This is a genomic window from Massilia sp. Root351, assembly GCF_001425045.1.
GTDB lineage: Bacteria > Pseudomonadota > Gammaproteobacteria > Burkholderiales > Burkholderiaceae_D > Rugamonas.
Window position 1 is genome coordinate 111271 of sequence record NZ_LMDJ01000004.1, and the last position, 114253, is coordinate 225523.

General features: G+C 66.7%; 100 protein-coding genes, 1 tRNA gene and 1 pseudogene (2 of these 102 running past the window's edge). 64 read left to right on the forward strand and 38 right to left on the reverse strand.

The annotated features are described in order from the left end of the window. From thiC to ASD15_RS08700, 11 genes are all read left to right on the forward strand, one after another. Positions 1-1867 carry the 3' portion of a phosphomethylpyrimidine synthase ThiC gene (gene thiC / locus ASD15_RS08650; RefSeq protein WP_057154431.1) on the forward strand. 14 nt of this gene lie to the left of the window's left edge, so the window shows 1867 of its 1881 coding nt (coding positions 15-1881); the start codon falls outside the window, past its left edge; the stop codon is at positions 1865-1867. Positions 1868-1883: 16 nt separating this feature from the next. Further along, complete coding sequence (gene thiS / locus ASD15_RS08655; protein ID WP_057154432.1) at positions 1884-2093, forward strand: sulfur carrier protein ThiS; 210 nt, start codon at positions 1884-1886, stop codon at positions 2091-2093. A gap of 19 nt (positions 2094-2112) precedes the next feature. After that, positions 2113-2916, forward strand: a complete 804-nt coding sequence (locus ASD15_RS08660; protein ID WP_057154433.1) for a thiazole synthase — start codon at positions 2113-2115, stop codon at positions 2914-2916. Then, the gene (locus tag ASD15_RS08665; RefSeq protein ID WP_229418116.1) at positions 2913-3752 is read left to right on the forward strand and encodes a hydroxymethylpyrimidine/phosphomethylpyrimidine kinase; all 840 of its coding nucleotides are present in this window, start codon (positions 2913-2915) and stop codon (positions 3750-3752) included. Before ASD15_RS08660 ends, ASD15_RS08665 begins: the two co-directional genes overlap by 4 nt. A gap of 30 nt (positions 3753-3782) precedes the next feature. Then, positions 3783-4430, forward strand: a complete 648-nt coding sequence (gene thiE, locus ASD15_RS08670) for a thiamine phosphate synthase (RefSeq protein ID WP_057154434.1) — start codon at positions 3783-3785, stop codon at positions 4428-4430. Positions 4431-4475: 45 nt separating this feature from the next. Beyond that, complete coding sequence (locus tag ASD15_RS08675) at positions 4476-5105, forward strand: ANTAR domain-containing response regulator (protein WP_057154435.1); 630 nt, start codon at positions 4476-4478, stop codon at positions 5103-5105. Positions 5106-5291: 186 nt separating this feature from the next. Beyond that, positions 5292-5726: a response regulator gene (locus tag ASD15_RS08680; protein ID WP_057154436.1), complete on the forward strand. Its 435-nt coding sequence runs from the start codon at positions 5292-5294 to the stop codon at positions 5724-5726. Then, positions 5723-6136, forward strand: coding sequence for a response regulator (locus ASD15_RS08685; protein ID WP_057154437.1), 414 nt, complete (start codon positions 5723-5725; stop codon positions 6134-6136). Before ASD15_RS08680 ends, ASD15_RS08685 begins: the two co-directional genes overlap by 4 nt. Before the next feature lie 58 nt (positions 6137-6194). Continuing rightward, positions 6195-7301, forward strand: coding sequence for an S-(hydroxymethyl)glutathione dehydrogenase/class III alcohol dehydrogenase (locus ASD15_RS08690; RefSeq protein ID WP_057154438.1), 1107 nt, complete (start codon positions 6195-6197; stop codon positions 7299-7301). A 195-nt stretch (positions 7302-7496) separates the two neighbouring features. Next, a complete protein-coding gene (locus tag ASD15_RS08695) occupies positions 7497-9686 on the forward strand; it encodes a M56 family metallopeptidase (protein ID WP_057154439.1) in 2190 nt (729 codons plus the stop codon). Positions 9687-9740: 54 nt separating this feature from the next. Next, a complete protein-coding gene (locus ASD15_RS08700) occupies positions 9741-12050 on the forward strand; it encodes a UvrD-helicase domain-containing protein (RefSeq protein WP_057154440.1) in 2310 nt (769 codons plus the stop codon). Between the two features lie 19 nt (positions 12051-12069). Here the strand turns inward: ASD15_RS08700 and ASD15_RS08705 are convergent, their stop codons facing one another. From ASD15_RS08705 to ASD15_RS08720, 4 genes are all read right to left on the reverse strand, one after another. After that, the gene (locus ASD15_RS08705) at positions 12070-12927 is read right to left on the reverse strand and encodes a CPBP family intramembrane glutamic endopeptidase (RefSeq protein WP_057154441.1); all 858 of its coding nucleotides are present in this window, start codon (positions 12925-12927) and stop codon (positions 12070-12072) included. Next, the gene (locus tag ASD15_RS08710; protein ID WP_229418117.1) at positions 12924-13406 is read right to left on the reverse strand and encodes a MarR family winged helix-turn-helix transcriptional regulator; all 483 of its coding nucleotides are present in this window, start codon (positions 13404-13406) and stop codon (positions 12924-12926) included. The genes ASD15_RS08705 and ASD15_RS08710 overlap by 4 nt, the downstream gene beginning before the upstream one ends. 101 nt (positions 13407-13507) lie before the next feature. After that, entirely contained in the window at positions 13508-14095 is a 588-nt protein-coding gene (locus ASD15_RS08715) for a response regulator transcription factor (protein ID WP_057154443.1), read from the reverse strand. A 19-nt stretch (positions 14096-14114) separates the two neighbouring features. Further along, entirely contained in the window at positions 14115-16124 is a 2010-nt protein-coding gene (locus ASD15_RS08720) for a PAS domain S-box protein (protein ID WP_057154444.1), read from the reverse strand. Positions 16125-16241: 117 nt separating this feature from the next. Between ASD15_RS08720 and ASD15_RS08725 the strand changes: the two genes are divergently transcribed. The 7 genes from ASD15_RS08725 to ASD15_RS08755 all read left to right on the forward strand — a co-directional run bounded on the left by ASD15_RS08725 (position 16242) and on the right by ASD15_RS08755 (position 21917). Then, positions 16242-17228 (forward strand): TRAP transporter substrate-binding protein, encoded by a 987-nt coding sequence (locus ASD15_RS08725; protein ID WP_057154445.1) that lies wholly within the window; start codon positions 16242-16244, stop codon positions 17226-17228. A gap of 82 nt (positions 17229-17310) precedes the next feature. Then, positions 17311-17883, forward strand: coding sequence for a TRAP transporter small permease (locus tag ASD15_RS08730; RefSeq protein WP_057154446.1), 573 nt, complete (start codon positions 17311-17313; stop codon positions 17881-17883). Next, the gene (locus ASD15_RS08735; protein WP_057154447.1) at positions 17880-19160 is read left to right on the forward strand and encodes a TRAP transporter large permease; all 1281 of its coding nucleotides are present in this window, start codon (positions 17880-17882) and stop codon (positions 19158-19160) included. Before ASD15_RS08730 ends, ASD15_RS08735 begins: the two co-directional genes overlap by 4 nt. 360 nt (positions 19161-19520) lie before the next feature. Next, entirely contained in the window at positions 19521-20042 is a 522-nt protein-coding gene (locus ASD15_RS08740; RefSeq protein ID WP_057154448.1) for a methylated-DNA--[protein]-cysteine S-methyltransferase, read from the forward strand. Continuing rightward, positions 20018-20920, forward strand: a complete 903-nt coding sequence (gene xerD / locus ASD15_RS08745; protein WP_057154449.1) for a site-specific tyrosine recombinase XerD — start codon at positions 20018-20020, stop codon at positions 20918-20920. The genes ASD15_RS08740 and xerD overlap by 25 nt, the downstream gene beginning before the upstream one ends. Before the next feature lie 73 nt (positions 20921-20993). Further along, on the forward strand, positions 20994-21179 hold the full coding sequence (locus ASD15_RS08750; protein WP_057154450.1) for a hypothetical protein: 186 nt from the start codon (positions 20994-20996) through the stop codon (positions 21177-21179). Between the two features lie 117 nt (positions 21180-21296). Then, complete coding sequence (locus ASD15_RS08755) at positions 21297-21917, forward strand: immunoglobulin domain-containing protein (protein ID WP_057154451.1); 621 nt, start codon at positions 21297-21299, stop codon at positions 21915-21917. A gap of 15 nt (positions 21918-21932) precedes the next feature. On the opposite strand, the gene ASD15_RS08760 is transcribed toward ASD15_RS08755, so the two are convergent. From ASD15_RS08760 to ASD15_RS08770, 3 genes are read right to left on the reverse strand one after another with little or no spacing between them, the layout of a single operon-like run. Continuing rightward, a complete protein-coding gene (locus ASD15_RS08760; RefSeq protein WP_057154452.1) occupies positions 21933-22739 on the reverse strand; it encodes a hypothetical protein in 807 nt (268 codons plus the stop codon). Positions 22740-22770: 31 nt separating this feature from the next. Continuing rightward, positions 22771-25899: an efflux RND transporter permease subunit gene (locus ASD15_RS08765; protein WP_057154453.1), complete on the reverse strand. Its 3129-nt coding sequence runs from the start codon at positions 25897-25899 to the stop codon at positions 22771-22773. Positions 25900-25902: 3 nt separating this feature from the next. Further along, positions 25903-27180, reverse strand: a complete 1278-nt coding sequence (locus ASD15_RS08770) for an efflux RND transporter periplasmic adaptor subunit (protein ID WP_057154454.1) — start codon at positions 27178-27180, stop codon at positions 25903-25905. A 153-nt stretch (positions 27181-27333) separates the two neighbouring features. On the opposite strand from ASD15_RS08770, the gene ASD15_RS08775 reads away from it, so the two are divergent. Next, the gene (locus tag ASD15_RS08775; protein ID WP_229418118.1) at positions 27334-30024 is read left to right on the forward strand and encodes an EAL domain-containing protein; all 2691 of its coding nucleotides are present in this window, start codon (positions 27334-27336) and stop codon (positions 30022-30024) included. On the opposite strand, the gene ASD15_RS08780 is transcribed toward ASD15_RS08775, so the two are convergent. After that, the gene (locus tag ASD15_RS08780; protein WP_057154456.1) at positions 30011-30970 is read right to left on the reverse strand and encodes an endonuclease/exonuclease/phosphatase family protein; all 960 of its coding nucleotides are present in this window, start codon (positions 30968-30970) and stop codon (positions 30011-30013) included. The two genes, ASD15_RS08775 and ASD15_RS08780, sit on opposite strands and share 14 nt — an antisense overlap. Positions 30971-31006: 36 nt before the next feature. On the opposite strand from ASD15_RS08780, the gene ybaK reads away from it, so the two are divergent. The 8 genes from ybaK (at position 31007) to ASD15_RS08820 (ending at position 37543) form a co-directional block, all read left to right on the forward strand. Next, positions 31007-31498 carry a Cys-tRNA(Pro) deacylase gene (gene ybaK / locus ASD15_RS08785; RefSeq protein WP_057154457.1) on the forward strand — a complete coding sequence of 164 codons (492 nt, stop codon included), beginning with the start codon at positions 31007-31009 and terminating at the stop codon, positions 31496-31498. 68 nt (positions 31499-31566) lie between these two features. Next, a complete protein-coding gene (gene plsY, locus ASD15_RS08790) occupies positions 31567-32211 on the forward strand; it encodes a glycerol-3-phosphate 1-O-acyltransferase PlsY (RefSeq protein ID WP_057154458.1) in 645 nt (214 codons plus the stop codon). Positions 32212-32268: 57 nt separating this feature from the next. Then, positions 32269-32922, forward strand: a complete 654-nt coding sequence (locus tag ASD15_RS08795; RefSeq protein WP_057154459.1) for a DsbA family oxidoreductase — start codon at positions 32269-32271, stop codon at positions 32920-32922. Positions 32923-33025: 103 nt separating this feature from the next. Further along, the gene (locus ASD15_RS08800) at positions 33026-34084 is read left to right on the forward strand and encodes a diguanylate cyclase (protein ID WP_057154460.1); all 1059 of its coding nucleotides are present in this window, start codon (positions 33026-33028) and stop codon (positions 34082-34084) included. A 21-nt stretch (positions 34085-34105) separates the two neighbouring features. Beyond that, complete coding sequence (locus ASD15_RS08805) at positions 34106-34396, forward strand: DUF427 domain-containing protein (RefSeq protein ID WP_057154461.1); 291 nt, start codon at positions 34106-34108, stop codon at positions 34394-34396. Beyond that, a complete protein-coding gene (locus ASD15_RS08810; protein WP_082551686.1) occupies positions 34396-35136 on the forward strand; it encodes an AAA family ATPase in 741 nt (246 codons plus the stop codon). Before ASD15_RS08805 ends, ASD15_RS08810 begins: the two co-directional genes overlap by 1 nt. Beyond that, positions 35136-36362 carry a metal-dependent hydrolase gene (locus ASD15_RS08815; RefSeq protein ID WP_157200867.1) on the forward strand — a complete coding sequence of 409 codons (1227 nt, stop codon included), beginning with the start codon at positions 35136-35138 and terminating at the stop codon, positions 36360-36362. Before ASD15_RS08810 ends, ASD15_RS08815 begins: the two co-directional genes overlap by 1 nt. A 242-nt stretch (positions 36363-36604) precedes the next feature. Further along, entirely contained in the window at positions 36605-37543 is a 939-nt protein-coding gene (locus ASD15_RS08820) for an ion transporter (protein WP_082551705.1), read from the forward strand. Here the strand turns inward: ASD15_RS08820 and ASD15_RS08825 are convergent. Further along, positions 37540-38391 carry an oxidoreductase gene (locus ASD15_RS08825; protein WP_057154463.1) on the reverse strand — a complete coding sequence of 284 codons (852 nt, stop codon included), beginning with the start codon at positions 38389-38391 and terminating at the stop codon, positions 37540-37542. The genes ASD15_RS08820 and ASD15_RS08825 overlap by 4 nt on opposite strands. 131 nt (positions 38392-38522) lie before the next feature. Between ASD15_RS08825 and ASD15_RS08830 the strand changes: the two genes are divergently transcribed. The 5 genes from ASD15_RS08830 to ASD15_RS08850 all read left to right on the forward strand — a co-directional run bounded on the left by ASD15_RS08830 (position 38523) and on the right by ASD15_RS08850 (position 43539). Continuing rightward, on the forward strand, positions 38523-39443 hold the full coding sequence (locus tag ASD15_RS08830) for a LysR family transcriptional regulator (protein WP_057154464.1): 921 nt from the start codon (positions 38523-38525) through the stop codon (positions 39441-39443). 1 nt (position 39444) lies between these two features. Next, positions 39445-40353 (forward strand): LysR family transcriptional regulator, encoded by a 909-nt coding sequence (locus tag ASD15_RS08835; RefSeq protein ID WP_057154465.1) that lies wholly within the window; start codon positions 39445-39447, stop codon positions 40351-40353. 200 nt (positions 40354-40553) lie between these two features. Next, positions 40554-41786: a CmpA/NrtA family ABC transporter substrate-binding protein gene (locus ASD15_RS08840; protein ID WP_057154466.1), complete on the forward strand. Its 1233-nt coding sequence runs from the start codon at positions 40554-40556 to the stop codon at positions 41784-41786. 9 nt (positions 41787-41795) lie between these two features. Beyond that, positions 41796-42731: a nitrate ABC transporter permease gene (gene ntrB, locus ASD15_RS08845; protein WP_057154467.1), complete on the forward strand. Its 936-nt coding sequence runs from the start codon at positions 41796-41798 to the stop codon at positions 42729-42731. A gap of 1 nt (position 42732) precedes the next feature. Continuing rightward, a complete protein-coding gene (locus ASD15_RS08850) occupies positions 42733-43539 on the forward strand; it encodes an ABC transporter ATP-binding protein (protein WP_057154468.1) in 807 nt (268 codons plus the stop codon). A gap of 67 nt (positions 43540-43606) precedes the next feature. Here ASD15_RS08850 and tsaD read toward each other — a convergent pair whose 3' ends face one another. Beyond that, positions 43607-44647 (reverse strand): tRNA (adenosine(37)-N6)-threonylcarbamoyltransferase complex transferase subunit TsaD, encoded by a 1041-nt coding sequence (gene tsaD, locus ASD15_RS08855; protein ID WP_057154470.1) that lies wholly within the window; start codon positions 44645-44647, stop codon positions 43607-43609. A gap of 229 nt (positions 44648-44876) precedes the next feature. Here tsaD and ASD15_RS08860 point away from each other — a divergent pair, with 229 nt between their 5' ends. Beyond that, on the forward strand, positions 44877-45173 hold the full coding sequence (locus tag ASD15_RS08860; RefSeq protein WP_057154472.1) for a hypothetical protein: 297 nt from the start codon (positions 44877-44879) through the stop codon (positions 45171-45173). A gap of 47 nt (positions 45174-45220) precedes the next feature. Here ASD15_RS08860 and ASD15_RS08865 read toward each other — a convergent pair whose 3' ends face one another. After that, positions 45221-46279, reverse strand: a complete 1059-nt coding sequence (locus tag ASD15_RS08865; RefSeq protein ID WP_057154474.1) for a 3-deoxy-7-phosphoheptulonate synthase — start codon at positions 46277-46279, stop codon at positions 45221-45223. Positions 46280-46407: 128 nt separating this feature from the next. On the opposite strand from ASD15_RS08865, the gene ybiB reads away from it, so the two are divergent. The 7 genes from ybiB (at position 46408) to ASD15_RS08900 (ending at position 54329) form a co-directional block, all read left to right on the forward strand. Continuing rightward, positions 46408-47361, forward strand: coding sequence for a DNA-binding protein YbiB (gene ybiB, locus ASD15_RS08870; RefSeq protein ID WP_057154476.1), 954 nt, complete (start codon positions 46408-46410; stop codon positions 47359-47361). Between the two features lie 72 nt (positions 47362-47433). After that, positions 47434-48642: an NAD(P)/FAD-dependent oxidoreductase gene (locus ASD15_RS08875; protein WP_057154478.1), complete on the forward strand. Its 1209-nt coding sequence runs from the start codon at positions 47434-47436 to the stop codon at positions 48640-48642. Positions 48643-48834: 192 nt separating this feature from the next. After that, the gene (gene rpsU / locus ASD15_RS08880; protein WP_008451879.1) at positions 48835-49047 is read left to right on the forward strand and encodes a 30S ribosomal protein S21; all 213 of its coding nucleotides are present in this window, start codon (positions 48835-48837) and stop codon (positions 49045-49047) included. A 133-nt stretch (positions 49048-49180) separates the two neighbouring features. After that, positions 49181-49630, forward strand: a complete 450-nt coding sequence (locus ASD15_RS08885) for a GatB/YqeY domain-containing protein (protein WP_057154480.1) — start codon at positions 49181-49183, stop codon at positions 49628-49630. Positions 49631-49719: 89 nt separating this feature from the next. Continuing rightward, positions 49720-51516 carry a DNA primase gene (dnaG, locus tag ASD15_RS08890; protein WP_057154482.1) on the forward strand — a complete coding sequence of 599 codons (1797 nt, stop codon included), beginning with the start codon at positions 49720-49722 and terminating at the stop codon, positions 51514-51516. 483 nt (positions 51517-51999) lie between these two features. After that, positions 52000-54192, forward strand: coding sequence for an RNA polymerase sigma factor RpoD (gene rpoD / locus ASD15_RS08895; RefSeq protein ID WP_229418119.1), 2193 nt, complete (start codon positions 52000-52002; stop codon positions 54190-54192). A 58-nt stretch (positions 54193-54250) separates the two neighbouring features. Next, positions 54251-54329 (forward strand) — tRNA-Ile (locus ASD15_RS08900). A 132-nt stretch (positions 54330-54461) separates the two neighbouring features. On the opposite strand, the gene ASD15_RS31595 is transcribed toward ASD15_RS08900, so the two are convergent. Beyond that, positions 54462-54632 carry a cold shock domain-containing protein gene (locus tag ASD15_RS31595; protein WP_157200877.1) on the reverse strand — a complete coding sequence of 57 codons (171 nt, stop codon included), beginning with the start codon at positions 54630-54632 and terminating at the stop codon, positions 54462-54464. A 153-nt stretch (positions 54633-54785) separates the two neighbouring features. Between ASD15_RS31595 and ASD15_RS08905 the strand changes: the two genes are divergently transcribed. Beyond that, positions 54786-55058, forward strand: a complete 273-nt coding sequence (locus ASD15_RS08905; protein WP_057154486.1) for a DUF4242 domain-containing protein — start codon at positions 54786-54788, stop codon at positions 55056-55058. Here the strand turns inward: ASD15_RS08905 and ASD15_RS08910 are convergent. After that, positions 55033-56013, reverse strand: coding sequence for an alpha/beta fold hydrolase (locus ASD15_RS08910; protein ID WP_057154487.1), 981 nt, complete (start codon positions 56011-56013; stop codon positions 55033-55035). The two genes, ASD15_RS08905 and ASD15_RS08910, sit on opposite strands and share 26 nt — an antisense overlap. Positions 56014-56220: 207 nt before the next feature. On the opposite strand from ASD15_RS08910, the gene ASD15_RS08915 reads away from it, so the two are divergent. Beyond that, positions 56221-57222: an alpha/beta fold hydrolase gene (locus tag ASD15_RS08915; RefSeq protein WP_082551688.1), complete on the forward strand. Its 1002-nt coding sequence runs from the start codon at positions 56221-56223 to the stop codon at positions 57220-57222. Between the two features lie 48 nt (positions 57223-57270). Here ASD15_RS08915 and ASD15_RS08920 read toward each other — a convergent pair whose 3' ends face one another. After that, positions 57271-57750 carry a MarR family winged helix-turn-helix transcriptional regulator gene (locus ASD15_RS08920; RefSeq protein WP_057154491.1) on the reverse strand — a complete coding sequence of 160 codons (480 nt, stop codon included), beginning with the start codon at positions 57748-57750 and terminating at the stop codon, positions 57271-57273. A 26-nt stretch (positions 57751-57776) separates the two neighbouring features. On the opposite strand from ASD15_RS08920, the gene ASD15_RS08925 reads away from it, so the two are divergent. Next, positions 57777-58511: a siderophore-interacting protein gene (locus ASD15_RS08925; RefSeq protein ID WP_057154492.1), complete on the forward strand. Its 735-nt coding sequence runs from the start codon at positions 57777-57779 to the stop codon at positions 58509-58511. On the opposite strand, the gene ASD15_RS08930 is transcribed toward ASD15_RS08925, so the two are convergent. After that, on the reverse strand, positions 58493-59734 hold the full coding sequence (locus ASD15_RS08930; protein ID WP_057154493.1) for an MFS transporter: 1242 nt from the start codon (positions 59732-59734) through the stop codon (positions 58493-58495). The two genes, ASD15_RS08925 and ASD15_RS08930, sit on opposite strands and share 19 nt — an antisense overlap. A gap of 103 nt (positions 59735-59837) precedes the next feature. Here ASD15_RS08930 and ASD15_RS08935 point away from each other — a divergent pair, with 103 nt between their 5' ends. The 3 genes from ASD15_RS08935 (at position 59838) to ASD15_RS08945 (ending at position 62102) form a co-directional block, all read left to right on the forward strand. Continuing rightward, complete coding sequence (locus ASD15_RS08935) at positions 59838-60299, forward strand: helix-turn-helix domain-containing protein (protein ID WP_057154495.1); 462 nt, start codon at positions 59838-59840, stop codon at positions 60297-60299. Continuing rightward, the gene (locus tag ASD15_RS08940) at positions 60296-61207 is read left to right on the forward strand and encodes a hypothetical protein (RefSeq protein ID WP_157200868.1); all 912 of its coding nucleotides are present in this window, start codon (positions 60296-60298) and stop codon (positions 61205-61207) included. Before ASD15_RS08935 ends, ASD15_RS08940 begins: the two co-directional genes overlap by 4 nt. 64 nt (positions 61208-61271) lie before the next feature. Then, complete coding sequence (locus ASD15_RS08945; protein ID WP_057154498.1) at positions 61272-62102, forward strand: hypothetical protein; 831 nt, start codon at positions 61272-61274, stop codon at positions 62100-62102. Between the two features lie 15 nt (positions 62103-62117). On the opposite strand, the gene ASD15_RS08950 is transcribed toward ASD15_RS08945, so the two are convergent. Further along, entirely contained in the window at positions 62118-62747 is a 630-nt protein-coding gene (locus tag ASD15_RS08950) for a hypothetical protein (protein ID WP_057154500.1), read from the reverse strand. A gap of 107 nt (positions 62748-62854) precedes the next feature. On the opposite strand from ASD15_RS08950, the gene ASD15_RS08955 reads away from it, so the two are divergent. Continuing rightward, a complete protein-coding gene (locus tag ASD15_RS08955; RefSeq protein WP_057154502.1) occupies positions 62855-63781 on the forward strand; it encodes a hypothetical protein in 927 nt (308 codons plus the stop codon). A gap of 12 nt (positions 63782-63793) precedes the next feature. Here the strand turns inward: ASD15_RS08955 and ASD15_RS08960 are convergent, their stop codons facing one another. Beyond that, a complete protein-coding gene (locus ASD15_RS08960) occupies positions 63794-64108 on the reverse strand; it encodes a hypothetical protein (RefSeq protein WP_057154504.1) in 315 nt (104 codons plus the stop codon). Positions 64109-64202: 94 nt separating this feature from the next. On the opposite strand from ASD15_RS08960, the gene lpxO reads away from it, so the two are divergent. Next, positions 64203-65102, forward strand: a complete 900-nt coding sequence (gene lpxO / locus ASD15_RS08965; protein WP_057154505.1) for a lipid A hydroxylase LpxO — start codon at positions 64203-64205, stop codon at positions 65100-65102. Positions 65103-65110: 8 nt separating this feature from the next. On the opposite strand, the gene ASD15_RS08970 is transcribed toward lpxO, so the two are convergent. Continuing rightward, on the reverse strand, positions 65111-65422 hold the full coding sequence (locus ASD15_RS08970) for a hypothetical protein (RefSeq protein ID WP_229418120.1): 312 nt from the start codon (positions 65420-65422) through the stop codon (positions 65111-65113). A gap of 153 nt (positions 65423-65575) precedes the next feature. On the opposite strand from ASD15_RS08970, the gene ASD15_RS08975 reads away from it, so the two are divergent. Next, entirely contained in the window at positions 65576-67294 is a 1719-nt protein-coding gene (locus ASD15_RS08975) for a methyl-accepting chemotaxis protein (RefSeq protein WP_057154507.1), read from the forward strand. 13 nt (positions 67295-67307) lie between these two features. Here the strand turns inward: ASD15_RS08975 and ASD15_RS08980 are convergent, their stop codons facing one another. Together ASD15_RS08980 and ASD15_RS08985 are read right to left on the reverse strand one after the other, a co-directional pair. Further along, positions 67308-67508, reverse strand: a complete 201-nt coding sequence (locus ASD15_RS08980; protein ID WP_057154508.1) for an oxidoreductase-like domain-containing protein — start codon at positions 67506-67508, stop codon at positions 67308-67310. Positions 67509-67512: 4 nt separating this feature from the next. Continuing rightward, the gene (locus ASD15_RS08985) at positions 67513-70665 is read right to left on the reverse strand and encodes a diguanylate cyclase (protein ID WP_082551689.1); all 3153 of its coding nucleotides are present in this window, start codon (positions 70663-70665) and stop codon (positions 67513-67515) included. Between the two features lie 199 nt (positions 70666-70864). Here ASD15_RS08985 and ASD15_RS08990 point away from each other — a divergent pair, with 199 nt between their 5' ends. Genes ASD15_RS08990 through ASD15_RS09005 form a run of 4 tightly spaced genes read left to right on the forward strand, consistent with a single transcriptional unit; the run spans position 70865 to position 75529 of the window. Beyond that, positions 70865-72427: a DEAD/DEAH box helicase gene (locus tag ASD15_RS08990; protein WP_057154509.1), complete on the forward strand. Its 1563-nt coding sequence runs from the start codon at positions 70865-70867 to the stop codon at positions 72425-72427. Beyond that, complete coding sequence (locus tag ASD15_RS08995) at positions 72424-73428, forward strand: glycosyltransferase family 2 protein (protein WP_057154510.1); 1005 nt, start codon at positions 72424-72426, stop codon at positions 73426-73428. Before ASD15_RS08990 ends, ASD15_RS08995 begins: the two co-directional genes overlap by 4 nt. Continuing rightward, complete coding sequence (locus ASD15_RS09000; protein WP_057154511.1) at positions 73425-75134, forward strand: glycosyltransferase 87 family protein; 1710 nt, start codon at positions 73425-73427, stop codon at positions 75132-75134. Before ASD15_RS08995 ends, ASD15_RS09000 begins: the two co-directional genes overlap by 4 nt. After that, positions 75131-75529, forward strand: a complete 399-nt coding sequence (locus ASD15_RS09005; RefSeq protein WP_057154512.1) for a GtrA family protein — start codon at positions 75131-75133, stop codon at positions 75527-75529. The genes ASD15_RS09000 and ASD15_RS09005 overlap by 4 nt, the downstream gene beginning before the upstream one ends. On the opposite strand, the gene ASD15_RS09010 is transcribed toward ASD15_RS09005, so the two are convergent. From ASD15_RS09010 to ASD15_RS33640, 13 genes are all read right to left on the reverse strand, one after another. Continuing rightward, entirely contained in the window at positions 75526-76467 is a 942-nt protein-coding gene (locus ASD15_RS09010; protein ID WP_057154513.1) for a glycosyltransferase family 2 protein, read from the reverse strand. The genes ASD15_RS09005 and ASD15_RS09010 overlap by 4 nt on opposite strands. A 2-nt stretch (positions 76468-76469) precedes the next feature. After that, a complete protein-coding gene (locus ASD15_RS09015) occupies positions 76470-78203 on the reverse strand; it encodes a hypothetical protein (RefSeq protein ID WP_057154514.1) in 1734 nt (577 codons plus the stop codon). Further along, positions 78200-79348, reverse strand: a complete 1149-nt coding sequence (rffA, locus tag ASD15_RS09020; protein WP_057154515.1) for a dTDP-4-amino-4,6-dideoxygalactose transaminase — start codon at positions 79346-79348, stop codon at positions 78200-78202. Before rffA ends, ASD15_RS09015 begins: the two co-directional genes overlap by 4 nt. A gap of 10 nt (positions 79349-79358) precedes the next feature. Next, complete coding sequence (locus ASD15_RS09025) at positions 79359-79733, reverse strand: EamA family transporter (protein ID WP_057154516.1); 375 nt, start codon at positions 79731-79733, stop codon at positions 79359-79361. After that, positions 79730-80410: a GNAT family N-acetyltransferase gene (locus ASD15_RS09030; RefSeq protein WP_057154517.1), complete on the reverse strand. Its 681-nt coding sequence runs from the start codon at positions 80408-80410 to the stop codon at positions 79730-79732. The genes ASD15_RS09025 and ASD15_RS09030 overlap by 4 nt, the downstream gene beginning before the upstream one ends. After that, positions 80403-81356 carry a glycosyltransferase family 2 protein gene (locus tag ASD15_RS09035; RefSeq protein WP_082551690.1) on the reverse strand — a complete coding sequence of 318 codons (954 nt, stop codon included), beginning with the start codon at positions 81354-81356 and terminating at the stop codon, positions 80403-80405. The genes ASD15_RS09030 and ASD15_RS09035 overlap by 8 nt, the downstream gene beginning before the upstream one ends. A gap of 32 nt (positions 81357-81388) precedes the next feature. Further along, positions 81389-83485, reverse strand: coding sequence for a hypothetical protein (locus ASD15_RS09040; protein WP_057154518.1), 2097 nt, complete (start codon positions 83483-83485; stop codon positions 81389-81391). Between the two features lie 8 nt (positions 83486-83493). Next, positions 83494-87342 carry a glycosyltransferase gene (locus ASD15_RS09045; RefSeq protein ID WP_057154519.1) on the reverse strand — a complete coding sequence of 1283 codons (3849 nt, stop codon included), beginning with the start codon at positions 87340-87342 and terminating at the stop codon, positions 83494-83496. Beyond that, positions 87342-88721, reverse strand: a complete 1380-nt coding sequence (locus ASD15_RS31600) for a bifunctional 2-polyprenyl-6-hydroxyphenol methylase/3-demethylubiquinol 3-O-methyltransferase UbiG (RefSeq protein WP_082551691.1) — start codon at positions 88719-88721, stop codon at positions 87342-87344. Before ASD15_RS31600 ends, ASD15_RS09045 begins: the two co-directional genes overlap by 1 nt. Beyond that, complete coding sequence (locus tag ASD15_RS09055) at positions 88718-89938, reverse strand: ABC transporter ATP-binding protein (protein ID WP_057154520.1); 1221 nt, start codon at positions 89936-89938, stop codon at positions 88718-88720. The genes ASD15_RS31600 and ASD15_RS09055 overlap by 4 nt, the downstream gene beginning before the upstream one ends. Next, positions 89938-90738, reverse strand: a complete 801-nt coding sequence (locus tag ASD15_RS09060) for an ABC transporter permease (RefSeq protein WP_057154521.1) — start codon at positions 90736-90738, stop codon at positions 89938-89940. The genes ASD15_RS09055 and ASD15_RS09060 overlap by 1 nt, the downstream gene beginning before the upstream one ends. 201 nt (positions 90739-90939) lie before the next feature. Continuing rightward, positions 90940-91848, reverse strand: a complete 909-nt coding sequence (locus ASD15_RS09065) for a YncE family protein (RefSeq protein ID WP_057154522.1) — start codon at positions 91846-91848, stop codon at positions 90940-90942. After that, complete coding sequence (locus ASD15_RS33640) at positions 91848-93230, reverse strand: ABC transporter ATP-binding protein (protein ID WP_082551692.1); 1383 nt, start codon at positions 93228-93230, stop codon at positions 91848-91850. Before ASD15_RS33640 ends, ASD15_RS09065 begins: the two co-directional genes overlap by 1 nt. Positions 93231-93404: 174 nt before the next feature. Between ASD15_RS33640 and ASD15_RS09075 the strand changes: the two genes are divergently transcribed. Next, the gene (locus ASD15_RS09075) at positions 93405-93671 is read left to right on the forward strand and encodes a hypothetical protein (RefSeq protein WP_057154523.1); all 267 of its coding nucleotides are present in this window, start codon (positions 93405-93407) and stop codon (positions 93669-93671) included. A 22-nt stretch (positions 93672-93693) separates the two neighbouring features. Further along, a pseudogene (gene cysC / locus ASD15_RS09080) lies at positions 93694-94284 on the forward strand (adenylyl-sulfate kinase); the annotation flags it as partial. A gap of 22 nt (positions 94285-94306) precedes the next feature. On the opposite strand, the gene ASD15_RS09085 reads toward cysC, so the two are convergent. From ASD15_RS09085 to ASD15_RS09100, 4 genes are read right to left on the reverse strand one after another with little or no spacing between them, the layout of a single operon-like run. Beyond that, a complete protein-coding gene (locus tag ASD15_RS09085; RefSeq protein ID WP_057154525.1) occupies positions 94307-95086 on the reverse strand; it encodes a Crp/Fnr family transcriptional regulator in 780 nt (259 codons plus the stop codon). Positions 95087-95104: 18 nt separating this feature from the next. Then, on the reverse strand, positions 95105-95431 hold the full coding sequence (locus ASD15_RS09090; RefSeq protein ID WP_057154526.1) for a VanZ family protein: 327 nt from the start codon (positions 95429-95431) through the stop codon (positions 95105-95107). A gap of 59 nt (positions 95432-95490) precedes the next feature. After that, complete coding sequence (locus ASD15_RS09095) at positions 95491-96804, reverse strand: tetratricopeptide repeat protein (protein ID WP_057154527.1); 1314 nt, start codon at positions 96802-96804, stop codon at positions 95491-95493. After that, positions 96801-98576 carry a CHASE2 domain-containing protein gene (locus ASD15_RS09100; protein ID WP_229418121.1) on the reverse strand — a complete coding sequence of 592 codons (1776 nt, stop codon included), beginning with the start codon at positions 98574-98576 and terminating at the stop codon, positions 96801-96803. Before ASD15_RS09100 ends, ASD15_RS09095 begins: the two co-directional genes overlap by 4 nt. A 329-nt stretch (positions 98577-98905) precedes the next feature. On the opposite strand from ASD15_RS09100, the gene ASD15_RS09105 reads away from it, so the two are divergent. The 6 genes from ASD15_RS09105 to ASD15_RS09130 all read left to right on the forward strand — a co-directional run bounded on the left by ASD15_RS09105 (position 98906) and on the right by ASD15_RS09130 (position 111408). Then, positions 98906-100249 (forward strand): FecR domain-containing protein, encoded by a 1344-nt coding sequence (locus ASD15_RS09105; protein WP_057154528.1) that lies wholly within the window; start codon positions 98906-98908, stop codon positions 100247-100249. 400 nt (positions 100250-100649) lie between these two features. Then, a complete protein-coding gene (locus tag ASD15_RS09110) occupies positions 100650-104909 on the forward strand; it encodes an S-layer family protein (RefSeq protein WP_057154529.1) in 4260 nt (1419 codons plus the stop codon). 169 nt (positions 104910-105078) lie between these two features. Continuing rightward, positions 105079-106593, forward strand: a complete 1515-nt coding sequence (locus tag ASD15_RS09115; protein WP_057154530.1) for a class I SAM-dependent methyltransferase — start codon at positions 105079-105081, stop codon at positions 106591-106593. Positions 106594-106863: 270 nt separating this feature from the next. Next, positions 106864-108687, forward strand: coding sequence for a type I secretion system permease/ATPase (locus ASD15_RS09120; RefSeq protein WP_057154531.1), 1824 nt, complete (start codon positions 106864-106866; stop codon positions 108685-108687). A gap of 3 nt (positions 108688-108690) precedes the next feature. Continuing rightward, positions 108691-110049 (forward strand): HlyD family type I secretion periplasmic adaptor subunit, encoded by a 1359-nt coding sequence (locus ASD15_RS09125; RefSeq protein WP_057154532.1) that lies wholly within the window; start codon positions 108691-108693, stop codon positions 110047-110049. A 24-nt stretch (positions 110050-110073) separates the two neighbouring features. After that, complete coding sequence (locus ASD15_RS09130) at positions 110074-111408, forward strand: TolC family outer membrane protein (RefSeq protein WP_057154533.1); 1335 nt, start codon at positions 110074-110076, stop codon at positions 111406-111408. 72 nt (positions 111409-111480) lie between these two features. Here ASD15_RS09130 and ASD15_RS09135 read toward each other — a convergent pair whose 3' ends face one another. Beyond that, the gene (locus ASD15_RS09135; protein ID WP_057154534.1) at positions 111481-112374 is read right to left on the reverse strand and encodes a sulfurtransferase; all 894 of its coding nucleotides are present in this window, start codon (positions 112372-112374) and stop codon (positions 111481-111483) included. 139 nt (positions 112375-112513) lie between these two features. Between ASD15_RS09135 and ASD15_RS31605 the strand changes: the two genes are divergently transcribed. The 3 genes in view from ASD15_RS31605 to dnaE are tightly spaced (at most 41 nt apart) and all read left to right on the forward strand, a layout consistent with a single transcriptional unit that may run on beyond the window. Continuing rightward, on the forward strand, positions 112514-112606 hold the full coding sequence (locus ASD15_RS31605; protein ID WP_229418122.1) for a ParD-like family protein: 93 nt from the start codon (positions 112514-112516) through the stop codon (positions 112604-112606). Positions 112607-112635: 29 nt separating this feature from the next. After that, positions 112636-112785 carry a type II toxin-antitoxin system RelE/ParE family toxin gene (locus ASD15_RS09140; protein WP_229418123.1) on the forward strand — a complete coding sequence of 50 codons (150 nt, stop codon included), beginning with the start codon at positions 112636-112638 and terminating at the stop codon, positions 112783-112785. A 41-nt stretch (positions 112786-112826) separates the two neighbouring features. After that, positions 112827-114253, forward strand: the 5' end (the start) of a protein-coding gene (dnaE, locus tag ASD15_RS09145) for a DNA polymerase III subunit alpha (RefSeq protein WP_057154570.1). The gene runs 2119 nt beyond the window's last position; only the first 1427 of its 3546 coding nucleotides appear in the window; it begins with the start codon at positions 112827-112829; its stop codon lies off the right edge, out of view.

Sequence of the window (114253 nt, forward strand, 5' to 3'; positions counted from 1 at the left end):
GAAATTCCTGTCCGCCACCGCCGAAGTGGACAGCGCAGCCATCGCGCCACTTCCTAATTCCCGCAAGATCTACGTCGAGGGCAGCCGCCCGGATATCCGCGTACCCATGCGCGAGATCTCGCAGTCCGACACGTCCGCCTCGTTCGGCCACGAGAAGAATCCCCCCATCTACGTGTACGACACCTCCGGTCCGTACACCGACCCCGAGGTGCAGATCGATATCCGCTCCGGCCTGGCCACGCCGCGCCTGCCGTGGATACTGGACCGCGACGACACCGAGGAACTGGACGGTCCGACCTCGGAGTACGGCAAGCAGCGCCTGGAAGACCCGGCGCTGGCCGAGCTGCGCTTCAACCTGACGCGCAAGCCGCGCCGCGCCAAGGCCGGTGGCAATGTGACCCAGATGCACTACGCGCGCCAGGGCATCATCACGCCCGAGATGGAGTTCGTCGCCATCCGCGAGAACCTGCGCCGCAAAGAGTACCTGGAAGAGCTGAAGGCGTCCGGCCCGATGGGCGAGCGCATGGCCGACCTGATGGGCCGCCAGCACCCGGGCCAGAACTACGGCGCCTCCATCCCGGCCGAGATCACGCCGGAATTCGTGCGCGAGGAAATCGCCCGCGGCCGCGCCATCATCCCGGCCAACATCAACCACCCGGAAGTGGAACCGATGATCATCGGCCGCAATTTCCTGGTCAAGATCAACGCCAACATCGGCAACTCCGCCGTCACCTCGTCCATCGGCGAGGAAGTGGAGAAGATGACCTGGGCCATCCGCTGGGGCGGCGACAACGTGATGGACCTGTCGACCGGCAAGCATATCCACGAAACGCGCGAATGGATCATCCGCAACAGCCCGGTACCGATCGGCACCGTGCCGATCTACCAGGCGCTGGAAAAGGTCAACGGCAAAGCCGAGGACCTGACCTGGGAGATCTTCCGCGACACGCTGATCGAACAGGCCGAGCAGGGCGTGGACTACTTCACCATCCACGCCGGCGTGCTGCTGCGCTACGTGCCGCTGACGGCCAAGCGCCTGACCGGCATCGTCTCGCGCGGCGGCTCCATCATGGCCAAGTGGTGCCTGGCGCACCACAAGGAATCCTTCCTGTACACGCACTTCGAAGACATCTGCGAAATCATGAAGGCCTACGACGTGTCCTTCAGCCTGGGCGACGGCCTGCGTCCCGGCTCGATCTACGACGCCAACGACGAAGCGCAGCTGGGCGAGCTGAAGACGCTGGGCGAACTGACCCAGGTGGCGTGGCAGCACGGCGTGCAGGTGATGATCGAAGGCCCGGGCCACGTGCCGATGCAGCTGATCAAGGAGAACATGGACCTGCAGCTGGAGCAATGCAGCGAGGCGCCGTTCTACACGCTGGGCCCGCTGACCACCGACATCGCGCCCGGCTACGACCACATCACCTCCGGCATCGGTGCCGCGCTGATCGGCTGGTACGGCACGGCCATGCTGTGCTACGTCACGCCCAAGGAGCACCTGGGCCTGCCGAACAAGGACGACGTCAAGGACGGCATCATCACCTACAAGATCGCCGCCCACGCGGCCGACCTGGCCAAGGGCCATCCCGGCGCGCAGATCCGCGACAACGCGCTGTCCAAGGCGCGCTTCGAGTTCCGCTGGGAAGACCAGTTCAACATCGGCCTGGACCCGGACAAGGCGCGCGCCTTCCACGACGAGACGCTGCCGAAAGACAGCGCCAAGGTGGCGCACTTCTGTTCCATGTGCGGCCCGCATTTCTGCTCGATGAAGATCACGCAGGAAGTGCGCGACTACGCGGCCCAGGGCATGCAGGAGAAGGCCGTGGAGTTCGTGAAGAAGGGCGCGCAGCTCTACAGCAAGGCTTGAGCAGGCGGAGGGACCCATGACTTTTATCGCAATCGAGCTGAACGGCGAGCCGCGCAGCGTGCCGCCGCAGCACAGCCTGCAGGCCCTGGTGGAGGAGCTGGGGCTGGCGCACCAGGCGCTGGCGCTGGCGGTGAACCGCACCGTGGTGCCGCGCCAGGCTTGGCGCGGCCGCGCCCTGCAGCCGCAGGACAAAGTGGACATCGTGCGCGCCATCGGCGGCGGCTGAACAACACAAGGAGAGAGCAATGCGTGACCAAAACCAGAACGAGAACGAGGACCTGCTGACCATCGCGGGCAAGAGCTACCGCTCGCGCCTGCTGGTGGGCAGCGGCAAGTACAAGGACCTGCAGCAGACCCGCGAGGCAACCGACGCGGCGGCGGCGGAAATCATCACGGTGGCGATCCGCCGCGTGAATATCGGCCAGAACCCGGATACCCCCAGCCTGCTGGACGTGCTGCCGCCGTCGCAGTACACCATCCTGCCCAACACGGCCGGCTGCTACACGGCCAAGGACGCGGTCTACACGCTGCAGATGGCGCGCGAGCTGCTCAACGGCCACAAGCTGGTGAAGCTGGAAGTGCTGGGCGACGAGAAGACGCTGTTCCCCAACATGCCCGAAACGCTGGTGGCCGCGAAGGAGCTGGTGAAAGGCGGCTTCGACGTGATGGTGTACTGCAGCGACGACCCGATCCAGGCGCGCATGCTGGAGGACATCGGCTGCGTGGCGGTGATGCCGCTGGCGTCGCTGATCGGCTCCGGCATGGGCATCCTCAACCCGTGGAACCTGTCGCTCATCATCGAGCAGGCCAAGGTGCCGGTGCTGGTGGACGCCGGCGTGGGCACGGCGTCGGACGCGGCCATCGCCATGGAGCTGGGCTGCGACGGCGTGCTGATGAACACCGCCATCGCCGGCGCGCAGGACCCGGTGCGCATGGCGCGCGCCATGAAGCTGGGCGTGCAGGCCGGCCGCGAAGCCTTCCTGGCCGGCCGCATCGCGCGCAAGTTCGCCGCCTCGCCGTCGTCCCCGATGGCGGGCCGCATGGTATGACCGAGGGCATGACGGCGCGCCCGGCCAGGCCGCGCTGCGTGCTGGTGTTTTCCGGCGCCGATCCGTCCGGCGGCGCCGGCATCGCCGCCGACATCCTGGCGATCCACGCGCAGGGCGCGCACGCGCTGCCGGTCATCACCGCGCTGACGGTGCAGGACAACGACCGCGTCCACGAGGTGCTGCCGGTGGCGCCGGACGTGGTGTCGCGCCAGGCGCGCGCGCTGCTCGCCAAGGGGGAGGTCGACGCGGTCAAGATCGGCATTCCCGGCAGCGCGGCGAACGCGGCCGCGATCGCGCAAGTGATCGCGCAACTGCGCAGGACATCGCCGGAGCTGCCCGTGGTGCTCGACCCGGTGCTGGCCAGCGGCCATGGCGACCTGCTCTCGCGCGGCGATGCGGTGCAGGCGCTGGCCGTGCTGCTGCCGCTGGTGACGCTGATCACCCCCAACGGCCCGGAGGCGGCGGCGCTGGCCGCCGGCTACGGCAGCGCCGGCCCCGGCGACGACGCGATCGCGCGCGGCGCCGCGCGTGCGCTGCTCGATCAGGGCTGCCGCCACGTGCTGGTCACCGGCGGCCACGGCGCCGGCGACACCGTCATCAACCGCTGGTTCAGCGCGGCGACCGAGCCGGCGCCCTCGTCGGGCCACGGCTGGAGCTGGGCCCGCCTGCCGGGCGAGTTCCACGGCAGCGGCTGCACGCTGGCCGCCGCCATCGCCGCCCTGCTGGCGCACGGCTATCCCATGCAGCAGGCGCTGGCGCGGGCTCAGGGCTACACCCACCGCGCGCTGGCGGCCGCCTTCGCCATCGCTCCCGGACAGCGCATTCCGCAACGCTAGCCACTACTACACAAGAAAGAGAGACACGCCATGCAAGGACTTTACCTGGTAACCCCCGACTGGGACGACACATCCCGCCTGCTCGCCGTGAGCGAGCTGGCGCTGGCGCAAGGCGTGGCCCTGCTGCAGTACCGCCACAAGCACGCCGGCGCCGAATTGCGCATGGAGCAAAGCGCGGCGCTGCTGGCCCTGTGCCGCCGCTACAACGTGCCCTTCGTGGTCAACGACCATGTCGACCTGTGCCTGCTGATCGGCGCGGACGGCGTGCACCTGGGCGGCACCGACGCCCGCATCGCCGAGACCCGCGCGCGGCTGGGGCCGGGCGCCATCATTGGCGCCTCCTGCTACGGCGACATGCAGCTGGCGCTGGACGCGCAGGACGCCGGCGCCAGCTACGCCGCCTTCGGCGGCTTCTACCCGTCGCGCGTGAAGCAGTACGCCGTCACCACCCAGCCGGCCATCCTGGACGAAGCGCGCCGGCGCATCGGGCTGCCGCGCGTGGTCATCGGCGGCATGACGCCGCACAACGCCGCGCCGCTGGTGGCGCGCGGAGTGCAGATGGTGGCCTGCGTCAGCGGCGTCTACATGGCGCCGGACCCGGCCCGGGCCGTGCGCGATTTCAACGCCTTGTTCACCGCCCAGGCCGGGCACGAAGAAATTCGCTCCAGCGCGGCGTGATCGTTTTATAATCGGTCGCATTATCTTCCGCTCAAGGTTGCGACCATGAATGCACCCACCCCGGCGAAGCGCCTGATACTCATCGTCGACGACGACCAGTTGCTGGCCGCCTTCCTCAGCGAAGTGCTGGGCCATGCCGGCTACGACACGGTGCTGGCCTATTCGGCAGACCAGGCGCTGGCCCAGGTGGCCGAGCGCGAGCCGGACATGGCCCTGCTCGACATCCACATGCCCGGCATGTCCGGCCTGGAACTGGCCAAGCAGCTCAACCGCAACACGTCGGTGCCGTTCATGTTCCTGTCCGGCCGCGGCGACAGCGACGCCGCCAAGCAGGCCGCCGCCTACGGCGCGGTGGGCTTCGTGGTCAAGCCGGTGGACGAGCAGCACCTGATGCCGGCATTCGAAGCCGGCCTGGCGCGGGCCGACGAGATCCGCCAGCTGCGGCGCACCGAACTGAATCTGAACGCCGCGCTGGCCGCCGGGCGCGAAACCAGCCTGGCCGTGGGCCTGCTGATGTGCAAATTCCAGACCGACCGCAACACCGCCTTCGAAGTGCTGCGCGACCATGCCCGTTCCAGCCGCCGCAAGATCAATGAAATCGCCGACCAGTTGCTGACCGCCGAGGAAACATTGAATGGCTTGCATGCTGCTTTTAATACACGGCTGAAAAAATAAGATCTGCTTCTTTTCGGAAATACGCTAAACTACCGCCATAGCCCGGGGTCCTGAACCGCCCCCGCTCGCTTTCCCCATTCAGCGCGCCCTTTCCCTGCCGCTGTATCTGAATTTCGGCCCAGCTCCGCCGACCTTGCATCCTGAATTCAAGCAAACTGCAGCCCATGGCTGCGGGCGGAGAACACCATGAAAGACGATTTGAACACCCTGGACGGCGTCCTGGAAGAGCTGGCGGCCGAGTACCAGGAAGTGCCGCGCGTGCTGCACGTCGACGGCGACGGCGATTCGGCGCTGGTGCTGGCCACGCTGCTGGTGCCGGAAACCGAAGTGCACCACGCGGCCACGCTGGCCGACGCGGTGCGCGCCGTGGAGCAGGCCAGCTTCGCGCTGGTGGTGCTGGACCCCGACTTGCCGGACGGCGACGGCACCGAGCTGCTGCAGCGCCTGCGGCAGCAGCAGGAGAGCACCCCGGTGCTGCTGTACTCGGCGCGCCATCCCGGCCTGCGCACGCAGGCGCACGCCTTCCTGCCCAAGCCTTGGACCTCCCCACGCCAGCTGTGGCGCACCGTGTCCCACATGCTGGGCATCGAGCCGGTGGCCATGCAGGAGGAGACAACATGAGCGGCGAGCTTAGCAGCATCCTCTACGTGGAGGACGACCCGCACGTGCGCGGGGTGGCCAAGATGGCGCTCGAAGTGATCGGCCATTTCCAGGTGCGCGACTGCGGCTCCGGCAGCAACGCGCTGCTGGTGGCGGCCGATTTCCAGCCCGACCTGATCCTGCTGGACGTGCAGGCGCCGGGCAGCGACGGCGTGGCCACGCTGGCGCAGCTGCGCCGCATGCCGCACCTGTGCTACACCCCGGCCATGTTCGTCACCGGCCTGGTGTCGGCCGCCGACGTGGCGCGCTACGTGGCGGCCGGCGCGGCCGGCATCATTGCCAAGCCGCTCGAGCCGCTGCGGCTGGCCGGCCAGTTGCGCCGCCTGTGGAACGAACGGCGGACGGCGGGGGCGGGCTTGTTGCCGGTGTAATCTTGCATTCCTTGTTATCATGCGGGTTATCCCGTTTAATGAGACACAGGAAACAAGCATGAAAACCAAAGCAGCCGTGGCATGGCAATCCGGCGCTCCGCTGACCATCGAGGAAGTGGAACTGGGCGGCCCGCGCGAGGGTGAAGTACTGGTGGAGATCAAGGCCACCGGCATTTGCCACACCGATTACTACACCCTGTCCGGCGCCGACCCGGAAGGCATTTTCCCCGCCATTCTCGGCCATGAGGGCGCCGGCGTGGTGGTGGACGTCGGCCCCGGCGTGAAAACGCTGAAGAAGGACGACCACGTCATTCCGCTGTACACGCCGGAATGCCGCCAGTGCAAATTCTGCCTGTCGCAAAAAACCAACCTGTGCCAGTCGATCCGCTCGACCCAGGGGCGCGGCCTGATGCCCGACGCCACCAGCCGTTTCTCCATCGACGGCAAGCCCATTTTCCACTACATGGGCACCTCCACCTTCTCCAACTACATCGTGGTGCCGGAAATCGCGCTGGCCAAGATCCGTTCTGACGCGCCGTTCGACAAGGTCTGCTACATCGGCTGCGGCGTCACCACCGGCGTGGGCGCGGTGCTGTTTACCGCCAAGGTGGAGGCGGGCGCCAATGTGGTGGTGTTCGGCCTGGGCGGCATCGGCCTGAACGTGATCCAGGCTGCCAAGATGGTCGGCGCCGACAAGATCATCGGTGTCGACATCAACCCGGCGCGCGAAGAGATGGCGCGCAAGTTCGGCATGACGCATTTCGTCAACCCGACCAAGGTGGAAAACGTGGTGGACGCCATCGTCCAGCTCACCGACGGCGGCGCCGACTACAGCTTCGAATGCATCGGCAACACCACCACCATGCGCCAGGCGCTGGAGTGCTGCCACAAGGGCTGGGGCCAGTCCATCATCATCGGCGTGGCGGCGGCCGGGCAGGAGATCTCCACCCGTCCGTTCCAGCTGGTCACCGGCCGGGTGTGGAAGGGTTCCGCCTTCGGCGGCGCGCGCGGCCGCACCGATGTGCCGAAGATTGTCGACTGGTACATGGAAGGCAAGCTCAACATCGATGACCTGATCACCCACAAGCTCAAGCTGGAAGACATCAACCAGGGCTTCGACCTGATGAAGTCCGGCGAATCGATCCGTTCCGTGGTCGAATTCTAAGCGCCGCAGTTTCCCCGCCATTCCGCCGCCTGCACCGCGCAGGCGGCATTCTGTCGCAAATCCCCCGCACCGCCGCGCATTACGCGCTACCTTGATGCTCCGCCCCGCCACCTGCGCGGCTGGAAGTAGAAAAAAAGTTCTAGACAGTGCGTTCTAGATCATTTAATCTACATTGCATATTTCAAGGAGTCTTTCATGGCCGAGTTGCTGTCCCTGCTGATGCCCGCCATAGGCTGGTCGCTGCTTCACTTCGTCTGGCAGGGCCTGCTGATCGGCTGGGCGGCGTCGCTGGCCCTGCAACTGTTGCGCAACGCCCGCCCGCAGGCGCGCTACGCGGTAGCGTGCGTCGCCTTGCTGCTGTGCGCCGCGCTGCCACTGGCCGGCATCGTCTGGCGCGTGCTGGACGCGGCCGGCGCCGCGCCCGCCGCAGACCCTGCCGTGCTGATGATGGCCGGCTCCGGCGCGTTGGGCGGCGCCGCCGTGGCGATGCCGGTGCTGATGGAGGACGGCTGGCTGATCTCCTGGCAATACATGCTGCAGCGGCAGCTGCCCTGGCTGGTGCTGCTGTGGGCCAGCGGCGCCGCGTTCATGACCTTGCGCTTGTCGCTCGGACTGATGTGGGTGCGCGAGCGCACCCTGGAAGCGCGGCAGGCGCCCAACCTCCAATGGCAGCAGCGCCTGGACCGCCTGGCGCTGCGCCTCGGCCTGAACCGCCCGGTGCGCCTGGCGGTGGCCGAACACCTGGACTCGCCCATGACGGCCGGCTGCTGGAAGCCAGTGGTGCTGGTGCCGGCGTCCTTGCTCACCGGCATGCCGGCCGGCCTGCTGGAAGCGCTGCTGGCGCACGAACTGGCCCACATCAAGCGCCACGACTACCTGGTCAACCTGGTCCAGAGCGCCATCGAGATTTTGTTGTTTTACCACCCGAGCGTGTGGATGCTGTCCCGGCACATCCGCGACGAGCGGGAGCAGATTGCAGATGATTTAGCCGCAAGCACGCTCGGCGAACCGCGGCGCCTGGCCCTTGCACTGTCCGAACTGGACCGCTTCCAGTTCGCCACCCCCCAGCCTGCGCTGGGGGCTCAAGGAGGAAACCTCATGTCCCGTATTAAACGTCTGGTCCGCCCAGACAGCCAGCCGCTGAGCTGGAAGATTGCCGCGCCCCTGTTCGGCCTGTGCACCGCCTGCGCCGTGCTGTACGCCCACGCCGCGCCGCAGCCGCCGGCCGTGCCGCCGGCGCCGGCCCTCGACGCGCCGGCCGTCCCGGCCGTGCCCGCCGTCCCGGCCAGGATGGTGCCTGTTCCGCCGCCGCCCCCCCTGGCCATGCTGGACCCGCCGGCCGCCGCCAAGCCGCAGGTGCCGGCCGCGCCCGAAGCGCGTCCTGCGCCTGCACCTGCACCTGCACCTGCACCTGCACCTGCACCTGCACCGGCTCCCGCGCCTGCAGCCCGTCCGGCGCCGGCTCCTGCGCCTGCCCCGGCGCCAGCGCCTGCCCCGGCCGCCGTAGCCGCCCCCGCTGCGCCGGCCGCCCCCGCAGCCGCAGCGGCGCCGCCAGCGCCCATGCTGTCCGGCGAGCCTTCGGCGCGTGCGCCGGGACGCGTCCGCATGAACTTCGGACGCCTGACCATGAACGACAAGGCCAAGGATGCCTACGGCATCAAGCGTGGCGACGGCTATACCGCGATCTACTCCGGCCGTGGCGACATGGCGGAATTGAGCCGGCTGGAGGACGCCGTGAAGGGTGACTTCATCTGGTACCGCGACGGCAACCAGGCCTGGCTGATCAAGGATCCCGCCTTGCTGGCCAAGGCCAGCGCCGCCTGGGCGCCGGCCGATGCGCTGAACCTGCAAATGAAGGAGCACAACAAAGCCATGGAGCAGCACAACAAAGCCATGGAAGCGCTGAGCGAGAAGATGCGCGCCGCGTCCGAGCAGTCCGAGCGCGCCGGGCGCGGCGTGCAGCACGACAAGATCGAGCAGGTCGCGCGGCAGCAGGAAGCCGTGGCACGCAAGATGGAAGCCGTGGCGCGCAGAATGGAGCGCAGCCGCGACGCCGGTGCTGCCGGCGCCGATCGTGAAACGCTGCAGCGTGAAATGGACGCGCTGACAACGCAAATGGAGCCGTTCAAGCAGCAAATGAAGGAACTCACCGCCGAATTTGCGAAAGCGCACGCCGAGATGGCCGCCAGAAAAGCGCCCATGCAAGCACTGAGCGCGCAAATGCGCGAAGCCAGCAAGCCGATGCGGGAGCTGGGCCAGAAGATGGGGGAGCTGGGCCGCGAGCAGGGCCGCCTGAGCCGCGAGGCCGACGAGGCCGTCCGCGCCATGATCCAGGAAGCCGTGCGCAGCGGCCGTGCCGAGGCCGTGCCGGCGCCCAAGGGCTGATTGGATATCCAGTGTTTTATACCGGGGCGCAGCCTGCCCCGGTATAATCACGGGATGCAAAATCTCCTCCACAACCTCAATCCCGAGCAACTTGCCGCCGTCACGCTGCCGGCCCAGAGCGCGCTGATCCTGGCCGGCGCCGGCTCCGGCAAGACCCGCGTCCTGACCACCCGCATCGCCTGGCTGATCCAGACCGGCCAGGTCTCGCCGGCCGGCATCCTGGCGGTAACGTTCACCAACAAGGCCGCGAAGGAGATGCTGACGCGTCTGTCGGCAATGTTGCCGATCAATACACGCGGCATGTGGATCGGCACTTTCCACGGCCTGTGCAACCGCCTGCTGCGCACGCACTACCGCGACGCGGCGCTGCCGCAGACCTTCCAGATCCTCGATTCGCAGGACCAGCTGTCGGCCATCAAGCGCCTGCTGAAAGCCTTCAACATCGACGACGAGAAATTCCCCGCCAAGTCGGTGATGTACTTCATCAACAGCGCCAAGGACGCCGGCCTGCGCGCCGCCGACGTGGAAGCCTACGACGCCAACGAACGCAAGATGGTGGAGCTGTACGGCCTGTACGACGACCAGTGCCAGCGCGAAGGGGTGGTGGATTTTGCCGAACTGCTGCTGCGCAGCTACGAGCTGCTGAGCCGCAACCAGCCGCTGCGCGAGCATTACCAGCAGCGTTTCAAGCACATCCTGGTTGACGAATTCCAGGATACCAACGACCTGCAGTACAAATGGCTGAAGCTGTTGTCCGGCCAGGGGCAGAGCCAGGGCAGCAGCGCGCTGTTCGCGGTGGGCGACGACGACCAGAGCATCTACGCCTTCCGCGGCGCCAACGTGGGCAATATGCGCGCCTTCGAGCAGGAGTTCAACGTCAAGAACCTGATCAAGCTGGAGCAGAACTACCGCTCGCACGGCCACATCCTGGATGCGGCCAATATGCTGATCGCCAACAACAGCAAGCGCCTGGGCAAGAACCTGCGCACCGACGCCGGGCACGGCGAACCGGTGCGCGTATACGAAGCCAGTTCGGACCTGCAGGAAGCGCAGTGGATCATCGAGGAGACCAAGAGCCTGATCGGCGAAGGCGCCTCGCGCAGCGAGATCGCGGTGCTGTACCGCTCCAACGCGCAGTCGCGCGTGATCGAGCACGCGCTGTTCTCGGCCGGCATTCCGTACCACGTGTACGGCGGCCTGCGCTACTTCCAGCGCGCCGAGGTCAAGCACGCCATCGCCTACCTGCAGCTGATGGACAATCCGCACAACGACTCGGCCTTCCTGCGCGTGGTGAACTTCCCCACGCGCGGCATCGGCGTGCGCACCATCGAGAACCTGCAGGGCGCGGCGCAGCAGTACGGCATCTCGCTGTACGCGGCGGTGCCCTATATGACGGGCAAGGCCGGCACTTCGCTGGCCGGCTTCGTCAAGATGATCGAAGGCATGCGCTTTGAAACGCAGCAGATGGCGCTGCCCGAACTGGTGCGCGTGGTATTGGAAGGCAGTACCCTGCTGACCCACTACGCCACCGAGAAAGAGGGCGCGGACCGCATCGAGAACTTGGAGCAGATGGTCAGCGCGGCCACGCAGTTTGTGTCAGAAGAAGGCTACGGCCAGGGCGCGCCCGCACACCTGGGCCCGCGCGCGGACGCGCAGGCCGGCGCACCCATCGTCAATGAAGACGGTATCGAGATCCTGGACGCGGACGCGCCGCTGGCCACCGTCATGTCGCCGCTGTCGGCCTTCCTGTCGCACGCTTCGCTGGAGGCGGGCGACAACCAGGCGCAAGCCGGGCAGGATGCGCTGCAGATGATGACGGTGCACTCGGCCAAGGGGCTGGAATTCGACAACGTCTTCATCACGGGCCTGGAAGAGGGCCTGTTCCCGCACGAAAGCAGCTCGAAGGAGGACGGCGGCGTGGAAGAGGAACGGCGCCTGATGTACGTGGCCATCACGCGCGCGCGCAAGCGCCTGTACATGTGCTTCTCGCAGACCCGCATGCTGCACGGCCAGACCCGCTACAACATGAAGTCGCGCTTCTTCGACGAGCTGCCGGAAGAGTCCCTGAAATGGCTGTCGCCGAAGGTGCAGTCGCACTGGTTCGCCAACAAGAAGTCGGCCTGGGACGAGGCGCCGCTGAACCTGGGCAGCGACAACGCGCTGGCCCAGCGCATGGCGCAGAAGTCGGGCGGCGGCAGCGGCTGGCGCATCGGCGAATCCGTCTCGCACGGCAAGTTCGGCGAAGGCGTGATCGTCAACATCGAAGGCAGCGGCGCCAATTGCCGCGCGCAGATCAATTTCGGCAGCTTCGGCATGAAGGTGCTCGACCTGAGCGTGGCCAAGCTGGAGCGGCTGGGCCGGTAGGCCGCCGCAAGCTTGCGGATCAGGCCACCGTGCCGGCGGCCGGCTGGCGCGCCAGCAGTACGGTAACGGCAACGACGGCCAGCAGCGTGACGGCCGACGCCTCCAGGCCGTAGCTGCCGCCGCTGAGCCATTCCGGCCCGTTCAGGCGGCCGATGATCCAGCCTTTGGCTGCGCCGCCGGACACCGGCAGCGAGAACACGGTGCCGGTGATGAAGTTCCAGGCGAAGTGCAGGCCGGCGGCCAGCCACAGGCGGCCCGTCTTCAGGTAGGCGGCGCCGAACATCACGCCGGCGGCCACGGTGATCACCAGGCCGAGCGCGCTGACGCCGTCGTTCGGGAAATGCGCCAGCGCGAAGACGAACGACGACATTGCCAGCGCCCAGCGCGTGCCCAGGGCGTTTTGCAGGATGCGCAGCAGCATGGCGCGGAACAGCAGTTCTTCAAACGCGGCCACCAGCACCAGTTCGGCCACCGGCTTGAAGAGGGCGGGCCAGCCATTGTTGCCCACCACCTGGAAGGCGCCGGCCGCCGCCAGCGCGCCTATCACCCCCAGCGACAGGGCCGTCCCCCAGGCGATGCCGGTGGCGGTCTCGCGCGCGGCGCCGGCCAGGGCCAGTTCGTCCGGCACGCGCTTTTCGATTTTCGCCACGTAGAGGCGGTAGCCCAGCACGCACAGCGCGGCGGCCAGCAACTGCGGCCACGCCACGCGCATGGATTTTTCCAGCGCCACATGCGCAAACACCAGCACCGCCGCCACCGGCAGCACCATGGCCAGCGTGGCCAGCAGGATGCGGGTCAGCGGCCAGCGCGCGACGCGCGCGCCAAGGCCGGCGGACGGTGCGGGGGAAGTTGGAACAGCGTGCTGCGTAGCGTTCATGATGCCTCCTGGTGGCCGGCTTGTTTTTCGGTGCCGCTTTCGGTGTCCGCGTTGCGGGCGGCGCGGATGCGCGCGCCGAACGGTTGCCGCTCCAGCGCAGCGATGGCGTGGGCCAGCGTTTCCGACAGCGGGTAGGGCAGGTCGGCGTCCAGGCTGCGCGCCGCCGCCGCCGTGGCTTGCCAGCACTGCTGCAGCTGCGGCAGCAGCGCCTGGCCTTGCGCGCTCAGGCTGATCATCTTCTGGCGGCCGTCGAGCGCACCGGGCTCGGATGCGATCAGCCCGGCCTTGAGCATCAGCGCGATGGTCTGGGTGGCGGCCGGCTGCGTGATGCCGGCCGCTTCCGCGATCTGGCCGATGGTGCGCGGCTCGCCCTGCATCAGCGCGCGCATCACCGGCGTGTAGCGCGGCCGGTAAGCCAGCCCCGCTTCCTCGTAGGCGGCGCCTACCGCCCCGTCCAGCAGGTCGATCAGATGGCGCAATTGGGTTCCAAGTCCAGGTTTCATGGGGAAATAATATCAGCAGTTATATAAGTGGTAAAGTAATTTTTCGGCAAGGCAGGCGGGCGCCGCTGCGGCGCGAATTATTTCAGCAGGCCGGCCAGTTCGACAGCGGTCTTGACCTGCATCTTGTCGAAGATGTGGGCGCGGTGGACTTCCACCGTGCGCATGCTGATGCCGAGCTGATCGGCCACTACCTTGTTCATCTTGCCGGCCAGGATCAGGTCCAGCACTTCGCGCTCGCGCGTGGACAGCGTGGCCAGGCGCGCGTGCACGGCGGCCGAGGCGCTTGCCTGGCGCGAGTTGGCCAGGCCTTCCTGCACCCGGTCCATCAGCTGGTTGTCGTTGAAGGGCTTTTCGAAAAAGTCGAAGGCGCCGCGCTTGAGGGTGTCGACCGCCATCGGCACGTCGCCGTGGCCGGTCAGGAAGATCACCGGCAGGCGCTGCGTCAGGCCGCGCGCGGCCAGCTGGTCGAACACGGCCACGCCGCTGATGTCGGGCATGCGCACGTCCAGCAGCACGCAGTCGCCCTGCGGGTCGAAGGCGGCGCGCTCGGTCCACTCCAGGAAGTCGGCCGCGCTGGCGTAAGCGGTGGCGGCGATGGCGCGCGACGAGGCCAGCCAGGAAAGCGAGTCGCGCACTACGGCTTCGTCGTCCACGATATGCAGCATAGTTAAGTCCCCTGTTGTTTTAATGCGCGCCGGCGGCCGGCAGCGTGAATGCGAAAATGGTGCCACCGGCCGGGTTGGCCTTGTGCACCAGCGTGCCGCCATGGAATTCTATCGCGGTGCGGCAAATGCTCAAACCCATGCCCATGCCTTCGGCCTTGGTGGAGAAGAAGGGCGCAAACAGGCGCTCGGCCACGTCGTCCGGGATGCCGTGGCCCTGGTCGATCACTTCCACCATCACCTGCGCGGCCGCCGCGTCGTGGCTGGCGCGCACGCGCAGCAGGCGGCGCTCGGGCGGCACCTGGGCCATGGCTTCGATGCCGTTGCGGGTCAGGTTCAGCAGCACCTGTTCTATCATGACGCGGTCGGCCAGCACCAGCGGCAGCGCGGCCGGGATATCGGCCTGCAGCGCGACATAGCTCTGCCGCGCCTGTAGTTCGATCAGCGCTTCGATGCCGTCCAGCAGTGACTGGACCGCCACTTCGCGCCGCTCCGGCGCGCGCTTCTTCACGAACTGGTGCACGCTGCGGATGATCTGGCCGGCACGCTGGGCCTGCGCACCGGCCTGCTGCAAGGCCGGCCGCAGCAGGCCGCCGTCGAGCGGCTGGCCGGTGTCCTCGGCGCGCTGCATCACGTTCAGGGCGCCGGTGGTGTAGCTGGAAATGGCCGCCAGCGGCTGGTTCAGCTCGTGCGCCAGCATCGAGGCCAGCTCGCCCATGGTGGCCAGGCGCGCGCTGGTCTGCAGCTTCTGTTCCTGCTGCCGGTTCAGCTCTTCAATGCGCTTGCGGTCCGAAATGTCCAGGATGGAGCCCATCCAGCCGGTCTGCTTGCCGTTGTTGTCGACCAGCGGCGCCTCGAAAATCAGCACCGGCACCCGCTCGCCTGTGGCGCGCTGGAAAATGGTTTCGAACTGCGGCGTGACGTTGCCGGCCAGTACTTCGGCGAAGCGGTGCTGGTATTCGCTCATCACTTCCGGCGCCCAGTAGGGCATAGGCGGCAGCTTGCCGATCAGCTCTTCCGGCGGGTAGCCGACGATCTGGCAGAACGCCGGGTTGACGTAGGTGACGCGGCCTTCCAGGTCGCGCGCGCGCAAGCCGGTCACCAGCGAATTTTCCATCGCGGTGCGGAAGGTCATCTGCTGGCGCAGCGCGCCCTCGGCGGCCAGGCGGCGCGAGATGTGGCCCCACAGCGCGAGCAGGCTCCACAGCAAGGCCAGCGACAGCACGATCACCGAGCCGACCAGCAGGTTGGGCAGCAGGCGCGGCTCGCTCTTGACGCTGTCGGTCAGCAGCGTCACCGAGGTGCCGGGCAGGTCCAGCGCGCGCTTGTGGGTGTAGACGCCGTGGCCGGCGCCGGCGGCCGAGCGGCGCGCCAGCACCTTGTCGTCGCGGTCGAGCAGGGTGATCTGGTTGTCCTGGGCGAACCACCACGGCACCAGCTCGTCGAGCACGGTGGCCAGCGAATAGTGCGCCACCAGCGTGCCGAGGTAGCGCTCGCCACTGTATACAGGGTAGTGGTAGTCCAGGCCGGGCTTGCTGGCGCCGGGCAGGAGCTCGGGCTGGCTGTAGATGGGCTTGCGGGCCAGGCGCGCGTGCTCGGCGGCGGCGCGCGAGTGCGGACCGAGGCCGGACTGGGCCGAGGGCGCCGTGGCCGGATCGCTGGTGGCGGCCACCGAGCCGTCCGGCAGCACCCACATCACGCGGCGGATTTCGTGTCCTGTTTGCAACAGTTGTACCAATCGCGCATGCAATTGTTTCGGGCTCAGATGGCCGGCGGCGATCTCGCCGCTCAGCGTGCGCATGGCCTCTTCGTGGCGTCCCAGCTGGAAGCGGATGGTCTGCTCCACCCACAAGGTGTCGGCAATCAGCTGTTCCTGGCGCTCGCTGCTTTCCATCTGGCGCGCCTGCCACGGCAGCCAGATCAGCACGGCCAGGAAGAACAGCACCAGCACCACCGGCAGCAGCCAGCGCACCGGGTTGGTGAAGTGCGGACGCGGCGGGCGGTCGGTGGCGGAGGTCATGGGGCGGAGCATCAGACTTTCATGTGTCGCCAGCTATTGTGGTTTTCCACAGTTGCCGTGTATCGTACGAATGTTACAAACTGATATGGCACCCATAATAATGTACTTTAACCCCTCGGGAGACCCCACATGAAACTGAAAGCCACCCTGGCCGCGCTATGCGCCGTCGCCAGCTTCAGCGCCTTCGCGCAAGCCCCTATCGTCATCAAGTTCAGCCACGTGGTGGCCACCGACACGCCGAAGGGCCAGGCCGCCGAGCGCTTCAAGCAACTGGCGGAAAAAGCCACCAATGGCCGTGTGAAGGTCGAGCTGTACCCGAACAGCCAGCTGTACAAGGACAAGGAAGAACTGGAAGCGCTGCAGCTGGGCGCGGTGCAGATGCTGGCGCCGTCGCTGGCCAAGTTCGGCCCGCTGGGCGTGAAGGAATTCGAAGCGTTCGACCTGCCGTACATCTTCCCCACCAAGACCGCGCTGTACAACGTGACCGAAGGCCCGATCGGCAAGGGCTTGCTGAAGAAACTGGAAAGCAAGGGCATCACCGGCCTGGCGTACTGGGACAACGGCTTCAAGGTGATGTCGGCCAACAAGCCGCTGCGCACCCCGGCCGACTTCAAGGGCCTGAAAATGCGCATTCAGTCGTCCAAGGTGCTGGACGCGCAGATGCGCACGCTGGGCGCCAACCCGCAGGTGCTGGCCTTCTCCGAGGTCTACCAGGCGCTGCAGACCGGCGTGGTGGACGGCACCGAGAATCCGCCGTCGAATATGTACACCCAGAAGATGCATGAAGTGCAGAAGCACGTGACCGTGTCCAACCATGGCTACCTGGGCTATGCCGTGATCGTCAACAAGAAGTTCTGGGACGGCCTGCCGGCCGACATCCGCACCTCGCTGGAAACCGCGATGCGCGACGCCACCACCTTCGAGAAAGCCATCGCCCAGCGCGATAACGACCTGGCCATGGAAGCGATCAAGAAGGCCGGCAAGACGGAAATCTACACCCTGAGCGCCAAGGAACAAGCTGAATGGCGCAAGGTGCTGCTGCCGGTCCAGAAGGACATGGAAGGCCGCATCGGCAAGGATCTGATCCAGGCCATCAACAAAGAAGCTGCCAAGTAACAGCACCCAGCGGCTCTGAGCGGGGCGGCGTTCTGCCGCCGCCGCTTTCCCCTATCTCGCTTTCTCTGGAAAGATCTCGACCATGAAATTCCTGGACCACCTGGAAGAATGGCTGATCGCGACCCTGATGGGTCTGGCCACTTTCATCATTTTCGTGGCGGTGGTGCACCGCTACCTGTCAGGGCTGCCGATTCCCGGCCTGCAAGACGCCCTGATTCAAATCAACACCAGCTGGGCGCAAGAGCTGTGCATCTACATGTTCGTGTGGATGGCCAAGTTCGGCGCCGCCTACGGCGTGCGGACCGGCATCCACGTCGGCGTGGACGTCATCATCAACCGCATGAGCACGCCGTGGCGCAACAAGTTCGTCATCTTCGGCCTGCTGGCCGGCGCGCTGTTTACCGGCATCGTCGGCACCCTGGGCGCCACCTTCGTGTGGGAAATCGGCCACACCGAACAGACCTCGGCCGACCTGGAAGTGCCGATGTGGCTGGTCTACCTGGCCGTGCCGCTGGGTTCCTACCTGATGTGCTTCCGCTTCCTGCAGGTGATGGTGGCCTTCGTGCGCACCGGCGAACTGCCGAAACACGACCACTCGCACGTCGAGGGCCTGGAAGACGAATTGAAGGCTGAAGAAAAAGGAGCCAAAGCATGAACGCCATGATTATCTTCGTGCTGCTGCTGGCGCTGATGCTGACCGGCATGCCGATCTCCATCTCGCTCGGCCTGACAGTACTGACCTTCCTGTTCACCATGACCGAGGTGCCGATCGAATCGGTGGCGCTCAAGCTGTTTACCGGCATCGAGAAGTTCGAGATCATGGCCATCCCGTTCTTCATCCTGGCGGGCAATTTCCTCACCCACGGGGGCGTGGCGCGGCGCATGATCAACTTCGCCACTTCCATGGTGGGCCACTGGCACGGCGGCCTGGCGCTGGCCGGCGTGCTGGCCTGCGCGCTGTTCGCGGCCGTGTCCGGCTCTTCGCCAGCCACCGTGGTGGCGATCGGCTCCATCATCCTGCCGGCCATGGTGCGCCAGGGTTACCCGAAGGGCTTCGGCGCCGGCGTCATCACCACCTCGGGCGCGCTGGGCATCCTGATCCCGCCGTCGATCGTGATGGTGATGTACTCGGTCACCACCAATACCTCGGTGGGCAAGCTGTTCATGGCCGGCGTGGTGCCGGGCATCATGCTGGCCTTCCTGCTGGGCGTGACCACCTGGTTCCTGGCCCGCAAGCACAACTACCCGCGCATGCCGAAAGCCGGCTGGGGCGAACGCTGGGCCACCTTCCGCAAGAGCGCCTGGGGCTTGCTGCTGATCGTCATCGTGATGGGCGGCATCTACAGCGGCGCGTTCACGCCGACCGAGGCGGCCGCCATGGCAGCCGTGTACGCCTTCTTCATTGCCGTGTTCGTCTACAAGGACTTGAAGCTCAAGCAAGTGGGCAAGGTGCTGCTGGATTCGGCGGCGATGTCGGCCATGCTGCTCTACATCATCACCAACGCCGTGCTGTTCTCCTTCCTGATGACCAGCGAAAACATTCCGCAGCAAATGGCGGAGTGGATCACCGGCCAGGGCCTGGGCGTGATCAGCTTCCTGCTGGTGGTCAACATCCTGCTGCTGCTGGCCGGTAACGTGATGGAACCGTCGTCGATCGTGCTGATCATGGCGCCCATCCTGTTCCCGGTGGCCATGAAGCTGGGCATCGATCCTGTGCACTTCGGCATCCTGATCGTTGTCAACATGGAAGTGGGCATGTGCCACCCGCCGGTCGGCCTGAACCTGTATGTGGCGTCGGGAATCACCAAAATGGGGATTACCGAACTGACCGTGGCGGTGTGGCCGTGGCTGCTCACCATGCTCGGTTTCCTGGTGGTGGTAACCTACGTACCACAAATTTCGCTGTGGTTGCCTAACTTGATTTACTCCTAAACTAAAAATTTTCTTGGCTCAAAAAAATGAGCAAAAAGCGAAGTGGATCAGTTATGATTGCTTCGCTCCAGAGGCAAACAAAACAAATAACGATATCTGCCCTGGTAGCAAGAACATGAGGTTTAGTGGGGAGAGTAAGTAAAATAACGGCCTTGAATGCCGCATATACATTGAGGAGACACACGGTTCACAGTATGTCGTTGGAAGATCGCCGAAGGCCGCCACAAGTGTGCTACGTCGACGCCAAACGGCCGGTTCCGTGCAAGCAGGATTGAAAGCGCACTGTTGCAGTGCGCTTTTTTTTTGCCTGCCCCATTTTGGTGGTGTAGTATTGATGCAACATTTTGCCCGACAACTGTGATGAATAAACAACAGAGTAGCCATCTTTTCAATGCCATCGTCGCCACCCCGTTCGGCGCGATGGGCATCCGCACCGGCGGCGCGCTGGTGACCGAACTGGTCTACCTGCCGCCGGACTACGCCGAGAAGGAGGCGCAGGACGCGGTGGCCGCGCTGGCGGCCGAGCAGATCCTGCGCTACTGCGCCGACGCCGACTTCCAGTTCACCTTGCCGCTGGCCAAGGTCGGCAGCGAGTTCCAGCGCCGCGTGTGGGCCGCCATCGGCAGCATTCCGCGCGGCCAGGTGCGCACTTACGGCGAACTGGCCAAATTCCTGGAATCGGCACCGCGCGCCATCGGCCAGGCTTGCGGCCTGAACTGGTTCCCGCTGGCCGTGCCGTGCCACCGCGTGACCGGCGCCAACGGCCTGGGCGGCTTCGCCCACCACGACGACGCCAACGGCTTCCACCTGAACGTCAAGCGCTGGCTGCTGGCGCACGAAGGACACAGCGAGTACGCATGGCAGCAGACAACCTTGCTTTGATCGACGATTTCTGCGACGCGCTGTGGCTGGAGGACGGCCTGGCGAAGAATTCGCTGGACGCCTACCGGCGCGACCTGAAGGCGTTCGCGCACTGGCTGGCGGTGGCGCGCCCGGCCGTGGCCGGCCTGCACGGGGTGGCCACGCACGACATCGACGCCTATTTCAGCGCGCGCCACGAGGACACCAAGGCCAGCACATCCAACCGCCGCCTGTCGGTGCTGAAACGCTATTACCAGTATGCGCTGCGGCAGAAACTGGTGGCGGCCGATCCGTGCCTGAAGCTGGCCTCCGCCAAGCAGGCGCAGCGCTTCGTGCACACGCTCAGCGAGGCGCAGGTGGAAGCGCTGCTGGCCGCGCCCGACGTGCGCACGCCGCTGGGACTGCGCGAGCGCACCATGCTGGAGCTGATGTATGCCAGCGGCCTGCGGGTGTCCGAACTGGTGGCGCTGAAGACGTTCGAGCTAAGCCTGAACGACGGCGTGCTGCGCATCACCGGCAAGGGCGCCAAGACGCGCCTGGTGCCGTTTGGCGGCCAGGCGCGCCAGTGGATAGAGCGCTACATGCACGAGGCGCGCTGGGCCATCCTGGACGGCCAGCAGGACGATGCGCTGTTCGTGACCGCGCGCGGCGGGCCGATGACGCGCCAGATGTTCTGGGTCATCATCAAGAAGCATGCGCAAAAGGCCGGCATCACCTCGCCGCTGTCGCCGCACACCCTGCGCCACGCTTTCGCCACCCACTTGCTGAACCACGGCGCGGACCTGCGCGTGGTGCAGCTGCTGCTGGGCCACTCGGACATCTCCACCACGCAGATTTACACCCATGTGGCGCGCGAGCGCCTGAAGCATTTGCATGCGCAACATCATCCCCGAGGCTGAAAAATTTGCGTCGGCCGCAACTGCGTCATAATGTAGCTGGACGAACACCGTTCGCAACATAGAGAGGTGGCAAATGGCTAAGACAAATTTCCAGTATGAAAAGCGCCAACGAGAGCTGGAGAAGAAGAAAAAGGCCGAGGAGAAGGCGAGGCGCAAGCTGGAAGCAAAGAGCAGGCCTGACGGTGAGCAGGGTAGCGAACAGGATGGCGACGACAGCGCCGGCGACAGCTCCGGGGAAGCGCCCCCCGCACAGGAATGAAGCGGCCGCGCCGTTACGTTTGGTAACAACTTATTGCATAATTTTACACAAGACCGTGTCTGCCCGGCATGGTTGCGGTCCTATACTCTCGCTGACTTTACTCTGCGGGAACTGTATATGAAGAAGAATCTGCTGCAACTGACGGCCTGTGCAATGGCCGCTGCCTTGACCATGTCCCTGGGCGCCTGTGGCGGCGGTGGCGGCGACGGCGAACCCGCGGTGACGGACACGCAGATCGCCATCACCACCCAGCCGGTCGCCGTGACCGTCGTGGCCGGCCAGGAAGCCAGCTTCAGCGTGGTAGCAACGGGCGGCAAGCTGAGCTACCAGTGGCGCAAGGACGGCGTGGCCGTGCCCGGCGTCACCGCCAGCAAATTTACCTTCAGCCCTGCCTATGCCACCCATGCGGGCAGCTACGACGTGGTGGTGACCAACAGCCTCGGCAGCGTGACCAGCACTGCAGCCGTGCTGACGGTGGGCCTGTTGCCGGCCATTACCACCCAGCCGGTGGCGCTGACCGTGGCGGCCGGAAAACCGGCCACCTTCACCGTGGCCGCCTCCGGCACGCCGACGCTGACTTACCAGTGGCGCAAGGCCGGCACCAACATCACGGGCGCCACCGCGGCCAGCTACACCATCGCCAGTGTGGCCAGCGCCGACGCTGCCAGCTACGACGTGGTGATCACCAATACCTACGGCAGCGCCACCAGCGCGGCCGCCGTGCTGACCGTCAACTGACGCCGGCGAGGCGGCTCAGGCCGCCGGCTCATCGGCGTACTGGATGTCGATCAGGGCGTCGTGCGGGTAGGCTTTGTTGCCCAGCGGCGGCGTATAGCTGTTGCCGTCGCTGCTCACCTTCAACGGCACGCGCTGGTCGCCGTAGGTCAGCGTGGCGCTGGCAATGCGGCGCGCTGCCGCCGTGGACAGCTGTATCTTTTCGTGGCTGCACCAGTCGGTGGTCAGCAGCAGCGTGTTGATCACGCCGGTAAAGAAGAATCCAATCTCCTCCTTGGCCGTAGCCACCAGCACCTTGCATTCCAGCCGCAGGTCGCCCAGCCGGCGCATGCCTTCCGGCACGCCCACGCTGTGGATGTCCGGCCGCCAGCGGTAGCTGCCTTTGGGCTTGTTCAGCAACAGATCCGCGTTTTCCTTCCTGGCTTCGTCGCTGCGCGGCAGCGAGAAAGTATGATCGGCCGCGACCGGCAGCGGAATCGAGATGGTGTCGCCGGCAATGCGCATGGCGAGATTTTCCATGTCGGCGGCCTGCGCCGCACTGCGCGGGCGCAGCTTGAAGCGCACTTCCGGCGCGGTGGGCGCCAGTTCGTGGTAGTCGTCGAAGGCGTCCAGCCCGGCGGCCATCACGCGGTAGGTCTTCAGCTCCGGGTTGCGGATGCCGTTGACCACCACGGCGTTCTTGTCCCTGGCCGGTTCGGCCGCAGGCTCGGCGGCGGGTTCGGCAGCAGTCACGGCCACCGCTGCGGCCACCGGTTCCGACGCCGGCGCCGGCTGCGCCAGCAGCGGCAGCGGGGCGGCCAGGGCGGCCAGGGCGGCCAGGGTCACGGATCTTCCTCCAGTCATATCGCTCCAGGGGTCAGGCGGCATCCGCCGTTTTGGTTTGTTCAGCCACGGCTGCCACCGTGGCCGCTTCCTTGCGGCCGCCCAGCCAGCGCGCGCAGCGCTTGCCCAGCGTGTCCAGGTAGGTGTAGGCCACCGGCACCACCACCAGCGTCAGCAGGGTGGAGGTGATGACGCCGCCGATCACGGCGCGGCCCATGGGCGCCTGCGTTTCGCCGCCGTCGCCCAGGCCTATGGCCATCGGCAACATGCCGAAGATCATCGCCAGGGTGGTCATCATGATGGGGCGCAGGCGCACCTGGCCGGCTTGCATGATGGCTGCGCGCTGGCCCAGGCCTTCGTGCTGGCCGTGGTTGGTAAAGTCCACCAGCAAAATCGCGTTCTTGGTCACCAGGCCCATCAGCATGATGAAACCGATCACCGAGAAGATGTTCAAGGTGCTGCCGGTAATGAGCAGCGCCAGCAGCACGCCGATCAGCGACAGCGGCAGCGACGTCATGATGGCCACCGGCTGCAGGAAGCTGCCGAACTGCGAGGCCAGCACCAGGTAGATGAAGATCACCGCCACGCCCAGCGCCGTCATGGCGCCGCTCATGGTTTCGGCCATCTCCTGCGCGTTGCCGGCCACGTCGAAGCGTACCCCGGCCGGCAGCACGATGGTCTTCATGGCCTTTTGCACGTCGGCGTCCACGTCGCCGCCGGGACGGCCTTCCACGCCGGCGTACACCGCCACCCGGCGCTGCAGTGCCTGGCGCTTCAGCACCTGCGGGCTGGACGCGGGGATGAATTCCACCACCTGGCGCAGCGGCACCATGCGCGGCGTGCCGTCGGCGTTGGTTTTGCTGGACGCGATCGACAGGTCGGCCAGGTCCATCACGCGCTGGCGGCCCGACTTCGGCAGCTGCACGTTGACTTCGTAGTTCTGGCCGTCCGAGGCCAGCCAGTGGCTGACCTTCTCGCCGGCCACGAAGGGCCGCAAGGCGGCGCCGATCTGCTGCACCGACAGGCCCAGGTCGCTGGCCAGTTCCTGGTTGATCTTGATCATGGTGGACGGGTTGGCGCCCTCCTGGCTGTATTCCAGGTCGGCCACGCCCTTGATCTTGCGCATCTTGTCCATCAGCTCGCGCGCCACGGCGTCCAGCTTGGCCTCGTCGGTGCCCAGGATGGCGATGAAGATCGGCTTCTGGCCCACCGACAGCTGGATGCCGGCAATCGGCGCCAGCCGTTCGCGGATGGCTTTTTCCAGCGCCTTCTGCGAGCGGCGGTGGGTCTTCTTCACGTCCGTCAGCTTCAGGTTCACCTCGGCCGAGTTGCGGCCGTCGCGCGTGCCCACGTTGGACAGGATGCTGTCGATTTCCTTGAACGGCGCCAGCGCCGCTTCCACCTGCTTGACCTTGTCGTTGGTGTATTCCAGGCTGGAGCCGACCGGGGTCTTAAAGCGCATGTTGACCCAGCCCTCATCGGTTTCCGGGAACATCTCGCCGCCTATCATCGGCACCAGCAGCAGGCTGCCAGCGAAGATGGCGGCGGTCACCGCCAGCGTGGTCTTGCGCCAGTCCAGCGCCACCGCCAGCACCTTGCCGTACACCACGTGCAGGCTGTCCACGCCGCGCTCGACGAAGTCCATGAAGCGGCCCAGCCACGGCAGGTACTTGAAGCGGTCCTGCTCCGGATCCGGCCATACCGACGACAGCATCGGGTCCAGCGTGAAGGAGACGAACAGCGACACCAGCACGGCCACCGCCACGGTGATGCCGAACTGCAGGAAGAAGCGGCCGATGATGCCGTCCATGAAGGCCACCGGGATGAACACGGCCACGATGGCGAAGGTGGTGGCCATGACGGCCAGGCCGATCTCGTTGGTGCCGTCCTCGGCCGCCTGGTGGTGGTCCTTGCCCATGCCGAAGTGGCGCACGATGTTTTCGCGCACCACGATGGCGTCGTCGATCAGCAGGCCGATGCACAGCGACAGCGCCATCAAGGTCAGGAAGTTCAAGGTGAAGCCGAAGGCCTGCATGGCGATGAAGCTGGCCATGACGGAGATGGGCAGGGTCAGGCCGGTGATGATGGTCGAGCGCCAGGACTTCAGGAAGAAGAACACGATCACCATGGTCAGCACGGCGCCTTCGATGATGGTGCGCTTCACGTTGTCGAGCTGGCTTTGCACGCGCTCGGACTGCGAATCGAGGATGTGCAGCCGGATCCCGGCCGGCAGCGTCTGCTGCAGCGCCTCGGCGGCCTTGCGCACGCCTTCGCCCACCACCACCACATTGGCGTCCTGCACCTTGGTCACTTCCAGCGAGATGCCGGGCTTGCCGTCGATGCGCGAATACGATAGCGCCTCTTCCTCGCCGTCGACCACGCTGGCCACCTGGTCCAGGTAGACCGGGCCGTTGGCGCGGCGCGCCACGATGATCTTGTTGAACTCGCGTGCGTCCTTGATCTTGCCTTCCACCCGCACCAGCTGTTCGGTGACGGACTGGCTGATGTTGCCGGCAGGCAGATTGGCGTTGGTGGTCTGGATCGCGCGGATCACCTCGTCCACGCCGATGCCCTGCGCCGTCATCTCGTTGGGCTTCAGGCTGATCAGCACCTGGCGCTTGGTGGTGCCCAGCACGCGCACCTGGCCCACGCCGGCCACGTTCTGGAAGCGCTTGGTGATGATCTGGTCGGTCATGGTGGACAGCTCGCGCAGGCTGTGCTTGTCCGAGCTGAGCGACAGCGTCACCACCGGGCGCTCATTGTCGCCTTCCTCGCGCGCGATGAAGGGGTCCTTGGCTTCCCTGGGGAAGCGCGGACGCACCAGCGCCACCTTGTCGCGCAGTTCCTGCATCGCGCGGTCCATATTGGTGGACAGCTGGAATTCCAGGTAGATGCCGGCCCGGCCTTCCCACGAGTTGGCGCGGATGGTCTTCACGCCGCTGACGGTGTTGACGATGTCTTCCACCGGCCGCGTGATGTCGTTCTCCACCGCTTCCGGCGAAGCGCCCGGGTATTCGATCTCGATGGCGGCGAACGGCAGCTGCACATTGGGCATGGATTCCACGCCCAGGCGCTGGTAGGCGAACAGGCCCAGCACCATCAGCGCCACCATGACCATGGTGGCGAACACCGGATTTTTAATGCTGACTTTGGTGATCCACATGGCTCAGCTCCGCTGGCCCGGCACGCTGGCCTTGGCCGTGGCGGACGCCGCCGGGGCGGCGGCCGGCGCGGCCAGCTTGACCCGGGCGCCCGGTTTCACCGCGTCCAGCTTGGCCACGATCACCTGCGCCCCCGGCTGCAGGCCCGCGGTCACTTCGGCGTAGCCGGTGTCCTCGTTGCGCAGGCCCAGCGTCACCGGCTGCGCCACCACCTTGCCCTGGTCCACCTTGTACACCACCTGGCGGCCGCCGTCGCTGCGCAGCGCGTCCACCGGCACCAGCGGCATGACGGCCGAGCGCTCGGTGACGATATTGCCCTTGGCGAACATGCCGCCCAGCAGGGCGCCGTCCTTGTTCGGCACCGAAATGTAGACCAGCATGGCGCGCGAGCCCGGCTCGGCGGTCGGATTGATGCGCGCCACCTTGCCGTGGAATTCGCGCGGCTGGCCATTGACTGTGAAGCCATCGACCCGGAAGGCCACTTCCTGGCCCGCTTTCACGCGCGGGATCTCCGAGGTCGGCACTTGCGCCTCCAGGGTCAGCTCGTCCAGGTTGACGATGGTGTAGACGGGCATGTCAGGCGCGACTTTTTCGCCCGCCTGCACATGGCGTTTGGAAACGACCCCACTCATCGGCGCGCGGATCACGCTGTCGTTCAGCGCAATGCGGGCCATGTCCACCATGGCGCTGGCCGATTTCACGTTGGCCCGCGCCAGTTCCACGCCGTTGGCGGTGGTGTCGTAGGAAGTCGAGGAAATGTAGTTTTGCTTGAGCAGGGCCTGGCTGTTGGCGTGGTTGCGGCTGGCCAGGGCCAGCTTGGCCTGCGCCTCGTCCAGCACGGCTTGCTGCTGCGTCAGGCGGGCCTGCAGGTCGGCCTGGTCCAGCCGCGCCAGCAGCTGGCCCCGGGTCACCGCCATGCCTTCGCGCACCGTGGTTTCCCGTACTTCGCCCGAGACCTTGGCCTTGATGGTGGCCTGGCTGATGGGGGCCAGCGATCCGGACAGTGGCAGGCTGAGCGACAGCGCGCGCGCATCGATGGCGGCCACGTCGGCGGCGGCCAGCTCGTACACGTCCGGGCCCTTGGGTTTCTTGTCGGCGGCGCTGCCGGCCGCTGCCGGTGCCGCCGGCGCCTGGCTGCGCGATTGCATGACGCTCCAGCCGCCGCCGGCCACGGCCAGCACGATCAGGGCCACCGCCGGCGCGCGCCAGCGTTTGCCCGCCTGCTGGGCGGGTTTGGCGGCGTGGTCTGGCTGGGAGGGCAGGGGCAAGGTCTCTATTTTCATGTTGTTTCTCTGGGAGGCCATTTTTGGATGTTGCCACTGTAGGGAATTTCAAGAGGCCGCACCACGCCGGTGCGACAAAGCGGTGAAAAGAGCGGCTGAACTGCAAAAAGGCGGGATGGAAGGTGCCGCACGGTATCGTCGCAGGGCGCACCTTTGACGCAGCGCAATGCCTGCGTCACGGACCGGGTGAAGATGGATGGAACGCCCCCAGCGGGCACAACCCGCAGCGAGGCCAATGTGGAGCCGCAAGCACCGAACAACGCGCCGGCCCCGGCCGTGCCTGAGCCGGCCAGGCCCGGTCCGCCCTCCAGTCCGCCCTCCAGTCCCCCGGCCGGGGCTCCTGCCGGTGGCGCGGCCGCCGGTCCGGCCCATCCCGCGGCCGCGCCCGCGGCCGCTCCCCCGGCCACTGCCGCCGGCGCGGTCCCGGTGCCGGACGCGCTGGAACTGATTTCCCGCCTGATCGACACCGTGGAGCCGTCCCAGCTGGTGGCCGTGCATTGCATCGACGATGCGGGCAATGTGGTGTTCTGGAACAACAGCTGCGCCGAGCTGTACGGCATTCCGGCCGAGGGCGCGCTGGGCCGGCCGCTGGCCAGGCTGCTCAGCTACGAGCGCGCGGACCAGCGCGCGCAGGCGCTGGCGGACGCCTGGCGCAGCGGACGCACCAAGCCGGCGCGGGACTGGCAGGTCAGCACGGCCGGCGGACGCCGGCTGTGGGTCAGTTCCACCCTGTTTCCGGTGGCGCAGGACGGCGTGGTGCGGCAACTGTTCTGCGTGGACGCCGACATCACCGCGCGCCGCCTGGAGGACGAGGCGCTGCGCGCGGCCGGTGTCAATTTCCTGCAGATGTACATGCGTTCGAGCGACGCCATCCTGATGCTGCAGGGCGAGCGCATCACCGACCTGAACCCGGCCGCGCTGGCGCTGTTCAAGTGCCGCAACCGGGAGGACATCGTGGGCCGGCGCCTGCGCGACTTTTCCAAGCAGCAGCCGTCGCCGGCCGGCACGCCGCCGCTGCCCGGCATGGAGGACTACGGCCACAGCGACGGCAGCCTGCGCTACGACTGGCGCTTCGTCAACTGCAGCGGCGAGGCGTTCTGGGCCGAAGTGCTGATGACCTCGATTTCCCTGGACCACGGCTACCTGTTCTACGTGGTGGTGCGCGACATCGGCGCCCGCAAGCAGGCCGAGCGCACGCTGCACCTGGCGGCCCAGGTGTTCGAGAACTGCCGCGACGCCATCGTGCTGACCGACCGCCACCGCGCCATCATCGCCATCAACCGCTCGTTTACGCTGATTACCGGTTATGCGGCCGAGGACATGCTGGGGCGGCCGCTGCGCTTGCACCACGGCGGCGTGGCGCCGGACGACTTCCAGCGCCAGGTGTGGCAGGAAATGGACGCCACCGGCCACTGGCAGGGCGAAGTGAGCTGCCGCCGCAAGAGCGGCGAACTGTTCCCCGGCTGGCTGTCGCTGACCACCATCCGCGACAGCGCCGACCAGGTCAGCAACTACATGGGCATGCTGTCCGATATCACCGACCGCAAGCGCAGCGAAGACCACACGCGCCACCTGGCCGAGCACGATTACCTGACCGACCTGCCGAACCGGGTGCTGCTGCTGGACCGGCTCAGCCTGGCGCTGGCGTCGGCGCGCCGCAACCACACCATGCTGGCCATCCTGTTCATCGACCTGGACCGCTTCAAGGACGTCAACGATACGCTGGGCCACCAGGTGGGCGACGAGCTGCTCAAGGAGATCGCTGCGCGGCTGGTGAAGTGCGTGCGCGGCGCCGACACCGTGAGCCGCCAGGGAGGCGACGAATTTCTCATCATCCTGGCCGACATCGGCGGCGTGGACCAGGCCGCGCACGTGGCCGGCAGCGTGCTGAGCGCCATCGGCCAGCCCTTCCAGCTGGGGCCGCACGCGCTGCACGTGTCCGGCTCGATCGGCATCAGCCTCTACCCCAACGACGGCGACGGCATCGAGCAATTGATCAACAACGCGGACGTGGCCATGTACCACGCCAAGGAGAGCGGGCGCAACGGCTTCCAGTTCTTCAACGCCGAGATGCACGCCCAGATCGCCGAGCGCGTGCAGATGGAAAACGGCTTGCGCCAGGCGCTGCGCACGCAGCAGTTCGAACTGGCCTTCCACGCCGAGCTGGACATCGCCAGCGGGGCGCCGGTGGGGGTCGAAGCGCTGCTGCGCTGGCGCCACCCCGAGCTGGGCCTGCTGCGCCCGGAGCGCTTCATGTCGGCCGCGGAGGACGCCGGCTTGATGATCCCCATCGGCAACTGGGTGCTGCAGCAGGCTTGCCGCAGCGCGCAGCGCTGGCGCCAGGCGGGGTTCAGCCTGGTGGTGGCGGTCAACCTGTCGGCGGCGCAGTTCGCGCAGAAGGGCCTGCTGGCCAGCGTGCGCGACGCGCTGGCGGCGTCCGGCCTGGACCCGTCCTGCCTGGAACTGGAGCTGACCGAGGCCATCATCATGAAGGGCGGCAACGCCGCGCAGGACACGCTGCAGGCGCTGCACGGCCTGGGCGTGCGCTTGACGATAGACGACTTCGGCACCGGCTATTCGCGGCTGGGCTATCTGAAGGACTATCCGGTGGACAAGCTGAAGATCGACCGGTCCTTCGTCCATACGCTGGACGGCAACACGGCAGTCATCACCGCCATCGTGGCCATGGCGCGCAGCCTGGACATGGTGGCCATCGCGGAAGGGGTGGAAACGCGCGAGCAGCTCAACTTCCTGCGCAGCGTGGGCTGCCACCAGTACCAGGGCTACCTGGCCGACGCGCAAGTGCGGGCCAGCGCGCTGGGGCCGCTGCTTACTTCAGCCTGAGCCGCACCAGCACCTGGCCGTGGTCCGAGGTCTCGGGCCGCTGCTGGCTCAGGTGGTCGTTCATGTACGCCACGTCGTACACCGCGCCGATGGCGCGCGGCGAATCCGGGTGGAATTCCTCCGACACCAGCACATGGTCGATGGTGCTGTAATGCCCCTCGTGCACGGTGGTGTAACCCACTTGCCGCAAATGGTCCTGGCGCAGCTGGATCTGGGCGCAGTCGAACATGCGCCCGCGCAGCGCTTCGCCCGGTTCGCAGGACGGGTTAGCGCCCAGCACGATGGTGGTGGTGACGGCGTCGGCCGTGTCGTTGAAGTCGCCCATGACGATGCACGGGCGCTTGCCGTCCTTCATCACCTTGCTCAGCAGCACACGCAGCGCCACCGCCTCGGTGCCGCGCCACACCAGCGAGCGCAGGTTGGCCAGTGCGAAGTGCAGCGGGTCCTCGCCGCAGTCGTCGCGCCGGTAGTCGGGGCGGCGCGACTTCAGGTGCACCACCACCACGTCCACCACGGTCTCGTTGCGCAGCACCACCTGCGCGTGCAGCGGCGCGCGCGCGAAGCGGTCGGCATCGGGATTGCCGGAGTCGGACACCACGCCTTGCGGAAACTCGGCGTACACCGCGGGCGGCGCCGCCAGCGGCAGGCGCGACACCAGCGCCACGTTGGGCGTCAGGCGGGTGGCGTGCGGGTCCGGGTCGAAGCCGGCGTGGATGGCGTCCTGGTACTTGCGGGTGCGCGACAGCACGTCGCGCAGCGCTGCCTGCGAAAAGATCTCCTGGAAAGCGACCACGTCGGCGTCGAGCTGGTCCAGCTGCTGCGCGGTCCACGCCGCCTTGGCCTCGTATTCCTGTTCAGAAAGCGGCGGCAGGTTATCGTACAATTGAGCGCCCGGCGGGGCGAGATTGCAGACATTAAACGTCGCGAAGCGAATTTCTTCCCGCATAACGAAACTCCTATTGAACGGTTAGCGTATCACGGCATGGCCAAAAAAGAGCATATTTCGGAAACCCCGGCGACCCAGATGCTGCGCAAGCACAAGGTGGCGTTCTCCGAACACCCTTATGACTACCAGGAACACGGCGGCACCACGGTGTCGGCGCGCGAGCTTGGCGTGGACGAGCACACCGTCGTCAAGACGCTGGTGATGCAGGACGAAGCGGCCAGGCCGCTGATCGTGCTGATGCATGGCGACTGCAAGGTGTCGACCAAGAACCTGGCGCGCGGCATCGGCTGCAAGTCGGTCGAGCCGTGCAAGCCGGAGGTGGCGCAGCGCCATTCCGGCTACCTGGTGGGCGGCACCTCGCCGTTCGGCACCAAGAAAGCCTTGCCGGTCTATGTGGAGGAATCCATCCTGGCGCTGGAGACGATTTACATCAATGGCGGACGGCGCGGCTACCTGGTCGGCATCCGGCCGCAGGTGCTGCTGGACTTGATCGCGGCCAGACCCGTGCATTGCGCACTGGCTGACTGACGGCCGCTTGTTGTATAGTCGTCAGCCGCGCCGCAGTGGCCGGCGAAAATAGAACAAGAAGGATAGCTATGAATACAGCACTGATGACAGTGGCGATGGCCGTGGGCGCCTACCTGCTGGGCTCGATCTCGTTTGCCGTGGTGGCGAGCAGACTGTTCGGCATTGCCGATCCGCGCACCTACGGTTCCAAGAACCCGGGGGCGACCAACGTGTTGCGCAGCGGTAACAAAAAAGCCGCCATTGCCACCCTGATCGGCGACGCCGCCAAGGGCTGGCTGGCGGTATGGCTGGCGGTGCGCTACCAGGAACAGCTGGGCGTGGGCGACGTCGCCATCGCGCTGGTGGCCATTGCCGTGTTCCTGGGCCACTTGTGGCCGATCTTCTTCCGCTTCGTGGGCGGCAAGGGCGTGGCGACCGCCGCCGGCGTGCTGCTGGGCCTGAATGTCTGGCTGGGCCTGGCGACCCTGGCCACCTGGCTGGTGGTCGCTTATGCCTTCCGCTACTCGTCGCTGGCCGCGCTGGCCGCCGCCGTGTTCGCGCCGTTCTACTATGGCTTGCTGTTCGGCATCGACGCCATTTTGCTGGCGGTCGCGGCCATGAGCATGCTGCTGCTGTTCCGCCACAGCGCCAACATCTCCAACCTGATGGCCGGCAAGGAAAGCCGCATCGGCAGCAAGAGCGCCGGCGCGGCCAAGGCGGCGAAAAAGAAGTAAGCGTTGAAATAGGCCGTGGCGGCCCCATCTTGCAGGGATTCACTCTGCGAGGCCGCCATGACCACCCCCATCAAAATCGATTTCGTTTCCGACGTTTCCTGCCCCTGGTGCGCCGTGGGCCTGAACGCGCTGGAAACCGCGCTGAAGAACATCGGCGCCGAGGCGGCCCCCGCGCTGCACTTCCAGCCCTTCGAACTGAACCCCAACATGGGGCCGCAAGGGCAGGACATCACCGAACACATCACCCAGAAATACGGCGCCACGCCGGAGCAGCAGGAACAGTCGCGCGCCATGATACGCCAGCGCGGCGCCGAGGTCGGCTTCGACTTTGCGATGGGCAAGCGCAGCCGCATCTATAACACCTTCGACGCGCACCGCCTGCTGCACTGGGCCGGCGAGCAGGGCGGGGGCAAGCAGCGCGCGCTGAAGCACGCCCTGTTTACCGCCTACTTCACCGAAGGCGAAGACCCGAGCGCGCACGCGGTGCTGCAGGCGGCCGCCGTCAAGGCCGGGCTGGATGCGCAAGGCGCGGCGGCCGTGCTGGCCTCGGACCGCTACGCTGCGGACGTGCGCGCCGCCGAGCAGTTCTACCAGGGCCAGGGCATCAGCTCGGTGCCGGCCGTCATCATCAACGACCGCCACCTGATCTCGGGCGGCCAGCCGGCCGAGCTGTTCGAGCGCGCGCTGCGCCAGATCATGGCCGGCGGCTGAGCCCTGCCGATTTGCTGCCGGCGCGGGCTTGCGCTAAACTTGTCTATGTAGCACCGAAGCTTATACACTAGACAAGCGCAACGACGCTACGAAGGGAAGGTTCATGCTGGCTGCAGAGAATATACATCCGTTGGGCGCCCATCCGTTCAGCTGCGCAATCCCGCCGGACGACAGCCGCCGCGTGGCGGCGCTGCAGCGCTACCACGCGCTGCACATGCCGGGCTGCGAAGAACTCGCCTTCCTCGCCGAGCTTGCCGCGCAGCTGTGCGGCGTGCCTTACGCCCAGGTCACCCTGGTGGACGCCGAGCATGCCTGGATCCTGGCCGCCAGCGGCATGCCCACCGATACGCTGCCGCGCGGGCAAAGCTATTGCTCGCTGGCCGTGCTGGGGCAGCAGGCCACTGAAATCGAAGACCTGAGCGCCGACCCGCGCACTGCCCGCATGCCGCTGACGCAGGCAGCGCCCCGTCTGCGCATGTACAGCAGCGCCGCGCTCATCACGCCGGACGGCTACGCCATCGGCGCCCTGAGCGTGATGGACGTCAAGCCGGGCCGGCTGGACCACGCCCAGGCGCGCAGCCTGCGCCGCCTGGCCGCCCAGGCCATGGCGCTGCTGGAGGCGCGCGCCGCCCGCTGCGCGCTGCAGGCGGCCCAGGCCCAGCTGGCAGAGCTGGCCACCACCGATGAACTGACTGGCCTGCACAACCGGCGCGCGCTGCTGGGCAAGCTGAGTTTCGAAGTGGCGCGCACGCGCCGCTTCCGCACCCCGCTGTCGGCGCTGCTGATCGACCTGGATGGCTTCAAGGCCGTCAATGAACGCCATGGGCACGAGGCGGGCGACCTGGTGTTGGCCAATGTTGGCCGCCTGGTGCGCGAAAACGTGCGCGTCATCGACCTGGCCGGGCGCTACGGCGGCCAGGAAATCTGCGTGCTGCTGCCGAACACGCCGAAGGAGGGCGCGCTCAAGCTCGCCGACAACCTGCGCGGCAAGATCGCCGCGCAGATCCACCGCGAAGCCGGGCGCCTGCTGCCGGTCACGGCCAGTATCGGCGTCGGCTCGTTCAACCACATGGACATCAACGACGGCGACAGCCTGCTGCGCGCGGCCGAACAGGCGCTGGCACGCGCCAAGGCCAACGGGCGCGACCGGGTGGAAAGCTGATTCAGTTCACAGGAGGCAGCCATGCCTAAAGCAATCTGGAACGGCGAAGTGATCGCCGAAGCGAACGACGACGAAGTGCAGATCGTCGAGAACAACGTCTATTTCCCGATCGGGAAAGTGAACGAAGAGTACCTGCAGGACAGCGTGCACACCACCACCTGCCCGTGGAAAGGCACGGCCAACTACTACCACCTGGTGGTGGACGGCAAGGTCAACGAGGACGCCGCCTGGTTCTACCGCCACCCGTCCGACAAGGCGCAGCACATCAAGGACCACATCGCCTTCTGGCACGGCGTCGAGGTGCAGCGCTAGTGCGCGGACTGCAAGCCAAGCCCTACCTGCAAAGCGTCAGCGCCGCGTACGGCCCCGGCGTCGACCTGGCGCTGTTCCCCTACTGCGTGCCGGCCGTGCGCGAGCTGCGCGAACTGGCATTCCACGCCGACGTCACCTTCTTCGTCGGCGAGAACGGCAGCGGCAAATCGACACTGCTGGAAGCGCTGGCGCTGGCGCTGGGCTTCGGCATCGAAGGCGGCACCATCCACAACACCCTGCTCAACACCGCGCGCGCCGGCTCCACGCTGCAGGACCAGCTCAGGCTCTCGCGCAGTTTCCGCCGCCCGCGCGACGGCTACTTCCTGCGCGCCGAGAGCTTCTACAACGTCGCCACCTACATCGACGACATGCCCGGTGCCACCGGCTACGGTAACCGCAAACTGCACTCGCGCTCGCACGGCGAAGCGTTCATGACCGTCTTGCTGGAAAAATTCCGGGGACAGGGGCTGTACCTGCTGGACGAGCCGGAAGCGGCGCTGTCGCCCAATCGCCAGCTGGCCGCGCTGTCGGCCATCCACCAGCTGGTGCAGCAAGCGTCGCAGTTCATCATCGTCACCCACTCGCCTATCCTGCTGGCCTACCCGAACGCGAAGATCTACTGCTTCGACGCCAGCGGCATCACCGAGATGGCGTACGAGGACACCGAACACTACGCCGTCACGCGCGATTTCCTCAACCACTACCCGCGCCGCCTCGAGCAGCTTTTCGCAGAAGATTAATGGACAACATCACCCACACCGTCGTCGGCCTGGGCGTCGGCGAACTGGTGCAGCGCAGCCTGCCCGCCGAACCGGACGAGGCGGGCCAGCGCACCCGCCACCGCCTCTTGCTCACCGCCTGCGCCGCGGCCAGCAATTTTCCCGATCTGGACCTGTTGCTGACCAAGCTGCTGCCCGATCCGCTCGGCTACCTGCTGCACCATCGCGGCCACACCCACACCCTGCTGTACGAAGTGCCGCAGGCGCTGCTGCTGGTGGCGCTGCTGTGGCTGCTTTGGCCGAACGCGCGCGCGCTGCTGCGGCGCAGCCATCAGGCCCGCGCCGGGCTGGCGGCGGCGGTGGTGCTCGGCTTCCTGCTGCACATCGGCATGGACTTCCTCAACTCCTACGGCGTGCACCCGTTTTACCCGTTCGACGGGCGCTGGTTCTACGGCGACATGATCTTCATAGTCGAACCCGTGTTCTGGGTCGCGTTCGGCGTGCCGCTGATCATGGCGGTGGGCTGGCCGTGGCTGCGCTGGCTGCTGCTGGCGGGGCTGGCTGGCGTGCTGTGCTATTTCACTGCGCGCGGCTTCCTGGGCGCGGTCTCGCTGGCCGGCCTGCTGGCGCTGGGCGCCGGGCTGGCCGTGCTGAAGGCCGCGCGGCGCCGCAGCCGGCGCGCCATGGCGCTGGCGCTGCTGCTGTGCGCCGGCTTTGTCGCCGCGCAAGGCGTGGCCAGCACGGTCGGGCGCCAGCGGGTGCTGGCAGCGCTGCAGGCAGCCGATCCGCAATCGCGCATTCACGACGTGGCCATGACCGCCTTCCCGGCGCAGCCGCTGTGCTGGGTCTTCGTATCGATCGAAGCCGACGCAGCGGCCGACCGCTACCGCCTGCGGCGCGGGCTGATCAGCCTGGCGCCGGACTGGCTGCCGCCGCAGCAATGCCCGTCCGGCCTGCTCGACCCGCCGCCGCACAGCGCCGCCGTGCCCGGCATCGACCTGTACGGCCAGGTAAGCGGCAGCCTGGCCGGCCTGCGCGCCCAGAACGGCGGCAACTGCTGGCTGGCGGCCTGGCTGCGCTTCGCGCGCATGCCCGCCATCGTGGACGGCGTCGCCACCGACATGCGCTTCGCCACCACCCCGCGCGGCAACTTCACCGCGCTCGACCTGGCCGCCACTGCCGGCCGCGCCTGTCCCGCCGACATCCCCGCCTGGACCCCGCCCCGCGCCGGCCTGCTCGCCCCCTGACCCATCACCCGCCCGGCAGCCTGAGCCGCATTTTGCCAAAACCAGGGGTCTGACCCCGATTTTAGGCAAAATGCGGCTCAGCTTGCTTTAGCTATGTGGGGCGGTGAAATGACGGGGAAATTGATGGCGCAAAACGGTGGGGGTTCGTCATTTTAGGCAAGCGGCGGCTCGCGCGGCTGTGGTGTGCTTCCAGATGAGTGGGGGCGCGGTATCATGGCCGGATTCCATGCCTGTACTTGACCATGACCCCGACTGAATCGCCGCCCCATGCCGCGCCGGCGCCCGTGAGCGCATCCACCGATCCCCTGCAGCACTACGGCAAGCCGGCCGGCGGCTGGCGCGCGCGCCTGTACGCGGTGATCTTCGAGTCGGATACCTACGCCGGACGCCTGTTCGACCTGGCGCTGATCGGCGCCATCGTGCTGAGCGTGGCGGTAGTGGTGCTGTCGAGCATGGCGCCGGTGGCGCGGAAGCACGGCACGCTGCTGACATGGGCGGAGTGGTTCTTCACGGCGCTGTTTACCGTGGAATACATCGGCCGCCTGCTGTGCGTGCAGCGCCCGCTGCGCTATGCGCGCAGCTTCTTCGGCGTTATCGACCTGCTGGCCGTGCTGCCCAGCTATGCGTCGCTGCTGGTGCCGGGCGCGCATGTGCTGCTCGATATCCGCATCCTGCGCCTGCTGCGCATGTTCCGCATCTTCAAGCTCACCCTGTACATCCAGGAGTACGGCATGCTGGGCCGCGCGCTGATGGCGAGCCGGCGCAAGATCCTGGTGTTCCTGTCGGTGGTGATGATGGTGGTGCTGCTGCTGGGCACGGTGATGTTCCTGGTGGAGGGGCCGCGGCACGGCTATACCAGCATTCCCACCGCCGTCTATTGGGCCATCAGCACCGTCACCACGGTCGGCTTCGGCGACCTGGTGCCGAAGACCGACCTGGGCCGCGCGGTGGCGTCGCTGATGATGCTGCTGGGCTGGGGCATCCTGGCGGTGCCGACCGGCATCATCAGCTCGGAGATCGCCTACCAGCGCAGTACCGGCTACGCGCCGCTGCGGCGCTGCCCGGCTTGCCGCGCCGAAGGCCACGAGGTGCTGGCGCGCTTCTGCAAGGATTGCGGCAGCGCGCTGCCCGTCACGCCGGTCGCCCCGGTCCCGCCACCCCAGCCGGCCCCGCCGCCTTAGGCGGCTTGCTGCTGCACGTCGTCGTGGTCGGTCGACAGCGACAGGCCGATCCATGCGCCCAGCTCCTGCTCGACGAAACGGTTCTTCTCGCGCACCATGCGCACCGTGTCGCTGCCCAGCAGCAGGCGCACCGGCGGCTGCGCCGTGTCGGCCAGCTGCAGCACGGCCAGCGACAGCTTGCGCGGGTCGCCCGGCTGCTTCAGGCTGATGCTGGCGGCCAGCGTGCGCATGGCGCCCACGGTGGCGGCATAGTCGCCCAGCTGCGCGCCGGTGGATACCAGCGAGTTCCCCTCCAGGAACCCGGTGCGGAAGTAGCCCGGCTCGACCACGGTGACGTGGATGCCCAGCGGCCGTACTTCCTCGGCCAGCGCTTCGCTGATGCCTTCCACCGCGAACTTGGTGGAGCCGTACACGCCCCAGCCCGCCGCCGCCGTGTAGCCGCCCACGGACGACATATTGATCACATGGCCGCTGCCTTGCCTGCGCATCTGCGGCAGCACGGCGCGGGTGACGTTGAGCAGGCCGAACACGTTGGTGTCGTACAGCGCGCGCACTTCCTCGGCGCTGGCTTCCTCGACCGCGCCCAGCAGGCCGTAGCCGGCGTTGTTGACCAGCACGTCGATGCGGCCGAAACGCTCCACGGCGGCGCGCGCGGCCAGCACGGCGGCCGCTTCCTGCGTCACGTCCAGGCGCACGGCCAGCAGATTGGGCTGTTCGCCCAGCGCGTCGATGACGGATTGCGGATTGCGGGCGGTGGCGACCACGCTGTCGCCGCGCGCCAGCGCGTCTTTGGCCATCAGGACGCCGAAGCCGCGGGATGCACCGGTAATGAACCATACTTTGGACATGCTGGTCTCCTTGAGAGGGGTGGGGGGGGTGATGCAAGCCAGTTTATGCGGGGCAGCTCTGTTACACTAGATAGCGTAAAGGCGTTTGATTTTCACGCTTTGGTTGTAAATAAAATGGAACACAGGAGCGCATGGATAAATCCCGCGTCATCACCCTTTTCATCGGCGTTGTCCGCGCAGGCAGCTTCAGCCAGGCGGCGGCCGAGGTGGGGCTGTCGCCGCAGGCGGTCAGCAAGGCGGTGCGGCAGCTGGAGGACAACCTGGGCGTGCGCCTGTTCCACCGCACCACGCGCAGCCTGAGTTTGACGGAGGAGGGCCAGCGCCTGTTCGAGCTGGCCAATCCCGGCCTGCGCCTGCTGGACGAGGCGCTGGAGCAGGTGCGCAACAGCCGGCAGGACATGGACGGCATGATCCGCGTGGCCGCGCCCACGTCCTTCGGCAGCCACCTGCTGATCCCGCTGGTGCGCGACTTCCAGGCGCTGCACCCCGGCGTGCGCTTCGACTTGCTGCTGGAAGACCATTTCACCGACCTGATCGAAGCCAAAATCGACGTCGGCTTCCGGGGCGGCAACCCGCCCGAGCGCAACCTGATCTCGCGCCGCATCGGCGAGCTGGCGCTGCTGGTGTGCGCGGCGCCGGCCTACATTGCCCGCTACGGCGCGCCGCAGAGCGTGGACGACCTGCTGGCGCACCGCTGCACCGGCTTCCGCCAGCCCAACACGGGCCGGCTGATGCCGTGGGAACTGCACGGCGAGGGCGGCACGATCTACAAGGACATCCCCGCCGTGACCAGCTTCAACACCGCCGAAGCCGAAGCCGAAGCGGTGCTGGCCGGCATGGCGATCGGCCAGCTGGCCGGTTACATGGCCGCGCAGCACCTGGCCGCTGGCACGCTGGTGCACCTGCTGCCGTCCACCACGGTGACCAGCGGCGCCATCTATATGTATTACCAGCAGCGCACCCAGATGCCGCAGCGCGTGCGGCTGTTCATCGATTTCGCTTCGGAACGGGCCCCCGGCCTGTTCCCGAAGATCAAACTGCTAAAGAGCTGATATGGACCGTTTGCATGTGATGGGGGTGTTCGTCGCCGTCGGCGAGGAGCAGAGCTTTGCCGGCGGGGCGCGCCGGCTGGGGATGTCGCCGCCGGCTGTCACGCGCGCCATCGCCACGCTGGAGGAGCGCCTCGGCGTGCGCCTGCTGGACCGCAGCACGCGCCATGTGCGCGTCACCGAGGCCGGCCAGCGCTACCTGGACGACGCGCGCCGCATCATCGCCGAGGTGGACGAGGCCGACGAGGCGGCCGCCGGCAGCAACGCCGCGCCGCGCGGCCACTTGTCGGTGACGGCGCCGGTGCTGTTCGGCCGCCAGTACATCACGCCCGGCATCGTCGAGTACCTGCGCCGCTATCCGGGCATGGAGGTCAGCGCCATGTTCGTCGACCGCGTCACCAATATGATGGAGGAGGGTATCGACGTGGCGGTGCGCATCGGCGAGCTGCCCGACTCCAGCTTGCGCGCCGTCACCGTGGGCCAGGTGCGGCGCGTGATCTGCGCCTCGCCCGCCTACCTGGCCGAACACGGCACGCCGTCCAGTCCCGAGGCGCTGGCGCAACACGTCATCGTGATGTCGTCCGGTTCCAGCACACCGCCGGACTGGCGCTTCGCCAACGCCGGCCGCAGCCAGTCGCTGCGCTTCAAGCCGCGCCTGGTGGTCAACAGCAACGACGCGGCCATCGAGGCGGTGCGGCGCGGCTTCGGCATTACCCGCCTGCTGTCCTACCAGGCCGAGGCGCTGCTGGCGTCCGGCGAGCTGACTTTGTTGTTGGAACAGTATGCCACGCCCGGCGTGCCGGTAAGCATCGTGCACCGCGATAGCCGCCAGGGCTCGGCCCGCATCCGCAGTTTTGTCGACCTGATGGCCGGGCGCCTGCGCGCCGAACCCATTTTGGTGCCCTCCGCCTAGCGCTCCGCCGCGCGTGCCGTGTTGCGGTGCGCCTGCTTTTGGTGCACCGCACAATGTCGGTGCCGAAAATACATTTCTTTCCCCGCCAAGCGGCATAAAGCCCCGTATTTGCGCGTTCCGTGGCCTGGCACAGCTATTGCAAAGCTAGTTGCAGGGCAGGCGTCCGCCTGCCGCAGTTCACAAACTAGCATGGGGATAAGATGGACAGCAAAATCAGCTTGACTCGCCGCAGCCTGTTGAAAGCCGGCGCCGCCACCGCACTCTCCGGCCTTGCCACGCAAGGCGTCTGGGCCGCCGGCTCGGACAAGCCTGAAAAGGAAGAGGTCAAAGTCGGTTTCATCCCGCTCACCGACTGCGCGTCGGTGGTGATGGCGTCCGTGCTGGGCTTCGACAAGAAGTACGGCATCAAGATCGTGCCGAGCAAGGAATCGTCCTGGCCCGGCGTGCGTGACAAGCTGGTCAACGGCGAGCTGGATGCGGCGCACGTGCTGTACGGCCTGGTCTACGGCGTGCACCTGGGCGCGGGCGGCCCCAAAAAAGACATGGCCGTGCTGATGAACCTGAACCACAACGGCCAGGCCATCACGCTGTCCAAAAAGGTGGCCGACAAGGGCGGCGTGGACGGTCCCTCGCTGGCCGCGCTGATGAAGAAAGACCCGCGCGAGTACTCCTTCGCGCAGACCTTCCCCACCGGTACCCACGCCATGTGGCTGTACTACTGGCTGGCCAGCTACGGCATCAATCCGATGAAGGACGCCAAGGTGATCACGGTGCCGCCGCCGCAGATGGTGGCCAATATGCGCATCGGGAACATGGACGGCTTCTGCGTGGGCGAGCCTTGGAACCACCGCGCCATCGTGGACGGCATCGGCATCACCGCCACCACCACCCAGGAGATCTGGCGCGACCACCCGGAAAAGGTGCTGGGCACCAGCGCCGAGTGGGTGAAGAAGTATCCCAATACCGCGCGCGCACTGACCGCCGCCATTCTCGACGCCAGCCGCTGGATCGACGCGTCGCTGTCGAACAAGATGAAGATGGCTGAAACCATCGCCGACAAGTCCTATGTGAACACCTCGGTGGACGTGATCAACCAGCGCATCCTGGGACGCTACCAGAATGGCCTGGGCAAGACCTGGGACGACCCGAACTCGATGAAGTTCTACAACGACGGCTCGGTGAACTTCCCCTACCTGTCGGACGGCATGTGGTTCCTTACGCAGCAAAAGCGCTGGGGCCTGCTCAAGGCCGAGCCGGACTACCTGGCCGTGGCCACGCAGATCAACCAGATCGACGTGTACAAGGACGCTGCCGCCATGGCCAAAGTGGCGGTGCCGAAAGCGCCGCTACGCAGCGTCAAGCTGATCGACGGCACCACCTGGGACGGCAAGAATCCGAAGGCCTACGCCGATTCATTCAAGATCAAAGCATAAGGAGCAGCCATGAGCGCAGTCCTGCACAATATCGCCGCCGCACCAGCCACAGCCGCCGCAGTGCCTGCGGCCATAGCCGCAGCAGCCAATGACGAGGCGCCGCCCAAGCCGGCGCGCAGCGAGCGCATCGCCGCCAAGGGCATCAAGCTGGAATCGGGCAGCGCGCGCCTGCGGCCCTTCGTGATGAAGTATCTGCCGCCCGTGATCGGCCTGGCGCTGCTGGTGCTGGCGTGGCAGATCCTGGCCGCCAAGAACAGCAGCTTCCCCACGCCCTGGGCCACCTGGGAGGAGGCGGTCAAGCTGTTCTCGGACCCGTTCTACCGCAAGGGGCCGAACGACCAGGGCATAGGCTGGAACGTGCTCGCGTCGCTGCAGCGGGTGGGCATCGGCTTCGGCCTGGCCGCGCTGGTGGGCATCCCGCTTGGCTTCATCATCGGCCGCTTCAAGTTCATGTACGGCATGTTCAGCCCCATCATCAGCTTGCTGAAACCGGTGTCGCCGCTGGCCTGGCTGCCGATCGGCCTGCTGGTCTTCAAGGCCGCCGATCCGGCCGCCATCTGGTCGATCTTTATTTGCTCGATCTGGCCGATGATCATCAACACCGCCGTCGGCGTGCAGCGCGTGCCGCAGGACTACATGAACGTGGCGCGGGTGCTGAGCCTGTCGGAATGGAAGATCGTCACCAAGATCCTGCTGCCGTCCGTCCTGCCCTACATGCTGACCGGCGTGCGGCTGGCCATCGGTACCGCGTGGCTGGTGATCGTCGCGGCCGAAATGCTGACCGGCGGCGTGGGCATCGGCTTCTGGGTCTGGGACGAATGGAACAACCTGAACGTGCCGCACATCCTGATCGCCATCGGCGTGATCGGCATAGTCGGACTGTTGCTGGAATGGGCGCTGGTGTCGCTGGCCCAAGCCTTCACCTACGAACAAGTGGAGAACTGATATGAGCGCGAACAAATTCATCGACATCAGCAACGCCGAGATGGTGTTCAACACCAAGAAGGGCCAGTTCCATGCGCTGGCCAATGTGAACCTGGCGGTGCAGCAGGGCGAATTCATCACGCTGATCGGCCACTCCGGCTGCGGCAAGTCCACCCTGCTCAACCTGATCGCGGGCCTGACCACCGCCACCGGCGGCGTCCTGCTGTGCAACGGCCGCGAGATCGCCGGGCCGTCGCCGGAGCGCGCGGTGGTGTTCCAGAACCATTCGCTGCTGCCGTGGCTGACCTGCTACGAGAACGTCTACCTGGCGGTGGAGCGCGTCTTCAGCGCCAGCGAGAACAGCAAGCAGCTGCAGGAGCGCACCTGGGCCGCGCTGGCGCTGGTGGGCCTGACGGCGGCGGCGGGCAAGCGTCCCCATGAAATTTCGGGCGGCATGAAGCAGCGCGTCGGCATTGCCCGCGCGCTGGCGATGGAGCCCAAAGTGCTGCTGATGGATGAACCGTTCGGTGCGCTGGACGCGCTCACGCGCGCCCACCTGCAGGACGAGCTGCTGCGCATCGTGGCGGCCACCGGTTCAACGGTGGTGATGGTGACCCACGACGTGGACGAGGCGGTGCTGCTGTCGGACCGCATCGTGATGATGACCAACGGCCCTGCGGCGACCATCGGCGACATCGTGCAGGTGCGCCTGGCGCGCCCGCGCGAGCGCCTGGCGCTGGCGCAGGACCCGCTCTACATCGACTACCGCACCAGCGTGCTGGAGTTCCTGTACCACCGCCAGGGACGGCCGGCGCAGAAGGCCGCCTGAGCGCTGCGGCGGGTTGCGGCGTGCCGCCTGGCCCGCCCTGCGTCGGCCAATGCGCGCGGCGCCGTTCTCAAACAACCTTCAGCTCATCCAGCGGCCAGCGCGGGCGCACGTTGAAGGCGTAGTCCTTCTGCGCCGCGTCCGGGTTGATCATCAGGCGCATGGCGCCGGCAAAGGCGATCATGGCGCCGTTGTCGGTGCAGAACTCCAGCTCCGGATAGTAGACCTTGAACTTCTTCTTGGCCGCCGCCGCGTTCAGCGACGCGCGCAGCTGCGCGTTGGCGCCCACGCCGCCGGCGATCACCAGCCGCTTCAGGCCGGTGTGCTTGAGCGCCGACACGCACTTGGCCGTCAGCACCTCCACGATGGCGTCGACAAAGCCGCGCGCGATGTCGGCCTTGTCCTGCTCGCAGATGTTGGCGATCACTTTTTCTTCGTGGTTCTTCACCACCGTCAGCACCGCCGTCTTCAGGCCGGAGAAGCTGAAGTTGAAATCCTTGGTGTGCATCATCGGGCGCGGCAGCTTGTAGGCTGTGGGGTCGCCGAACTCGGCCAGGCGCGAAATGGCCGGGCCGCCCGGATAGCCCAGGCCCAGCAGCTTGGCCGACTTGTCGAACGCTTCGCCGGCCGCGTCGTCCAGCGTCTCGCCCAGCAGGGTGTACTGGCCCACGCCGTCTACCCGCATCAGCTGCGTGTGGCCGCCCGACACCAGCAGCGCGATGAAGGGGAACGCCGGCGGCTGCGAGGCCAGCAGCGGCGACAGCAAATGGCCCTCCAGGTGGTGCACGCCCAGCACCGGCTTGTCCAGCGCCATGCCCAGGCTGCAGGCGATCGACGAGCCCACCAGCAGCGCGCCGGCCAGGCCGGGCCCTTGCGTGTAGGCGATGGCGTCGATGTCGGCCAGCTGCTTGCCGGCGCCCGTCAGCGACTGCTCCAGCAGCGGGATGGCGCGCCGGATATGGTCGCGCGAGGCCAGCTCGGGCACCACGCCGCCGTACTCCTCGTGCATGGCGACCTGGGAATACAGGGCATGGGAAAGCAGGCCGCGCTCGGTGTCATACAGCGCCAGGCCGGTTTCGTCACAGGAAGATTCAACGCCGAGAACGATCATTGGAACAGTGCAAAGTGAAAGGGGAATCCGCCATTGTAATGGAAAGCGCGCCCGGCCCGCACCAAAGGGGCCCGCGCCGCACCGCCGCAGGGCGCACGGCCAAGCAGCCTGAGCCGCATTCCCGCACCTTCGGGGTCAGACCCCGAAGGTGCGGGAATGCGGCTCAGCTTGCCAAGGCTGGCATCGGTCTTGCTTCATCGGAAACATGCAACCCGAAGGAGCCTGAACCATGGCTGAGTATTGGAAACTGATCTGCAAGCTGAAAGACATCCCGCCGCAGGGCATGCGCCTGGTGCCGCGCGGGCTGGCGTGGCAGGAGCTGCCCGGCGTGGCGGTGATACGCACGCTGGACGACCAGGTCTTCGCCATCCTCGACGGCGGCGCGCGCCATTACGCCGTCAAGCTGGAGGAGGGCAAGATTTTCCTGGACCTGAATGAACTGAACGCCCCGGCCAGCCGTGCGGAAGCGGCGTTGGCGGGGGCGTTCGGGGTTGCCCCGCACGTGGGGGCGAATTCCTGGACCTAGGGCGGGTGGGGCGGGTTGGCGGCCAAGCCGCGTCACCCGCCGCCCCGTCACGGACGCTTCAGCAGCTCCGCGTGCGCCTTGCGCAGCATGTCGGCCGTGGTGTCCCAGTCGATGCAGCCGTCGGTCACCGAGCAGCCGTACTTCAGCTCGCCCAGGTCGGCCGGGATCTTCTGGTTGCCGGCCACGATGTTCGACTCGATCATCACGCCCACCAGCGACTGGTTGCCGTGCGTGATCTGGTTGACCACGTCCGTCATCACCAGCGGCTGCAGTTCCGGTTTCTTGTAGCTGTTGGCGTGCGAGCAGTCCACCACCACGTTGGCCGGCAGCTTGGCCTTGGCCAGCGCCTGCTCGGCAATCGCCACCGACACCGAATCGTAGTTCGGGCGGCCGTCGCCGCCGCGCAGCACCACGTGGCCGTAGGCGTTGCCGCGGGTGCGCACGATGGACACATTGCCTTCGCTGTTAATGCCGAGGAAGGCGTGCGGATTGGCGGCCGACAAAATCGCATTGATGGCGATGCCGATGTCGCCGTCGGTGCCGTTCTTGAAGCCGACCGGGGTCGACAGGCCGGACGACATTTCGCGGTGCGTCTGCGACTCGGTGGTACGGGCGCCGATCGCGGTCCACGCGATCAGGTCGCCCAGGTACTGCGGAGAGATCGGGTCGAGCGCCTCCGTCGCGGTCGGCAGGCCCAGTTCGCACACGTCCAGCAGGAACTGGCGCGCCTTTTCCATGCCCACGTCCACGCGGAAGGAGTCGTCCATGTCCGGATCGTTGATATAGCCCTTCCAGCCGGTGGTGGTGCGCGGCTTCTCGAAATACACGCGCATGACCAGCAGCATGGTGTCGGCCACTTCGGCCTGCAGCGCCTTGAGGCGGCGCGCATAGTCCAGGCCCGCCACCGGGTCGTGGATGGAGCAGGGGCCGACCACGACAAACAGGCGCTTGTCCTTGCGGTCCAGGATGGCGCGCAGGTCGGCGCGGCCCTGCATCACGGTGGCCGACGCGGCGTCGGTCAGCGGCAGTTTCGCGTGCAGCGCCGTCGGGGTCGGCATGGACGCGAAGTTGGTAACGTTTACGTTTTCGATATCTGGCGAGATCATGATTCGGTGCCTCAACTCTGTATTTTGATCAGGGGGACCTGTAAGTGTAGCCGAAATGCAGGATCGCTGCGGGCCGGCGCTGCATTGCAGCAATCGCGCCGCGGCAAGCCTTGGTGTAAGCTTCCCGCATGAGCACACATCCCACTCCCTACCCGGCCGCGCATTTCATCAAGGAAATCGGACGCGGCAAAAAAGGGGCGCGCAGCATGACGCGCGCCGACGCCAACGAACTGTATCAAGCCATCCTGGACGGACGCGTGTCCGACCTGGAACTGGGCGGCATCCTGCTGGCCATGCGTATCAAGGGCGAATCGGTGGACGAGATCGCCGGTTTCCTGGACGCGGCCGAAGCCTCGTTCACGCCGCTGCGGGCGCCGGCCGGCGCCTGTGCGCCGGTGCTGATCCCCACCTACAACGGCGCCCGCAAGATGGCCAACCTGACCCCGCTGCTGGCGCTGCTGCTGGCGCGCGACGGCGTGCCGGTGCTGGTGCACGGCGTGGCGCACGACCTGGGCCGCGTGGCCACGGCCGAGGTGTTCGCCGAACTGGGCATCCACGCCGCGCGCGGCCACGCCGAAGCCGAGGCGGCGCTGGCGGCCGGCAAGGTGGCCTTCATCACCATCGACGCGCTGGCGCCCAAGCTGGCCCATATGCTGTCGCTGCGCCGCATCCTGGGCGTGCGCAACTCCACCCACACGCTGGTGAAGATGATGCAGCCGTTCGCCGGACCGGCGCTGCGGCTGGTGTCCTACACCCACCCCGAGTACCTGGAAATGCTGGGCGAATACTTCAGCACGGCGGCCGCCCCCGCCCGCGGCGACGCCTTCCTGATGCGCGGCACGGAAGGCGAGACCGTGGCCAACGCCAACAAGGGCCAGCGCATCGACTGGTTCCACGGCGGCGAGCGCACCGTGCTGGTGGAAAAGCAGCTCACGGCCGAGCAGGAAGTGGTGCTGCCCGAAGACAAGAGCGCGGCCGCCACCGCCGCCTGGATCGCTGCCGTGCTGCGCGGCGACATCGCCGTGCCGGCCTCCATCGCCGAGCAGGTGGCGCAGTGCGCCAGGGTGGCGCGCAGCCTGTGACGGCAGGCGCCCCCGCCGGTGCCGTCCCCGTCAGGGTACAATGGCCGGTTTTGAAGCGGAATCGGAGCAGTTATGGCGAAATTTGATGTGGCAGTGATCGGCGCGGGCGCGGCGGGAATGATGTGCGCGGCCGAGGCCGCCAAACGCGGGCGCCGCGTGGTGCTGATCGACCATGCCGCCAAGCTGGCCGAGAAAATCCGCATTTCCGGCGGCGGGCGCTGCAATTTCACCAATATCAACGCCGGCCCGGCCAATTTCCTGTCCGAGAACCCGCACTTCTGCAAAAGCGCGCTGTCGCGCTACACCCCGTCCGACTTCGTGGCGCTGGTCAGGAAATACCGCATCGCCTTCCACGAGAAGCACCGCGGCCAGCTGTTCTGCGACGACTCGGCCGAGCGCATCATCGACATGCTGAAGGCCGAATGCGCGGCCGGCGACGTGCACTGGCGCATGCCCTCCAAGGTCGGCAGCGTCGAACAGCTGGACGACGGCAGCTTTTTCCTCGTCACCGACACCGGCGACATCGAATGCGACAGCGTGGTGATCGCCACCGGCGGCCTGTCGATTCCGAAGATCGGCGCCTCCGCCTTCGGCTACCAGGTCGCCGAGCAGTTCGGCCTGCGCATGGTGGCGCCGCGCCCGGCGCTGGTGCCGCTGACCTTCGACGCCGACACCTGGGCGCCGTTCGCCCCGCTGTCCGGCATCTCGCTGGAAGTGGACGTGGAGACCGGCACGCTGAAGGGCCGCAATCCGGACGGCGCCCGTTTCCGCGAAGACTTGCTGTTTACCCACCGCGGCCTGTCCGGCCCGGCCATCCTGCAGATCTCCAGTTTCTGGCAGCCGGGCGCGCCCATCGTCATCAACCTGCTGCCGGAAATGGACGTGGCCCAGGCGCTGATCGAGGGCAAGCAGACCGTCAAGAAGCAGCTCGGCAACGTGCTGGCGCAATGGCTGCCGGCCCGCCTGGCCGAAGGCTTGCTGCAGCTGCACGGCCTGGCCGGCGACACCCGCCTGGCCGACATGCAGGACGCCACGCTGCGCAAACTCGGCGCGGCCATCAACCACTGGACCATCACCCCCAACGGGTCCGAAGGCTACCGCAAGGCCGAGGTGACCCGGGGCGGGGTGGATACGCGCGAACTGTCGCAGCAGACCATGATGGCCACCCGGGTGCCGGGCCTGTACTTCATCGGCGAAGCGGTGGACGTGACCGGGTGGCTGGGCGGCTACAATTTCCAGTGGGCCTGGGCTTCGGGTGTGGCGGCCGGCCAGGCAGTCTGATATCATTGCATTCCCGGCGTGTGCTTTCCGCCCGGAGTCAGATGTTGGCAGGACGAAAAGGTTGCTCAAAAACAGACAGTTTCCATGTGAAACTGGCCTGGCGAGCCGGTTTTCCGTCCAAAGGTCTTCCCAATTTGGCCGAATACTGCTAATATCTTTATCTTCCTAAAATCTAACGGTTTGAATTTTTACATGACCACTATCCGCCTTAAAGAAAACGAGCCGTTCGAAGTCGCCATGCGTCGCTTCAAGCGCACCATCGAAAAAACCGGCCTGCTGACCGAACTGCGCGCACGCGAGTTCTACGAGAAGCCAACCGCAGAGCGCAAGCGCAAGCTGGCAGCTGCCGTGAAGCGTCACTACAAGCGCATCCGCAGCCAGCAACTGCCTAAGAAACTGTTCTAAGACTGATTCTTCAGGATAGCCCGGCAGTACGGCGTCGCGCCGCGGGGTGTCCTGTCCAGTCGCATACCCGCTCCGGTTCGCCGCAGCGGGTTTTCGCATTTTTGCGCCACATTTTTCCCTGTGAGGAACGAGCATGAGCTTAAAACAACAGATTTCCGATGACATGAAAGCCGCCATGCGCGCCAAGGAAGCCGGCAAGCTGGCCACCATCCGCCTGATGCTGGCCGAGATCAAGCGCAAGGAAGTGGACGAGCAGATCGACGTGACGGACGAGCAGGTGGTGGCCATCATCGACAAGATGGTCAAGCAGCGCAAGGACTCGATCACCCAGTTCGAAGCCGGCGGCCGCCAGGACCTGGCCGACATTGAAAAAGCCGAGCTGGTGGTGCTGCTGGCCTACAAGCCGGCCGGCCTGTCGGACGAGGTGGTGGCTGCCGAAGTGGCTGCCGCCGTGGCCGCTTCCGGCGCCGCCGGTCCGCAGGACATGGGCAAGGTCATGGCCATCCTCAAGCCCAAGCTGGCCGGCAAGGCCGACATGGCCGTGGTGTCGGGCCTGATCAAAAAAGCGTTGACCCCAGCCTAAGCTTTTCCGGCCGCCGCGCCGCTTGATCCGCATCAAGCCGGATCCGGGCGCGGCGGTATAGCCTCTGATGTAGAACAAGACTGATCGCCGTGATACCTCAATCCTTTATCTCCGATCTATTGAACCGCGTCGACATCGTGGACGTGGTCGGGCGCTATGTGCAGCTCAAGAAGGGCGGCGCCAACTACATGGGCCTGTGCCCCTTCCATAACGAAAAATCCCCCAGTTTCACGGTCAGCCCGACCAAGCAGTTCTACCACTGCTTCGGCTGCGGCGCGCACGGCACCTCGATCGGCTTCATGATCGAATATTCCGGCATGGGCTTCGTCGACGCCGTCAAGGAGCTGGCGCAGAACTGCGGCATGGTGGTGCCCGAGCAGGACGACAAGATCCCGCCGGCCCAGCGCGCCCAGATGCAGGCCCAGAGCATGGCGCTGTCCGAAGCCATGAGCCGCGCGGCCGACTACTACAAGTCCCAGCTGCGCTCGGCGCCCAACGCCATCGGCTACCTGAAAAGCCGCGGCCTGACCGGCGAGATCGCGGCCCGCTTCGCGCTCGGCTTCGCCCCCAACGGCTGGGACAACCTGCGGACCGTGTTCCCCGACTACGAGGCGCTGGCCCTGGTCGAGGCCGGCCTGGTGATCGACCGCGTCGACGAGGAAGGCAACCACCGCAAGCGCTACGACCGTTTCCGCGAGCGCGTGATGTTCCCCATCCGCAACACCAAGGGCCAGGTGATCGCCTTCGGCGGCCGCATCATGGAGCAGGGCGAACCGAAGTACTTGAATTCTCCCGAAACGCCTTTATTTTCCAAGGGTCACGAGCTGTACGGCCTGTTCGAAGCGCGCCAGGCCATCCGCGACGCGGGCTACGTGCTGGTGACGGAGGGCTATATGGATGTGGTGGCGCTGGCGCAAATGGGCTTCCCGCAGTCGGTGGCGACCCTGGGCACGGCTTGCACCAGCACCCATGTGCAGAAATTGTTGCGTCAAACTGACACGGTGATCTTCAGTTTCGACGGCGACAAGGCCGGCCGCCGCGCCGCCCAGCGCGCGCTGGAAGCCTGCCTGCCGCATGTGTCGGACAACAAGACCATCAAGTTCCTGTTCCTGCCGGCCGAGCACGACCCGGACAGCTATATCCGCGAATATGGCGCCCCGGCCTTCGAGCAGCAGGTGCACGAAGCCATGCCGCTGTCGCAGTTCCTGCTGCGGGTGGTGTCGGCCGAGCATGACCTGGGCGAGCCGGAAGGGCGCGCCCGCGTGCAGTTCGAGGCCAAGCCGCTGCTGCAGGCCATGACGCCGTCGGCGCTGCGCCTGCAGATCGTGCGCGGCCTGGCGACCATGACGCAGAGCAGCCCGGGCGAGATCGAGCAGCTGTATGAATTGAGCAAGCCGGTGGCCGAAGTGCGCAAGGCGCCGCAGCGCAGCAGCCGGCCGCAGCCGGTGGGCCTGGAGCTGCAGATCGTGCGGCACCTGGTGGCGCATCCGCCGCTGGCCTTCACGATAGACGAGGCCGGCCTGGCCGCCTTCGCCAACTTCGGCGACGAGTCGGCCGAGCGGCTGTACCAGCTGATCGCGGCCGCCATCGCGCTGGGGCCGCAAGGCAGCTTCGCGGCGCTGGCGCAGCATTTGAAGGAGCAGGGCAGCGAGTACGACGGCATCATCAGCGAGATCGCCGCCGAGCCGGAATCGGATTTCGAGGCCATCAAGACGTATCTGAGCAGCGCCATCCGCCAGATCCGCCGCGACGCGCTGAAGGCCGAGCTGGCACAGTTGTTCGCATCGAACTTGTCGTCCAGCGAAATTGGTGTACGCTACCGTGAAATTACTGCCATGCAAGATCAATTGGCGCGGGAGGATGAAGCGGCGCTGTCGGCCCGCTAGCGCGCCCGGCTTCCCCTATGAGCGCACGCCCGGGGGGCTCTGGAAATTGTAAAGTGGCGTGCTATAATAAAACGCTAAGTATTCAGTGCTTAGCTTTGGTGTTTCAGTTTGGAATTCTGTTTGTTTTCAGTAAGTTAGGCTCTTGATCGGTGCGGCGCTGGGACGATGCGCGCCACATCGGCGGCCGGGGCCGGAGTTTGGCCGGATGGCGCTATATGCAACCGCTCAGGTGCAGCGCCTGCCACCGGACATTCGTGGATCTAGCCCCCTTGCGCTGTCTACAGTAGAATTTCTGCCGAGCACGGTCCCGGGTTTGGACCGGCAGCGGCGGTTTCCTGTTTGCGCAGGGAGCCAGAAGGTGTAAGTATTCGTAGCATTGTTGCAAGAACTTTATCCTAACCCGTAAAGCAAGTCGTTGTGTAATCGAAAGCGCCTGTGCCAACAAAGAAACCTGAATCCAAAGCGGCTGTAAAGCCGAGCCAAGTGACCGCCAAGGCCGCCAAAACGGCCGACAAACCGGAGACGCGTGTTACCAGCACGCCGCCGGCGGTCAGCCAGACCACGGATGCCGCCACCCTGGCTGCCATCGACACTTCCGGCTACGTGCTGCCTTCCGTGAAGGTGCCGGGCCGTCGCGGCCGCAAGCCGAAGGAATTCCAGCCCGAAAACGACGAAGTCGCCGCGCTGAATGCGGTCGAGCGCGCCGAATTGAAAGCGGTCGACAAGGCCAAGGCCAAGGACCGCAAGGCCAAGGAAAAGGCGCTGCTGAAGGACGCCTTCTCGTCCGACACGGAAGCGACCGAGGAAGAGCTCGAGCGCCGCCGCCAGAAACTCAAGACCCTGATCAAGTTCGGCAAGGAACGCGGTTTCCTCACCTACGCCGAGATCAACGACCACCTGCCCGAGAACATCGTCGATCCGGAAGCGATCGAAGGCATCATCGGCACCTTCAACGACATGGGCATCGCCGTCTACGAGCACGCGCCGGACGCCGAGACGCTGCTGCTGTCGGACAACGTGGCCACCATCGCCAGCGACGACGAAGCCGAGGCGGCCGCCGAAGCGGCGCTGTCCACGGTCGACTCCGACTTCGGCCGCACCACCGACCCGGTGCGCATGTATATGCGCGAGATGGGCTCGGTCGAGCTGCTCACGCGCGAAGGCGAAATCGAGATCGCCAAGCGCATCGAGGACGGCCTGAAAGACATGATCCAGGCCATTTCCGCCTGCCCGGTGACGATCGCCGAGATCATCGCCGCCTCCGACCGCATCCGTAACGACGAGATCAAGATCGACGAGATCGTCGACGGCCTGGTTGACGAGAGCGAAGGCGAGCCGGCGCCGGCCGCCGCCGCCTCGGAGGAAGAGGACGAGGACGAGGAAGAAGAAGCCGAGGAAGAAGAGGAAGAGGAAGAAGCCGCCAGCCCGTCGGGCGCGGCCGGCTACTCGGCCGAACAGCTGGAGCAGATGAAGCAGGCTGCGCTGGAAAAGTTCGACATGATCTCGCAGCAGTTCGACAAGATGCGCCGCGCCTTCGAGAAGGACGGCTACAACTCGAAAGCCTACGTCAAGGCGCAGGAAGCGATCTCCTTCGAGCTGCTGGGCATCCGCTTCACCGCCAAGGTGGTGGAAAAGCTGTGCGATACCCTGCGCGGCCAGGTGGACGAAGTGCGCCACATCGAGAAGCAGATCCTGGACGTGGCGGTGAACAAGTGCGGCATGCCGCGCGCCCACTTCATCAAGGTCTTCCCGGGCAATGAAACCAACCTGGAATGGGTGGACGGCGAAGTGTCCGCAGGGCATGCCTACAGCGCCATCCTGGGCCGCAACATCCCCACCATCAAGGAACTGCAGCAGCGCCTGATCGACTTGCAGGCGCGCGTGGTGCTGCCGCTGCCGGACCTGCGCAACATCAACCGCCAGATGGCGGCCGGCGAAATGAAAGCGCGCAAGGCCAAGCGCGAAATGACCGAGGCCAACCTGCGCCTGGTCATTTCCATCGCCAAGAAGTACACCAACCGCGGCCTGCAGTTCCTCGACCTGATCCAGGAAGGCAACATCGGCCTGATGAAGGCGGTCGACAAGTTCGAATACCGCCGCGGCTACAAGTTCTCGACCTACGCCACGTGGTGGATCAGGCAGGCCATCACGCGCTCGATCGCCGACCAGGCGCGCACCATCCGCATCCCGGTGCACATGATCGAGACCATCAACAAGATGAACCGCATCTCGCGCCAGATCCTGCAGGAAACGGGCGCCGAGCCCGATCCGGCCACGCTGGCCATCAAGATGGAAATGCCGGAAGACAAGATCCGCAAGATCATGAAGATCGCGAAAGAACCGATCTCCATGGAAACGCCGATCGGCGACGACGACGATTCCCATCTGGGCGACTTCATCGAGGACAACAACACCTTGGCCCCGTCCGACGCGGCGCTGCACGCATCCATGCGCGGCGTGGTCAAGGATGTGCTGGACTCGCTGACGCCGCGCGAAGCGAAGGTGCTGCGCATGCGTTTCGGCATTGAAATGTCGACCGACCATACCTTGGAAGAAGTCGGCAAGCAGTTCGACGTGACGCGCGAGCGCATCCGCCAGATCGAAGCGAAAGCGCTGCGCAAGCTGCGCCATCCCTCGCGCTCCGACAAGCTGAAAAGCTTCTTGGAAGGCAACTAGGCACTTGACGACAGCCCGCGCAGCGCCTATGCTGCCGGGTCGTTGTAGTATCAGTTTCGGGCCCTTAGCTCATGCTTGGTTAGAGCAGAGGACTCATAATCCTTTGGTGCGCGGTTCGACTCCGCGAGGGCCTACCAATTAAGAACGCCAACCCTGCGGGGTTGGCTTTTTTTATTCCTGAGCCTGGTGCTCCGACCCTGACAGACGTATGAAAGCCCGCGCGGCGGGCTTGCTGATTCAAGACGCTGACTCACCGATCACCCCGGCAATCAGCCGGGTATCATCGGACGCCTGCGACCCGCGCTATCGGCCCGGTGCTGCAGGCACATTATCTTGAAGCCGGTCGACTGGATGCCGCCGAAATGGGCGTACAGGTCAGCGCCGGCTGCGTCCGGCATGATGAGGCCGAAGCCGTTGGCATCGTTGAACCATTTAACGATACGGTTTGTTGAATGCTGATGATGCTTCCTTCAATTAATTTCCGATCCTGCCTGCCGGAATTGCCGCCGCCAGCTGATTGACATTTCCCTGCTTTGGGATAGGCTGAGATGGTCTCTGCTGCATTCCGATTGCCAATCAAGAGGAGTGACGAAATGCCTAAATATGTCATCGAACGCGAAATTCCCGGGGCTGGCAAGCTCACCAGGCCGGAACTGAAGGCAATTTCCGAGAAGTCCTGCAACGTGCTGGGCGAGCTTGGTCCGACCATACAGTGGGTCCACAGCTATGTGACCGACGACAAGATCTACTGCATCTACAACGCACCCAACGAGGAGATGGTGCGCGAGCATGCGAAACGCGGCGGCTTTCCTGCCAACAGCGTCGCGCAAGTGCGGGAAATCATCGACCCGACGACGGCTGAATAGCGGCGCCCGCCGGCGCGGCGCCCAGCTTGCGCATGAAGGCGCCCGTCAGCTTGGCCACCTCGTCCAGCCTGGTGTCCATCACGAAGTGCCCGCCATCGAGAATGTGTACTTCCGCCGACGGATTGTCGCGGCGGAAGGCGTGCGCGCCGGGTACGGTGAAGGCCAGGTCGTGCTTGCCCCACACGACCAGCGTCGGCAGCTGGCGCTGTTTCAGCCACGCCTGCCAGGCCGGATAGGCAGCCAGGTTGCTCTGGTAGTCGAAGATCAGGTCGGCCTGGATTCTGGCCTGGCCGGGCCGGTTCAGGTAGGCGTACTCGTCCATCCACAAGTCCGGGTCGTAAGCCTCCACATTCGGGTCGTCGCCGATGTGGCGCGCGCGCGTGGCCGCCACTGACTGGTGCACGGCGATCACGTCCTTCTCGTAGGCTGCGCGGTCGGCCCAGAACGGCTTGCGCTTGGTCCACATCGCGCCCAGTCCTTCTTCATACACATTCCCGTTCTGGAACACCAGGCCCTGGATCGCGGCGGGGCGGGCCATGGCCATGCGCATGCCGACCGGGGCGCCGTAGTCCTGCATCAGCAGCACGTAGCGGGTGGCGCCCACCGCGTCGGTGAACCTCTGCATCACCGCCGCCAGGTGCGCGAATGTGTAGGCGAAGCTGGCCGGGTCGGGCGCGTCGCTGTTGCCGAAGCCGGGGTAGTCCGGTGCGATCAGATGGTACTGGTCTCCCAGCTTGCGCAGCAGGCCGTCGTACATGCGCGATGAGCTGGGTACGCCGTGCAGCAGCACGATGGTGGGCTTGCTGGCGTCGCCGGCCTCGCGGTAGGCAATGTTGACGCCGTCCACGGCAACCGTGCGGTAGGCCACCGGCGCGGCTTGCGCGGCGGCGGGGGTGATGGTGGCGCCAAATGCCAGTGCTGCCGCCGCCAGCGCGGCGCCTGAAGAATTGTTCATGTCGGTCTCCGGGTTAAGTGGTGCGGCCACTGTAGCGGCGGTGCGCGCGGCCAGCCAGATGGCGCGGCGCAATGGATAGTTTCGCGGCGCGGAATTGCGGTCAGCGTAACAGTGAGTTGCGCTGCGCCTGATTCCCGGCCGGTGCCGGCCTTCCTAGAATGGGCTCACATTCTTCCGAATGCCAACCAACCGAAAAGGATACCAATCATGCGCACCGCTCAATTCCTCCGCCAGGCCGCAGCAATGATGACCGTGGCGCTGGCGGTTCATGCAGCCTACGCCGCGCCGGCCGGCCAAGCGGCTGCATCCGCCCATGCCGCCAATGTCGCCAGCACGGCCGCCGTCAGCTACCGCACCGTGAAGGTGGACGGCGTGAATGTGTTCTACCGCGAAGCCGGCCCCAAGGACGCGCCCACCATCCTGCTGCTGCACGGCTTCCCCACCTCGTCGCAGATGTTCCGCAACCTGATCCCGCTGCTGGCCGACCGCTACCACGTGATCGCGCCCGACTATCCCGGCTACGGCCAGAGCGAGATGCCGCCGATGGACAAGTTCATCTACAGCTTCGACAACCTGGCGCGCGTGGTGGACAAGTTCACCGAGGCCGTCGGCGTGAGCAAATATGCGCTGTACGTGCAGGACTACGGCGCGCCGGTCGGTTTCCGCCTGGCGGCGGCGCACCCGGAGCGGGTGAGCGCCATCGTGGTCCAGAACGGCAACGCCTACAACGAGGGCATCGACAATGAATTCTGGGTGCCGGCGAAGGCGTACTGGGCCGACAAGTCCGAGGCCAACGGCGCCAAGCTGCGTCCGCTGTTCGAGATCGGTGCGACCAAGTGGCAATACACGGAAGGCGTGCGCGACGTGCAGCACATCAGCCCGGACGCGTGGACGGTGGACCAGGCCTATATGGACCGTCCCGGCAATAAGGACATTCAGCTGGAAATGTTCTACAGCTACGGCACCAACCCCGGCCACTATCCGGCATGGCAGGCCTACTTCCGCAAGCATCAGCCGCCGATGCTGATCGTGTGGGGCAAGAACGACAAGATTTTCCCGCCCGCCGGCGCCCATCCGTATCTGCGCGACCTGCCGAAGGCCGAGCTGCACCTGCTCAACACCGGCCACTTCGCACTGGAGGAGGACAGCGCCGAAATCGGCAAGCTGATGCGGAACTTCCTGCAGCGGCATGTGAAAGCGGCCAAATAGCCCGCAGCCCGGGCGCTGCCGGCAGGCGCGGCCAGCCTTGGTCCAGGTTCAGTCCTGGTTCAGGTTCAGTTTCACCTGCTGCAGCAATGCCAGCAGCGCTTGCTGCTGCTGCGCGCTCATGCCGCGCACGGCCAGCGCATTGAGGATTTCCGCTTCGCGCTGGGCCGCCTGCTGGATGGCGCGGCCGGCGTCGGTCAGGGACAGGCGGGTGTTGCGGCGGTCGGCGGCATCGGCTTCGCCCTGCAGCAGGCCGCGCTCGCGCAGCGCCGTGATCAGGCGCGCCAGCTGCGCCTTGTCGCGGCCGCTATGGCGCGACAGGTCGCTCTGGGTGGCGCCCGGGTGGTGCCCGAAATAGCCCAGCACTTTCGCTTCCATATGGGTCAGCTCGTGCTGGCCGTCGCGCAGGGCCTGGAATTGCCGGCTCTTGTACTGGTGCATGATGGTGTGCACCAGCTCCAATACGGCCTCCTGCTGCTGCTCGCGGCAATGGTTGACATTGTCATTTGATTCGGGGATGATGGGTGACATTGTCAATCAATTGGAAAAGTAAAGACATGAGTATAGACTCTCCCGTCAGCCGTGTGCAGCGCGTGCGCCACGAGCTCAAGATCCGCCAGGCCGAGGTGGTCAGCGTGCGCAGCATCGGCAGCCATTTCCGCGCCATCACCTTCGGCGGCCCCGCACTACAGGATTTCCACAGCGCGTCCTTCGACGACCATGTCAAATTCATTCTCGGCGACGGCCCGGACGCCGCCAAGCGCGACTACACGCCGCGCAGCTTCGACCCGGTGGCGGGCGAGCTGGTGATCGAGTTCGCGCTGCACGGCGACGGCCCGTGCGCGGCGTGGGCGGCGCAAGCCGCGCCTGGCCAGCAGGTCATAATCGGCGGGCCGCGCGGTTCGCTGATCATCCCGGTGGACTACGCATGGCATTTGCTGGTAGGCGACGAAACCGGCTTGCCCGCGATCGCGCGGCGCCTGGAAGAGTTGCCGCGCGGCGCGCGCGCCACGGTCATCGTGAAGGTCGAGGATGCGGCCGACCGCCGCGCGTTCGCCGGCGAAGCGGCGCCCGACGTGCGCTGGGTCGACAGCGACGCCCAATTACTGGCCGCCGTGCAGGCGTGGCCGCTGCCGGCCGGCGACGGCTACGCCTGGTGCGCGGGCGAGGCGGCCACCATGGCGGCCGTACGGCACGAGCTGGTGGGCGTCAAGGGCCTGGGCAAGCACGCCATCCGCGCCGCGGCGTACTGGAAGCGCGGCGGCTGCGGCTATCACGACAACCTGGAATAGGCCGGGCAGGCTTGCGGGCTGCTGCGCAGGGTCAGCGCCCAGAACAGCAGCGCCGCCAGGCTCACGCCGGCGCCCAGCGCGCACACGCCCAGCCAGCCGGCCGACGCGTACACGCGCGTGGAAGCCAGCGCGCCCAGCCCGCTGCCGGCGGCGTAGAACATCATGTAGCAGGCCACCACGCGGCTGTGCGCTTGCGGGTGGCGGCTGAAGATCATGCTCTGGTTGGTCACGTGGATGGCTTGTCCCGCCAGGTCGAGCACCATGATGCCGGCCACCAGCGCCCACAGCGACTGTCCGGTAAATGCCAGCGGCAGCCAGGCGGCCGCCAGCAAGGCCAGCGCCGCGCCGCTGGTGCGCTGGCCAAGGCCGCGATCGGCCAGGCTGCCGGTGCGCGCGGCAGCCAGCGCGCCCAGCACGCCAACCAGCCCGAAGGCGCCGATGGCCGTGTGCGACAGCGCATGCGGCGGGGCGCTCAGCGGCAGCACCAGCGCGGTCCAGAAGATGCTGAGCGCGCCGAACATCAGCATGGCGATCATGCCGCGCACCTGCAGCGTGCGGTCGGTAAGCAGCATGGCCAGCATGGAGCGCAGCAGTTGCAGATAGCGCGGCGCCATGCCGCCTGCCGGGCCGGCTTCGCCGGGCGATGGCGGGGCGGCCGCCGCTGCGGTCTGCAGGGGCAGGGCGCGCCACAGGATGGCCCCGAGCAGCAGCGCCAGCAGGGCCGAACCGCAGTAGACCGCGCGCCAGCCGGCCAGGTCGGCCAGCAGGCCGGCCACGGTGCGCGCGCTCAGCAGTCCGATCAGCACGCCGGCCTGCACGGTGCCAACGATGCGCCCGCGTTTCGCAGGCGCGGCGGTGGCGGCAGCGTAGGCGATCAGGCCCTGCGTCATCGCGGTGCCCAGCAGGCCCACGGCCAGCATGCCGCACAGCAACAGCGGTGTGGCCGGCGCCAGGCCCACGGCCAGCAGGGCCGCGCTCAGCAGGCCCAATTGCACCAGCATCAGGCGGCGCCGGTCCAGCAAATCCCCCAAGGGCACGACAAACAGCAGCGCCAGCGCGGATCCCAGCTGGGTGGCCGCGATCACCATGCCCAGCGCGGCATGCGCGATGCCGAATTCAAGCGCCAGCGCGTCCAGCAGCGGCTGCGCGTAGTAGACATTGGCGACGCTGACGCCGCAGGAAACAGCGAGCAGCAGCGTCATCAGCCGCGAACAAGTGGGCATGGGTTTCTCCAAACTGGTTTCAAATTAAAACTAGTTTCGAGTGTAAGCAATCCAGTATTAAAATGCAACCACATTAAGCCGTGGAAAATCAGGAGAGCAAGAGATGGCCAAGCGGAAAACGCTGAAACAGGACGCATGCCCGGTGGCGCGCGGACTGGATGTGGTGGGCGACCTGTGGTCGCTGCTGATCGTGCGCGACGCGTTCGACGGCGTGCGCCGTTTCAGCGCGTTCCAGAAGAACCTGGGCGTGGCCCGCAACATCCTGTCGGACCGGCTGCACAAGCTGGTCGGGCACGGCATCCTGGCGGTGTCGCCGGCCTCGGACGGCACGGCGTATGGCGAATACGTGCTGACCGCCAAGGGCCAGGCCCTGTTCCCGCTGCTGGTCAGTCTGCGCCAATGGAGCGAGCAGTTCCTGTACCGCGCGGGCGAGCCACATTCCACGCTGGTGCGCCAGGATACCGGCCAGCCGGTGCCGAAGCTGCGCCTGGTGGATGACACGGGCCGCGCGCTGGCGCCGGCCGATACCGTGGTGCGCAAGCTGCCGTCCGGGGAGGCTGCATGAAACCGGCATCCATTCTGTGCTGCGCCGTGTTGACCCACTGCGCCACTGCCGCCGCTGTCACGGCAGCGTTCGATTACCGCATCGGCGCCACCGGTTTTACCGAAGATGAGCACGGCATGCTGATCCACGCGCACGAGCCGCTCAAGCTGGAAGTGCGGCCCGGCGGCCGGGTCTGGCCGCCGCTGGTGGTCGACGACGGCGGCCGCATCTACGCGGGCGGGACCGTGATCGACGCGCTCAGCGGCCGCGTGCTGCAAACGGCCGGCAAGGGCGTGATCGCGCTGCCTTATGGCGTGCAGGTGGCGCCGGAGGCGGGCGGATTCCGTTTCCGCCGCAGCGCCGCACCGGGGCGCGACTGCCTGCTGCCGCTGCGCAAGCTCAACGCGGGCGGCGGCAAGCCGGCGCTGCAGGCCATGAAGGACGCCAACGTGGCGTTCGCGTCGTCGCCGCGTGGCGTGGTGGGCCTGGCCACGCACTTCGGCGCCGACGGCAAGGTCTCCGGCTACACCGCCAGCCTGATCGACGCCGCGTCCTGCAAGGTGGCGCACAGCACGCCGCTGGGCAACCCGGATCTGCTGGTGGAGCTGGCGGCATCCAAGTCGGGCGGCTGGTGGATCACCGGCTCGGTCGAGCAGACGCTGCTGCGCTCGGCCGACGGCCGCAGCTGGCGCAAGGTGCCGCTGCCGGCGCAGCTGTCCTCGCTGGTGAGCAGCTATGCGGTCAACGACAGGGAAATCTGGCTGGCCGCCGCGCAGGCCGGGGACGGCGACGACAAACCCTATATGCTGACCTACTCCGGCGACGGCGGCGCCAGCTGGGCCAGCCTGCGGCGCGACGATCCCTTGCTGGGCCGGTTGCCGCCGGCGTGGCTGGAGGGCCAGCGCCGGCGCGCAAGCGGCGGCGACTAGCAAGCGCCGTCTTTTGCGGCGTTTGAGTAATCTGCGGTTGAGACGGTTCTTTTTCGGGTGGATCATGGACGATCAGCAGATGCGGCAGACGGACGGCACGGCGGAGAGGTCGACGGGCGCGGCAGGCGGGACCGATCCGGCGCAGGCCGCCGGGCCGGCCGGCCTGGCGGGAATGGCTGGCCTGGCGGGGCTGGCGGGCGGCGCAGCCGACGCGCGCCGGGCCCGGTTGAGGACGCTGGGCTTGTGGTGCGCGCTGGTGCTGGCGGCGGTGGCGCTGGCTGGCGCCAGCTCGCTGATGTGGCGCAGCTTGCAGGCGGACCAGGCGATTGCCTTGGTGGCGCGCTCCGCCATGCCGGCGCGGGCCGAGCCGGCGCTGGCGCCGCTGCCGGAAGTGGCAAGCGCGCAGGACGTGGCGGTCGCGCTCGCCGCGCCCGCGCCGCAAGCCGTGCCGCCAGGTGAGCCTGCACGCCCCGCCTCGGCAACCGTTACTGGTGCCGCCACCGCCGCCACCGCTGCCACTGTTGCTATCGCCGCTGCCGGGCAGCCGGCCGCGGCTGCGCCGCAAGCAGGCGCCAGCCTTCCCGCTCCGCAGGCGCGGGCTGCGCTGGCCAGGCAGGGCAAGCAGGCGCAGCTTCCCGTCAAACGCGCGGCGGTGCGGGCGAAAGGCGGGGCGGCTGGCAAGGCTGCGCCGTTGCGCCGCATCAAGGCCGCCGCACCGGCGCGCAAACCGGTGACGGCCGGCGTCCAGCGCAGGTTGGCACAGTGCAAGGAAAGGGCGGGAGACGCCGCCGCCGCGTGTTTTGCCCGCGCCTGCCGCAGCTACGCGCGCAACGCAGCGATCTGCCTCAACGACGAACCGGCACGCCGCCGCCAGCTGGCCGACCGGCGGCAGTAGGCGATGGCTGGTGTTTTACCGGGCCGCTTCGGCAGCGCTCACGTCGTGCATTGCCACCACCAAGTCGGCAACGGTCAGCAGCGGCTTGAGCGGGAAACCATCCTCCAGGGCCACCAGCAGGCGGTCGGATGGCTGCTCGGGGCGCGCGGGCAGGAAAGCGAACTGGGGAAAGCGGGTCTCGCCGTGCCGCGCGATGTCGTGCAGGGTACGCGGCGCCGCGCGCAGCAAGCCGTTGCGCACATGGCGCTGGCGTTCCTCGCTGCGTTCCTTGAGTAGCGTGCTCAGGCGCGTTACTTCCTTGCGCAGGCGCTCCGCTTCGGCATGCTGGCGCTGCAGTTCCGCATCGCTCAGTTCTTCTTCCCATTGCGACAGTTTGAGCTGGCCGCGCTTGTGCAGGGCTTGCCGCTGCAAATCGATGTCGAGCGAGCTCAGGTGCTGCTGGTGGCTTTCCAGGTCTTGCACTTCCCGGGTGTCGCCGCTGGCGCGCAGCCATTTGTCGCCGAAGTCGAACACCAGGCCGTCATAGTAGAAGTACATCGGCAGCGGGTGCGGCGAGGACATCAGCAGCACCTGCTGTGCAGTCATGTTCCAGCGCTCGGCCAGTTCAGTCAGGGTGAGGGTGGTTTGCGGGGCATATAAGTTCATGCGCGCAGTATACGGGCATTTGCGGCGATCCGCCCGGATCACGGCGAGCCAGGTGTGGTAGAGTCCTGTTCGCTTTTTTCTTGCTACCTCCGGACTATTTCACACCTATGAAGATGCAGACTACGCCGCGCCTCGAGCCCACCTTCGGCGACGCGCCGCCCGTGGCTGCGGCGCCCGAAGCCGCCGAACCTGTCTGGCTTGAGGCCGGCGAATCCCATACCGAGCCGCAGATGGCGCCGCCCGCCGGCGCCGCCGCTGCGCCTGCGGCCGCCGATGCCGCTCCCGCCGCCGCAAGCGCCGCTGCGGCGCGCCGTGCGCTGCCGGTGAAGACGATGGCATTGGGCGGCGCCGCCGCCGCTGGCCTGATCGCGGCGATCGTGTGGATCGGCAACACGGCGCAAGAGCAGCGCCACCGGCCGCCCGAACCGAAGGCCTTGGCGGCGCCTGCGGGCATGAGCGCCAAGGCATTGCCGGCGCCCGAAGTGCAAGCCATTGCTGCGCCCCGGGAGGTACCGTCGGCCTTCGTGGCGCCGTCCGAACCGCAGCATCCCGTGCCGGCGCCGCCGATGCCGGCCGGCGCCGGGGCAGCCGTGCCTGCCGCTGCGCCCGCAGCCATGCCGGCCGCCGCACACGGCACGACCGCCAGCGGCACTATCACCGCCGCCGGGGGCGTCGCGGCCGCCGCCACTGCCTTCGCGGGTCCGGCCGCCGCCCCGGCCCGTGCTGCTGCGCCGCCGGTCCGCACCGTCGCTCCCGTCCAGCTGCCGGCGGCGCCGGCGCCTGCCCAGCCGAAAGCTGTTGCCCGGGCGGCGGCCAAGGCCGCAACCGCCAAGCAGGCGAAGCCGCCCGCCAAGGCAGCCAAGGCAACCAAGACCGCCAAGGCCGGCGCCGTGCGCGAACCACGCAAACAGGCAGCGGCCAAACCGGTGCGCAAGGTGGCGCCGGCCGCCAAGCCGCGTTGCGAAGCGGCCAACCGCAACACGGCGCGCTGCCGCGCCATCAGCAAGGCGGCCAAGAGCAGCCAGGCAAAGTAGCCGGGTAAGGGGTCAGGCCCCGCGCCTGGCGTGGCGGCGGCTTGCCAGCCAGTCCGCGCCGCCGTTGTCGAGGGCGGCGGCAATGACTGCGGGCGGCAGGCTGTACACCGTGGCCCAGGTGGCGCGGCCGTCGCCGGTGTTGGCGGGAAAGCTGCTGGCCTCGATCGGCCAGTGATACTTGCGCTTGAGCGCCTTGATGATGGCCGCCAGCGAGGTGCGGCCCTGCAATGGTTCGGCGCCGGTCTGGTCGCTGTTCGACAACAGCACCGCCAGCACGGCCGCCCGCGCACTCAGCGGACCGGGGAATTTGGGAGTTTTACTTGCCATGAGAGCATTGTAGCCTGAAGCATACGTCCTACGAAGATTCGGCAAAAGCGGCTGTTTGACGATATCATGACGGATTGCGTACGCTGGAGGCGCCATGAAATTGGCTCTGGTTTCATTCTATTTATTAGCAATCTTTCACATTCATTTCCGGGGCAAGGTGCGCCTGCCGTTCATGCGCCAGCTGTTCGACCATTCGTCGTTCATGGCGCCGATCAATCTGTTCATGCATGTGTTTTCCAAGGTGCCGTCCAAGCCCTACCTGGCGCTGGACCAGTTCAAGGAACTAGAGCCGCTGCAGCAGAACTGGCAGATCATCCGCGCCGAGGCGGAGAACCTGCTGGCGCTGAAGAAGATCAAGGCTGCCGAGCAGAACAATGACGCCGGTTTCAATTCCTTCTTCAAGAACGGCTGGAAGCGCTTTTACCTGAAATGGTACGACGCCAGCCATCCGTCCGCCGAACAGCTGTGCCCGCAGACTTATGCGCTGCTGAAGGGCATTCCCAGCGTGAAGGCGGCCATGTTCGCCGAGCTGCCGCCGGGCGGCAAGCTGAACCCGCACCGCGACCCGTTTGCCGGCTCGCTGCGCTACCACCTGGGCCTGGCCACGCCGAACGACGACCGCTGCTTCATCGACGTGGACGGCGAACGCCACAGCTGGCGCGACGGCCAGGGCGTGATGTTCGACGAGACCTATATCCACTGGGCCATCAACGGCAGCGAGAGCGACCGCATCATCCTGTTCTGCGACGTCGAGCGCCCGATGCGCTACCGCTGGGCGCAGGCGGTCAACCGCTGGCTGGGCCGCACCATGATGACGGCCGCCGCCTCGCCCAACGAGCAGGGCGACCAGACCGGCCTGGTAAGCAAGCTGTTCAAGGTGTCCTATGTGGCCGGCCAGTACCGCCGCCGCTACAAGGCCTGGAACAAGACCGCCTACAAGGCCACCAAGTTCGGCCTGATCATCGCGCTGGCCGCCGCCATCATCTTGCTGTAATCGTTGGCCTACTTGCTGGCCGGCAGGCGCTGGCTGGCTTCTTCCCTGGTCAGTATCCACACGTTCAGGATCTGGCCGTCGCTATCTTCCTGGTAGTTCACCACCAGGTTCTCGCCGCGCAGGCTGGCCGGCATTTCTATCGTGTTTTCCTGGTTGAAGATGCGCGCCGCCGGCGACAGCGTGCGCGTCTTGCCGTCGATGATGATGGACGGGTGCCAGGCCGGCGTCATCTTGCCGCGCTTGGCGTTGGGCGGGAAGGGGCGGCCGTCCGCCATGGCCAGCAAAGGCAGCAGCAGTGGTACGGTCAATAGCAGGGTCAAGCTGCGGCGTCTCCACATGATGCGGGTCCGGTGGGGAAAACGCCAGCTTACCGCATCTCTGTTGTGCTGCGTAAATCCGTTGCGTGGCGCGCGGAGGCCGTGGCGCCATCGGACTATACTGGCTCTCCGGACGATGCGCTACAGGGAGATGCCATGAAATGGTTTTACAACCTCAAGATCGCCACCAAACTGATCGTGTCTTTCGGCGCCGTGCAAGTGCTGGCGCTGATACTGGGCTTGAACGCCATTGCGGCCATGGGCCGCATCAACCAGGCGTCGGATGCGCTGGCGCAGAACTGGATGCCCAGCGTGCAGGCCGTGATGTCGCTGCGCATCGACGTGGGCGATTTCCGCCGCTGGCAGTTGCTGCACATCCTGAGCAGCGAGCCAGGTTTTTACGACACCTACGAAAAACGCATGAGCGATACGCTGGCGGTGTTCCAGGCCGATAGCGAGCGCTATCAAAAACTCATTTCCAGCCCGCAGGAGAAAGCCCAGTACGATGCCTTCCTGAGCCAGTGGCAGCAATTCGTCGGCGACAGCGGCAAGCTGGTGGACGCGTCGCGCAAGGGACTGAAAGACGAGGCGCGCGCGCTGGCCACCGGCGCCGGGGCGCAGACCATCACCAGCCTCAATGAACAGCTCAACAAGCTGGTCAAGCTCAACGTGGACGGCGGTAGCCAGGCCAGCGGTGCTGCCACCGCCACCTACGACCAGGCGCGCCTGGCCATCGGCTTGCTGCTGCTGGCCACGGTGGTGCTGGGCATGCTGCTGGCGATGTGGGTGGCGCGCATCGTGGCGCGCCCGCTGCAGGAGGCCGTGACGGTGGCCAGGCAGGTGGCCGACGGCGACCTGACCAGGGAAATCGACGTCAAGAGCCGTTGCGAAACCGGGCAGCTGATGGCGGCGCTGAAGGACATGACGGCCAGCCTGCAAGCGCTGGTGGCGCAAGTGCGCAGCGGCACCGACACCATCGCCACCGCGTCCAGCCAGATCGCGTCCGGCAACCAGGACTTGTCCTCGCGCACCGAGCAGCAGGCCAGCTCGCTGGAAGAGACCGCCTCGTCGATGGAAGAGCTCACCTCCACCGTCAAGCAGAACGCGGACAACGCGCGCCAGGCCAACCAGCTGGCGCAGTCGGCCTCCGGCATCGCCGTCAAGGGCGGCGACGTGGTGGGGCAGGTGGTGGGCACCATGGCGTCGATCAATGAATCGTCGCGCAAGATCGTCGACATCATCGCGGTGATCGACGGCATCGCCTTCCAGACCAACATCCTGGCATTGAACGCCGCCGTGGAAGCGGCGCGCGCGGGCGAGCAGGGCCGCGGCTTTGCCGTGGTGGCAAGCGAGGTGCGCAACCTGGCGCAGCGCTCGGCGGCGGCGGCCAAGGACATCAAGACCCTGATCGGCGATTCGGTGGAGAAGGTGGACGCCGGCTCGCGCCTGGTGGACCAGGCTGGCGCGACGATGGATGAAATCGTGGCCAGCATTGCGCGCGTGACGGACATCATGACCGAGATCACGGCGGCCAGCCAGGAGCAGAGCAGCGGCATCGAGCAGGTCAACACCGCCATCGTGCAGATGGACCAGGTAACGCAGCAGAACGCGGCGCTGGTGGAGCAGGCCGCCGCCGCGGCGGAGGCCATGATGGACCAGGCGGCGCACTTGAGCCAGGTGGTCAGCGTCTTCAAGCTGAACGCGTCGGCCATGGCCGGCGCCGGCGCGCCGCCGGCGCGCAAGGCGCACGCGGCGCCGGCGCCAGCCGTCAAGGCGGCCCCGGCCAAGGCCTTGCCGCCGGCGCGCGCGGCCGGCAAGCCGCAAGCCGCGCGCCTGGCGGCCAGGCCGGCGGCGGACGAATGGGAAGAGTTCTAGCCGGCCAGCGCCGTTACGGATGCCGCTCTTGCCAGGCTTTCAGGTCGGCGCGGTACTGGTCCAGCGCGTCCTGGTAGATGTCGTCCACGCAATAGGCGCAGCCGCTGTGGCAGCAGTCGCCCGGCTCGGGCGGGACAGGGGGCTCGGGGCGCGGGTCGGGCTGGGGGGGCTGCGGGGCTTGCTGCTCCGGGGGCGCTGTGTTGCGATTGTTCATGTCGTTATTCCGCGCCGAGTGCCAGCAGCGCCTGGTTGCGTCCTTTTTCCTTGGCGCGGTACATGGCCTGGTCTGCCAGTTGCACCAATGCTTCGGCCGTGTTCTCGTCGTTCGGCGCCAGTACCGCCACGCCGATGCTGATGGTGACCACGCCGAACGGCGAGTCTTCGTGCGGTATCGCCAGCTTGGCCAGCTCGGCGCAGATGTCCTGCGCCACGCCGAAGGCGTCGGCGGCGTTGGTGGCGGCCGCCAGCAGCGCGAATTCCTCGCCGCCGTAGCGCGCCACCAGGTCGGTGCTGCGGCGTCCGTGCTTGGTGATCAGCTCGGCCACCGTGCGCAGGCAGGTGTCGCCGGCCAGGTGGCCGTAGCGGTCATTGTATTTCTTGAAGTGGTCCACGTCCATCAGCGACAGGGCCACAGTCTGCCCGGTGCGCGAGGCGCGCCGCCATTCGGCCGCCAGCGCCTCGTCGAAGCCGCGCCGGTTGCGCACCCCGGTCAGGCCGTCGGTGGTGCTGAGCGCGGCCAGCTTGCGGTTCGACTCCTCCAGCGCCGCGGTGCGCGCCGTCACCAGCGCGGCCAGCTCGGCCTGGCGCCGCGTCAGGCGCCGGATGCGCCAGCGGTGCGTGGCCAGCAGCCCGCCCAGCACCAGCAGGCCCATTGCCGCGCGGAACCACCAGCGCTGCCAGAACGGCGGCGTGATGATGATGGTCATGCTGGCCGGCTCGGCCGTCCACAGGCCGCGGTGGTTGGCGGCCCGCACGCGGAAGGTGTAGGTGCCCGGGTTCAGGTTGGTGTAGCTGGCGTTGCGGTGGCCGGCGTCGGTCAGCACCCAGTCGCGGTCGAAGCCGTCGAGCTGGTAGGCGTAGCGGTTCTGGCCCGGGTCGGTGTAGTGCAGCGCCGCGAATTCGATCGAGAACACCGAGGCCTGGGCCGACAGCGTCAGCACGCGCGGCGCCGTCACCGCGCCCTGCAGCTCGGCCCCTTCGCTGCGCTGGCCTTCGGCCAGCGAGCGGTTGAACACGGTGATGTCGGTGACGGCCACTTGCGGCGCCACCGTCTCGGTGCGCACCGCGCGCGGCGACACCGCCGTCATGCCATGCACGCCGCCGAAGTACAGCGTGCCGTCGCTGCCGGCGGCCGACGAGTTGGTGGTGTAGCCGTCGGTCAGGCCGTCGGCCGGGCTGTAGCGTTCGACCGCGCCGCTGGCCGGGTCCAGCCGGTACAGGCCGGCAATCGTGCTGGCCCAGATCTTGCCGTCCTGGTCGCTGCGGATGGCCAGCACCTTGCCCGCGCCCACCGCCGCCGCGTAGGGCTTGACGGTGAAGGCGCCGTTCGCGCCCAGCGTCACCAGGTCCAGGCCCTTGGCGGTGCCGACCCAGATGCGGCCGGCCGCGTCCTCGTGCAGGCTGGACACATTGTCGTCGGATAGCGAGGCCGGCGCATTGCCGTTGGCCCCTTCGGCGCCGTCGGGCGCATGGCGCAGGTGGCGGAACTTGCCGCTGGCCGGGTCCAGCAGGTCCAGCCCGCCGCCATTCCATTCCGAGCCGGCCCATACGCGGCCGGCGCGGTCTTCCAGCACCGCCGAAGTGCCGTTCACGCTGCGGCTGGCCGCATTGGCCGGGTCGTTGGAATAGATGTGGAAGCGGTCCTGCACGCTGTCGTAGCGTATCAGGCTGTTGCCGGTGGCCAGCCACAGCACGCCGTGCCGGCCGGGCGCGATGGCGTTGATGTAGTCGCTGGCCGTGTTGCCGAAGCGGATTACCTTGAACTGCCCGTCCGGCCCCAGGCGGTTCAGGCCGTTGGCCGTGCCGGCCCACAGCGGGCCGGGCTTGCCGGCGCCGTCCTGGCCTATGTCCTGGTACAGGCTGTAGACGATGTCGTGGCTCAGGCTGCCGGGTTTGCCTTCCTCGCTGCGGTAGCTGGCCAGCACCGTGCCGCTGGCCGGGTCGTACAGGCTCAGCCCGAGATTGGCCGCCAGCCACACCTTGCCGTGCGGCGCCGCCGCCAGCGCCAGCAGCGCGTTGGTGGACAGCTTGCCCTGGTCCAGGCGGTGCGGCACGTGGCGCCGGAAGCCGCTGCTGTTCAGGTTGGCCAGGCTGATGCCGTCGGTAAAGGAGGCCACCCACAGCATGCCGCCGCGGTCCTGCAGCATGGCGCGCAGATTGTTGCCCGGCAGCGAATACGGGTCGTTGGACTGGTGCTGGTACTGGTCGAAGCTGGCCGCCTCGGGGTTCCAGCGCAGCAGGCCGGCCGACAGCGTGGTGGCCCACAGCGTGTGCTGGCGGTCGATGTAGAAGCTGGTGATGCGGCTGGCCGGGCTGGCGGCGGGGCGGCGCGGCGCCCACGGCTGGCCGGCCAGCTGGCTCAGTACGCCGGCTTCCGTGCCCAGCCACAGGGTGCCGTCGCGGTCGAACTGCATCGCGCGCACGATGTTGCTGCGGCTGTCCGGGCGCGCGTCGCTGTCGATACGGTAGTGGCGAAAGCTGCTGGCGCCGGGCGCCAGGTAGTCCACGCCGCCGGGCCAGGTGCCGGCCCACAGGCCGCCGTCCCGGTCCAGCGCCAGGGCGTTCAGGTCGTTGCTGGCCAGGCTGTCCGGCTTGGCGGGGTCGTGCGCGTAGACCGTGAACTTGCCGCTGTCCGGATCGAAGTGCTGCAGGCCGCCCCAGGTACCGATCCACATGCCGTCCTTGCCGTCGGAAATGATGTTCTTGACGATCAGCCGGTTGACCGGGCCGGACGGCGGCGCGAACACGGTGAAATCGTTGCTGTCCGGGTTGTAGCGCGCCAGGCCGTTGGTGGTGCCGGCCCACAGCCGGCCGCGCTTGTCCTCGAAGATGGCGGCCACCCGGTCATGCGGCAGGCTGCGCGGGTTGTTGCGCGCGTGCGCGAACTTGACGGCGCGGTAGCCGTCGTAGCGGTACAGGCCGTTGCTGTGGGTGCCGATCCAGACGAAGCCCTGGCGGTCCTGCAGCAGCGCGAGCATGGACGGCTCGTCGTTGTCGAGCGGCCCCAGCTTCTTGAAGCGCAGCGACGGCGGCGCCGCCAGCACCAGGCCGCACAGGCACAGCAGCAGCGCGGCCAGCAGCAGCGCGGCCAGCGGTTGCGGCCAGTGCGGCCGGCGCGGCAGGAAGGGAAGGGGGGAAGTGGGGGTTGCCATCCTTGCCATTATACATTTCATTCATGTAACAGAATTACCGGAAGTTGGCAATTCGGCGCGGTTTCCGTGTACAGTGGCGGAAAATTAGGGTATCGTGTAGGCCGCTGAATTTGTATCCTGTATCCGCGCAAGCTGGCCCCGCCCTGCTGTCCTCCCGCCTCGCCGCTTTTCGCGGATTTTGTTGTTTATTGAAAAATTTATGTCCGACACCGAGAACATTTCCACGCCAGAAGCCGTCCCCGCCCCTGCCGCCGCTGCCACCGCCGCCGTGGTTGACGCCGCCGCCGCCGAGCAGGTCCGCTTTGCCGACTTCGGCCTGTCGCCCGACATTCTGCGCGCGCTGACCGCGCAAGGCTACGTCCATCCGACCCCGATCCAGGCCCAGGCCATCCCCGTGGTGCTGCAGGGGCGCGACGTGATGGGCGCGGCGCAGACCGGCACCGGCAAGACCGCCGGTTTCTCGCTGCCCATCATCCAGCTGCTGCTGGCGCACGCCAACAGCTCCATGTCGCCGGCGCGCCACCCGGTGCGCGCGCTGATCCTGACCCCGACCCGCGAACTGGCGGTGCAGGTGGCCGAGAACGTGGCCGCCTACTGCAAGTTCACCCCGCTGCGCTCCTGCGTGGTGTTCGGCGGCATGGACATGAAGGGCCAGACCGTGGCCCTGAAGGCCGGCGTCGAGATCGTCATCGCCACCCCGGGCCGTCTGCTGGACCACATCGAGCAGAAGAACATTTCGCTCGGCCAGGTGCAGATGCTGGTCATGGACGAAGCCGACCGCATGCTCGACATGGGCTTCCTGCCCGACCTGCAGCGCATCATCAACCTGCTGCCCAAGCAGCGCCAGAACCTGATGTTCTCGGCCACCTTCTCGGGCGAGATCAAGAAACTGGCCAACAGCTTCCTGAAGGACCCGCAGCTGATCGAAGTGGCGCGCAGCAACGCCACCGCCGAGCGCGTCACGCAGGTGGTGTACAAGGTCAGCGAAGAGCACAAGCGCGACGTGGTGGCCCACATCCTGCGCCAGCGCGAGCTGAAGCAGGTGATCGTGTTCTCCAACACCAAGATCGGCGCCTCGCGCCTGTCGCGCAGCCTGGAACAGGAGGGCATGAAAGCCACCGCCATCCACGGCGACAAGACGCAGCAGGAACGCATGGCCGCGCTGGAGTCGTTCAAGAAGGGCGAGATCGACGTGCTGGTGGCCACCGACGTGGCGGCGCGCGGCCTGGATATTTCCGACCTGCCTTGCGTGATCAACTACGACCTGCCGTACAACGCGGAAGACTATGTGCACCGCATCGGCCGCACCGGCCGCGCCGGCGCCTCGGGCGACGCCATCTCGATCTATTCCGAGAAGGACGAGCGCCTGCTGGTGGACATTGAAAAACTGATCAAGCAGACCATCAAGCGCGGCGAGCTGGAAGGCTTCGCGCCGTCGTCCTCGCGCGGCGAGCGCGACGACCGGCACGGCGAGCGCCGCCACGGCAGCCGCCGTCCGGAAGGCGAAGGCCGTTCCGGGGCGGGCAACGCCGCGGCCGGCGCGCCGTCCGGCAGCTACGGCGGCGGCGCGGGCGCACGCCCCGAGCGCAGCCGCTCCCCGTCGGGCTACGGCGGTGCGCCGCGCCGCGAGAAGATCGACCCGTGGTTCCTCAAGCCTTACGAGCCGGCCAAGAGCACGGCCCCGGCCCCCGCGCCGCTGCCGCAATCGAGCAAGCCGAAACAGAAAGTGGCGGCACTGCTGGGAGGCCTGCGCAAGCCGTGAGCGTCCTGAATCACCAGCGCATTGCGGTCCTGCTGCCATGCTATAACGAGGCGCTGACCGTGGCCGCCATCGTGCGCGACTTCAACGCCTGCCTGCCGGGCGCGCCGGTCTACGTGTTCGACAACAACTCCACCGACGACACCGTGGCCGTGGCGCGCGCCGCCGGCGCCGTGGTGCGCACGGTGACCCAGCAGGGCAAGGGCAATGTGATCCGCCGCATGTTCGCCGACATCGACGCCGACGTCTACATCATGGTCGACGGCGACGACACCTACGACGCCAGCGTGGCGCCGCAGCTGGCCGCCCGCCTGGTCGACGAGGGGCTGGACATGCTGGTCGGCACCCGCGTCACCGAGGAGCAGCAGGCCTACCGCTTCGGCCACCGCTTCGGCAACCGCCTGCTGACGGGCTGCGTGGCCGCCGTGTTCGGCAGCACCTTCACCGACATGCTGTCGGGCTACCGCGTGTTCTCGCGCCGCTATGTCAAGTCCTTCGCCGCGCACGCGGCCGGCTTTGAAACGGAAACCGAACTGACCGTGCACGCGCTGGAACTGCGCATGCCGGTGGCCGAGGTGGAAACGGTGTACAAGTCGCGGCCCGAAGGCTCGGTGAGCAAGCTCAATACCTACCGCGACGGCGCGCGCATCCTGTGGATGATCATCAAGCTGTTCAAGAACGAACGGCCGCTGCTGTTCTTCGCCGCCGGCGCCGTGGCCAGCCTGCTGCTCTCGCTGGGGCTGGCCGTGCCGCTGTTTGACACCTATATGCACACCGGCCTGGTGCCGCGCCTGCCCACCGCCGTGCTGTGCGTGGGGCTGGCCTTGCTGGGCGCCATGCTGCTGACCTGCGGCATGGTGCTCGACACCGTCACCCGCGGCCGCATCGAGCAGAAGCGCTTCGCCTACCTGCAGGTTGCGGCGCCCGCCGCGCGCCTGGACGCCGCCAGGAGCGGCGCGGCAAGCGATACCTGCGAGACCGGCGGCGTGCGCAACGCCGCATGAGGCTGGCCGCCGCCGCCGACCGCTGGACGCTCTACCTGGACGGTGCGAAAGCGCAGTCCGCCGCGCGGCTGCTGCCGCTGCTGTACGGCCTGGTGGCCCTGGCCTACGGCCAGGACGCCAACTGGGACCTGGGCAATTACCACTGGTACGCGCCGTTCGCCCTGCTCAACGGCAAGATCGGCTACGACCTGGCGCCCGGCCAGTGGCAAGGCTATTTCAATCCCACGCTGGATCTGCTGTACTACGGCCTGAACCAGCTGCTGCCGGCGCCGGCGGCCGGCTTCGCCATGGGCGCGCTGCACGGCGTCAACGCGCTGCTGCTGCTGGCCATCGCGCGCGTGCTGCTGCCAGCAGGCCAGCCGCGCGCGCGTGCCGCCGCGTTGCTGCTGGCGCTGGCAGGCTGCCTGCAGCCGGCTTTCATGGCCGGGGTCGGCAACACCATGGGCGACAACATGACCACCCTGACCGTGCTGGGCGCGCTGCTGTTGCTGCTGCGCGGCTGGCCCGGCTTGCTGGCGGGGGGGCGGCGCGGCGCCGCCACGGCCGTGCTGGCCGGCCTGCTGGCCGGCCTGGGCACCGGCCTCAAGCTCACCAACGCGGTGTACGCGCTGGCGCTGTGCCTGGCCATGCTGGGGCTGGCCATGCCGTTCCGGCTGCGGGTGCGCACCGCCTTCGTGTTCGGCGCCGGCGTGCTGGCCGGCATCGGCATCGCCGCCGGCCACTGGTACTGGCGCATGTGGAGCGTGTTCGGCAATCCCTTGTTCCCGCAGTTCAACGACCTGTTCCGGGCGCCGCTGGCTGCGCCGATCGGCATCGGCGACACCGGCTGGATCCCCAAGGGGCTGGCGGAAAAGCTGCTGTGGCCTTTCATCTTCACCTTGCAGCCCAAGCGCACCATCGAGATCTTCATCGTGCCGCTGGTCTGGCCCATGCTCTACCTGGCCTTCGGCTGGCTGGCGCTGGCGCTGCTGCGCCGCGCTACCGCCCTGGTTCCGCTGGCGCCCGCGCCGCCGCTGGCGCCGCGCGTGCGCTACACGCTGCTGTTCATGGCGCTGGCCTACCTGGTCTGGCTGAACCTGTTCGGCATCTACCGCTACCTGACGCCGCTGGAAGTGCTGGCGCCGCTGGCGCTGTGGCTGATCGTGCAGCACTTGAGCGCGCACTGGGCCGCGGCGCCGCGTGCGCGCGCCGCGCGGCTGGCGGCCGGCGCGCTGCTGCTGGCCGCCGTGGCGGGCCAGGTACATGGCGGTTGGGGCCATGCGCGCTGGACCCTGGCCGGGATCGACGCCACCGTGCCCGCGTTTGCCGCGCCGCGCCAGAACCTGGTGCTGACCGTGCACGGCAATCCGCCCATGGGCTGGCTGGTGCCGTTCTTCCCGCCCGAGCTGGCCTTCGTGGCGCTGGGCGGCGGCTTTCCCGAGTCGCCCGCCTACGTGGCGCGCATGGAGGCCATGATGGCCGCGCGCAGCGGCCCCTTCTACGTGATGATGACGGCCGCCGCGCCGCAGCGCACCGCGCGCGCCGCCGCCGCGGCCGCCGAGCGCGACACGGCCGTGTTGGCCGACGCCCGGCAACTGCTGGCGCGCTACCGCCTGCGCTATGAACCGTCCAGCTGCACCGTGTATCCGGCCGCGCTGGGCCGCAACCGCCACGCCTACCGGCTATGCCGGGTCGAACGGCTGGCGCAACAAGAGGAGAACCAATGACAGCCACTATCGCAACCCGGGTCCAGCTGCTGCGCTTCGCGGTGGCCGGCGTGGCCGGGCTGGTGGTCGATGTGGCGGTGCTGTACGCGGCGCTGGCGCTCGGCTGCAATTTCTACGCCGGCCGCGTGCTGTCCTTCCTGGCGGCGGTGTACGCCACCTGGCGTATCAACCGCCGCTACACCTTCCAGCCGGGCGGCGGCAGCCTGTGGGGGGAATGGTGGCGCTACCTGTCGGCCATGCTGGCCGGCGGCGCCGTCAACTACCTGGCCTCGGCGGCCGTGGTGGCGCTGGCGCCGCCCTGGCCGCTGACGCCGGCGCTGGCGGTGGCCGCCGGCTCGCTGGCCGGCATGGGCTTGAATTTCATCAGCGCCAAATGGCTGGTGTTCCGCCGTTAATCCTTGGCGCCGCCGTGCGATTCGCGCACCAGGTACACCGGCCGCCGCTTGACCTCGTGGTAGATGCGGCCGATATATTCGCCCAGCACGCCGATGCCGATCAGCTGCACGCCGCCGATGAACATCACGCTCACCATCAGCGAGGCGTAGCCCGGCACGTCGATGCCGAACAGCATGGTCTTGACGGTGATCAGCAGCGCGTACAGTAGCGCGAACACGGACGCGCCCAGGCCGACGTAGGTCCAGATCTTCAGCGGCGCCGTGCTGAAGCTGGTGATGCCTTCCAGCGCCAGGTTCCACAATTTCCAGAAGTTAAAGCTCGACACGCCGGCGCCGCGCGGGCCGTGGTCGTACGGGATGGTCACGGTGCGGAAGCCGACCCAGGCGAACAGGCCCTTCATGAAGCGGTGGTTTTCCGGCAGCTTGCGCAGCGCCTCCACCACCGCCTTGTCCATCAGGCGGAAGTCGCCCACGTTGGCCGGCACCTGGATGTTGGAAATCTTGTTGTGGAAGCGGTAGAACTGCACCGCGGTCAGCTTTTGCAGGGCGCCGTCGGTGACCCGGTCGGTGCGCTGGGCCAGCACCACCTCGGCGCCTTTTTCCCACTGCGCCAGCATGTCGGCGATCAGCTCGGGCGGGTGCTGCAGGTCGGAGTCGATCGGCACCACGGCGTCGCCCATGGCGCGGTCCAGCCCGGCGGTCAGCGCGGCTTCCTTGCCGAAGTTGCGCGACAGGTCGACCACGTGCACGCGCGGATAGCGCCGGTGCGCCTCCAGCAGCTCGTTCCAGGTGTTGTCGCGGCTGCCGTCGTTGACAGCGATCACCTCGAAATCATACTGCGGCAGCGCCGCCGCCACGTCGTTGACGCGGCGAAAGAACTCGGACACATTGCCCGATTCGTTGTAGAACGGGGCGACCAGCGAGACGACTTTTTTCATTGCTATTTCTCCAGAGTGGCCGGCGCCGGGCGTTTGCACAGCCAGGCGAAATCGGCCTCGATACAGGTGGCGGCGGCCGGGCCGCCCATCAATTGCTCCGCCTCGGCGCGCTGCGCGAAATCGTCCTTGAAGAAGACGAAGCCGGTCGCTTGCGTGCCATGGGTGGCGATTTCTGCGGCGTAATTATCGCAGGGCCGCTTGACCCGCGCCACATAGCCGGTGGACACCGTCATGTGCTGCTTGACCGCGTACAGCATGGTCGGCAGGTGGGTCAGCGTGGGCGAGGCCTTGCTGCAGCCGAACGGCGGATAGACCTGCAGCGCGCGGGTGGACGGGCCGAAGAAGCCGCGCCACACCGGCTGCGTGATGCGCTCGGTCACGCCCAGCGCCACCGTGTCGCGCACCAGGCGCTGGTGCGGACCCAGGTCCCAGATGTGCAGCACCAGCAGCGCGGCCAGCAGCGCGGCGGCGCGGCGCGGCGCCTGGTAGCGCCACAGCGTGATGACGGTAAAGGCGGTGAGCGCGTAGCCGACCGGCCAGAAGAAGCGGCCCGAGCTGCGCATGACCGAGGTCAGCTTGGCGGTCCAGGCCGGCAGGTCCAGGTGGAACAGTTCGCTCTTGCCGAGGTAGACGATGTTCGACAGCGCGTACAGCGTCATGAACAGCAGCACCCAGGCCAGCGCGCGGTGGCGCTGCCAGAAGCCGGGGTCGATGCGCGCGCGCAGGCGCAGCGCATAGATGGCCGCGCCGATCACGAACAGGCCCAGGTAGGCGAAGCCCTCGCCCTGGCCGTCGTGCGCGTACATGGCCGGGAATTTCAGCGTGCGGCCGCCGGCCAGCGGCGACAGCAGGTTCATCGAGTAGTAGCCGAAGCCCCACTCGCCGCCGCCGGCGCCGCCGCCCAGCGGCAGCATGGTGAGCGGCAGGCTGGCCGCCAGCAGCACGGCCGGCGCGGCGGCAACCATCAGGGTGCGGCGCGGAGCGCGCACCACGTCGCGCGCCAGGTCGGCCGCGAACAGCAGGCACAGCATGCAGAACAGATACAGGTTGATGTAGAACGCCGCCAGCAGCAGCGGGGTCCAGGCGCCGACGGACACGTGGCCCAGGCGGCTGCCGCGCAGGTAGGCAGCCAGGCCGAACAGCAGCAGCCAGTGCGACATCAGGCTGATGTGGTGGATACGGATCGCCAGCGGCGCGAACAGCGCCAGCAGCACCGTCATGGCCAGCAGCGGCATCCAGGCGCGCAGGCGCGCCTCGCGGCACAGCCACCAGGCGCCCACGCCCTGCAGCAGGTAGCACAGCCCGACCCAGGCCGCGAACGGGTTGCGGAACGGCGTGTCCGGGCCGTGCTGCCACAGCTTGAGCAGCACCGCGTACAGCGGCACGGCGTCCAGGAAGGTGACCAGCGTGCCCTGCGGCGCGTTGATCGATTCCAGGCGCAGCAGCGGCCAGTGCCACGGCTCGCGCACGAAGGCGTTGAAGCCGGCCAGGTACTGGCCGATGTCGTTGTCCTGCAGCTGCCAGAACTGGGTAAGGCCGCGCATGAACGGGGTCGAGAACAGCCAGTGCGCGATGGCCAGCGACAGCAGCGCGGCCAGCAGCATGGCGAACGGGCCGGACGGGCTGGTCAGCAGCGCCAGCCAGCGCGGCCGGGCGGTGCTGCCGCTGTGGCTGTGTTTACTGCTTTCACCGGCGGCGGCCGGCGCGCCGGCGGCCAGGCGCAGTCGCTGCGTCATCGCTGCGCCGGGTGCTGCCGCAGCGCCGCCTCCAGGGCCGCCACCACGCGTGGCAGTTGTGCGTCCAGGCCGACCCACAGCGGCAGGCGCAGCAGGGTTTCGGACAGGCGGTCGGTGTTCTGCAGCACGCCGTGCGCGCGGCTGAACTTGAGGCCGGCCGGCGCGCTGTGCAGCGGCACGTAGTGGAACACCGGATTGACGCCCTGCGCCTTCATGGCGTCGATCACGGCGCTGCGCTGGGCCAGCGAGTCGAGCAGGATGTAGTACATATGGGCGTTGTGCACGCAGCCTTCCGGGACCACCGGGCGGCGCAGCTGGCCGGCCGCTTCCAGCGGCGCCAGCGCGGCGTGGTAGCGGTTCCACAGGTCCATGCGGCGGCCGTTGATCGATTCGGCTTCCTCCATCTGGGCCCACAGGAAGGCCGCGATGACCTCGCCCGGCAGGTAGGACGAGCCGACGTCGACCCAGGTGTACTTGTCCACCTGGCCGCGGAAGAACTGGCTGCGGTTGGTGCCTTTTTCACGGATGATCTCGGCCCGCTCGGCCAGCGCCGGGTCGTTTACCAGCAGCGCGCCGCCTTCGCCGGCAATGATGTTCTTGGTCTCGTGGAAGGAGTAGGCGCCCATGTGGCCGATGCTGCCCAGCGGGCGGCCCTTGTAGGTCGACAGGATGCCCTGCGCCGCATCCTCCACCACGATCAGCTTGTGGCGGCGCGCGATGTCCATGATGGTGTCCATCTCGCAGGCCACGCCGGCGTAGTGCACCGGCAGGATGACCTTGGTGCGCGCGGTGATGGCGGCCTCGATCTTGGTCTCGTCGATGTTCAGCGTGTCCGGGCGGATGTCGACGAACACCGGCACCGCGCCGCGCAGCACGAAGGCGTTGGCGGTGGTGACGAAGGTATAGGACGGCATGATCACTTCGTCGCCCGGGCCGACCTCGGCCAGCAGCGCCGACATTTCCAGCGCGGCGGTGCAGGAGTGGGTCAGCAGCGCGCGGCGGGTGCCGGTGCTGCGTTCCAGCCAGCCGTGGCACAGCTTGGTGAACTGGCCGTCGCCGGACAGGTGGCCGTTGGTGTGGGCCTGGGCGATGTGCCACAGTTCGCGGCCGGTCATGAAGGGCTTGTTGAATGGAATGCTTTGCATAGTGTTCTCCTTATCCTTGGGCGGCAACCACGGTGCCGATGCAGATCAGCGCCACGCCGGCCATGCGGACCGGCGACATCGGTTCATTGAACAGCCAGGCGCTCAGGCCCAGCACGATGACGAAATTCAGGCTCATGAAAGGGTAGGCGTGGCTCAGCTGGAACTTGGTCATGGCGCCCATCCAGGAAATCGAGGCCAGGAAGGCGGCCGCGAAGGCGCTGATGATCCACGGGTTGAGCAGCAGCTTGATCATGAACATCAGCTTGTCGCCGCCGGCGGCCGGCATGGCGCCGGCCTGGCTGACCTGCATCTTGATGGCGATCTGGCCGTAGACGGTGAGCGCGATGGTCAGCGCGATGTAGAAGTAGTTGGTCAGTGAGCTCATGGCACGATCCGGTGGTAAATGTCTTGCGGGTGTTGGAAAGAAAAACCGAGCGAGGCGTACAGGTTCAGCACGGCCAGGTTGGCGGCCGAGATCGAGCTGCGCACTTCCGGCTGGCCGGCCTGGAACAGGGCTTCGGCGGCCTGGTGCCACCAGTGCTTGGCCAGGCCCTGGCCGCGGCACTCGGGCGCCACCGCGTGCAGCACCAGGGTGGCGCCATGGTAGCCGATGAAGCCGGACAGCGCGCCGTCGCGGTACAGGCCGTACACGGTGCCGGCCGCCAGCAGCTGGCGCAGCCAGTTATCGTAGCGCAGGTCGGCGCCGGCGCGCGGCAGCGCGTAGTCGCGGTGGAAGCGGCCGTGCTCGAAGGCGCCGTGGCAGATGGCCAGGGTGCGCTGCGGCTCCGGCGCCAGGGCGATGTGCAGGGTCGGCAGGCCGGCGCGCGGCGCCGGGGCGCGCAGCTGGGCCGGCGTGGCGCGCGTGCCCAGCAGCGTGTCGCAGTAGTGGAAGCCGTGCTGCTCCAGCAGCGCCTTGTCGGCCAGCGGGTCGACCTTGATGGTTTGCAGGCCGGGCGTGGCGTCGGCCAGGCGCAGCGCCTCGGGCGTGCAGGCGGCCAGCTCCCAGGCCGGCATGCCGAAGGCGGCCGCGTCGTAGGGCGCCGGCGCCAGCAGCTCAGTCATGGCGCGCCTCGGCGTTGGGCGTGGCGCGGCGCACGATGTACAGCGGGCGCTTCTTCGCTTCGTCGAAGGACTTGCCGACGTAGATGCCGATGATGCCCAGGATGCCGATGATCAGGCCGCCGATGAAGTAGAGCGACACCATCAGGCTGGCCCAGCCGGGAATGGCGGTGCCCTGGAACAGCGCCCGGCCCAGGATGAAGCCGCCGAAGCCGAACGACACGGCGGCCATGCTCAGGCCCAGCGTGGCGGCCATGCGCAGCGGCTTGTCCGAGTAGGCGATGATGGTGTCCGAGGCCAGCTTCCACAGCTTGCGGAAGGTGTAGGTGGAGCTGCCGTCGAAGCGCTCGGCGTGCTGCACCTGGATGCCGGTGGTGGGGAAACCCATCCACTGCACGTGGCCGCCGAAGAAGCGCAGCTGCTCGCGCATGCGCACGAAATTCTTCACCACCTGGCGCGACATGATGCGGAAGTTGCCGCTGTCGCCGTCGAACTTGATGTCGGCCAGGTAGCTGAACAGGCGATAGAACAGCCACGAGGTGGCGCGCTTGAGCCACGGGTCCTGGCGCGGGCCGCGCAGGGCCAGCACCACGTCGTAGCCTTCCTGGGCCTTGGCGTACAGGCGCGGGATTTCCTCCGGCGCGTCCTGCAGGTCGCAGTCCATCACCACCACCCAGTCGCCCCGGCAATGGTCCATGCCGGCCGTGATGCCGTAGTGCTGGCCGAAGTTGCGGCTGAACTGCAGGCCCACCACGCGCGGGTCGGCGGCGGCCAGGCGTTCGATCACATCCCACGACTTGTCCGGGCCGCAGTCTTCCACCAGCACGATTTCAAAGCGCGGGCTGACGGTTTCCAGCGCCGCGCGCAGGCGGCGGTACAGCTCGTCGAGCATGGTTTCGGCGCGGTACACCGGGATGACCACCGAGATCAGCGGCGTTTCTGCTTGCATGTTGAGTTCCTTCATAGTCCTGTGCCCGCCCGTCACTTGGTGGGAAGCGGCACGCGGCGCGGGTCGAGCGCCAGCAGCGCAGTGCCGCTGGTGGCCAGGCGCGCCACGCCGTTGCTGTGGATGCGCAGTTCAAGGTCGGGCGCGGGCCCGGACAGCCTGAACGGCAGCTTGATGTTGTGCGCGCCCGCCTGGCTGATGGGGGCGCTGGCCAGCACCACGCTGCCGCCGGCGGCCGCCACTTCGACCCGGCCCGCCTGCACGCCGGCGGCGGCGCCCGAGTCCAGCTCGAAGGTGGCCACGTAGTTGCCGGGATTGCTGTTGCGGCGCACGCCGTAAGTGAGCCAGCCCGTTTCGCCCGGCTGCGCCAGCAGGCGCGCACCGGCCGGGTCGAACTGGCCGATATGGTGGCCGGTGGCGGCGCTGGCCGGGAAGCGCAGCGGCACCGGCTGCGCGTAGTCCCACAGCGGCAGGCGCGACGCGATATTGAACGGATACACCAGCACCTGGCGCTCGTTGTACTGCAGGCGGCGCTCCGGCTCGCCCAGCAGCTGCGCCATGCGCGGCCAGTCGATGGCCTTCATCTGTTCCGGCGTCAGCAGCAGGAAGGTCGGGCCGCTCCAGTAGCTGGCCTGGTACCAGCGGTCCGAGGACAGGTGGCGCACCGGTTGCGGCAGGCCGTCGCTGACGGCGATCTGGCGCAGCCGCACGCGCTGCCTGCCCAGCAGGGTGGTGTTGCCGGCCACCCAGAATTCGCCGTAGCCGTACTGCAGGCCGTGGCTGACCAGGAAGTCGCTCAGGTGGGAATCGCTGCGCGGCGCCTGCGCGCGCTTGAACAGCTTGCCCGGGCCGGGCGCGTTCTGCACGCGGTAGGCTTGTACCGCGCTCAGCGCCAGCACGGACAGGGCGGCCACGCCGGCCAGGCGCGGCGCGCTGCGCCAGCTGCACTCGTCCACGGCGATCCCGCCCAGCAGCATGATCAGGCACAGCAGCGCGGGCACCAGGTAGCGCACCGAAGCCTGCGGGTCGGCCATGTCGGGCAGCGAGGTGGCCAGCATCATGAACAGCGGCACGGCGGCCGAGGCCAGCGTGAAGACACCGAAGAACAGGCGGCCGCGGTGGCGCGGCGCGTGTGCGCGCAGCGAGCGGCGCAGCGCCCACGGCAGCAGCGCCAGCACGGTGGCGGCGGCGGCCAGGCGCAAGGCGGCCCAGACGCCGGCCGCGTTGATCACCGGCTTGCCGGCCGGCGGCTTGCCGCCCAGTACGCTGAGCAGCCCTTCCAGCGTGCCGGCCAGGTTGCGCCCCATCTCGTCGAAGCGCAGCCAGGTGGCCGGCGCCAGGCCGCTGTTGCCGACCAGGTTCATGTAGTGGTTGTGCAGCAGGGTGCCGGTCACCAGCGCCGCCGCCAGCAGCGCCAGCAGCAGGGTGTTCTGGCGCTGCGGCGACACGCCGGCGGTGCTGAACACGTGCGCCTCGGGGCGGCTGGGCTGCAGGCGCATGGCCAGCGTGGCCAGCGCCAGCGGCAGGCCGTAGTACACCAGCGCGCGCTGCGGGTTGGACCAGAACAGCAGCAGCAGCAGCAGGCCGGCGCCGGCGCCCCAGCCCCAGCGCGCCGCGCCGCGCGCGTGCAGGAAGCGCCACGAGGCGCAGCACAACAGGCAAACCTGGGCGAACAACAGGCCGTAGGCGGCCTGGCCGTACAGGTTTTCGGCCATGACCACCGACATGCCGCCGCTGAACACCGCCAGCAGCAGCAGGCGCGCCATGCGCGACTGGCCCAGCAGGGCGCCGCTCCACCACACGCAGCCCAGCACCAGCACGGCGGTCACCAGGCTGGAGACGGCGTGCAGCGCGTAGGAGTTGGGCAGCACGTACAGCAGCGGCACGATGACAGTGTGGGTAAACAGCAGCCACAAGTCGCCGTTGGCGTAGTTCCAGGCGCGCGGGATCCACTGCCCGGTGTCGTGGATTTCCTGCGCCAGCAGGTTCATCACGGCCGAGTCGGAATTGGTCACCACGCGGTAGTCGAGCACCACGTAGTGCAGCAGCAGCAGCAGGTTCACCAGCAGCAGCAGGGGCAGCAGCACACGCTGCAGGGCCAGCCGGGCCGTGGCGGGGGAAAGTCTGATCATCGTCTTGTTCATGAAGCGGAAGTGGGGCCGGGCCAGCTGCGCTGCGCGGCGCTGTCGCCAACAGGCGTGGTGCGTGCTTCGCGCAGGCCTAGCACGCCCAGCAGGCGCTGCGCGTTGTCGCTCCAGGTCATCCACGGCATGCCGGCCGAGGGCGGGGCATTGCCGGCCGCGTCCAGCGCCAGCCATTGCTGCACGGCGTCGGCCAGCGCGGCCGGTTCCAGACCGCTGAAGTAATGCGCGTGCGTGCCGGCCACCTCGCGGAATACCGGCAGGTCGCGCGCGATCAGCGGCAGCGCGGCGTGGGCCGCCTCGATCAGCGGCAGGCCGAAGCCTTCGCCTTCGCTGGCCGCCAGCAGGCAGTCGCAGTGCTGGTACAGCGCCTGCAGATAAGTGTCGTCTATGCCCTTGAGCCAGAACAGGCGCTGGTCGCGCTGCGGATGGCTGTCCAGGCGGCGCACGATTTCAGGGATGGTGCGGCGCGCATGGTCCGGCAGCGGACGCCAGCCCTCGTTGCCGACGATGACCAGGTTGGCCTGTACGCCGCGCTGCCACAGCAGCTCGAACGCGGCCAGCACCTGCAGGTGGCCCTTGCGCGGCTCGATGGTGCCCACCATGAGGAAGGTGGGCTGGCCGGCCAGCCGGGCGAGCAGAGGGTACGCGGCCGCCGGTGCGGCCGCTGCGGCGCCGGTGGCCTGCTCCAGGTCGGCGCCCAGGTGCAGCGGCGCCAGCAGCAGCGGCGGTCCGCTGCGCGCCGGCGCGTGCTGCGCCAGCCAGTCGGCCATCTCGTCGGCCACGGCGGCCGAGATGCACACCAGGCGGTCGGCCTCGGCGGCGATGGCCGCCAGCCAGGCGCTGTGGTGCAGCGCCGCGCCTTCCGGGAAGAACTGCGGCTGCAGTGCCGGCAGCAGGTCGTACAGCACGAAGTTGACGGCCACGCCGCGCCGGCGCCAGTCGGCGAACAGGCCGGCGCGCGCCGCCTGCAGCACCGCGCCGGGCGCGAAGTCGGCGCCGTAGTAGCAGTCGCCCTGGCGCACGTCGGCCGGGCCGTCCGCCACGCCGGCGCTGTCCATGCCCAGCAGCGCGTGGGTGTAGCGGCGCGCGTAGCGGCAGTGCCACACGCCGCCCTCGTCGCTCAGGTAGACCGGTTCGACCCGCAAGCCGGGCACGCGCAGGCGCAGCAGCTCGATCAGCTGGCCGCGCACCACGCGTTCGATGCCGGTGCGCAGGTCGTGCCCGGCAATGGTGCTCACGTCCACCAGCAGCTGGCGCGGCGCCAGCGGGTCCGGCGCGCGCGCGATGGCGTTGGCCAGCTGCTGGAGCAGCGCCTCGTCCTGTTCCAGGCCGGGCAGGGCGGCCAGTGCGGCCAGCAGCGCCCCGCGTCCGCCGCGTTCGGCCTCGGCCACCCCGGCCAGCGCCTGCGCGTATTGCGCGGCGCAGTACTGCGGGCTGTGGCGGGTGTGCAGCAGGCTGGCCGCTGCCTGGCCCAGCGCGGCGCGCAGCGCGGCGTCGCCGTGCAGGGTCTGCAGCGCGTCGCGCAGGTCTTGCGGCGCGAAGGCGTCGGCCAGCTTGAGCACCGCCTGGTCCGGCAGCGCGGCCATGGAGCCGTTGGCGTTGACGATGGTGGGCAGGCCGTAGTTCATGCAATCCAGCACGGCGGCCGAGGTCTCGCCGCGCGACACCGAGCGCAGCTGGACGGCGGCGTCGGCGGCCTGCAGGTACTGGTGGTACACCGCGTCGTCGGTCCAGCCGGCGATGCGGATGCGCGGCCCGGCCTTGGCGATCAGCGCCGCCAGTTCCACGCCGTAGTCGCCGCCATGGTTGGCGCCCACCAGCACCAGCACGCAGCGCGGGTCGGCGTGCAGGGTGGAGGCGATCCAGGCTTGCACCAGTTCGCGCGCCAGCTTGGTCGGTGCGATGAAGCCGAAGCTGCACACCACGAAAGCGTCCTGCGCCAGGCCCAGCGCGCGGCGGGCGCCGGCCCGGTCCTGCTGCTGCGGCGCGGCGCGCGGCAGCGGCACCACGCTCCAGTTGTCGGCGGCATGGCGGCCATACCATTCGCGCGCCAGCGTCTGCGCGTGCTCGGAATGCACGATCACGCCGGTGGCGCCTTGCAGCACCGCCAGGTTGCACGGATAGTCGTACTTGGCCGCCTCGGTGCCGTCCGGCAGCTGCGCCTGTTGCAGCGCCGTGTAGCCGTGGCTGTGCGCCAGCGCGCCGAACCAGGCGTGCGGCATGGCGCCGGTCATCTGTTCGTAGGCCAGCACGCTGCTGAGGAAGAAGTCGTGCAGCACCACCACGCCCGGATGGCGTTCCAGCAGGCCGAACATGTGGCTGTGGAAGGGGCTGTTGCCGAACTGGTAGAGGATGTGCTCGTAGCGCTGCGCGTTGCGGTCGAACCATGCCACGCTGCGCTGCGGCAGCGCCGCCAGTTCCGGCGCCAGGTTGACCGCGTCCTGGTGCAGCACCAGCTCGATGTCGAACCAGGCGCTCAGCGCCGGCAGCAGCTGGGCCGCGTAGTCGGCGATGCCGGTGCGTTCCGGCGGCAGCGGCGAGACGAAGGCCAGCGTCGGCCGGCGCGCCGGCGGCGTGGGCGCGGCTGTCTGCGCCGCCGTGTTCTGCGATGCCTCGGCCAGCATGGATGCGTGGCGGGCTTCCAGCGCGCGCAGCGCGCGCTGCGCGCTGGCGTCCCACGAGAAGCGCGCCGCCTGCCGGCTGCCGTGCTCGCGCAGCCGTTGCCGCAGCGCCGGGTCTTCCAGCACGGCGGCCATGCGCGCGGCGATGGCGGCCGGCTGGCCGGCGTCGAACAGCGCTTCGGCGTTGCCGATCACTTCGGGAATGCTGGTGTTGTCGGCGCCGATCACCAGTGCGCCGCAGGCCATCGCTTCCAGCGCGGGCAGGCCGAAGCCTTCGTGCAGGGAAGGGAAGATGAACAGCGCGGCGCTGCGGTACAGGTCGATCAGTTCCTCATCGCTGACGTAGCCGGTCAGCAGCAGCTCGTCCTCGGCCAGGCCGCAGGCGCGTGCGTGGCGCAGCAGCTGGTCGCGGTCGTGCGCGCCCATCTTGCTGGCGATGAGCAGCTGGTGGCGCGCGCGCAGTGCCGGCGCGAGCAGGCTGAAGGCGGTGATCAGGCCGTCGATGTTCTTGCGCGCGTCGAAGCCGCCGGGCGCGTACATCAGCACCTCGCGCGTGATGCCGAAGCGCGCCCGCAGCGCGGCCAGCGCTTCCGGGCCCACCGTGCCGGGCGTGAACATGGGATCGACCGCCGTGGAAATCGACACCACGCGCTGCGGCGCCAGTTGCAGCGCTTCGACAGCTTCCTGGCGCGAGTAGTCGGAAATGGCCAGCAGCAGGCCGGCGCGGCGCAGCGACTCGACCTTGCGGAAGTAGTAGTCGCGCTGGGCCGGGGTCGGCAGGTAGGCGGCCGGGTTCAGCAGCGGGATCAGGTCGTACAGCACCACTGCCGTGATGGCGGCGCCGTCCAGCGCGCCCACCGAGGTGACGCTGTCGTCCACATAGCCTTCGAACAGGCTGGTCAGCAGGACCGCGTCCGGCTTCAGCCGTGCCAGCGCGTGCTCGCGCACCAGCTCGCTGGCCCGCGCGCGCAGCGCGTGCTGCGGCGCCATGGCCGCCACCGGCGCGGCCGCGTCGAACACGCAGATGCGCTCGGGCGGCACCAGGCCGGCGAAAGCCTGCCGCAGCGGGGCGATCGATTCGTGCAGCGCGCCGTTGAGCAGCAGCCACAGCTCGTGTTCGCCGGCGTTGCGCGCCATGCCCAGCGCCAGCGCCAGCGAATAGCGGCCCACGCCGCGAAACCGGCTTTCCGATTGGGCTCCCTGTAGATCGATGACGATGCGCATCAGTGTTTCCTCGCCGCTAGCGCCTGTTTGAGTTGTTGGTAAGCTTGCTGAGCGCGCGGCGGCAGTTCGCCGGCCGGCAGCTGGGCCGCCGGCGGTGCGGCCGGCGGCGGCGCTTCGTAGGCCACGCGCTGCAGCCGCGCGCGCAGCGCCGGCAGGTGGCGCAGCAGGTTCATGGCCAGGCGTTTCAGCGCGGGCCGGCGCATCACGGCGCGCATGGCGCGCAGCAGCGGGCCGTGCGCGCGGCGCCGCAAGCCGCTGCCGACGCGTCCTTCGCGCAGCGCGCCGCGTACCCGGCGGGCCTGGTGGCCGGCCCAGCGCAGCGGCGCCGTCACGCGCCACGAGCTGCTGCCGAGCAGGGCGATGATGCGTTCTTCGTTGTGCGCGCTGCGCGCGGCCAGCTGCCCCAGGCGCGCGGCCAGGTCATGGTGGGCGTGCTGCCACTCGGCGTCGCGCGCCTGCGCGGCCGCCTGCGCCGCCGCCAGCTCGCCCGCCAGCGCCTGCTGCTGCAGCGCGGTGCGCTGGATGGCGCCGGAAGCGGCGTCCAGTTGCGCCAGCAGCGAGGCGGTGGCGGCATCCTGGTTGCCGCGCAGCGCCTGCAGCGCTTCGCCGATGCGCGCCAGGTGCGCCGCCAGTTGCGTGTCGTGGCGCTGCGCCAGCATGGCCAGCGTGGCGCCGTAGGGACGGTCGAAGGCCGCCTCGAACGGCGCCAGCACCGCGTCGGCGGCGCTTTTCTGCGCCACCACCGCGTAGTCCGGGCTGACGCCTTCCAGCACCGTCAGCAAGTCCACCGGCGCGTCCGTGTGCACGCGGGCTTCCTCCTGCAGGCGCACGATCTTGCGGCGGCTGAAGCCGGCGAACTCCACCGCGAAATCGAGCAACTGCGGCGGCAGCGGGCGTTCGTGCGAGGGGTCCAGGTAGAAACTGCTGGCGCCGACGGTCAGGTTTTCCGGGTTCGGCGTTTCCAGCACCAGCAGCCCGCCCGGCATCAGCGCGCGCTGGGCCTCCACGAGGATCTCCTGCACCAGCGCGAACGGCAGGTGCTCGACCAGGTGGAAAGCCGATACCAGCGCCAGGCTGTTGTCCGGCCGGGCGCGCAGGCTGGCCAGCGCGTCGGCTTGCTCGACGGCCAGGCCGCGCTCGTGGCAGGCCGCCAGCATGCCGGCGTCCAGGTCCACGCCGCGCGCGGCGATGCCTTGCTCGGCCAGCAGCTCCAGCCATTCGCCGCGTCCGCAGCCCAGGTCCAGCGCCGGCGCCGCTTGCGCGCGCGCCAGCGCCGCCAGCGGCTGCAGGAAGCCGCCGTACGCCGCCAGGCGCTGCTTGATGGTGTCGCGCGAGCCGCGGTAGCGGTCTTCGAAGGCGCGGTAGAAGTTTCCACTCATTGCAGGATCTCCACGCGGGGTTCGAGCCAGCTCGAGCCGATAAATTCCCTGCGGTTCATATTCGTCACGATAAACAGCGCGGCCAGGTCGCGCCATTCGTAGTTGTGGGCCAGATGGGTTTCATTGGCTGTCAGCGCCGTGGTCACCGAATAGCTGCCCGGGCCCAGGTTGAGCGGGAAATGGAAGCGGTATTCCAGGGTCTGGCCCGGCACCAGGTCCAGCACCGGCATGCCCAGGTGGTGGGTGTTGGTGCCGAACACTTCGTGGCCGAGGCGGTCCTTGATCATGTAGCCGAGCACCAGGCGCGGCACCGGGGCGTGCACCGCCACGCGCACGCACAACTGCGCCGGCACGCCGACATTGAACAGCTCCTGCACCTGGTCCTGCTCGTTGCGCAAGGTCACGTCGAGCACGTGGGCCTCGCCCGTGCCGGAGGTGGTTTGCACGCGGCCTTCGGGAGCGGCCAACTGCTGCACCCGGCTGCCGTCGCGTTCGGCCAGCAGCGCGTTGTAGTAGTCCATCACTTCCTCGGGCGTGCCCTGGCGCGCCAGGCGGCCGCCGTCGAGCAGGATGGCGCGGTCGCAGATGGACTGCATGGCGGCGCGGTCGTGGCTGACGATCAGCAGCGTGGTGCCGAGCCGGCGGAATTCGCGGATGCGCTCGAAGCTCTTGTGCTGGAAATAGGCGTCGCCGACCGACAGCGCCTCGTCGACGATCAGCACGTCGGGCCGGCGCGCGGTGGCCACGCTGAAGGCCAGCCGCATCTGCATGCCGGACGAGTACACCCGCACCGGCTGGTCCATATAGTCGCCGATGCCGGCGAAGGCCTCGATCTCGGGCATCAGCGCGGTGATTTCGGGCACCGTCATGCCCAGCAGCTGGCCGGCCATGAAGGTGTTCTGGCGGCCGGTGAAGTCGGGATGGAAGCCCATGCCCAGTTCCAGCAGCGCCGCCACCCGGCCGGAGATGGTCACGCTGCCGGTGGTGGGCGTGACGGTGCCGGTGATCAGCTTGAGCAGCGTGCTCTTGCCGGCGCCGTTGACGCCGACGATGCCCACCGCTTCGCCCGGCGCCAGCGCGAAGCTGACGCCCTGGATGACCCACTTCTCGCGGTGGCGCGCGCCGCGGAACGGCAGCAGCCATTCGGCCAGGCGGCCCCAGCGGCTGTGGTACTGCTTGTAGGCTTTGCCCAGCTGATGGACGTGCAGACTGCTCATTACAGTTCGTCCACCATCTCGGCGGCGCGTTTGCGGAACAGCTGCAGTCCCAGCGCGCAGCTGAGCACGGCCAGCACCGTGATCGGCAGCAGGCTGTTCCAGTGCGGCGCCTGGCCGTTGACCAGCACGGTCTGGTAGGCCGAGATCACGCCGGCCATCGGGTTCCAGCCCACCAGGTCGCGCACCGGCTCGGGCAGCGCCGACAGCGGATAGACGATGGGGGTGAACCAGAACCAGAATTGCAGCACGATGGTAAACAGCTGGCCCACGTCGCGGAAGAACACATTGAGTACGCCCAGTATCATGCCCAGGCCGATGGCAAACAGCACCTGCAGCAGCAGCACCGGCACGATGGCCAGGAAGATCCAGCCGGGGAAGTTGCCCGACACGGCCAGGAACAGCACGAACAGGCCGAAGATGATGCCGAAGTTGATCAGCGCGTTGAGCACCACGATGAGCGGCAGGCACAGGCGCGGGAACTGCAGCTTCTTGATCAGGTTGGCGTGCTCCAGGAACACCGACTGGCTGCGGCTGGTGATCTCGGCGAACAGGCCCCAGGTCAGCACGCCGGCGCACAGGTAGATGCTGTAGGCGAACGGCGTGGCCACGCCGGGCAGGCGGCTGCCCATCACTTGCGAGAAGATCACCGTGTAGACCACGATCATGGCCAGCGGGTTGAGCACGGTCCAGGCGGCGCCGAGCAGGGAGTTGCGGTACTTGCTTTGGAATTCGCGCTTGATGCTGCCGGCCACGAAGCCGCGATAGCGCCACACTGCATTAAACATGGCGAAAGAAATCATGCGTGCGGTCCGGAGACGAAAATGGTGGCGGGGCTGTATGGGTTCATGGCATCAGGAAGGTGGCGCGGCTGGCGCACATATTTGCCGCACAGATAATGCTGGCAGTATAACATGTGCTCCCCGCAATAGTTGCCAGTGTGGCAATCCAATTGTGTTTCCAGTTGTAAGGCGTACAGCCAGGGCCGGCAGCGAAACCGCCTGTCAGCGGCGCGGGAAGCGCAGCGCTTCGGGCGCCGGCGCGGACGGCGCACCGAACGCGCGCGCCAGCGCCTGCCAGCCGCGCTGCAGCGGGCCCGGCTGCGCCAGCGCGAAGCCGGGCGGCAGGCGCATCACGTCCAGCACCAGGCCTTCGTCGTCGAGCGCCAGCTCGTGGCGGCGCTGCCACTGGCGGTCCGTCAGCAGCAGGGCGCCGGCGTTGAAGTCGCGCGCCTTGCGTTCGCTGAGGGTGGAGATGCCGATGCAGCGGCTGTCGGCGTCGAACGCCACGCCGCGCGGGAAGCCGCCGGTCTCCAGCGTGAAGCCGTCCTGGCCCATGACGCGGCTCTCGGCCGAGGAGCAGGTGTACAGCTGGCCCTGTTCACGCCAGATGTTGTGGCTGCAGTTGCCCAGCACATGGCGCTGCACCAGCTCGCGCGTGTCCAGTGAGAACGCCAGCAGGTCGCTGGCGCCGCGGTTGTGCGCCAGAATCCACACCAGGCCGTCCTCGAACATGAAGGAGTTGAAGTGGTGCACATCGCCCTGGCCCTCGGTGGCCAGCGGGTACCACTGTTCCCAGTTGGCGCCGTCGTAGATGGCGATCATGTCGTCGTGCGAGGCAGTGGCCCACAGCTTGCCGCCGTGCCAGGCGATCTCGTGCAGGTCGCGCAGCGGGAAGGGCGCCTGCAGCGAACCGCAGTAGCGCAGGCCGCGGTCGAACATCAGGATCTCGCCGCGCTCGTCGGCGGACGGCACCTCGGACGAGACCAGGCGCCGGCGCGCCGCCACGTAGATGCGGTCGCCGTGGCAGGCCAGGCCGTAGTAAAGGCCGCGCCCGCTGTCGATGCGGTGCGCATGGCCGGTGTCGGTGTCGATCAGCAGCAGCGATTGCGAGGTGGTGACTAATACATCCATCAGCGAAGGTCTCCCGGGGCTGCGCCCTCGGCGGTGGCGGGCGCGCTGCGTTGCAGTTCGCAGATCGGATCCAGGTTGCACATGCCGCTCCAGACGATGGCGTCCAGGTTGCGCAGCACGGTGAAGGCGCTGGCATCCTGCACGCGCGCCAGCGTCTGGCGGAAGTCGCCGTCGCCGGCGCCGCCCTCGGCCACGCCGGACGTGATGGTGTACTCGCCCGGCGCCAGGCTGGCCTTGAAGGCGAATTCGGCGCGCACGCGCTCGCCGGCCACCACCGGGCCGATGCGCTGCCGCATGCAGTAGGTGTTGGTCATGAACACGGCTTCGCCGCGCGCGTTGCGGATCTGGAAGCCGATGTGGGGATCGTCGTAGGCCTGGCAGAACAGCACGTCGACCCGCACGGTGGCGGCGCGGTCGCTGATCACGGTGCCGGCCTGCTGTTCGTCCACGTACAGTCCGACCGCTTCGATGATCGCCTCGCCGCTGGCGAACGAGCCCACGGTCTGCACGGCGGCGGACGGTGCGGCGGCGGGTGCCGCGTCGGCCGGCGCTGCGGCCTGTGCGGCGGCCGGTTCAGGCGAGGGAGCGGAAGTGGGGGCGGGGGCGGGCGCAGTGGCGGGCGCGGCGGTGGGCCGCGCAGCCGTCCCTTCGCGCTGCTGCAGCACGTGCGCGTTGTACAGGTCGATCACTTCGCGCGGCGTGCTGTCGAGCGCGATGCGGCCGTCGCGGATCAGGATGGCGCGGTTGCACAGCGAGTACACGGCGCCCATGGCGTGCGACACGAACAGCAAGGTGGTGCCGGCCTGGCAATAGGAGCGGATGCGTTCGAAGCACTTCTGCTGGAAGAACACGTCCCCCACCGCCAGCGCCTCGTCGATGATGAGGATGCCGGGGCGCACCGCGGTGGCCACGGCAAACGCCAGCCTGACCTGCATGCCGCTGGAATAGACGCGCACCGGCTGGTCGATATAGTCGCCGATGTCGGCGAACGCTTCGATCTCCGGCATCAGCGCGGTCACTTCCTCCACCGACAGGCCGATCAGCTGGCCGGCCATGAGGGCGTTCTGGCGTCCCGTGAAGTCGGGATGGAAGCCCATGCCCAGTTCCAGCAGGGCGGCCACGCGGCCGCCGGTCTGCACCGCGCCCGTGGTGGGCTGGGCGGTGCCGGTGATGAGCTTGAGCAGGGTGCTCTTGCCGGCGCCGTTGACACCGATCAGGCCGACCGCCTCGCCCTGGGCGATGTTGAAATTGATGTCGCGCAGGACCCACTTCAGATGGTGGCGCGGCTTGCGGAAAGGCGTGATCCACTCGATCAGGCGCGACCAGCGGGTCGGGTACTGTTTGTAGGCTTTGCCTAACTGACTGACGTGTATGCTGCCCATGTATGATTAATCCTGGCCACGGCGCCCACAGCGGCCGGGCGCACGCAGGCAAAGCGCGAGAGTATAACACGGCCACTGTTGCCCGGATTACGCTTGCCCGGCGGCTGCGGCCGCTGGTATCATACGTGCCCACTTCACGCCCCACTTCACGGCCCGCACGGCCCTAGGAAACCGATGGTTAAAGCACAGGTACTGGTCCGCTTCAACACCCGCAACGACAACGACAATCCGCTGCCGTGGCGGGTGCTCACCGTGCAGGGCGTGCAGGACGGCGTACTGCAGCTGGGGCAGCAATTTGCTTCCGAGGTGCGCTTTACCAGTCCGGTGGTGACCACCGAAGACCAGATCGGCCCGGGCGTCTTCAAATGGCACATTTCCGCTTCCGGATTCCTGAGCTGGAACGGCGACGTCTGCCTGGTGACCGACCAACCGCCCGCCTGAGGCCACGATAGCCATGAGCACCAACGTCGTCTGGCAGAACTACGCGATCGACCGCGCCGGGCGCGCCGAGCGCATGGGGCAGCGTCCCTGCATGCTGTGGTTCACCGGCCTGAGCGGCTCGGGCAAGACCACCATCGCCGGCCTGGTCGAGCGCGGCCTGGCCGAACGCGGCTGCCATACCTATCTGCTGGACGGCGACAACGTGCGCCACGGCCTGTGCAGCGACCTGGGCTTCAGCGCGGCCGACCGTGCCGAGAATATCCGCCGGGTGGGCGAGGTGGGCCGCCTGATGACCGATGCCGGCCTGATCGTGCTGAGCGCCTTTATTTCGCCGTTCCGCGCCGAGCGCGCGCTGGTGCGCAAGCTGATGGCGCCGGGCGAGTTCATTGAAGTGTTCATCGACACCCCGCTGCAGGAATGCGAGCGGCGCGACCCCAAGGGGCTGTACAAGAAGGCGCGCGCCGGACAGATCCGCCTGTTTACCGGCCTGGACTCGCCCTACGAGCAGCCGGAATCCCCCGAGCTGCGGCTCGACACCCTGGCCGCCAGCGCCGAAGCCTGCGCGGCCGAGGTCATCGCTTACCTGGACCGGCACCAGCTGCTGCCAGCCTGACCTTGCCGGCCTGACTGCCAGCCTAGCCCTGCACCAGCTTGCGCAGCGCCTCGGGATCGACAATGATCAGGCGGTGCGTTCCCTTCTTGATAATGCCCTGCTGCGTCAGCGTGAGCAGCGTGCGCGTCACCGTTTCGCGGCTGGTGTTGATCATGTTGGCGATGTCCTGGTGGGTGGGCAGGTTTTCCACCACTTCCAGTTCATCCTCCGGGCTCTTCTGCTTGAGCAGGTCGAGGAAGGTGTAAATGCGCTTGGCGGTGTTGTGGATGCTGAGCAGGGCGCGGAATTCCGAGTCGCGCTGCACCTTGGCCGCCAGGAAGCGCAGCATGTGGTTGGCCACCGTGGGCGAGTGCGAGAACAGGTGCAGCGCTGTATTGCGTGGAAGCAATGCGACCAGTACCGGCGACAGCGCCACCACCGAGGCCGAGCGCATGGAGCCGTTGATGACGGCGATTTCACCGAAGAAGTCGCCCGGCGCCAGCATGCGCAGGCCGATCGCGCGGCCGTCCTCGGTGATGTCGATCACCTGCAGCTGGCCGGTCAGCAGGAACAGCAGGCTGTCGCCGCTGGCGCCTTTTTGCAGCACCACGTCGCGCTTGGCGTACTGGCGCACCCGCATGTCGGCCTTGACCCGGTCCATTTCCTCGTCGGTCAGGTTGGCCAGCAGCGGAATGTTGCGCAGGTGGACCTGGATATTGAGCTTGCCCACCACGCGCGGCGTGGGCACGCTGCCTTCGGCGGCAGGCGCATTGGCGATCGCAAGGGTGGTTGCGCCGGGGGCGGCGCCAGGTTTGCTTGTCATCCCGCACATTCCATTCAGTTATTGGCCCAGCAGAAACGGCGCGCACGCCGCCGCCGCGGCAATGCCGGCGGCGTTGGCGGCGAGGTCCAGCCAGCTGAATTTGCGGCCGGGCACCAGATTTTGCAAGACTTCAATCAGCCAGCCGCCCACCAGCAGTCCGGCCATCCAATACGCCATCTCGGTCCAGTTGACGGCAATCCGCGCCGCCAGCAGCGTGAGCAGCAGAAAGGCGCCGAAATGCAGCAGTTTATCGTTGGGCAGCACCGGCAGCCAGCCTGCCGGCAGCAGGCAGCCGATCGAGACGCCGGCCAGAGCCACCGCAAAAAAAATCAATTCCCAAGCCATGGCTTATTCAGTATCCAGTGTAATGTGAGTGGCCGCCGCGCGGCGGCCCGCCGGCACGGTCAGAAGTGGTCCCAGCGCCAGTTCAGCTGGATCGAGCGGCTGTTGTACTGGAACAGCGAAATGTTCTCGCGGTTGCGTATGCCGCGCCATTCCAGCTGCAGGCTGTGGCGGCCTTGCAGCGGCAGCGTGACCGTCGCGCTCAGCTGCGTCGTATCCTGGTGCCGGATGTCGTCGATGACATTGGGCGCATACGCCTCGTCGCCGCGCCAATGCTGGCGGCTCAGGCTGAACTGCCCTTTCAGGCGGCTCCCCAGTGGCCCGTACAGCAAGCCGCTAGTATACCAGCCTTTGCGGTCACCGCCGAGCCGGCCTTCTTCGCCATGGTCGTGGTTGATGCCGGCCGTGATCACCCCCTGCCAGCGCATGCCGCGCGTACTGAGCATGGTGCCCAGCTCGGCGGTGGTGCCGTCGTTGGCGACCCGGGTAGGGTAGGTGGTGCGCACCAGGCCCACGTTGGTCGACCAGTCCAGCCAGGACGGCAGCGGCACCGGCGGATAGGTGCGCAGCTGCAGCTGGCTCTGGCGCTGGTAGTAGCGTCCGCCCAGCTCGAGCCAGCCGACCGCCGCCGTGGCGCGGCCTTGCCAGTTTGATAATTGCCAAGACTGGTCCACGCCCACCAGCACCGAACTGGTGTCCTGGTCGCGCACGCTGGCGTGCCGGCGCAGGCGCACCTGGCCGAAGCCGACCGTGGAGCGGTGGCCGATCGGGCGGCTGATTTCCCCGTTCAGCTGGGTGTAGCGGTCCGCCTTGGGCAGGAAGTCCTTGTCCAGTTCGGCCGGCCTGCCGTCGCTGCCGGTGCCGAAGAAGCGGCTGCTGGCGCCCTGGTTGACGTTGTTGTCATAGCCCAGGGACGCCGACAGCGCGTATTGGGTGCGGAAGCCGGGCGCGGCGCAGCCCTGCGCGCGGTGCTGCGAAATCATGTCCATGATGCCGGGCGGCGGCGCGAAACGGGTGGTGATCTCGTCGAACAGGCGCTCGGCGTCGGCGGCCCGGCCCAGTTCGCACTGGCTGATTGCCAGGTCCAGCCAGGCCCCGGCGTGCTCCGGTTCGCTTTGCAGGAAGCGCGTCAGCAATTCGGCCGCTTCTTCGGTGCGGTTCTCGGCGATCGCGCGCAGCGCGCGCAGGTACAGGTCGTCGTTCGGCGCCGTGGCCTCGGGCGCCTGCGCAGCGGCCGCAGCGGAGGCGGCCGCCGGCACCGGGCTGCCCAGCGGCTCGGCGGCGCAGGCCGGCCCCGCCAGCGCCAGGGTCAGCATCGCCAGTGCGCCGGCCAGCGCGCCCGGCAGGGTGCGCAAGGTGCAATCGCGCACGGTCATGCGGGCACCTGCACTGTGTACAATTTGACGGGTTTTTCTTTACCGCGTAACAATTGCTCTCCAAGTAAGGTAAAGCTGTGGCGCCTGGCGCGGGCGACCGTTCCCTCGCCCACAATGATATCGTGGGGGAAGTCGCGCGCGGCCTGTTCCAGCCGCGAAGCGGTGTTCACGCTGTCGCCCACGGCAGTGTAAATGCTGCGGAAGGCGGTGCCGTAGTCGCCCGCCATGGCGGTGCCGCTTTCTATGCCGATGCGCACCCGCAGCGGTTTCTGGCCATTGCGCTCCAGGCGCGCGCTCATCTGCCGCACCTCGCCCACGATGCGCAGCGCCGCGTCCAGGGCCAGGTCGGCGTGTTCCGGGTTGGGCAGCGGCGCGCCCCAGAAGGCCACCAGGCCGTCGCCCGTGTATTTGTCCAGCGTGCCGCGCTGCTCCAGCACCGGCCGGGTCAGGCAATCGAGGAAGGTGGTCGTCAGCCAGGCCGCCTGCTCCACCGGCAGCGATTCGACCTGCGTGGTATAGCCTTCCATGTCGGCGATCAGCGTGGTCACTTCCACCTGTTTCGGCGTCAGCGGGTCCAGGTTCTCGCTGCGCAGCAGCTCATCCACCACCTCGCCGGCGACGTACTGGCGCAGCGTGCTCAGCAATTGGCGCGACTTGCGCTGCGCCAGCTGCCACTGGAACGGCACGGCCACCACCATCAGCAGCGCGATCGACAGCAGCGGGCCGGCGGTGGAGAAGGCCGGGTCATGCAGGCTGACGGGAAACGCCAGCGCCAGCCAGGCCAGCGAGCTGCCTGCCAGCAGCAGCATATTGCCGGCGGCCGACAGGCGCGGCAGGGTGTAGCTGACCAGCAGGGTTACGCCCAGGCAGAACAGCAGCGCCAGGGCGCGTCCCGGCCATGGCGCCGGCGCGGTGCCGGCCTGCATGTCCAGCAGGCCGTCCAGCACGGCGGCGTGCACCATCAGGCCGGCGGTGGATGAACCCAGCGGGGTGGAAATACGGTCGCCGATGCTCAGCGCGGACGAACCCACCAGCACCAGCTTGCCGGCCACGTCGGCGTCGCTCAGTTTATCTTCCAGTACATCGGCCGCTTCGGCGCCGGTGAAGGCGCTCCAGTCGCTGTGGAAGGGCACCCGCAACATGCCTTCGGGCAGGCCGTCCGGCGCCGGGCGGCCGCTGCAGCAGTCGAGCAGGGCGCGCGCCAGCGTGGGGTAGCGCCGGCCTTCGAACCAGGTATACATGGGCACGCGGCGCAAGGTGCCGTCCGCGTCCGGGCGGATGCCGATATTGCCAACATGGGTCGCACCTGCCAGTCCCTCGTGGTTTGCAATGTAGCCATGTGCCGGCACCGCGCCGCCCTGCGGCCCGGCAACGCCGCCGGCCAGCCGCCCCACCCGCAGCGGCGCCGGCTGCAGCGTGAAGTCGAACAGCTGCGGCACCACCAGCGGCGCATGTGCCGCCAGCACGGCAAGGCGCGCGTCGCCGCCCGCGTCGGCTGGCTTTTCCTGCAGGATATCGAGCGCCACGCCGCGCGCGCCTTGCGCCAGCAGTTTTTCCACCACCGTTGCCAACAGGTCGCGTTTCCATGGCCAGGGATGGCGCACCAGGCTGCTCTCGCCGATATCGACCACCAGGATGCGGTGATCCTTGGCCTCGGCGGGGCGCAGGGCGATATAACGGTCGCGCAGCCACTCGTCGGCAAAGCGGATGCTGCCGGTGGCCGGCCCCCATTGCGACCAGACAGTCAGCAGCAGTGCCGCGACGGCAATCACGGTGCGCTGCAGCGGTGCGGAGGAAATGGGAATGCGCAAAATAGAATGGATGCCGCCGCCCGGTCGAATGGCATGGGCGCACATGGGAATTTAATAACCATCTAGTATAGCGCCTGGCGGCAGCGCCGACTATTGTTAGACGTAAAGTTAGATGTAAATTCTCCCGGCCGCCGGCCCTTGAAATATTGGTTAGCAAGCAATAAACACCGAAAGGACGTAACAATCTGTTGCAGTATGGGGCTGCACGGCCGCTTATTTGCTAGCATGTGACCAGCATCACATACATTCCGTACGGAACGGCGAGAATGTCAGTGTCGAGGAGAATAATTATGTTGCGTGCATCTTTCATCATGTTGGGACTGAGCTGTGGCCTGCTGGCCGCCGCGCCGTCGGCGTTTGCCGCCGAGGCAGGCAAGGTCGTGTTTGTCACCGGTTCGGCCCAGCTTGCCGGACGTGCTGCCGCGCTCGACGCCGCAGTGCAGGAGGGCGACGAACTCAGTACCGGCGCCGACGGTTATGTCTATGTCAAAACCATCGACAGCGGCTTCCTGATCCTGCGCCCCAACAGCAAGGCCCGCATCGCGGCCTACAAGGTGGACGCGAACAACCCCGGCAACACCCGGGTCAAACTCGAATTGCTCAATGGCGTGGCGCGCAGCATTTCCGGCGATGCCGTGAAAAAGGCACGCCAGAATTTCCGTTTTAATACCCCGGTGGCAGCCATCGGCGTGCGCGGCACCGACTTCATCGTCTATACCGACCAGGAAACTTCGCGCGTAGCGGTGGTTTCCGGCGGCGTGGTGATGAGCGGCTTTGCCGGCGCCTGCGGTCCGGAAGGCGGCGGCCCTTGCGAGGGCGACGCCAGCCGCGAGCTGTTCGCCGGCCAGGCCGGCGCGCTGCTGCAGGTGCGCCGTGGTGAAAACGTGCCGCAACTGCTGCGCAGCCCGGCGCTGTCGCCCGACCAGAACGCGCCGCCGCGCGGCGACGAGCCGGTCGGCAAAGTGGCCGCGCCGCTGCCGGCGGTTGTGGAGCTGAACCTGGATGCCAAGAAGGCCACCAATCCGCTGCTGCGCCCGCCTTCCACGGAAAACGTGCTGCCGCCGCCAGTGAAACAGGACGAGGGCAACACGGTGGTGGATAACGGCGGCGTCGCGCCGACCACGCCGGTCGATCAGCCGCGCGTGCCCACCATTGCCTGGGGCCGCTATCAGGCGCTGGCCGGCCTGGCCCCGGACCCGGCCGTCAAGGCGGAGTTGAATGACAAGAAGTACGCCGGCAGCTCGGCCATCGGCTCCTACGTCATCAAGCGCCTGGCGAACCAGGAATACGTGATGCCGCGCGAAGGCACGGCATCGTTCGTGCTGCAGGGCGGCGAAGCCTTCCTGACCGCCGGCGCGCTGACCGAAAAAGCCAAGGTCGACAGTGGTTCGCTGCACCTCGATTTCGCGCAAAGCGCGTTCACCACCAGCCTCGCATTGAGCGGCGATAAGCTGAAGACCAATATCACCGCTTTCGGCGATATAACCCAGAAGGGTGAACTGAGTAATAGCCTCTTGTCGCCCACCACGGTGCGCGGTTATGTCGGCGGCGCCAAGCAGGACGAGGCGGCCTATATATTCAAGAGTATCGGCGTGGGGATGACTGCAGAGGGTGGCGTCAGCTGGAAACGCTAGCGTTGAGAATGAATCGGCGGTCCCCGGCAGGGGGCCGTATTTAAAAGCCTCCATTAACTCAAGGAGGCTTTTTTATTGTCCGGAGTATTGCGCCGGTTTACCCATTCGGCTGCGGCGGAATAGCCGATTTGCACAGCGATTGATTGCTGCTTATTTTTTGTGCAGCACTGCCTTTAAATCGGGCAGCACACGCATAAAACTCGATGAGTTGTGAGAAATTTTTCAATATTTGTAAAAAAAATGCGACAAGTGGGCTTCAGATGTGATGGCCGTCACAACATGGCTTTCTCCCTGTGGCATTATGGCGATGTTCTGCAAATAGGCTTGTGCCATGGCTACTCCAGCCCTGGCACGGGGTGCGGAAATTCTAGTTTGAAATATCTTAACTAAAGGAAATATCATGGCTGCAGCAGCAGAATACGTCCAAGTAGCACAACAAATTTACGTAGCTTACTTCGGTCGTCCGGCCGACCTGTTCGGTCTGAACAACATGATCGCCAATCTGGCCGCGTCGAATGCTCCTACGACCATCGCCGGCCTGAAAGATGCATACAAGACTAACGGTACCGTTAAGTCCATCATCGACAACTTCGGTTCGAGCCCAGAATCGCAAGCCCTGTACGCAGGTGCTGACGATGCAGCGTTCATCACCGCTATCTACCAGAACGTTCTGAACCGCGATCCACTGATCGGCGGCCTGACCTTCTGGGTAACCGCGCTGGCACGCAAAGACATGACCCGCGCTGAAGCCGCGACCCAGATCATGGCTGCTGCAGTTAAAGAAGGCGGCAACGCTGCTGACGCTGCAATCGTCAACAACAAGATCGAAGTTGCTAAGAACTTCACCGCAGCTATCGACACCGCTGCTGAAGTAAACGGCTACAAAGGCGCCGTCGCTGCTGCACAAGCACGCGAACTGCTGCACAATGTAAACGGCGACACCGTACCAGCTGACTACCAGGCTACCGTGGAAGCCACCCTGGCTGCCATCGCCAACGGCACCGGCTCGTCGGTCGCTCTGACCAACGGCACCGACACCCTGACCGCCAACATCTTCAACGCCGGCCTGGTATACACCCCAAGCGGCGACGACCGCATCAACTCGCTGCAGAGCGAAGACGTGCTGACCGGTAAAGACGTAAGCGCCACCGCGAACAACATCCTGAACGCGACCCTGGGCAACGCAAACGACAACGGCGCCAAGTCGATCACCGCTACGCTGAAAAACATCCAGACCATCAACCTGGACATTACCGGCGACACCAACACCCTGGACGTTCGTTTCGCTGACAGCCTGAAAACCCTGGCTATCAACAAGCTGACCCTGGAAGCAGCCGACACCGTCAACATCAAGAACATCGGCCAGCCAGCCGCTAACCTGTCCGTCAAGAACAGCGCAGCTGTTGACGGCACCGTGAACTTCGACTACGTTGACGGCGTTCTGGCTGCTAAAAACGCCGCTGGTACCGCCGCTGGCGGCGACACCGGCAATGTGACCGTTGAAAACGTTGCTCTGGCTAAACTGCACATCGGTAACAATCTCAGCACCGAAGGTTTCGAAACCATCAACCTGCTGTCGCAAGGCACCAACACGATCAAAGATCTGAACGTTGTTGACGCGGAAACCGTTGTCATCACCGGTGCTGGTTCCCTGAACCTGATCAACAATACCACTGGCGCTGGCGGCGAGTTCACTAAAGTGAACGCTGGCGGCATCACCATCGGCGACGGCATCGGCGTGCGTACCATCGACGCTACCGCTTACGCAGGCAACACCAACATCAACATCAGCACCGCTGTTGGCGGCCATAACGACCCAGGCAATTCGGGCAAGGTCTTCCACTCGGAAGTTAAACTGGGCGCCGGCGACGACACCCTGTGGACCACCAGCGCTGTTACCAGCACCACCGTGGCTGGCGTGGTTCTGTCCGACGTCATCGACGGCGGCGCAGGTCACGACACCCTGCGTACCTTCTCCGCTAGCGTGACCAAGAACGCCAAGATCACCAACGTTGAAGCCCTGGAACTGCGCGGCGCGACCTCGTCGGCCTACATTAGCGCCTTCGACGCAAACCTGACCTCGGCTCTGATGCGCAACGAAGTGGGCGGTGCACCACAGACCTTCTCGCTGCACAACACCACCAAGACCCTGGCTGAGAACGGCAACATCGTTCTGCGTCACGGTATCGGCGCTGCCGCTCTGAACGATGTAGTTGACGTCAACCTGGCCGACGCCAGCGCTGCATCCGACACCGTCGTGCTGACCGTACAGAACGACCTGAACACCGGCACCAAGTACAACTACGTTCTGAACGCACAGAGCCAACTGCGCGCTGACGTGCTGGCTGGTACCGCAACCGCCACCGCTGCTCAACTGGCTGCAACCAAGGTAGAAAACGTCACCGTCAACGACAACGACACCGAAACCAACGTTCTGACCCTGACCCGCGCTGCTGACCACACCGGTACGTTCAAACTGACCGGCGGCACCGCTGGCCTGGACTACACCGTTGCCAGCACCCTGGTAGCCAAGACCGTTGACGCAGCTACCCAGCTGAGCAACCTGCGTCTGACCGTTGGCACCGCCGACCAGACCATCAACCTGGGCGTTGGTAGCGACATCCTGACCTTCGCAACCCTGGACAGCTTCAACGGTTCCGACACCATCACCGACGCTGGCGGCATCGACACCGTGCGCGCTGCATTCAGCAAAGACGTGACCGGCACCCCAAGCCTGACCGGTATCGAGAAGCTGCATATCGTTGCAACCGAAAACGTTGCTATCGACATGTCCAAAGCCACCACCGTTACCGAACTGGCTATCCTGTCGGACAAAGCAGTTAGCGGCGACGCCGACCTGTCCCCAGTGACTGCTGAGCCGTTTGGCCTGGTAGGCGTTGACGCGACCGACGTGATCACCCTGAAAAATACTGCCCTGTCGACCCTGAACTTCTTCGGCGACAACGAAAGTATTGATCCAGTTCCACCAGCAGCCCCAACCGGCTCGCAGGCTCAGATCTTCAACGGTGTAACGCTGGAAAACAACACCGGCGACGCACTGGCTGTGGCCATCAACAGCAGCCTGGACGCTGGTATCGGCGCTTCGTCGTACACCCTGGGTCAGCTGACCGTGCACGGCGTGAAGAACATGGCTGTTACCGTGGGCAATGAACTGGCAATCGCTGCTGGTGCAACCGCTTCGGCAACCACCACCACGATCAACAACGTGTACGGCAAAAACCTGCAATCGTTCGTGGCAACCGCTAACGGCAACCTGGCACTGGGCACCGTGTCGGGTTCGGGTCTGGCCAACACCATGACCACCTTCGACACCACCGCTGTTAAGGGCAACCTGACCGCCAACGTCATCATCCTGGGCGACAACGCTCAAGTGAAACTGGGCAACGGCATCAACACCTTCAGCGCTCTGGGTTCGGCTGGCAAGGGCGTAACCATCACCTCCGGTACCGCAAACGACGTTCTGACCGGTACCGCTCAGTCGGATACCATCATCGGTGGCGCAGGTAACGACATCATCAACGCTAACCGCGGCGACAACGTGGTTGACGGCGGTGTAGGCGACGAAACCGTGACCGCTGGCGACGGCAACAACACCGTGTCCTTCGGTGCTGGTCACTACGAAACCGCAGCGATCAACATCACTTCCGGTAACGATGCATCCAAGGCCAACAACAGCTTCTCGCTGGCAGGCACGATTGCAAACCTGCAGATCGACGTGACCGGTAACGGCGCGACCGCTGATGACGTGAACCTGACCGTTGCAGTTGGCACCGGTTCCGACCTGACCCTGAACTACAATGGCGGCACCCTGCAGGCTGCTACCGCAGTTCTGGACGGTCGTTTGGCTGTGGTTGATTCCGCACTGACCGGCACGGCTACCGCCAACGCCGACCTGTTCATCGACACCGCTGCTGGCGTAGCTGCAACCACCATGAACGGTGGCGCAGGCAACGACGTGCTGATGGGTCTGGACACCGCTGCTGCTTACACCCTGAACGGTGGCGCAGGCAACGACGCGCTGATCGAAGTGGGCGGCGCAAGCACCCTGACCGGCGGCACCGGCGCTGACCGTTACACGCTGGCAGACACCGCTGGCGCGGCTACCGACACCATCGTCATCGCCGACGGCGAATCGCTGGCTTCGGGCTTCGACCAGGTTGTTGGCTTCTCGGCTACCGTTGCTACCGGCGACCGTCTGGACCTGTCCTCGACCGTTGTTGGTACCACCGCTAACCTGCAAGCTAACGTTGTTACCTCGACCGGTAGCGGCCAGCTGATCAGCGCTGCCACCTCGGCAACCAACGGTATCGTCACCTTCGGCATCACCGACGTGACCGGTACCGCAGGCGTTGAGACCTCGGCGATCGTTTCCACGGCTACCGACACCAACCCAGCTGACGCGTTTGGCTACATCACCCTGTCGCAAGCTCTGGCCTTCCTGGCTCAGCAGCTGAACAACACCGGCGCAACCGTGGCATTCGCCTACGATTACAACGGTGACGGCGCTATCACGTCGGCAGACAGCACCATCGTGTTCCAAGATGGCGCAACCGACACCGTAGTTGAGCTGATCGGCACCGTTGGCGTAACCGCTGTAAGCAACGCTGCTCTGGCTGCTAACACCATCTACATCGTTTAATGTAGACGGATATCCGCGGCAGTCTGCGCGGATAGCGACAAAAACCGCCCCTTCGGGGGCGGTTTTTTTTTGCCGTGCGCGCCCGCGAGACAAACGGCGCACCAGTCGTTATACTGGTCCGCCGCCGGGCATGACGCTTCCGGCTCCTTATTCAAACGATGGAGAGACTATGCAGGATTGGACGGGTGGATACGTTACGGACATCGAATATACGTCCGGTTTTTATCGTGAACTGGCGCCTGCCAGCATGAACTTTGCCGCGCTGCTGCGCGGCTATGCCGCACCAGTTGCGACGCAGGCGTACAACTGGCTGGAGATAGGCTGTGGCAACGGCCTGTCAGCCAATGCCCTGGCTGCGGCCAATCCGCAGAGCAGTTTCCACGCCTTCGACTTCAATCCCGTGCATATCCAGAACGCCCAGCGCGTGGCGCGGGACGCCAAACTTGCCAATGTGCATTTTTACGAAGACAGTTTCGAGCAGGCCCTGCATCGCGATTTGCCGGCCATGGACTACATTGTTCTGCACGGTATCTACTCCTGGGTCAACGCGGAAAACCGTGCTCACATTGTCAATCTGATTCGCAAGTTCCTGAAGCCGGGTGGCGTGGTCTATATTTCCTACAATTGTCTGCCAGGTTGGAGCAGCAAGGCGCCGCTGCGCCGGCTGATGACCGAGTACGCAGCTCGCCGCGGAGGGCCGGTGCTGGAGCGGGTGGCCGCCGCGCGCAGCTTCGTGCACAGCATGAAGGAAGCCGGTGTGCGCTACTACGCCGCCAACCCGGCAGCGGTGGCGCTGGCCGACAGCCTGCAAACCCAGGACGTGAATTACCTGGCGCACGAGTATATGAATGCTGACTGGGACCTTTTCTATCACAGCGACGTCGTCAAGGACCTGTCCGCTGCCAAGCTGACTTACGCCGCCTCGGCTACTGCGATTGAAAACCTGAACGAAGCGAGCCTGACGCCCAGCGTGGCCAAGCTTGTCGAGGCCGAAGCCGACCCTGTGCTGAAGGAATTGCTGCGCGACTTTGGCATGAACCAGCAGTTCCGCCGCGACTTGTTTATCCGCGGTGCGCGTCGTATGGCTACGGCGGAATTCGCCAAGGTTGCAGGTGCCATCAAGCTTTGCCTGTCGCGCAGCCGTGACGAATGCAAGCGCACGGTCAACTTGCCTGTGGGCGAGGTAACGCTGGCCGCCAAGATCTACGACCCGATTCTGGACGCATTGATGGCGGGGCCGAAGACGCTGAAAGAACTCTCTGAGCAATGCGACCTGCCGTTCCAGGCTTGTCTGCAGGCGGCAACCATCCTCACGTCGCTGAACTATCTGCAGCTGATGCAGGCGCCGGTGGAAGGCGCGCTGCAAAGTTGCATGGCATTCAATGTGGCGGCCCTGAATCGCGCCGTGGCTGGCGAGGAGCTGTCCGTGCTTGCCGCCGCCAGCCTGGGCACCGCAGTCGGTGTCAGCGCTACGGACCAGTATATGTTGCATGCCTACCTGTCAAAAGCTGAAGATCCGGCTGCGCATTTGCTGAAGATCTTGAAAACGCTGAACCGCCACTTGATTCATGAGGGAAAAGTGGTAGAGGGTGACGAGGCCACGCTGGCCCAGTTGCGTGAATCGTACGCCAAGTTCTCTTCTAAAGTCCTCCCTTTCTATCTCATCTGCGGCATCATTCACTGATACGCGTGCTCGCGGCGCCTGCCAAGCAGGCGTCGCCTTCCCATTATTTGCTCCTTCCTCCCTGGCATCGCCGGTTTGTGTATCCAGACGTAAAAATTTGTGATGAGGATCACATATTTTGATGGATTTGAGCGATAATGTGTCTTCCGCTGGAAGCTTAGCTCCCGGCGTTCGTCCCGACCGTTGTAAAAAAATATGCAATCGTTGCCCTGTGAACAGGCAATGGTTGCCGTTGTAGGCCGCGTCCTTACTCTGCATGCAAGCCACCCAATGAAAATTAAAAACACCCAACCGCTGAACGAAATCGAGCAGGCACTGTCCGGTTTCAAAAGAACGTTCCTCACCGTCGGCGGCTTTAGCGCCATCACCAATTTGCTGATGCTGGTTCCCTCGCTGTACATGCTGCAGGTCTACGACCGCGTGCTGGGCAGCCGCAACGAGATCACGCTGCTCATGCTCACGATCATGATGCTGGGCGCCTATCTGCTGATGTGCGGCCTCGAGCTGATCCGCAGCTTCGTGCTGGTCCGCGTGGGCGCCAAGTTCGACATGAACCTGAACAAGCGCGTGTATACCGCCGCGTTCGAGCAGAACCTGAAGAAGGCCGGCGGCAGCGCCGGCCAGGCGCTGAACGACCTGACCAGCATCCGCCAGTTCCTGACCGGCAACGCGCTGTTCGCCTTCTTCGACGCGCCATGGTTCCCGGTTTACCTGATCGTCATCTTCCTGTTCGAGCCCGCGCTGGGCTGGTTCGCGCTGGGCGGCACGCTGCTGCTGATCTTCCTGGCCTACATGAACGAGCGCGTGTCGCGCCAGCCGCTGAGCGACGCCAACAGCATGGCGATTGCCTCGGCCAACCTGGCCACCAACAACCTGCGCAACGCCGAAGTCATCGAATCGATGGGCATGCTGCCGAACCTGCTGAACCGCTGGTTCGGCCTGCACGGCAAGTTCCTGCACCTGCAAGCCGAGGCAAGCGAGAAGGCCGGCGTGGTCGGTTCCATCACCAAGTTCGTGCAAGTGTCGCTGCAGTCGCTGGTGCTGGGCTTTGGCGCATTGCTGGTGCTGGAAGGCAAAATCACGGCCGGTATGATGATCGCCGCGTCCATCCTGGTGGGCCGCGCCATGGCGCCGGTGCAACAGGTGATCGCGGTCTGGAAGACCTGGAGCAGCACCCGCAGCGCGTACAACCGCCTGCTGACCTTGCTGGAACAGAATCCGGCCCGTCCGGCCGGCATGGAACTGCCTGCACCGAAGGGTGCCATCACGCTGGAAGGCGTGACTGCCGGTCCTCCGGGCACCCAGTCGCCGGTGCTGAAGAACGTCACGTTCGGCATTGCGCCGGGCGACGTGCTGGGCGTGGTTGGTCCGAGCGGTTCGGGCAAGTCCACGCTGGCGCGCCTGCTGGTCGGCATCTGGCCGTCCGCGCTGGGCAAGGTGCGTCTTGACGGCGCCGACATCTTCCAGTGGAACAAAGCCGAACTGGGCCCGCACCTGGGCTACTTGCCGCAGGATATTGAACTGTTCGCTGGCACCGTGAGCGAGAACATTGCGCGTTTCGGCGAGGTGGATGCCGAACAGGTGGTGCAGGCAGCCAAGCGCGCCGGCGTGCACGACATGATCCTGCGCCTGCCGAAAGGCTACGATACCGCGCTGGGCGATGCCGGCGCCGGCCTGTCCGGCGGCCAGAAACAGCGCCTGGGCCTGGCCCGCGCCATGTATGGCGATCCTTCGCTGCTGGTGCTTGATGAACCGAATTCCAACCTGGATGACGTGGGCGAGGCCGCCCTGGTCAATGCGGTCAACGACTTGCGCCAGCGCGGCAAAACCATAGTGCTGATCACGCACCGTACCAACATCATTGGCATCACCAACAAGCTGCTTTTCCTGCGTGACGGCGTCGTGGATATGTTCGGCCCGACCCAGCAGGTGCTGCAAGCGCTGCAGCAGAACGCGCAGAAGCAATTGCAGGCGGCGCAGGCTGCCAAGGCGGGCCAGCCCGCGCAGGCTGCGCCAGCCGCCCCGGCCGCCCCTGCTGCTGCGGCAGCCCCGGCAGCGGCAGGGCCGCAGACTGCAACTACCGTACAGGAATAAGACATGAAATTAATCGAGAAGAAAGACTTGGCGAGCGATGTCATTACCCATGACGTGTCGCCGTTGACGGTCCACACCGATCCCCGCGCGTACGCGCGCCTGGGCTGGATCGTCGTGCTGGTTGGCTTTGTAGGTTTCCTGGTGTGGGGCTTCCTGGCGCCGCTGGACAAGGGCGTGCCGATGACGGGCACCGTGGCGCGTGAATCGAGCCGCAAGCAGGTGCAGCACCAGGCCGGCGGCACCATCGAGAAGATCCTCGTGCATGACGGCGAACGCGTCAAGGCCGGCCAGGTGCTGGTGAAGATGAACGAAGTCCAGACCAAGTCGGTCGCCGACATCACCTTGGCGCAGTATCTGAGTTCGAAGGCCACCGAGACCCGCCTGCTCGCCGAGCGCGACGGCAAGTCCAAGCTGACGCTGGCGCCGGAGCTGGACGCGTACAAGAACGACCCGCGCCTGCTGGAAAACCTGGCGCTGCAAAACCAGCTGTTTACTTCGCGCCAGCTGTCGCTGCAGAACGAACTGGCGGCCATCGAGGAATCGATCGCCGGCGCCAAGGCGCAGCGCGACGGCTTGCAAGAGTCGAAGGAGAGCAAGAAACAGCAGCTGGTGTTCCTCAAGGAGCAGCTGGACAATATGCGCGAACTGGGCAAGGACGGTTACGTCGCGCGCTCGCGCGTTCTGGACTTGGAACGTACTTACGCCCAGCTCAACGGTGCCATTTCCGAAGACATCGGCAATATCGCCCGCGCCCAGCGCCAGATGGCCGAGTTGACGCTGCGCCGCGCCATGCGCCAGCAGGATTTCCAAAAGGAAGTGCGCTCCCAGCTGTCCGACGTGCAGCGCGAAGGCGATGCGCTCGGCGCGCGCCTGAACAGCCAGCAGTTCGACCTGGCCAACGTCAGCGTCAAGGCGCCGGTCGACGGCCTGGTGGTGGGCATGAACGTGTTTACCGAAGGCGGCGTGGTCGCCCCCGGTTTCCGGATGATGGATATCGTGCCGGTAAACGACGGGCTGATCGTCGATGGCCAGTTGCCGGTGAACCTGGTGGACCGCGTACACAAAGGCTTGCCGGTGGAGCTGATGTTCTCGGCCTTCAACGCCAACACCACGCCGCACATCCCCGGCGTTGTCGACACCATCTCGGCTGACCGCCTGGTGGAAGACCGCACCGGCAATCCGTACTACAAGGTGCGCGTGAAAGTGACCGCCGAAGGCATGAAGCTGATCGCCGACAAGAAGCTCGACATCCAGGCCGGTATGCCGGTTGAAGTGTTCGTGAAGACCGGCGAGCGTTCGATGATGAGCTACCTGTTCAAGCCGGTTGTTGACCGCGCGAAAACGTCGATGTCGGAGGAATAAGCTTTGGCTCACACTCAACCACGTATGAAGTTGCTGGCCCGGGCGGTTTGCGTTGCGGCGCTGGCCTTTGCCGGCAATGCCTCGGCGCTGGGCCTGATCCAGGCTTACCAGGCCGCGCTGCAGAACGATCCGACCTATCGCGGCGCCTTCTTCGACAGCGAAGCGGGCAAGGAAGCGCGCATCCAGGGCCGGGCTGGGCTGCTGCCGCAGGTGGGCGCCAACTTCAACCTGAGCCAGAACCGCGCGGATACGTTAACCCAGTCGACCAACATCCTGGGCCAGCCGACCACCTCGCTCACGCATCCGAAATACACCAGCCGCGTGGAAAGCGTGTCGCTGCGCCAGGGCGTGCTCAATCTGGAGGCGATCGCGCGCTACAAACAGACCGTGGCGCAGTCCAGCTTCGCGGCCGCGCGCTTCGACGCGCAGACCCAGGAGATGATCCTGCGCGTGACCGGCGCCTACTTCGACGTGCTGTTTGGCGACGAGCAAGTGGCGCTGGCCACCGCCGAGCGCGATATGTACACCGAGCAGCGCCAGGTCAACGACCGCCTGTTCAAGCAAGGCGAGGGCACCCGCACCGACATGCTGGAAACCCAGGCACGCCTGGATGTGTCGGAGGCCCGCCTGATCGAAGCGATCGACAGCCGCAATGCGGCGCGCGAAACGCTCGCCAAGCTGATCGGCGACGGCACCAGCAGCCTGGACCCGATGGCGCCGGACTTCCGCATCATGCCGGCGCCGGAGCGCCTGGACGAACTGCGCAAGCTGGCGCTGGCCAACAATCCCGACATCCAGGCCTTGCAGTACTCGGTCGAGGCCTCGCGGCAGGAGATCAACCGGGCCCGTTCGGGCCACGCGCCCCGGGTCGACTTTGTCGCCTCGTACAGCAAGAACGACGCCGAGACCATCAACACCTACAACCAGGATTCGACGGTGCGCAGCATCGGCGTGCAGGTGAACATTCCCTTGTACCAGGGCGGGCAGGTCAATTCCGCTTCGCGCCAGGCCGTGGCCAATTACGAGAAGGCCAAGAGCGACTTGCAGGCGCGTGTCGACAAACTCAACGTGGACCTGGGCAAGGACTATGCCTTGACCCTGAGCGGCGCGGCCAAGATCCTGGCGCTGTCCAAGGCGGTCGAGTCGAGCAAGCTGCTGGTGCAGGCCACCGAGCAAAGCATCAAGGGCGGCGTGCGCATCAACCTGGACTTGCTGAACGCGCGCCAGCAGATGTACACCAGCCAGCGCGACCTGGCGCAGGCCCGCTACAGCTACCTGCTGGCGTCGATGCGCCTGCGCAGCGCGGTCGGTTCGCTGAGCGTGGACGACGTGAAGGAAGTGGCGGGTTACTTCCGCTAAGCGCGCCACAGCGCTTAACCGCACACAAAAACGGCCGCATCAGCGGCCGTTTCCTTTTGCTTCAGGCTGGCCTCAGGCCGCCTGTTCCTTGCCGTAGCAATGCGGGCAGGATTCGCCGTACACATACTGCTCCGACAGCTGTTCGCGCGGCGTGACCACGGCGCGGCAGGCGAAGCACTGGGTGGTTTCCACCGCTTCCAGCTGCGGATTGAGCGCGGTGCGGTAGTCGAATACGAAGCAGTCGCCCGTGTAGTGCGCGCCGCCCACTTCCTCGAAGTACTTCAGGATGCCGCCTTCGAGCTGGTACACATTGTCGTAGCCGATGTTCTGCATGTGGATGGCGGCCTTTTCGCAGCGGATGCCGCCGGTGCAGAAGGTGACCACGGTCTTGCCGTCGAAGTCGGCCTTGTGCGCGGCGATCACTTCCGGGAACTCGGTGAATTTCTTGATGCGGTAGTCCACCGTGTCGGTGAAGGTGCCCACGTCTACTTCGAAGTCGTTGCGGGTGTCGACCATCACCACCGGCTTGCCGGCGTCGTCGTGGCCCTGGTCCAGCCAGCGCTTCAGCGTGTGCGCCTCCACGAACGGCGCGCGGCCTTCCTCCGGCTTGATCAGCGGCATGCGCATGGTGATGATCTCTTTCTTGATCTTCACCAGCATGCGCTTGTGCGACTGCTCGCTCGACAGGCTTTCCTTCACTTCCAGGTCCGCCAGGCGGGCGTCGCTGCGCACCCAGGCCAGATACTGGTCGATGTCGGCGCGCAGGCCGGACAGGAACATATTGATGCCTTCCGGCGTGAGCAGGATGGTGCCTTTCAGGCTCAGCCGGGCGCACTCGGCCTGGTACTGCGGGCGCAGCTCTTCCAGGTTGTCGAGCGTGATGAATTTATAGGCAGCGATGTTGACATACGGGGTCGCCGTTGCTGCGCCGGCTGCTGCGGGCGCGCTGGAGGTGTGAGCTTGCATGGTGCGATTTTCAGGAAAATGCGGAACAGCCGCTATTATAAGCTGTTCACGCTGGCTGGCCGCCAAAACGCCGGTCTTGCTGTCAGGTATTGCCTGATTCCGGTCAGATTCGGCGATGCGGCACGATGCTGTACTGTCAATGCGTATCAATCAGGATCTCTACGGACAGGCCAGGCAGGATGCCGCTGCCGAGCATCGCACGATCGCCGGGCAGATCGAATTTTGGGCCTGAAGAAGGGCGATCTTGCCCGATAGCGCGTCTTGAAATTCCACGGCGGTGGACAACTTTACCTGCTGGGATATGCGCTGGATCAGGGCATACAGCAGATCTATCTGGAGGCGCTTGGCCGGCACGAGAATTTTTATCGCGATATGAAGCGCTGGGCCAGCCGGGCCGCCCGGGCGCGGTAGAATAGCGCCTCATTGGAACACTGGCGAGCAGCAGCATGAACATGATGGTAATCGAACAAGATGGCGGCGCCGTAGCCGCTGCGCCTCAACCGCAGGGTCCGGCTTTTGTGCACCTGCGCGTGCACTCGGAGTACTCCATCGTCGATGGCCTGGTGCGCATCGATGACCTGATCGCCACCGCCGCCAAGGACAAGCAGGCGGCGCTCGCGGTCACCGACCTGGGCAACCTGTTCGGCATGGTCAAGTTCTACAAGTCCGCGCGCGGCAAGGGCATCAAGCCGGTCATCGGCTGCGAAGTGTGGATCACCAATGACGACAACCGCGAAAAGCCCTCGCGCCTGCTGCTGCTGGCAAAAAACCGCATGGGCTACCTGCAGCTGTGCGAACTGCTGTCGACCGCCTGGCTCACCAACCAGTACAAGGGCCGCGCCGAGATCCGCACCGAATGGCTGGCGGAGCGCGCCAGCAAGACCTACGAGCTGCTGCCCAACGAACGCACCGACAACGGCCTGATCGCGCTGTCCGGCGCGCAGTACGGCGACATCGGCGCGGCCATCGACAACGGCAACCTGGAGCTGGCCGAGCGCCAGGCGCGCAAGTGGGCCGCCATCTTCCCCGGCCACTTCTACGTCGAGATCCAGCGCGCCGGCCAGGCCAACCAGGAGGCGCAGGTGCGCCATTCGGTGGCGCTGGCGGCCAAGCTGGGCCTGCCGGTGGTGGCTACGCACCCGGTGCAGTTCATGTCGCCGGACGAGTTCATCGCGCACGAGGCGCGCATCTGTATCGCCGACGGCGAAATGATCGCCAACGCCAAGCGCGTCAAGCGCTACAACGAGCAAATGCGTTTCCTGACGCAGGCCGAAATGGGCGCGCTGTTCGCCGACCTGCCTGCCGCGCTGCAAAATTCGGTGGAAATCGCCAAGCGCTGCAACGTCACGCTTACCTTGGGCAAGCCGCAGCTGCCGAACTTCCCGACCCCGCCAGGCATGACCATCGACGAGTTCCTGGTGGCCGAATCGAAGAAAGGCCTGGAAGCGCGCCTGGAGCACCTGTATCCGGACCCGGTCAAGCGCGAGGCCGAGCGCCCGCGCTACGAGGCGCGCCTGAAGTTCGAGACCGACACCATCTGCAACATGAAGTTCCCCGGCTACTTCCTGATCGTGGCCGAGTTTATCCAGTGGGCCAAGGAAAACGGCGTGCCGGTGGGACCGGGCCGGGGTTCGGGCGCCGGCTCGCTGGTGGCGTACGCACTGCTGATTACCGACCTGGACCCGCTGAAGTACAACCTGCTGTTCGAGCGTTTCCTGAACCCCGAACGCGTATCGATGCCCGACTTCGATATTGACTTCTGCCAGGAAGGCCGCGACCGCGTGATCCAGCACGTGAAGGACTTGTACGGCCACCACGCGGTGTCGCAGATCGCCACCTTCGGTACCATGGCGGCCAAGGGCGCTATCCGCGACGTGGG

Bases quoted from the DNA above. Each gene is read 5' to 3' on its own strand.
- ASD15_RS08920 (WP_057154491.1), bottom strand. From the start codon at position 57,750: ATGTCACCCATCATCCCCGAATCAAATGACAATGTCAACCATTGCCGC.
- ASD15_RS08715 (WP_057154443.1), bottom strand. From the start codon at position 14,095: ATGCTGCATATCGTGGACGACGAAGCCGTAGTGCGCGACTCGCTTTCC.
- plsY (WP_057154458.1), top strand. From the start codon at position 31,567: ATGAATACAGCACTGATGACAGTGGCGATGGCCGTGGGCGCCTACCTG.
- ASD15_RS08990 (WP_057154509.1), top strand. From the start codon at position 70,865: ATGTCCGACACCGAGAACATTTCCACGCCAGAAGCCGTCCCCGCCCCT.
- ASD15_RS08980 (WP_057154508.1), bottom strand. From the start codon at position 67,508: ATGAACAATCGCAACACAGCGCCCCCGGAGCAGCAAGCCCCGCAGCCC.
- ASD15_RS08885 (WP_057154480.1), top strand. From the start codon at position 49,181: ATGAGCTTAAAACAACAGATTTCCGATGACATGAAAGCCGCCATGCGC.
- ybiB (WP_057154476.1), top strand. From the start codon at position 46,408: ATGAGCACACATCCCACTCCCTACCCGGCCGCGCATTTCATCAAGGAA.
- ASD15_RS09030 (WP_057154517.1), bottom strand. From the start codon at position 80,410: ATGACTGAGCTGCTGGCGCCGGCGCCCTACGACGCGGCCGCCTTCGGC.
- ASD15_RS08720 (WP_057154444.1), bottom strand. From the start codon at position 16,124: ATGCTCCGCCCCATGACCTCCGCCACCGACCGCCCGCCGCGTCCGCAC.
- ASD15_RS08665 (WP_229418116.1), top strand. From the start codon at position 2,913: ATGACCGAGGGCATGACGGCGCGCCCGGCCAGGCCGCGCTGCGTGCTG.
- ASD15_RS33640 (WP_082551692.1), bottom strand. From the start codon at position 93,230: ATGGGCAGCATACACGTCAGTCAGTTAGGCAAAGCCTACAAACAGTAC.
- tsaD (WP_057154470.1), bottom strand. From the start codon at position 44,647: ATGATCGTTCTCGGCGTTGAATCTTCCTGTGACGAAACCGGCCTGGCG.
- ASD15_RS08915 (WP_082551688.1), top strand. From the start codon at position 56,221: ATGCGCACCGCTCAATTCCTCCGCCAGGCCGCAGCAATGATGACCGTG.
- ntrB (WP_057154467.1), top strand. From the start codon at position 41,796: ATGAGCGCAGTCCTGCACAATATCGCCGCCGCACCAGCCACAGCCGCC.
- ASD15_RS08935 (WP_057154495.1), top strand. From the start codon at position 59,838: ATGGCCAAGCGGAAAACGCTGAAACAGGACGCATGCCCGGTGGCGCGC.
- ASD15_RS08750 (WP_057154450.1), top strand. From the start codon at position 20,994: ATGGCTAAGACAAATTTCCAGTATGAAAAGCGCCAACGAGAGCTGGAG.
- ASD15_RS09045 (WP_057154519.1), bottom strand. From the start codon at position 87,342: ATGCGCATCGTCATCGATCTACAGGGAGCCCAATCGGAAAGCCGGTTT.
- ASD15_RS08770 (WP_057154454.1), bottom strand. From the start codon at position 27,180: ATGAAAATAGAGACCTTGCCCCTGCCCTCCCAGCCAGACCACGCCGCC.
- ASD15_RS08905 (WP_057154486.1), top strand. From the start codon at position 54,786: ATGCCTAAATATGTCATCGAACGCGAAATTCCCGGGGCTGGCAAGCTC.
- ASD15_RS08830 (WP_057154464.1), top strand. From the start codon at position 38,523: ATGGATAAATCCCGCGTCATCACCCTTTTCATCGGCGTTGTCCGCGCA.
- ASD15_RS09115 (WP_057154530.1), top strand. From the start codon at position 105,079: ATGCAGGATTGGACGGGTGGATACGTTACGGACATCGAATATACGTCC.
- ASD15_RS08740 (WP_057154448.1), top strand. From the start codon at position 19,521: ATGAATAAACAACAGAGTAGCCATCTTTTCAATGCCATCGTCGCCACC.
- ASD15_RS08840 (WP_057154466.1), top strand. From the start codon at position 40,554: ATGGACAGCAAAATCAGCTTGACTCGCCGCAGCCTGTTGAAAGCCGGC.
- ASD15_RS08690 (WP_057154438.1), top strand. From the start codon at position 6,195: ATGAAAACCAAAGCAGCCGTGGCATGGCAATCCGGCGCTCCGCTGACC.
- ASD15_RS08680 (WP_057154436.1), top strand. From the start codon at position 5,292: ATGAAAGACGATTTGAACACCCTGGACGGCGTCCTGGAAGAGCTGGCG.
- ASD15_RS09120 (WP_057154531.1), top strand. From the start codon at position 106,864: ATGAAAATTAAAAACACCCAACCGCTGAACGAAATCGAGCAGGCACTG.
- ASD15_RS09015 (WP_057154514.1), bottom strand. From the start codon at position 78,203: ATGACGCAGCGACTGCGCCTGGCCGCCGGCGCGCCGGCCGCCGCCGGT.
- xerD (WP_057154449.1), top strand. From the start codon at position 20,018: ATGGCAGCAGACAACCTTGCTTTGATCGACGATTTCTGCGACGCGCTG.
- ASD15_RS08985 (WP_082551689.1), bottom strand. From the start codon at position 70,665: ATGGCAACCCCCACTTCCCCCCTTCCCTTCCTGCCGCGCCGGCCGCAC.
- ASD15_RS09010 (WP_057154513.1), bottom strand. From the start codon at position 76,467: ATGAAAAAAGTCGTCTCGCTGGTCGCCCCGTTCTACAACGAATCGGGC.
- ASD15_RS09065 (WP_057154522.1), bottom strand. From the start codon at position 91,848: ATGGATGTATTAGTCACCACCTCGCAATCGCTGCTGCTGATCGACACC.
- ASD15_RS08700 (WP_057154440.1), top strand. From the start codon at position 9,741: ATGCAAAATCTCCTCCACAACCTCAATCCCGAGCAACTTGCCGCCGTC.
- thiS (WP_057154432.1), top strand. From the start codon at position 1,884: ATGACTTTTATCGCAATCGAGCTGAACGGCGAGCCGCGCAGCGTGCCG.
- ASD15_RS09055 (WP_057154520.1), bottom strand. From the start codon at position 89,938: ATGAGCAGTCTGCACGTCCATCAGCTGGGCAAAGCCTACAAGCAGTAC.
- ASD15_RS09090 (WP_057154526.1), bottom strand. From the start codon at position 95,431: ATGGCTTGGGAATTGATTTTTTTTGCGGTGGCTCTGGCCGGCGTCTCG.
- ASD15_RS08825 (WP_057154463.1), bottom strand. From the start codon at position 38,391: ATGTCCAAAGTATGGTTCATTACCGGTGCATCCCGCGGCTTCGGCGTC.
- rffA (WP_057154515.1), bottom strand. From the start codon at position 79,348: ATGCAAAGCATTCCATTCAACAAGCCCTTCATGACCGGCCGCGAACTG.
- ASD15_RS08795 (WP_057154459.1), top strand. From the start codon at position 32,269: ATGACCACCCCCATCAAAATCGATTTCGTTTCCGACGTTTCCTGCCCC.
- ASD15_RS08850 (WP_057154468.1), top strand. From the start codon at position 42,733: ATGAGCGCGAACAAATTCATCGACATCAGCAACGCCGAGATGGTGTTC.
- ASD15_RS08975 (WP_057154507.1), top strand. From the start codon at position 65,576: ATGAAATGGTTTTACAACCTCAAGATCGCCACCAAACTGATCGTGTCT.
- ASD15_RS08940 (WP_157200868.1), top strand. From the start codon at position 60,296: ATGAAACCGGCATCCATTCTGTGCTGCGCCGTGTTGACCCACTGCGCC.
- ASD15_RS09085 (WP_057154525.1), bottom strand. From the start codon at position 95,086: ATGACAAGCAAACCTGGCGCCGCCCCCGGCGCAACCACCCTTGCGATC.
- ASD15_RS08860 (WP_057154472.1), top strand. From the start codon at position 44,877: ATGGCTGAGTATTGGAAACTGATCTGCAAGCTGAAAGACATCCCGCCG.
- ASD15_RS08730 (WP_057154446.1), top strand. From the start codon at position 17,311: ATGAAATTCCTGGACCACCTGGAAGAATGGCTGATCGCGACCCTGATG.
- ASD15_RS08725 (WP_057154445.1), top strand. From the start codon at position 16,242: ATGAAACTGAAAGCCACCCTGGCCGCGCTATGCGCCGTCGCCAGCTTC.
- lpxO (WP_057154505.1), top strand. From the start codon at position 64,203: ATGAAATTGGCTCTGGTTTCATTCTATTTATTAGCAATCTTTCACATT.
- rpsU (WP_008451879.1), top strand. From the start codon at position 48,835: ATGACCACTATCCGCCTTAAAGAAAACGAGCCGTTCGAAGTCGCCATG.
- ASD15_RS08930 (WP_057154493.1), bottom strand. From the start codon at position 59,734: ATGCCCACTTGTTCGCGGCTGATGACGCTGCTGCTCGCTGTTTCCTGC.
- ASD15_RS09125 (WP_057154532.1), top strand. From the start codon at position 108,691: ATGAAATTAATCGAGAAGAAAGACTTGGCGAGCGATGTCATTACCCAT.
- ASD15_RS08955 (WP_057154502.1), top strand. From the start codon at position 62,855: ATGAAGATGCAGACTACGCCGCGCCTCGAGCCCACCTTCGGCGACGCG.
- ASD15_RS08865 (WP_057154474.1), bottom strand. From the start codon at position 46,279: ATGATCTCGCCAGATATCGAAAACGTAAACGTTACCAACTTCGCGTCC.
- ASD15_RS08735 (WP_057154447.1), top strand. From the start codon at position 17,880: ATGAACGCCATGATTATCTTCGTGCTGCTGCTGGCGCTGATGCTGACC.
- ASD15_RS08910 (WP_057154487.1), bottom strand. From the start codon at position 56,013: ATGAACAATTCTTCAGGCGCCGCGCTGGCGGCGGCAGCACTGGCATTT.
- ASD15_RS09035 (WP_082551690.1), bottom strand. From the start codon at position 81,356: ATGCAAGCAGAAACGCCGCTGATCTCGGTGGTCATCCCGGTGTACCGC.
- ASD15_RS08835 (WP_057154465.1), top strand. From the start codon at position 39,445: ATGGACCGTTTGCATGTGATGGGGGTGTTCGTCGCCGTCGGCGAGGAG.
- ASD15_RS08705 (WP_057154441.1), bottom strand. From the start codon at position 12,927: ATGAACGCTACGCAGCACGCTGTTCCAACTTCCCCCGCACCGTCCGCC.
- ASD15_RS08815 (WP_157200867.1), top strand. From the start codon at position 35,136: ATGGACAACATCACCCACACCGTCGTCGGCCTGGGCGTCGGCGAACTG.
- ASD15_RS09025 (WP_057154516.1), bottom strand. From the start codon at position 79,733: ATGAGCTCACTGACCAACTACTTCTACATCGCGCTGACCATCGCGCTC.
- ASD15_RS08805 (WP_057154461.1), top strand. From the start codon at position 34,106: ATGCCTAAAGCAATCTGGAACGGCGAAGTGATCGCCGAAGCGAACGAC.
- ASD15_RS08875 (WP_057154478.1), top strand. From the start codon at position 47,434: ATGGCGAAATTTGATGTGGCAGTGATCGGCGCGGGCGCGGCGGGAATG.
- thiE (WP_057154434.1), top strand. From the start codon at position 3,783: ATGCAAGGACTTTACCTGGTAACCCCCGACTGGGACGACACATCCCGC.
- ASD15_RS08780 (WP_057154456.1), bottom strand. From the start codon at position 30,970: ATGCGGGAAGAAATTCGCTTCGCGACGTTTAATGTCTGCAATCTCGCC.
- ASD15_RS09110 (WP_057154529.1), top strand. From the start codon at position 100,650: ATGGCTGCAGCAGCAGAATACGTCCAAGTAGCACAACAAATTTACGTA.
- ASD15_RS08925 (WP_057154492.1), top strand. From the start codon at position 57,777: ATGAGTATAGACTCTCCCGTCAGCCGTGTGCAGCGCGTGCGCCACGAG.
- ASD15_RS08820 (WP_082551705.1), top strand. From the start codon at position 36,605: ATGACCCCGACTGAATCGCCGCCCCATGCCGCGCCGGCGCCCGTGAGC.
- ASD15_RS31605 (WP_229418122.1), top strand. From the start codon at position 112,514: ATGCGTATCAATCAGGATCTCTACGGACAGGCCAGGCAGGATGCCGCT.
- ybaK (WP_057154457.1), top strand. From the start codon at position 31,007: ATGGCCAAAAAAGAGCATATTTCGGAAACCCCGGCGACCCAGATGCTG.
- ASD15_RS09005 (WP_057154512.1), top strand. From the start codon at position 75,131: ATGACAGCCACTATCGCAACCCGGGTCCAGCTGCTGCGCTTCGCGGTG.
- ASD15_RS08950 (WP_057154500.1), bottom strand. From the start codon at position 62,747: ATGAACTTATATGCCCCGCAAACCACCCTCACCCTGACTGAACTGGCC.
- ASD15_RS09040 (WP_057154518.1), bottom strand. From the start codon at position 83,485: ATGATCAGACTTTCCCCCGCCACGGCCCGGCTGGCCCTGCAGCGTGTG.
- ASD15_RS09000 (WP_057154511.1), top strand. From the start codon at position 73,425: ATGAGGCTGGCCGCCGCCGCCGACCGCTGGACGCTCTACCTGGACGGT.
- ASD15_RS09105 (WP_057154528.1), top strand. From the start codon at position 98,906: ATGTTGCGTGCATCTTTCATCATGTTGGGACTGAGCTGTGGCCTGCTG.
- ASD15_RS08800 (WP_057154460.1), top strand. From the start codon at position 33,026: ATGCTGGCTGCAGAGAATATACATCCGTTGGGCGCCCATCCGTTCAGC.
- ASD15_RS08945 (WP_057154498.1), top strand. From the start codon at position 61,272: ATGGACGATCAGCAGATGCGGCAGACGGACGGCACGGCGGAGAGGTCG.
- ASD15_RS08685 (WP_057154437.1), top strand. From the start codon at position 5,723: ATGAGCGGCGAGCTTAGCAGCATCCTCTACGTGGAGGACGACCCGCAC.
- ASD15_RS08960 (WP_057154504.1), bottom strand. From the start codon at position 64,108: ATGGCAAGTAAAACTCCCAAATTCCCCGGTCCGCTGAGTGCGCGGGCG.
- ASD15_RS09060 (WP_057154521.1), bottom strand. From the start codon at position 90,738: ATGATTTCTTTCGCCATGTTTAATGCAGTGTGGCGCTATCGCGGCTTC.
- ASD15_RS08675 (WP_057154435.1), top strand. From the start codon at position 4,476: ATGAATGCACCCACCCCGGCGAAGCGCCTGATACTCATCGTCGACGAC.
- ASD15_RS08660 (WP_057154433.1), top strand. From the start codon at position 2,113: ATGCGTGACCAAAACCAGAACGAGAACGAGGACCTGCTGACCATCGCG.
- ASD15_RS09095 (WP_057154527.1), bottom strand. From the start codon at position 96,804: ATGACCGTGCGCGATTGCACCTTGCGCACCCTGCCGGGCGCGCTGGCC.
- ASD15_RS09130 (WP_057154533.1), top strand. From the start codon at position 110,074: ATGAAGTTGCTGGCCCGGGCGGTTTGCGTTGCGGCGCTGGCCTTTGCC.
- ASD15_RS09075 (WP_057154523.1), top strand. From the start codon at position 93,405: ATGGTTAAAGCACAGGTACTGGTCCGCTTCAACACCCGCAACGACAAC.
- ASD15_RS08695 (WP_057154439.1), top strand. From the start codon at position 7,497: ATGGCCGAGTTGCTGTCCCTGCTGATGCCCGCCATAGGCTGGTCGCTG.
- ASD15_RS08755 (WP_057154451.1), top strand. From the start codon at position 21,297: ATGAAGAAGAATCTGCTGCAACTGACGGCCTGTGCAATGGCCGCTGCC.
- ASD15_RS31600 (WP_082551691.1), bottom strand. From the start codon at position 88,721: ATGAGTGGAAACTTCTACCGCGCCTTCGAAGACCGCTACCGCGGCTCG.
- ASD15_RS08765 (WP_057154453.1), bottom strand. From the start codon at position 25,899: ATGTGGATCACCAAAGTCAGCATTAAAAATCCGGTGTTCGCCACCATG.
- ASD15_RS09135 (WP_057154534.1), bottom strand. From the start codon at position 112,374: ATGCAAGCTCACACCTCCAGCGCGCCCGCAGCAGCCGGCGCAGCAACG.